Source organism: Brevibacterium sp. LE-L, from assembly GCF_050214925.1.
Lineage (GTDB): Bacteria > Actinomycetota > Actinomycetes > Actinomycetales > Brevibacteriaceae > Brevibacterium.
This window is the reverse complement of record NZ_CP189759.1, coordinates 2,640,109-2,755,451: the sequence shown is the minus strand read 5'-3', so window position 1 is coordinate 2,755,451 and position 115,343 is coordinate 2,640,109. Positions and strand designations below refer to the sequence as shown.

The following is a 115,343-nucleotide window of genomic DNA, read 5'->3' as shown; positions in this document are numbered from 1 at the left end:
CCAGCAGGAGTTCCAGCTGGTCAAGGAATCGGCGGAGAAGGCCGGATTCGAGATCGAAGACGTCGGTGATGTCAACTGGGGAACTCGCCTCGGTGATGGGACATATGATGTGTCGATCTTCGGATGGCAGTCCGAAGGCACCGGAATCACCGAAGCCGATGCGAACTTCCGCACCGGTGCTCAGAACAACTATGGGGGCTATTCGAGCGACGAGACGAACGACATCCTCGACAAGATCCTCGTGGCACCCGAAGAGGACCATGAGAAGCTGTCGACGGAACTCGAGAAGCAGCTCACAGACGATGCCTTCGGCGCACCGCTGTTCCAGCACCCCGAGCTGCTCATCTACAGCGACAAGCTGAAGAATGCGTCGTCGACGACCGTTTCACCGACTCTGATGTGGAACTACTGGGAGTGGGAGACGAACTGACCCTGGTCGGTTCCTCTCCACACACCATCCGTTGTGGGGATCACTGTGTGGTCCCCATAACGGCGTCTTCAGAAGTTTGAAACGGACAGCCCGCTATGATCAGATTCATCCTCCGACGACTCCTTTCGACTGTGCTCGTGCTGCTTGTCGTCACCTTCGTCCTCTACCTCCTGCTCAACGTGGCCCTGGATTTCTTCTGGGACCTGCGTTCGAGCACCTCTCCGAACATCGAAGCTCTCTACGAGTCGCGTCGTCGACTCCTTGACCTCGACACCCCCGCAGTCGTGCGCTACTTCAAGTGGCTCGCCGGTGTGGGCGGCTGCGCCATCGGCCAATGTGACTTCGGCATCGCCTGGAAGTCCGGCCAAGAGGTCACCGACCAGCTGCAGGGCGCGATCGTCAACACGATCAAGCTCATCACCGCCTCGACGATCGTGGCCATCATCTTCGGCATCGCCGTCGGTATGATCTCGGCCATCCGCCAGTACTCGGGCTTCGACTACTTCATCACCTTCGTCTCGTTCCTCCTCTACTCGCTGCCTGTCTTCTGGGTGGCAGTGCTGCTCAAGCAGTACGGCGCGATCGACATCAACAACTTCATCAACGATCCGACACTGGACTCCTGGTGGCCGATCATCATCGGCTGTGTGGCGATGGGGCTGTTCTGGATGGGTGCGCTCGGCGGCAGCGCCAGACGACGGATCATCACCTTTGCCGCCGCCGCTCTCATCACCTTCGGCACTGTCTACTACATCCTCGCCAGCGGCTGGATGCAGCAGCCGACGATCGGTCTCCTCGGTGTCGTCGTCATCGGCGCCGGCGCGGCTGTCGTGATGACGTTCCTGTCGACGGGGCTGAAGAATCGCCGCGTGCTCTACGCCTCGCTCACCACAGTCGTCATCGGCGCGCTGCTCTACTGGCCGCTGATGAACCTCTTCTACTACGTCGGGATGAATTGGCTGTGGATGTTCGGTCTCCTCATCGTCGCGATCGCGATCGCCATCGCAGTCGGACTGGCATTCCGCGGCCCGGATCCCTGGGACACTGCACGGACGACGAGCTTCACTGCCATCATCGTGGCTGTGCTCATCTTCGCCGACCGCGTGCTGCAGGGCTGGCAGGACTATTCGAACGACCCAGCGATCAACAACCGCCCGATCGCGACGATCGGTGCCTCTGCACCGAACATCGACGGTGACTTCTGGATCACGAACCTCGACTCGTTCACTCACCTGCTGCTGCCGTCGATCGCTCTGGTGCTGATCTCCTTCGCCTCCTACACCCGCTACACCCGCGGTTCGATGCTCGAGGTCATGGGGCAGGACTACATCCGCACGGCGCGAGCCAAAGGCCTCAACGAGCGCACGGTGATCATGCGCCATGCCCTGCGCAATGCACTGCTGCCGCTGGCGTCGATCATCCCCGTCGACATCATCACCATGATCGGCGGTGCCGTGATCACGGAGACGATCTTCGGCTGGAACGGCATGGGCAAGCTCTTCATCGACTCGATGAGGCAGGCCGAACTCGATCCGGTCATGGCCTACATCCTGATCACGGGTCTGCTCGCCATCATCGCAAACCTGGTCGCGGACTTCCTCTACGCCGTCCTCGACCCGAGAATCCGAGTGAACGCATGAGTACCAACAACGACAATCAGAACGCTCTCGCTCTCGACGAAGTCGGGGACAATGCGATCGAGTCGAAGGAAACCGAAGGCCTGTCGCAGGGCAGGATCGTCCTGCGCAAGTTCCTCCGTCACAAGGGTGCGATGATCAGCATCATCGTCCTCGTGCTCGTGGCGATCTTCGCCTTCAGCGCGCAGGGAATCGGCGGCCTGCCCGGCTGGTGGAAGTTCTCCCATACGGCTTCCGGGCAGGTGGCCAATCCCGGTGGTGCGCCGACGTGGTCGCTGTCGTCGATCTTCTCCCTCGGGGACCACCCGTTCGGGCAGGACGAGATCGGCCGCGACAACTTCGCCCGAGTGATGAAGGGGACTCAGATCTCCATCATGGTCATGTTCATCATCGGCGCCGTGTGCCTGGTCATCGGTACGATCGTCGGTGCCGTCGCAGGCTACTACCGCGGCTGGGTCGATTCGATCCTCATGCGCATCACCGACGGCTTCATCATCCTGCCGGTCATCGTCGTCGGCTCCATCCTCGGCGTCCTCGTCGGCGGATCCAGCGGTCCGATGCTCGGCCTGGCGCTCGGCTGCATCCTCTGGGTAGGCCTGGCCCGTCTCGTCCGCGGTGACTTCATGTCACTGCGCGAAAGGGAGTTCGTCGATTCGGCCCGTGTGGCGGGAGCGAGCGACTTCCGCATCATGTTCAAGCACATGCTGCCCAATGCCATGGGCGTCATCATCGTCAACACGACGCTGATCATGAGCCAGGCGATCGTCCTCGAGGCCTCGCTGAGCTATCTCGGCTTCGGCATCCAGCCGCCCGGCATCTCATTGGGCCAGCTCATCAGCGAATACCAGACCTCCTTTGCCACGCGGCCGTGGCTGTTCTGGTGGCCGGGTCTGTTCATCATCATCATCGCCCTGTGCGTGAACTTCATCGGCGACGGCCTGCGCGACGCGTTCGACCCGAGGATGAAGACCATTCCGAGCTGGAGGAAGATGAAGAAAGCCGAACGCATGGCGCAGAAAGGGGCGAACTGATGACTGAGAACACAGCAGATGCCCAGTCGAAGAAGGGGTCCCCGATCCTCGAGGTCAAGGACCTCGGCGTCCAGTTCTGGGTCAGCGACGAATGGTGGATGGCCGCCGAACACCTCGACTACACCGTCAACGCCGGTGAGGTGCTGGCGATCGTCGGTGAGTCCGGTTCGGGAAAGTCGCAGTCGAGCATGTCTCTGCTCGGGCTCCTGCCGAGCAACGGTCGAGCCACCGGTTCGGCGAAGCTCGGTGGGCGTGAGCTCATCGGGATGCCGCCGGAGAAGATACAGCACGTCCGCGGCAACGAGATCTCCGTGATCTTCCAGGAGCCGATGACCGCGCTCAACCCGGTCTATACCGCCGGCTACCAGATCGTCGAGACGCTGCGCGTCCACCTCGACATCGGTCCCAGCGAGGCCAAAGAGAGGGCTCTCGAGCTCATGCGGCTCGTCGAGATCCCTGACCCCGAGGATCGCTTCCATTCCTTCCCGCACCAGCTCTCCGGTGGTCAGCGGCAGCGCATCATGATCGCGCAGGCCCTGGCCTGCCAGCCGAAGCTGCTCATCGCCGACGAGCCGACCACGGCGCTCGACGTCACGGTGCAGGCCGAGATCCTCAAGCTCATGCGCGAGCTGAAGTCGAAGCTCGACGCCGGCATCATCCTCATCACACACGATATGGGCGTGGTGGCGGATATGGCCGACCGCATCATCGTCATGCGCGCGGGCCAGGTGGTCGAATCGGGCACGGCGGAGGAGATCTTCTATCAACCCCAGCATCCGTACACGAAGCAGCTGCTCGATGCTGTTCCCCACCTCGGTGCGGGAACCGAGAACGAAGCATTCGGCGGCAGCATCGGAGATGTCAAGGCCTCGCTGAGCGATATCAGCTCTGACCAGGCCTCGCACGTGTCTGACCCTGTCGGGCTGCAGGACAACGGTGCCGGCGGGGACGGTCTCTCGGAGGCCGGGGCCGCTGATATGGCTGTGGCCGAGGCACGAGCTCAGGCGAACGAGCCGGATCACCGCGAGATCGAGATGGACTCCACTGAGACGTACTACCATCCCGGCTCGCAGGCGGACTTCTCGAAGCCCTCTGCCCTGCAGCTGCGCGATGCTGCGATCGAATATCCCGCGATCGGACGGAAGAAGGCCTTCCGCGCCGCCCACCACATCAATCTCATGATCGCTCCCGGCGAAGTCGTGGGTCTGGTCGGCGAGTCCGGTTCGGGCAAGACCACGATCGGGCGTGCCGCTCTGGGCCTCCTGCCCACTGTCGAAGGCGATATGGTCGTCAACGGCACGAGCATCAAGGGTCTGAGCAACAAGCAGATGCGACCGCTGCGCAAGGAAGTCGGCATCGTGTTCCAGGATCCAGGCTCCTCACTCAACCCGCGACTGCCCGTCGGTGAGTCGATCGGCGAACCGCTCTACCTCCATGAGGGGATGAAGGGACCCGGGCTGAGCAAGCGCGTCGAGGAGCTGCTGACCGCGGTCGAGCTGCCGACGTCGATGCGCAACCGGTACCCGCACGAGCTCTCCGGTGGTCAGCGGCAGCGCATCGGCATCGCCCGCGCACTGACTCTGCGACCGAAGCTGCTCATCGCCGATGAGCCGACCTCGGCGCTCGACGTGTCCGTGCAGGCGAAGGTCCTCGACCTGTTCGAAGGCCTGCAGAAGGAATACGGCTTCGCATGCATGTTCATCAGCCACGATCTGGCAGTGGTCGAACGCATCGCTGAGCGCATCGCGGTGATGCGCCACGGCTACCTCGTCGAGATCGGCAAGTCCTCGCAGGTCGTGTCGAACCCCGTCCACCCGTACACACAGCGCCTGCTGTCGGCGGTTCCGGTCCCGGATCCGAGGGAGCAGCGCAAGCGTCGAGAGGCCAGGGACGCGGTTCTCGAAGCCACGATGAACGCCTGAGTCTGCTCAACCTGACGGCCACCTGCACGCGAGAGCGTGCAGGTGGTGCGTATAATTGTCTGTTGGGTCCGGGCTGGACCGATCTCTCTATCTCAAAAGGTTCTTGATGACTGAAGCCATCACACGACGGGAAAACCGCCGCAATGTAGCAATCGTCGCACACGTCGACCACGGCAAGACCACGCTGGTCGATGCCATGCTCCGGCAGACCGGTGTGTTCAGCGAACACGGTGACTTCGCCGAACGCGTCATGGACTCAGGTGACCTCGAACGCGAGAAGGGCATCACCATCCTCGCGAAGAATACCTCGGTCCTCTACAACGGCCCTTCGGCCGGTGAAGACCCCATCGTCATCAACGTCATCGACACACCCGGCCACGCCGACTTCGGCGGCGAGGTCGAACGCGGACTGTCCATGGTCGACGGCGTCGTTCTCCTCGTCGATGCGTCGGAGGGCCCGCTGCCGCAGACGCGCTTCGTTCTGCGCAAGGCGCTGGCGGCGAAGCTGCCGGTGATCCTGCTCATCAACAAGACCGACCGTGCCGATGCCCGCATCGACGGAGTCGTCGAGGAAGCGCAGGACCTGCTTCTGGGGCTGGCCTCCGATCTCGCCGATGAGGTTCCCGACCTCGACGTCGACGCCGTCCTCGACGTGCCCGTGGTCTTCGCGGCCGCGAAGGCAGGTGCCGCCTCCCTCGAACAGCCCGCCGATGGAGAGGTTCCGGACAACCCTGACCTCGAGCCGTTGTTCAAGACCATCCTCGAGACGATCCCGGCCCCGGAGATCAACTCCGACGGTATCCTCCAGGCCCACGTGACGAACCTCGACGCTTCGCCGTTCCTCGGCCGTCTGGCTCTGCTGCGCATCTTCGGCGGCACGCTGAAGAAGGGCCAGCAGGTGGCATGGGCCCGCGGCGACGACATCAGCTCGGTGAAGATCACCGAACTGCTCGAGACCCAGGGGCTCGACCGCGTCCCCGCCACGGAGGCCTCGGCCGGTGACATCGTCGCCGTGGCCGGCATCCCGGACATCATGATCGGCGACACGCTCACCGACATCAACGATCCGAAGCCGATGCCGGCGATCATCATCGACGATCCTGCGATCTCGATGACCGTGGGCATCAACACCTCGCCTCTGGCCGGCCGCGAGAAGGGGACGAAGGTCACCGCCCGCATGGTCAAGGACCGTCTCGATCAGGAGCTCGTCGGCAACGTCTCGCTCAAGGTCGTCCCGACCGAGCGTCCAGACGCGTGGGAGGTGCAGGGGCGCGGTGAACTCGCACTGGCCATCCTCGTCGAGCAGATGCGGCGCGAGGGCTTCGAACTCACCGTCGGCAAACCGCAGGTCGTGACCAAGCAGGTCGACGGCAAACTCCACGAGCCCTTCGAGGAGCTCACGATCGACGTTCCGGAGGACTACCTCGGCGCCGTGACCCAGCTGCTCGCCGCCCGCAAGGGTGTGATGGAGACCATGACCAACCACGGCACCGGTTGGGTGCGCATGGAATTCAAGGTTCCCGCGCGTGGTCTCATCGGATTCCGCACCCGTTTCCTCACCGAGACCCGCGGCACCGGCATCGCGAACACGATCTCCGCCGGATACGCCCCGTGGGCCGGCAGCATCGAGTTCCGCATCAACGGCTCGCTCGTCGCCGACCGCCCAGGAGTGGTCACCCCGTACGCGATGATCAACCTGCAGGACCGCGGATCCTTCTTCGTCGAACCCACCTCCGAGGTGTACGAGGGCCAGATCGTCGGCGAGAACTCCCGGGCCGACGATATGGACGTCAACATCACGAAGGAGAAGAAGCTGACGAACATGCGTTCGGCCTCGGCGGACACCTTCGAGAACCTCACCCCGCCGCGCAGGCTCACCCTGGAGGAGAGCCTCGAATTCGCCCGTGAGGACGAATGCGTCGAGGTCACTCCCGGTGCGATCCGCATCCGCAAGGTTGAGCTCGATCAGAAGGAACGTGCGAAGCTCTACGCCAAGCTGCGCCGCCAGAACGCCTGATCCAGCACACCGTATGACCTCGAGCACCCAGAGCACCCAGGAACACATGACCACCACGCCACGCGTCCTCCTCGTGCACGCTCATCCCGACGATGAGACGATCACGACGGGAGGCACAATCGCCGCGTTGGTCTCCGAGGGTGCCGAGGTCATGGTCCTCACCGCCACGCGCGGTGAGGGCGGCGAGGTGATCCCGGCCGAGCTCAAACACCTCGAAGGCGAACGTGCCGGTCTGGCGGAGGTCCGCGAACAGGAGATCGCCGAGGCGATGCGTGCCCTCGGGGTGCGCCTGCACACCTTCCTCGGCGGATCCACACGCGTCTTCGAGGACTCGGGGATGGAATGGGGCCCCGACGGTCATGCCCGTCCCGCCTCCGAGATGTCCGAGGATGCCCTGTGCGCGGCCGATCTCACGACCGTGGCACGGCACATCGCCGCTGTCATCGACGCCTTCTGCCCGCACGCGGTCATCACCTACGCCGCCAACGGCGGCTACGGCCACCCCGACCACGTCCGGGTCCACGAAGCGACGACGGCCGCGATCGACCTCGCCGAATGGCGGGTCGGTCGGCTGCTCTTTGTCGACACCCCCACCGAGGTGGCCCGCCGAATCTTCGACCCCGCTCAGGATGGATTCGCTGCCACCGGGTTCGCCGCCGCCGACTCGATCCCGGCCAAACCTCCGGTCGGTCAGATCGTCATCGGTCAGGATGTGTCCTCGGTGCTCCCGGCCAAACGCGCAGCGTTGCAGGCCCACCGCACCCAGGTCAGCGTCTCCGATCGCTTCTTCGCCCTGTCGAACGGCGTCGGGCAGGCGATCGGCGATCACGAGTACTTCTCCATCGGTGCCGGAGCTGAGATTCCCGCCGAGGCGCTGCGTGAGGGTCCGGCTCCGCACGTGCTCACCGGTCTCGACCTCGCAGCGGTGGATGCCCAGGAACAGGGTGCGGCGCCGATGCGTCGTCGTCGGGAACCGCGCAGACCGGGGGTCTTCGCGTACCTGCACGCTGCCGTGCTCGCGGTGATCATCGCCTTGCTCGGTGCCATGCAGCATCTCAATGCCACGGTGGTCAACCTCGGCGATACTCCGCTCATTCTGCCGTGGGGCCTCGTGCTGTCTCTGCTGCTGGCCGCGGCGGGGCTGTGGCATCTGAAGACGATGTATCGCAGCAGCGCACCGATGCTCCTGGCAGCAGTGGTCATCGCCGTACTGTCCTACATTCTCGGACAGCCGAGCTGGCTGCCGGGCGCCGACATGATCGTCACCGGTATGCTGCGTTCCGTCGTCTGGCTGCTGGGACCGATGCTGCTGGCAGCGGTGTTCTCATTCATCAGTGTGCGCGGGCCGAGTCGAACTCGTTAGACTCGTTAGACTCGTCCGCACACAGCCGAACCAGTCGTTCACGACATTCTCGGGAGAATGATGTCGACTCAGACCCTATCCGACGGAAACTCGCACCCCGGCCGGCGGCCGGCCGGTGATGACGCGCGGAAGAAGATCTGGCCCGTCGTCGTCCTGCTCAGCGTCGTCGTCCTTGCGGCGCTCTACATCATCATCGGATTCTTCAGCGGACGCGTGCTGGGATCGGGAACCACCGTCGCCGGCATCGACATCGGCGGCAAGAGCGCCACCGAAGCGGAGAACACTCTGCGCAACGATCTGCGCGAGAAGGCGGAGAAGACGATTGTGCTCCAAGCCGGGGAGCCGACGGCGAAACTCGATCCGACGAAGGCCGGCATCACCTTCGACGCCGAGGCGACGGTCGAGCGAGTCACGGGATTCTCCCTCGACCCCACCGTCATCTGGCACCGCCTGTTCGGGGAGGACAAGGTCGCCCCGGTCATCGACGTCGATGAGGAGAAGTTCGACTCCGCCACCGCGAAGGTCACCGAATCGCTTGCCGTCGAACCGACGAACGCGGAGCTGAGTTTTGAGAAGACCACTCCGAAGGTCAAGGACGGTGAGAACGGGCAGACTGTCGACACCGCACAGGTGCGCACCGCGATCGACAAGCATTGGCTGCGCACGGACGGGGCGCTGCCCGTCGAACCGAGCGACGTGGAACCGGACATCACCACCGACGAGGCGCAGGAGACGGCCGATGGGTTCGCCGAGGATGCGGTGAGCGCAGACGTGACGATCACCGCGAAGCCCGGCAAGGGCGCGGACTCGTCCGTCAAGGGCGGTGAGCTCAGTGTCTCTCCGAAGATCATTGCGAAGACGCTGACATTCAAGGCGAAGGACTCGAAACTCGTTCCGGTCTTCGACCAGGACGAACTGCAGGAATCGGTGCTCGCCGCGAACAAGGGCATCGGCAAACCGGCGAAGGATGCGAGCTACACGATCAAGGACGGAAAGCCGCAGGTCGTTCCCGCCGAGGACGGCATCGGGATCAAAGCGAAGGAACTGAGCGCCGCGGTCACCGATGCCATCAACGGCAAAGACGAGAACCCGACGGTCTCCCTGGCTTCGGTCAAACCCGACTTCACGACGAAGGACGCGGAGAAGGCGGATATGTCCTCGACCGTCTCCCACTTCTCCACCGGGTACAGCTCCGATCCCAACCGCGATACCAACCTGCGAGTGGCGTCGAAGAAAGTCTCGGGAACCGTGCTGCAACCGGGTGAGCAGTTCTCCCTCAACGAGGCCCTCGGCCAGCGCACCGGCGCCAACGGGTACAAGCCCGCCGGCGTGATCTCGGACGGGCAGATGAAGGAGGACTACGGCGGGGGAGTCTCGCAGGTGTCGACGACTCTGTTCAATGCGGCGTTCTTCGCCGGATTCGACCTCGACGAGCACCAGGCCCACTCGCGCTACATCTCCCGCTACCCCGAGGGCCGGGAGTCGACGCTCGACTGGTCCTCGATCGACCTGAAGTTCACGAACACCTCGAAGTCACCGGTCGTCCTCGACATGTACCTCAAGGGCGGGGAAGTCCATGCGAAGGTCTTCGGCGTCAAGAAGTACGAGGTCTCGGCCGATGCCTCCGACCGGTTCAACCGCACTTCACCGGGATCCGTCACCGAGAGCGGTCCTTCCTGCACCCCGCAGGCGCCGAAGGGCGGATGGTCGATCAAGATCACCCGCACCCTCAAGGACATCAGCTCGGGACGGACGACGCAGGACGGGTTCACCACCGTCTACCGCCCCGTGAACAAGGTCGAGTGCAAAGACTGAACCCGACGCTGTTCGGGACCGTCTCCGCGTGTGTGCGACTCGGCCGCGGTTCAGCTGGCCGAACTCAGCGCTGCTCGGCGTACCACGAACGATGACGGACGGTGGCTCCGAGTGAAGTGAAGAGGTTGATCGACGCTTCATTGCCGGCTTCGATATCGACGAGGTAAGACCGCACACCACGTTGAGCGAGCAGAGCTGCCGCCGCCTGCGCCACTGATCGCCCGGCGCCTCGACGGCGCAGGTCGGGGCGGGTGATGAGGTTCGTGACAACGCCCCATTTGCTGCGTTCCACGACACGGCAGGCGGCGACCATCGACCGGGAGCCGTCGGGATGCGCGGCGTAGGCGGTGACGAACTCACACGGCTGGTCGGCAGCGATGAGCGCACGGAAGGCTTCGGCCGAATCCGGAGCGTCGCCGGGACTGCGCTGACTCGTCCACGCCGCGAAATGTTCGGGAGTCGGCGCATCGGCAACGTCGATGAGCAGACCGGGGGCGGCCGCCTCGGCGGGGGAGGACGCACCTGCCGCGGCTTCCGCGGTGGCACCTGTGAGCAGGAGGACCGCCTCGGAGGGGGTGTAGCCGCGTGCCGAGAGCAGCGGAGCAAGCCCCTCGCATTCCGGTGCCAGCGCGGACGAATCGTCGGCCGAGTAGATCTGGATCCGGCTGGGCTTCTCCCGCGTCCGATACCACTCCTCGACCGCGTCGAGGGCCTGTTCCCACCCCAGACCGGAATCGGACACGGGCAGGCAGCTGTTGGCCCGTCGCGTCGCGGACTCGGAATTGCGCAGCAGCCACCCCTTCTGGAGCAAGCTCATATCCGCGCCGGATTCGCTGCCCTCGTTGCGCAGGTTCTCCACATGCAGCCAGGACACATCCTGCGGCAGCCAGGCCGCGGCCGAGATGCGGCGGAGGTCGACGGCGGATACGATCTCATGAGTTCGGCCGGCTTTCGTCGGGGCCGGCGGCACCTCGTGGACGAGGAGGATCTGGGCTCGGGCGATGCGCAGCGGACCGCGCTTTGTGTTGATTTCGACACCGGCCTCGTCGGCATCGGTGATGACGCCGAGCGCATCAGAGGTCGAATGGGTGTCCCCGGGATCGAGCGCATACCGCACGACCACTCGTCTGCCGGGCTGCAGATCGTCCACTTCTCGCCTTCCTCCGCCGGATCTGTGCTCTCCCAGCCTAAGTCACCACGGCGGCCCGCCGCCGCAACGCATCACCGCCCGGGGCAGATGCAATGCGAATCACCCGAGACGGGTGGGCAAGGAGATCGGGCGAAGGCGTATTGTGGGACGTATATGCGCACCATCTGTGAGTCTTGCGAGGAGTCAGTCCAGTGACGTACATCATTGCCCAGCCCTGTGTCGATCTCAAAGACAAGGCGTGCATCGACGAATGCCCTGTCGACTGCATCTACGAGGGCGAACGCAGTCTCTACATCCACCCCGATGAGTGTGTCGACTGCGGTGCCTGTGAACCTGTCTGCCCTGTCGAGGCGATCTTCTACGAGGACGATGTCCCGGACGAATGGGAAGAGTACTACAAGGCGAACGTCGAATTCTTCGATGACCTCGGATCGCCCGGTGGTGCCGCGAAGCTCGGCAACACCCACAAGGATCATCCGATCATCTCCGCCCTTCCCCCGCAGAGCCACGACGTCTGAGCAATGGTGACCTCCTACGGACTTGAGCTGCCGGACTACCCTTGGGACCGGCTCACCGACTTCCGCCGCCGCGCGGCCGAACACTCCGATGGTGTGTGCGATCTGTCGATCGGCACGCCCGTCGATCCCACGCCTGAGGTGATCCGTCGGGCTCTGGCCGATGCGTCAGACGCCCACGGGTACCCGACGACGGCGGGAACCGCCGAGCTGCGCGAAGCGATCGCCTGGTGGTATGAGAACTGGCATTCCGTCCAGCTCGATCCCGCCACCGAGATCCTGCCGACCGTGGGCTCGAAGGAGCTCGTGGCCTGGCTGCCCACGCTGCTGGGGCTGCGACAGCGGGGGCTGGCCGTGGCCTGCCCGTCCGCGGCCTACCCGACCTACGAGATGGGGGCGACGATCGCGGGAGTCGAGTGTCGTCGCATCGACGCCGCCGACATCGTCGCCGGAGCTTCGCTCGAGGGCATCGGCTTGGTGTGGATCAACACCCCGAGCAACCCGACCGGGGAGGTGCTCGATGCCGACACCCTCGCCGAGGTGGTCCGCCGGGCTCGTGCCGCCGGAGTCATTCTCGCCTCCGACGAATGCTACGGACTGCTCAACTGGGAATCGGACGGACCGGCTCCCAGCGTGCTCTCGGCCGCGGGGGAGTCCCACGCGGGTGTGCTCAGCGTCTACTCGATGTCGAAGCAGTCGAATCTCGCCGGCTACCGTGCCGCGTTCGTCGCCGGTGACGGCGAGCTCATCGCCGACCTGACCCGTTCGCGCAAGCACGCGGGAATGATCGTGCCCTTCCCGGTCCAGGCGGCCATGATCGCCGGCCTGCGGGACACCGCACACGTGCTGGCTCAGAAAGAGGTCTATCGACAGCGGCGGGAAATGCTGCGTTCTGGACTCGTCGACTTCGGATTCCGCATCGATCATTCGAGCGCGGGTCTCTACCTGTGGTCGACGGCGGGGAAGAGCTGCTGGGACTCACTGGCCGATCTCGCTGAGCTGGGCATCGTTGCCGGACCGGGCGAATTCTATGGTGAGGCAGCTGATGACCATGTGCGGATCGCGTTGACGGCCACCGATGAGCGCATCTCGGCCGCAGCCGAGCGGCTTCGTCGGGCAGCGGCGTAGCCGAGCGGATCGGTCGGGCGTGCGGACTCTGTGCCGGGCGCATCCCGGTGCTGGGTCCGATCAGGAAGGAACCCTTGAATTCTAAGCTTCTGCCAAGTGTCCGCAGAGGCTGCATTCAGGACGAAAAATCTCGTATTTGTCGAGATCAACAGTATTACTGACGAGTAGATGCAGGGTGAACTGATTTTCTCATTCCTGCACTTGTCGGTAGTCTTTGAAGGAACTGTGCAAGACACCTCAGGAAGTTCTTGGGGTACGTCAACGGTGAGGAGATCGAATGACTTCGGAGGCGAACCTCAGGATCGCTGATACGGAGCTGACGCTGCCCGAGGTGTCGGCGTCAGCGGGCAACAACGGATACCGTATCGGCTCTCTGCTGAAAGAGACCGGCTCGGTGACCTACGATCCAGGGTTTGCCAACACTGCATCCACCTCGTCGTCGATCACCTTCATCGATGGTGACGAAGGTGTGCTGCAGTACCGCGGCTATCCGATCGAGCAGCTCGCTGAACAGTCGAACTTCGTCGAAGTCTGCTACCTCCTCATCTACGGTGAGCTGCCGACGCAGGAACAGTACGATGCTTTCGACGCCCGCCTGCGCGGACACACGATCGTGCATGAGGATCTGCGCCGGTTCTTCCGCGCTTTCCCCTACGATGCGCATCCGATGCCTATGGTTGCAGCGGCGGTCGCGGCTTTGTCGACGTTCTACCAAGATGACCTCGATGTCTTTGACGAAGGTCAGATCGATACCTCATCATTCCGCCTGCTCGCGAAGATGCCGACCATCGCGGCTCTCGCTCATCGGAAGAACATGGGCCTGCCGGTCATCCACCCGGACAATTCGCTGAGCCTGGTCGAAAACTTCCTGCGAGTGAACTTCGGTGTTCCGGCCGAGGAGTACGAACCGGACCCGCTGGCTGTGAAGGCCATGGATCAGCTGTTCATCCTCCACGCCGATCACGAGCAGAACTGCTCAACGTCGACCGTGCGTCTTGTCGGCTCGTCCCAGGCCAACGTCTTCCAGTCGATTTCGGCCGGCGTCAACGCCCTGGCCGGCCCGCTGCACGGGGGAGCGAACTCCGCAGTGCTCGAGATGCTGCAGAACATCGCAGCCTCGGACGACGGTCCGAAGAAGTTCATGGAGCGGGTGAAGAACAAGGAAGACGGTGTGCGTCTCATGGGCTTCGGACACCGCGTGTACAAGAACTACGACCCGCGCGCAAAGATCATCAAGAAGACCGCCGATGAGGTGCTCGCTCGTTCCGGTGGCGATCCGCTGCTCGAGCTCGCTCAGCAGCTCGAGGAGATCGCGCTGGCCGACGACTACTTCGTCGAGCGCAAGCTCTACCCGAACGTCGACTTCTACACGGGCCTCATCTACAAGGCTCTGGGATTCCCGACGAACATGTTCACTGTGCTCTTCTCCGTCGGTCGTCTGCCCGGCTGGATCGCTCAGTGGCGCGAAATGATCAAGGATCCCGAGACGAAGATCGGCCGCCCACGCCAGATCTACACGGGTGCGCACTCCCGCGACTACAAGGAGATCAGCGACCGCTGAGTCGACTGAGACAGCGTCAAGCGGCGCCGACAGCGTCAAGCGGCGCCGGAGCAGATTTCTCTGCCCGGCGCCGTTGCGCATTCACCGACTTCGGCCTCACCTCACCGCCGCACCCCGGCGGTCCCGCCGAGCGCTGCTGCCGCACCCCGGAAACCTCGCTCCGCACCCCGCTTCCCGCTGCTGCCGCACCCTGGGAACCTCTCTCCGCACCGCCGCACCCCGGCGGCCCCGTACTTGGGCTAAGCATCTCCCGCCTACGGGGAAGCGGCCCTCACCGTTTCCGCCGCTTTGTACCGCTAGCCGTTTCATCTACAGCTGGCGACTGCATCCATCACCGGTAGCTTCACACCGCCCTGCAGGACCACGGTGGTGTGCGGCTAGCGGTGGGTGATGCTTGAAACCCGGTCCGAAATTGCCTCGGCGCGGTCCACTTTCGTCGCGAATCGGTCATGGGTAGCAGCCCGGTGCCATCGTGGACGAGGCTGGAGCAGGACCGCTGAGTCGGAGGATTGTACAGCGCTGGAAGCCCCTCCGGCAGCTGCTGACGCTTCCCATCCCAGGCATCCGTCACCGTTAGCCGCACAACGCCCTGCAGGACCACGGGGTTGTGATGATTGCTGTTGGAATTGGCGGAGACGGTGTGTGGTGACTGCCGCGGTGAGGGGTGCTGCCGGGGGCGATGCTGCGGGTACCGGATGCTTGGGGATCTGCTCGTTGACGCGAGTGATTGTGCGAGTGAATGCGGCGAGGGCGCGCTCACTTCATGTGAACGCGCCCTCGTCAGGCGGTCGCCTCGGCCGAAACCCCACGTCAGGCGGTCGCCTCGGGCCGAAACGTCAGCGGTCAGATGGACTGTCGGCCGCAGATGCCGGCAGCCGACCGCGGAACCTCAAACACCGCCGAGGCTCAGCCAGCGATCAGTGCAGGTCGGGGTTGAGCTCGATGCCCTTCGAATCACGAGCGATGGCCTCGACGGCGCCGGAGACCGAATTGCGGCGGAAGAGGATGTTGTTCTTGCCGCTGAGCTCGCCGGCCTTGACCACCGCACCGTCCTCACCGGGGACCGTCACACGTGTGCCGGCGGTGATGTAGAGGCCGGCTTCGACGATGCAGTCATCTCCGATCGAGATTCCGACACCGGCGTTGGCACCCAAGAGGCTGCCCGAACCGATCGAGATTCGGTGCGTGCCGCCTCCGGAGAGCGTGCCCATGATCGACGCGCCGCCACCGATGTCCGAGCCGTCGCCGACGACGACGCCCTGGGAGATGCGTCCCTCGACCATGGCCGAGCCGAGCGTGCCGGCGTTGAAGTTCACGAAGCCCTCGTGCATGACGGTGGTGCCGGGGGCCAAATGGGCGCCGAGGCGGACACGGTCGGCATCGGCGATGCGCACACCGGAGGGAATGACGAAGTCGGTCATGCGGGGGAACTTGTCGAGTCCGTAGACGGCGACGGGACCGCGAGCGAGCAGCTTCGCGCGGGTGGCCTCGAACTCATCGGGGGAGCAGGCGCCGAACGACGTCCACACGACGTTGGCGATGTGCCCGAATATCCCGTCGAGGTTGACGTCGTTGGGCGTCACCAGTCGTTGGGACAGGGCGTGCAGACGCAGGTAGGCATCCGCCGCCGAGGCGGGGCCTGCGTCGAGATCGATCGTGGTGGTGACGACTTCGGCGCGGGTGCCGCGAGAGTCGTCGGTGCCCACGAGGGCGTCGAGACCGTCGTCGGCGGCGCGGGCGGTGGCGGCCGCCTCGGCGGATTCGGGGGTATCAGCCGCGCTCAGGGTGGGGTACCAGACGGAGAGGACGATGTCGGAATGGATCGTGGCAAGTCCACGTGCGGATACGATGCGTTCTGTCATGCCTTAAGCCTAGACGGTGGGGGCAGTACTAGGCTAAGGGACATGACTGTCGATCCATCTGCTGAGACCGAGTCCATCTTCGCACCCACGACTGAGCTCGGTGAGTACCTGTTCGCCGCCCTCGGCGACCCGGCCGAACTCACCGGCCGCCTCTGCGCGGTCGAATCCGTCTCCGGCCACGAAACCGTGTTGGCCGACGCCGTCGTCGAGGTGCTCGAACGCATCAGCGGCGGCCCGGGACCGGAACTCGAGATCCTTCGCGACGGAGATACGGTCGTCGCCCGCACCAGCCTGGGCCGGGCCGAACGGATCGTCGTCGCCGGACACCTCGACACCGTTCCCGTCGAAGACAACCTGCCGCCGGTGAGGACCACGATGACCGGGGCGGACTACCCCACGGACGAAGTGATCTGGGGACGCGGATCCTGCGATATGAAGGCCGGAGTCGCCATGCAGCTGTCCACGGCCGCAGCCCTTGAGGACCCGAGCCGCGACGTCAGCTGGGTCTTCTACGACCATGAGGAAGTCGACGCCTCACTCAACGGTCTCGGCCGGGTCGCGCGCACTCATCCGGACTGGTTGACAGGCGATTTCGCGATCCTCGGCGAACCCTCGAATGCTTCGGTCGAAGGCGGCTGCAACGGCACCATCCGCGTCGACGTCACCACCACCGGGGTGCGCGCGCATTCGGCGCGCGCGTTCATGGGCGTCAACGCCATCCATGCCGCTGCGCAGGTGCTCTCCCGTTTGGCCGAACATGAGACGGAGACCGTCACGGTCGACGGGCTCGACTACCGCGAATCCCTGTCCGCGGTGAACATCAGCGGAGGTGTGGCCGGCAACGTCGTTCCCGACGAATGCGTCGTGTCCGTGAACTACCGGTTCGCCCCGAGCAGGTCCGCCGCGGAAGCCGAAGCGTTCCTGCGCGAGTTCTTCACCGGCTTCGACATCGTCGTCACCGACGCTGCCGAGGGTGCCCGGCCCGGCCTCGACCGGCCCATTGCGCAGGACTTCATCGACACACTCGGCCTGTCGCCGGCGCCGAAGCTGGGGTGGACCGACGTGTCGCGGTTCAGTGCGCTCGGGGTCCCGGCGGTGAATTTCGGTCCCGGGAACCCGCTGTATGCCCACAAGTCCGACGAGCATGTCAGAGTCGCCGAGGTGGAGCAGGCCACCCGGACCCTGCTCAGCTACCTCGAAGGCCGGTGAACACGGTGAACGACAGAGGCGAATCCGCTGACTACGGCGCCGTCCCGAGCGGTGACGGCCCCGCCCCGAGCGACAGGCAGCCCGAGTACTACAGCAAGGGCCCGCTGCGTCTGCGCGGGGACCAGGTGCCGGAGACGACGACGGACCAGCGTCTGCTCGAAGCGGGGACGAGTGCGGAGTGGGTGCACGAAGACCCGTGGCGGGTGATGCGCATCCAAGCCGAATTCGTCGAAGGCTTCAGCTCCCTGGCCGAGGTCGGACCGGCCGTCGCGATCTTCGGCTCAGCCCGGCTCCACGCCGACACTCAGGCGTATGCGGACACTCGTGAGATCGCCCGCCGGCTGGCCGAATCCGGCAACGCCGTCATCACCGGCGGGGGACCGGGCATCATGGAGGCAGGCAACCTCGGCGCCGTCGACGGCGGAGGGGTGTCGATCGGCCTGGGCATCGAACTGCCCTTCGAATCGGGCCTGAACGACCACGTCGAGCTCGGCGTGCACTTCCGCTACTTCTTCGTCCGCAAAACGATGTTCCTCAAATACTCCCGCGGCTTCGTCGTCATGCCCGGCGGCTTCGGCACCCTCGACGAACTCTTCGAAGCTTTCACCATGGTCCAGACAGGCAAGGTGACGTCATTCCCGATCGTCCTCTTCGGCACCGCCTACTGGCAGGGTCTCGTCGACTGGATGCGCGATAGCCTGCTCGCCAACGGCACGATCAGCGACAAGGATCTGTCCCTCTTTACCCTCACCGACGATATCGACGAGGCCGTGGCCACGATCGAAGCGGGAAGCACATCGTGAAAGATCGCACCGACGCTGCCGCGGATATGTCCCGCTTCGACCTCAGCCAGGCCCGGGCGGGGGCACCGGCGATCATGGCGGTGATCAACCGCACGACCGATTCGTTCTACGAATCCGCCGCCACCTTGGACGAGGCGATCACCGCGGTTGCCGCGGCCGCCGACGACGGCGCGCACATCGTCGACATCGGGGGAGTGCGTGCGGGGAGGGGTCGGGAGATCTCCGTCGCCGAGGAGATCGACCGCGTGTGCCCAACGATCGAGGCCGTGGCCCGAGCCCACCCGCACGTGCTCATCAGCGTCGACACCTGGCGCCACGAAGTCGCCGAAGCGGCCTGCCGGGCCGGCGCCGGTCTTCTCAACGACACGTGGGCCGGGGTCGATCCGCAGATGGCCGAGGTGGCTTCCCGGAACAAGGTCGGCCTCGTCTGCTCCCACACCGGGGGATTGGATCCCCGCACCGATGCGCACCGCAATCGCTACGGCCTCCATGCCGGGGACATCGTCGACGCAGCACTTGCCGGAGTCATCGACCTCGCCGAGGCGGCCCGTGCCGCCGGTGTCCCCGACGAGAAGATCATCATCGACCCCACCCCGGACTTCGGGAAGAACACCTATCAGTCGCTGCGTCTGCTGCGGGAGCTCGACCGTTTCACCGCGACCGGACTTCCGGTGCTGCTGGCGATCTCCAGGAAGGACTTCGTCGGCGAAGCCATCGGCGATGTCGCGCCCGAGGACCGGCTGCACGGAACCATCGCAGCAACTGCGCTGGCTGTCGAGAAGGGAGCGGCGATGATCCGGACCCATGATGTCCGCGCCACCGCCGACGCCATCGATGTGACCCTGGCGATCACCGGTGAAGTCGTGCCGAGACACACCGTGCGCGGCCTGCGCTGAGAGTTCGCAACCGGGGTCTGTGCGAAAATGGGCGCATGCCTTTGTGGATTGTGATCGGTGTCGCGGCCGCGATCTTCGTCCTTGTGATCGTCATCGCGGCCAGCTTCAACGTCTTCGCCGCCGAAACCGGTGATGAGGCGCAGGAACGGTGGACCGGCCTGCCCGAAGGATTCACCAGTGCGGACCTCGACACGGTGGGTTTCAGGCCCGCACTGCGCGGATACCGAATGGAAGACGTCGACGAGGCCATGCAGATCCTGCAGGACCGCCTGCGCGTCCTCGAATCCGCGACCGATGTGAGCGCCCAGACGCCCGTCGACTCTGCAGCCGCTGACCCTGCCGGGCCCGAAACTCCCGCACCCTCCACATCCCCTGTCCCCGTCGACACCGCGAATGAGGCACCGGAAACGGCTGCCGAACCACGATGAGCCGTCCTTCCGACCTGCCCGGAATCACCCTCGCCCCCGAAGTCTTCGACTCGTCCCGACTCTCCCGCCTCGGCGCACTGTTCATCGTGCTGCCCGTGTGGCTGCAGGCCCTGGCCGTGTACTTCGTCTCCCGTGTCGTGAGCCTGTCGATCTTCGCCTCTGTCCTCAAATGGCAGGATCCGGCGAACTGGTCATCATCGCCGGTGACGACGACCCTCAACGACTTCCTCAACTTCTGGGACGGCGGTTGGTACGCCCGCGTCGCCGAGGAGGGCTACCCGCACGTCCTGCCCGCCGACGACAGCGGCGCGGTCGCCGAGAACCAGTGGGCCTTCTACCCGCTGCACCCCTCGGTCGTCGGCACCCTGTCCGACCTCACCGGGGTCAGCTACGCAGTCCTGTCTCCGATCGTATCCACTGTGGCCGCCGGGTTGGCGGCCGTCGTCATCCTCCACCTCTTCCGCAAATACGTTGATCCCGGCCAGGCGCTCATGGGACTGGCGCTGGTGATGTTCTTCCCATCGGCGCCGATCCTCTCCACCGGCTACGCCGAATCCCTGACACTGCTGCTGCAGGCGATGGTTCTGTTCCTCCTCGTCGAACGCCGGTACCTGACAGCGCTGCCGGTCGTCGTCCTCATGGACCTGTCCCGACCGGTCGGAGTGGCGTTCTCGTTCTTCATGCTCCTCCATCTCATCGACCGGTTCGTCCACCGTCGCCAGGACCCCTATCCCACCGCCGAGGTGGTCCGATCCTGGACCCTGGGTGTGCTGTCATGTGCGGCCGCCCTCATCCATCCGCTCCACGCGTGGTGGGCGACGGGGTCGCTGACCGCCTACACCGACACCGAGGCGGCCTGGCACACCGGAGAGACGACGTTCGTCGTCCAATGGGTGGCGCAGTCGATCAACCTCATCGGACCCCTGGGCCCGGTTCTGCTCATCATCGTCGTCGCGGGAATGCTCGGCCTGATCTTCTCTCCGGCCGGAGCGCGCATGGGGCGGACGCTGCAGCTGTTCTGCCTCGGCTACGGCATCTACCTGCTCATCTTCTTCAACCCGCAGACCTCGACTCTGCGACTGCTGCTGCCGCTGTTCCCCTTGGCGCTGACACTGGCTCTGGTGCGCTCACGCGGTTACCGGGCCGCGCTGCTCGTCGCATATATCCTGTTCCAGATCATCTGGGTGGCCTACCTGTGGCACTTCACCCCGCCGGCGGATCTGCCGCCGTGAACGATCGTTTATGAGAAAGTTACCCGGATCGTCCGGATCATGGAATAATCGAAGTACAACATTCGGTACACCTGGTGTGAACCGTCTTTGCATGACAACGGAAGGAAGAGCCCACATGGCAGCCCAGAAACCCCGCACCGGCGACGGACCTCTGGAAGTGACCGAAGAAGGCCGAAGCATGGTGATGCGGCTTCCTGTCGAAGGCGGAGGACGTCTGGTGATCGAGCTCAGCAGAGACGAAGCCACAGGACTGCACGACACTCTGGCAGAGACTCTGGGGCTCTGAGCCTCCGGCCGCTGAAGCGGCCGGACAGAACCGCACGAACAGCAGAGACTTCTCGGAAGTCTCTGCTGTTGTCGCATTCACCTGCTCTTCTGCAGCAGCAGCAGTCCTTGGCCGATGGGCAACAGTACCCGGTCGAGGTCTTCCTGCTGGGCGAGGCGGTTGAGCATTCCGCGAGCCGCTTGGGTCCGCGGGCTGCGGTCGACGGGGTCGGCGACAGCGCCCTTGAGCATCGTCTGGTGGATGACGAGGAGACCGTGCGCGTCGAGCAGACGCAGCGATGGCTGGATCATGCGCTCGAGGTTGCTCGGCTCAGAGTCGATGAAGACCATGTCATAAGCGGCCGGAGCGAGTTTCTTGAGTACCTCTTCGGCCCGTCCGCTCATCAGCCGCAGGCGGCCCGGGCGAATTCCCGCCATATCGACGAGGTCGCGGGCGGCACCTTGTGCTGTGGAGTTCGTGTCGATGGAGGTCAGTATGCCGGCGGTGGGCATACCGCGCAGCAGAGCCAGAGTCGAGGTGCCCACTCCTGTTCCGACTTCGACGGCGGCGACCGGGGTGAGGAGTCGGGCGAGGAGCGTCAGCGTCTTCGCCGTCGTCTGGGACACCGGCGCAAGACCGAATTCGTGAGAGTGGGTCCGGGCGGCATCGAGCAGGGGATCGGGGCCGTTGTACTGTTCGGAGAAGGTGAGATCACCTGCAATTTCACGTGACAATCGGCCCCCTCCTTTCCGTTGCTGAGTCCTCCCAAGTCTAACCGCATTCGGGCTCGATTCCGTGAGTGCGCCACAGCTCATCGAGCTCATCGACGTCGAGGAACGCACTCCGGTCGACCCGGGCATGGGAATGCGGAGTGCCTTCATCGGCCCAGTGGCTGCGGGCGCGGGCGAAGATCTCCGGCGGCAGGACTCCCGCGGCGTTGATCACCCTCCACCATGTGACGTTCGAGCCGAATTCCCTCATCACCCGCCCGACATAGCGGGGCGAGCAGCCGGCGACGGCACCCACGGTTCCGTAGGCGACGACACGGGCTTCGGGGACGAGTTCGACGATGCGCAGCACGCGCTCGACCGCTATCTCATCCATCGACGCTCCCGGCACCCGGCGCTCGTCGAACCTGTGCTGACCATGAGTCGATGCTACAGCCGTCCACGGTAGACTGGGTGACATGTTCATGGGTATCAACGGCACCGAAATGGTGATCCTGGTCGTTGTGGCCTTGGTCGTGATCGGACCCAAGCGCCTGCCCGAATACGCAGAGAAGCTGCGTGACTTCGTCCGCCAGATGCGGCGGATGGCCGAGGGAGCGAAGGACAGCGTCCGTCGTGACTTCGGGGACGACTTCAACGACGTGGATTGGCAGAAGCTCGATCCGCGTCAGTACGACCCCCGGCGCATCGTCCGAGAGGCCCTCGTCGAAGAGGATGCTGCGATCCGCGAATCCAAACGTCGGGATCCGCTCGAGGCTCCCGCCGTCGACGCTGCGGACCCGGCGACTGCGGCGGAAAGCTCCGGCACCGAGGCGACTGTGCGGGAGAAGTCACCGATCGAACGGTTCCAAGCCCAGGTCGACCTGCGAGACCGATCCGCGGCCGCCCCGTTCGACTCCGAAGCCACCTGAAGGACCAGGACCCCTTTCGGTTCGCCGGGACGAAAGCGGAGGCGGGTTCGAGCGGAGAGCTCGACTGTCAGTTCTTCTGCACCGATGGGTGCTCGGGGTTCGAACACAGCGGATCGGCGTAGCCGCGGCAGAAGTAGGACCCGGCCTTCTCCCAGGGGATTCCGGCGAAGAGCTCGCGTACGGTCACCGCATACAACCCCTTGTCCGCGACGGTCGCGTATACGGCCGGTGCGGCTTTCGCGGTAGAGGGGTGGATGGAGTGCATGAGCACGACCGAGCCGGGACGGGCATGTGCCTTCACCGCCTTGACGATCTTCTTCGGATCCCTGTGCTGCCAGTCGCCGGTGTCGACGTCCCAGATGATCGACGGTACGCCCACGACATGGGCGGACCGTTTGTCGAGCGCACCATAGGGCGGGCGGACCAGAGGATCAGTGTCGACACCGACCGAATTCAGTGACTTCCGGGTCCGGCGGATCTCCGCACGGATCTTCGCGGAGGGGATCTGGCTGAGTCGCGGATGCCGATAGGTGTGGTTGTCGACCTCGTGACCGTCGGCGATGACCTTGCGAGCCACTTCGGGGAAGTGATCGATGTTCTTGCCGAGGAAGAAGTAGGTCACGCGGATGTCGGCCTCAGCGGCGGCATCGAGGATGGCCTGTTCGGTCGCGGCCTCTCCCGGACCGTCGTCATAGGTCAGTGCTACGCAGGGCAGCAGTGCGCAGGAGAAGTCGGGAGACCGCTGGTCGGCAGGCTGGACCAGTCTCAGCGGGGTGTGCAGCTCATCGGCGACCTGTGTCCCCAGCGGTGTGAGTTCCGCATCCGACACCGGTGTGCCCTCGATGGTCAGCCTTCCGAATTCATCGCCGGAGACCGTCGCAGGGTCCACTGCGGCGGTGAAGAGACTGCGCGCATCGACCGTGGTCTCGGCGTCGAGGTCGGTGAGCAGCACCGCGGTATGCGGCTGCGGTGAATGCTGTTCGACGGTGGTCACGAGGTAGCGGCCCCCTCCGACGAGGACCGAGTTGTCGATGTCGAGCGAGTCCGGATCGGGCGCATCTCTGCCGGGGCCGGGAGCCGCATCCTGAGATTCCGATGCGGGTTCGCCTGAGGCAGTCCGCAGCGGAGCGAATGTCGCCGTCGGCCACCGGTGGACCGGCGAGGTCTGCGGGGGAGAGAACTCAGCTCTGCCGTCGAATCCGCCCGCCTTCTCGATCATCGTCGACAGCCGAGACTCGACGGCTGAGTTCAACGAGGGTGCCCCGGGCACGCCGAAGACATGGATGTTCAGCCGCGGGCTTCGCTTCTCGGCGATGATCGCGTAGCTGCGCATCGATTCGGTCACCAGGGCGCGGTTCTCAGCCGCCGTGGTCCGATGCTGCTGTGCAGTCAGGTCCTTCGCGCTCGGCGGGGCGTGACGGTTCGCGGTGACGACGGCACCGGGCAGGAGGATGAAGAGGCTGAGCGCGAGCGCACAGGAGAACAGTGTGTAGACGAGACCGTCTCCACGGACAGGCAACCGCACTGTCTCAGACCGGGCTGAGACCCAGAGACCTGCCGGACAGTCCGCGAGAGCGCCTGCGCAGGGACTCGGCCAACGTGTCGAAGGCCTGTGCAGCGGGGGACTCGGGGTGGCTGAGCACGACGGGGGTGCCGGCGTCGGATCCTTCGCGCACCTGTGTGTCGAGGGGAATCTGCGCCAGCAGAGGAATCGTGGTCTCGAGCGTCTGCGAGAGGTTCTCGGCCACACTGGTGCCGCCGCCGGTGCCGAAGACATCCAGACGGCTGCCGTCGGGCATCTCCATCCAGGACATGTTCTCGATCACCCCGGACAGCGTCTGCTTCGTCTGGGTGGCGATGGAGCCGGCACGTTCGGCAACCTGAGCCGCGGCCGCCTGCGGGGTGGTCACGACGAGCAGCTCCGAACCGGGCAGCAGCTGGGCCACGGAGATCGCAATGTCACCGGTGCCCGGCGGCAGGTCGAGCAGAAGGACGTCGAGATCGCCCCAGAACACATCGGTGAGGAACTGCTGCAGGGCACGGTGGAGCATGGGGCCTCGCCACACGACGGCCTGGCTCGGCGGGACGAACATGCCGATGCTCATGACCTTCACGTCGTGGCCGATCTGCGGCAGGATCATCTCGTCGACCCGGGTCGGCTTGCCCGAAAGTCCGAGCATGCCCGGGATGGAGAAACCGTAGATATCGGCATCGACGAGGCCGACGCGCAGACCCTTGGCCGCGAGCGAAACCGCGAGGTTCGCCGTCACCGAGGATTTGCCGACCCCGCCCTTGCCGGACGCGATCGCGTACACCTTGGTGAGGGAGTCGGGCCGGTTGAAGGGGATGTCGCGAGTACCGGTTCCCTGCAGCTTCTCCTTCATCGCCTTCCGCTGTTCGGGTGTCATCGTCCCCAGGACGACCGTCACCTCGGTGACTCCCTCGACGCGGGCCACCGCAGCCTTCGTGTCCCTGGAGATCGTGTCCTTGAGCGGGCAGCCGGCGATGGTGAGCAGAACTGTGACGGTGACTTCGCCGCCGTCGATGCTGATGTCGTCGACCATATCGAGCTCAACGATGTTGCGGCGGATCTCGGGATCGATGACGCCGGTCAGTGCCTCTCTCACCGTGTCCACATCGGGACCAGTCATGTCCACGTCCTTTCCTCCCCGGATGAGTGCTCCTGGGGCTTCAACCCTACCCCTTGGGAATCGGCGCCGTCATCCGGCCCCTGGCCCCTGTACCCGGGGTCCTTCGGTTCCGCGGCGGACCGTCCGGGCTCTCTGCTCTCCTCTTCGAGTTCCCTGAGCAGATCCTTGAGTTCGGAGCGGATGAAGTCGCGGGTTGCGACCTCTCGCATGGCGATCCGCAGCGCCGCGACCTCTCGGGCCAGATACTCGGTGTCGGCGAGGTTGCGTTCGGCACGCTGCCGATCGTGTTCGAATTCGACGCGGTCACGGTCGGTGCTGCGGTTCTCCGCGAGGAGGATCAGCGGAGCGGCATAGGAGGCCTGCAGGGAAAGAATGAGGGTGAGCAGAGTGAAGTTCAGCGACCGTGGGTCGAACTGCCAGGACTCGGGAAGCAGAGTGTTCCACCCAAGCCAGACCGCACAGAAGACGGTCATCCCCACGAGGAACGCGGGGGTGCCCATGAACCGGGCGAACGCCTCGGCGCCGCGGCCGAAGGTCTCAGGCGACATGGCGAAGTTCGGCAGTTTGCGTTTGCTCGACCGTGGGATCTCGAAATCGTCAACAGCCATGTCTACCCCCTCCTGATTTCATCACGGCCGGTCGTGCGCCAATCCTCGGGCAGAAGCTCGTCGAGGACGTCGTCGACGGTGACGACTCCGACGAGGCGGTCGTTCTCATCCGTGATCGGCACCGAGACCAGATTGTACGCGGCCAGAAGCTTCGACACCTCGCCCAGAGGGGCTTCCGGCGGCAGCGGTTCGACCTCGGTGTCGAGCATGATGCCCACCGCTTCATGCGGCGGATGACGCAGCATCTCCTGGATGTGGACGAGCCCGAGGTACTTGCCCGTCGGTGTCTCCACGGGCTGTCTGCAGACGAAGACCGCGGCGGCCAGGGCCGCAGGCAGGTCTTCCCGGCGGACGTGGGCCAGCGCCTCGGCGACGGTGGTCTCGGGGGTGAGGATGACCGGTTCGGTCGTCATCAGGCCACCGGCGGTGTCATCGTCGTACGCCAGCAGCGTCCGCACATCCTCGGCGTCATCGGGTTCCATGAGGGCGAGGAACCGTTCGGCCTGGTCGTCGCTGAGTTCGCCGAGCAGGTCAGCGGCGTCATCGGGTTCCATCTCTTCGAGCACCGTCACGGCACGTTCGGTATCGAGGCCGGCGAGGATCTCGATCTGCGTGTCGGCCGGGAGCTCTTCGATGACGTCGGCGAGGCGCTCGTCGTCGAGGGCCCGGGCGACCTGGAGACGGCGCGCCGAGTTCATCTCGAAGAGCACATCGGCGAGGTCGGCAGGCTTCGTGTCCTGGTAGGCGGCGATGAGCTGGGTGGCTTCCTGATCGATGTCGGAGTCGGCCGGATGGTCGGCGTCGGTCCAGTCGATCTGCTTCGTCTCACCGCGCCGGCGGAACGCGGCGAAGGCGGTGCGTTCGGGGACTCGACGCACGAAGAGGCGCGTGACCTCCCAGTCCTTGTTCACCTGCTGCTCGATGCCGACGTCCTCGACGAGGACGGGGGAATCGTCTGCCCGCAGACGCAGCCTGCGGTCGAGGAGATCGTTCATGACCAGCGTCTCCGATCCGCGCTGTTCGAAGCGGCGCATGTTCACCAGGCCGGTGGTGATGACCTGTCCGGAGTCGATGGCGGTGACCCGACCCATGGGGACGAAGACGCGGCGTCTGCCCGGGACTTCGACGACAAGGCCGATGACACGTGGGGACTGCCGCATGGTCGCGCGATAGACGATGACGGCGTCACGAACCCGTCCGACCTGATCGCCGAGAGGGTCGAATACGGGCGCGGAGACGAGCCGGGCGACGAAGACTCTTTTCGGTGGACCAGACATGTTCTCAGACTACGGGGTGGGCGGAGTCCTGCGGGGCCGCCTCGGCGAATTGAACTCAATTCACATTCCGCCGATCCCGGGATGACGGCCTCATGAACGCTGCTGTGACCTCGAATCGCGGACGGTCTGGGGGAGGTGTTCCACGCGCTCACTTCTCCTATTCATCAAGCTGTACTGACGACTTCACTCCCTTGTCGTTCGGCCTGCCTAGCGTCGTGTCACGGCAGATCCAGCCACAGTCGACAACAGGAGTCATCCATGCAGATACGCCGAATCCGCCCTCGCACCACCGTCGCAGGTCTGGGTGCCTGTGCCGTGCTGACACTCTTCGCTCCGCTGCTGTCACCGACCGCTGCGACGGCGGCGGGGGCACCGGCCGAACTCTATGAGGGACACGTGCAGGTCGATCGGGGCCAGGCCGCCGATCCGCAGAAGTTCACGGGTCGGGTCTTCGACGATGCCAACGAGAATTCGAAGCTCGACGACGACGAGGAGGGCGTGGCCGGAGTCGCGGTCACCAACGGCGTCGACGTCGTCCAGACCGACGGCCAGGGGGTCTATGAGCTGCCCGTGCGGGAGAACATGACCGTGTCCGTGACCCAGCCGGCGGGATGGCAGGTTCCCGTCGATGAAGACAAGGTCGCCCAATTCAGCTACAACCATCTGCCCGAAGGATCCGGTGACCTCGAGTTCGGCGGGATCGAACCGACCGGGCAGACGCCGAAGGCAGTGAACTTCCCGATGGTCGAATCGACGGCGTCGGCGAAGTCGGACCAGAACTGCCCGATCGCCGCTGACACGCAGGCCTATGACACCACCGAGATGGGCTATGCCCGTGACGGCGCGGTCGGGGACCTCGCCGACCGTGAGGACTACGGTGCCTGCGGTGTGCTGCTGCTCGGTGACAACGTCGGTGACGACCTCAGCCTCAACGACGAACTGCGCGACATCTACGCGCAGACGAACGGTCCTGTGCGGGTGGCCCCCGGCAACCACGATCAGGACTACGACGCCGTCGACGACTCTCACGCCCTCGACACCTTCCGCGACCAGTTCGGGCCGTCGTATTTCTCCTATGACGTGGGCAAGACCCACTTCGTCGTGCTCGACAGCATCGACTACGAGGGCAAGGCGAATGGGAAGAAGTACAAGGAGAGGATCACCGAGGAGCAGCTGACCTGGCTGGCGAACGATCTGAAGAATGTGCCGAAGAACGCGCAGGTCGTCATCGCCACACACGCGCCCATCGTCACGCACACAGAGGTCGTCGTCGACAACGCGAAGGACTTCTACGATGTCATCGCCGACTACCCGAACGCCGTGACCGTGGGCGGACACACCCACACGCAGGAGAACCTCATCGCCGGTGAGTCGCGCGAGGAATGGGCCGCGGCCGGAATCGAGAAGCTGCCGAACACGCAGATCGTCGCCGGTGCGGTCTCCGGCGACTGGTACTCCGGAGGGCTCAACGCCGATGGCTTGCCGTACTCGTTCACTCAGGACGCTTCGGAGCCGGGAGTGCTCACCCTGGAGTTCGACGGTGCCTCGCGCAGCGAGCGCTACACCGTGCGCAACGAATCCGATGATCATCAGCTGCTGCTCGGTGTGAATTCGCCGGCGTGGCGCGACTGGGCCCAGAAGGCCCAGGACTGGCAGGACGCGGACAAGGCGGGCACCGCTCCGGAGCCGGTCTCCGAACGGGTCGTCACCCGTGATGATCTGAAGGAGGGGCAGACATGGCTGACCTCGAGCTTCCTGGCCGGCACCTCCGATGCCCGAGTCGAAGTCAGCTTTGACGGCAAGGCTCCGAAGCAGAGCGAGCACACACAGCCCGGCCGGGGCGAGGCTCTGGCCAAGGGATGGGAGTTCACGGATCCGTACACGGCCTCGCAGAACCTGCGTACCTCGGGCAATGTCGGACAGTCGAGTTCGCACCTGTGGCGCACCGAGATCCCCTCGAACCTCGATCTGGGCACTCACACCGCAGAGGTGACCGGAACCGACCGCTACGGTCGTGACTTCACGCAGACGATCCGCTTCACCGTGGTCGAAGACGAGGCCCAGGCGAACAGCGAATCCCAGAAGCTGCTGCGCCAGGACGGCTTCGACGTTCAGATGGAGAAGAGCAGCAAGGATCCGCAGGGTCTGGACTCCGAGGAAGCTCAGTCCGCCCGCGAGAACTGAGCGTCACCGGTGCCCACAGTCAGGAACACTGATCCGCAGCCCTGCTGAGAGGCACCAGCGCTGAGAGCACAGAAACGGGGCCCGCTGCTCGGCGGGCCCCGTCACTGTCAGGAGGACTCGAGCCCCGGGCCGGCGAGCTCAGAACGCGGCGGTGAAGGCCGAGGCGAAGTCCGGAGCGATCTCGCTCAGGGTCTGCGGCTGCTGCCATCCGGGTCCCGCCGGGGCCGCCGAGACGTGAGCGTCGAGGATCGCCAGGCTCAGCGCGTCGGCGGCCGCCGCGGTGATCGTCACGAGTTCGCGGGTGGCAGCCTCGTAGTCGGTCGGAAGAGCGTGTTCTCCGGTGGCGATGCCGAAGACGGTGTCGCCGTCATAGAGCGTATGCGAAGGCTGGACGGCTCGGGCGATGCCCGCATGCGCCCCCGATGCCATCCGAGTCACCTGTGCCGGGTCGAGAGCGGCGTCGGTGGCGACGATCGCGATCGTCGTGTTCTTCGCCGCCGCATCCGGTGGTGCCGCGACCGGCAGCCCCCGGACTCTCGGCAGATCGAATCCGTAGGACCGCAGCAGTGGATCCAACCACAGACCGCCGGTCGAGGTGCCGATCGAACCGAGGGAGTTCGCCGCGACAAGTGCGGCGACAGTGACACCGCCGGGCAGGCGGACAGCGACGGATCCGAGTCCGCTGCGAAGCGTCTGGAACCCCGAACGGGCACCGGCACCGGCACCGAGGCTGCCCCTGACCTCTCTCCGCGGCACCGCACTCGGTTTCCCTGCGGTCGATTCGGCGCCGGTCGACAGAGCGTCCCTCGCCGCCTGCGCGCCCTCGTCGGGTCGCGGCGGTGCCACCGGCCCCGCCCCGCGACCGAGGTCGAAGATCGCGGCGGCCGGGACGAGTGGGATGACGGTTCCGGGCAGACCGGGTGCGGGGAAACCGTGCCCCGCCTCGGCGAGGGCATCGACGACGCCGCTGACGGCGGCGAGGCCGAGAGCCGAACCACCCGTGAGGACGATGCCATCGGCACCATAGGAATGCGTGCCCGGGGCGATGACATCGGTCTCATGAGTGGCGGGACCGCCGCCGCGGACATCGACGCCGATGGTGGACCCGGACGGAGGGACCACGACGCTCAGCCCGGTCAGGCGCCCCGGGGTGAACTCACCCGCATGGCCGAGACCGAGTCCCGGGACCTCGAGGATGCCCCGGCCGCGCACCGGGCCGATGCCGTCAACCGGCATCGACTCGGCGTCCGCGTCCGTCCCCGGATGGGCGTCGTGTGCCGAGGACATCAGCGATTCCGACCCTGGACCCAGGCTTCGACCTCGGCGCGGGTGCGTGGGAAGTCCGCGGAGAGATTCTCCACACCCTCGGCAGTCACGAGGACATCGTCCTCGATTCGCACACCGATGCCGCGGAACTCCTCTGGCAGAAGCAGGTCATCGGCCTTGAAGTACAGACCGGGTTCGATCGTGAAGACCATTCCCGGTTCGATCGTGGCATCGAGGTACATCTCGGCTCGCGCCTGCGCACAGTCGTGGACGTCGAGTCCGAGGTGGTGGCTGGTGCCGTGGACCATCCAGCGGCGGTGCTGCTGCCCCTCGGGGGAGAGCGACTCGGCGGCCGAGACCGGCAGGACTCCGAAGCCCTCGAGACGTTCGGCGATGACTTCCATGGCCGCCTCGTGGACCTCACGGAATCTCACGGGACGGTTGACGTGATCGGCGGCGACGGCGAATGCCGCGTCCGAGGCCGCGAGCACGGCATCATAGATCTTCGCCTGCACCTCGGTGAAGGTCCCCGACACCGGCAGGGTGCGGGTGATGTCAGCGGTGTAGAGCGAATCGGCTTCGGCACCGGCGTCGACGAGGACGAGGTCGCCGTCTCTGACCCGACCGTCGTTGCGGATCCAGTGCAGGGTGCAGGCATTGTTGCCCGATGCTGCGATCGTGTCATAGCCGACCCCATTGCCGTCGGAACGTGCCGCGGTCTCGAAAGCGGTTTCGATGACGCGCTCACCGCGTCGGTGTCCCAGGGCCTGCGGCAGCGCGCCGACGACATTGTCGAAGCCGGCTCGCGTGATCGCGACGGCCTCGCGGAGGGCCGCGACCTCATGGTCATCCTTGATCAGTCGCAGCTCGGAGAGCAGCTGAGCCAGTTCCGCATCGCCGGCCTCGGAGGTCTCGAGATCGGCCTGGACCTGGGTGCGGGCGAGGTCGATGACTGCGTCGATGCGGGTGTCGGCCTGGCGCACGAGACGTACGGAGATCGCCCCGAGGTCCTTCGTGATGACGTCATCGACGATGGCGGAGTTCGCCGTGGCGATGCCGGTCATCGTCGACATGGCCTCGAGGTCTGCGCGAGGACCGACCCAGTATTCGCCGTAGCGGGAGTCGGAGAAGAACTCTTCCGTGTCCGCACCGGCGCGGGGACGGAAGTACAGGGTCACCTCATGACCATCGTCCTCGGGCTCGAAGACGAGGACGGCATCGGGTTCCGAATCGGTCTCCAACCCGGTGAGGTGGATGAACGCCGAGTGCGCACGGAAGCGGTAGTCGGTGTCGTTCGAGCGGACCTTGAGTCCGCCGGCAGGGACGACGAGGCGCTCACCGGGGAAAGCGGCCGAGACCTGTGCCCGGCGTGCTGGGGTGAAGCCCGCGGCGGCCAACGCCTCGGCGTCGAGCGGGGTGCGGTCCCAGCCGGAGGCGACGAAATCGCGGAAGGCCTGGGAATTGGGGCGATGCGAGCGGTTGTTGACGCGGTCGGAAAGGGCCTGAGACGTGTCTGGTGAATCTGAATTCTGCTCTGTCATGCCACCCAGTCTATGCGGCGGGGCTGACATCGTCGGCACATGTGGAAGAGGGAACGACAGTTGCAGATAGACTGTGATCATGGTCATCGATCTCCATGTGCACACCGCATTCTCGGACGGGACCCAAACTCCTTCCGAACTCATCTCCGAAGCCTCGATGGAGGGCATCGACGTCGTCGGCATCACCGACCACGACACCACCGCGGGCTGGACCCTGGCCGAGGACGCCGCACGCGTCTACGGGCTCGGGCTGGTTCGGGGAATGGAGATCTCCTGTCGTTACGAAGGCATCAGTGTGCACCTGCTGTCCTACCTTCATGACCCGTACAACACAGGACTGGCCGAAGTCGTGCAGGAGACCAGGCGGGCACGTCTGCACCGCACGCACCTCATCATCGAGCGCCTTGCCGAGGACTATCCCATCGACATGGACGCAGTCCTCTCGGTCTCCGGCGAAGACGCGACGATCGGGCGACCGCACATCGCCGATGCCCTCGTGGCCGCCGGTGTCGTGGAGAACCGCACTGAAGCGTTCTCCTCCATCCTGTCCAGCCGCGGCAAATACCATGTGGCGCTGCCGACGATCGACCCGATCACCGCGATCGGTCTCATCCGCGAAGCCGGAGGAGTCTCGGTCTTCGCCCATCCTCGTGCCGCCATGCGCGGACGGGTCGTGCCCGATTCAGCGATGACCGAGTTCATCGCCGCCGGTCTCGACGGGCTCGAAGTCGACCATCGGGACAACCCGCCTCAGGAACGGGAGGCGATGCGTCGACTCGCCCATGAGAACGACCTCATCATCACCGGGTCGAGCGACTACCACGGCACGGGCAAACCCAACCGCCTCGGCGAACACGTCACCTCCGACCACATGCTCACCAGACTCCTCGACCGCGCCGCCTCACGACCCGGCGGCGTCGACTACATCCAAGGCTGAGCTCAGCCGAGGATTCGCCGCAGCCGCAGCCGTCCCCACGCAAAGCTCAGCGCATAGGACACGGCGGCCATGGCGGCAAGGAAACCGAGGTACTGGATGACGAGGACGACCGGTCCGGCCTCGACATCGTAGAGGCGTTCGAAGAAGAGTTCGAGGAAGAACACATGGACGAGGAACGCGCCGAACGACGCTGACGCCAGACGCGCGAAGATCTTCTTCGTGCGGGTGCCGAGGCGCAAGCGGGAGACGAGGAGGATCACGCTGATCGCCAGCCCCACGATGAGCGGATTCGCGTTCTCGATCGGATAGGACTTCTGCGACTCCCACCAGAGGACACCGAGCGCCGAGGCGGCGAAGAGCAGACACAGCGTCCAGATCGGCGGACGCAGCTCCCCGGCGTGCTGGATGACGAAGGCACCGATGACGAAGTAGACGACCTGATAGGTGGCGAATCCCCATTTCCAGGCGTCCTGATCGGAGCCGACGAGGTCGAGCAGAAACGGCGCCCACACCGTCGATCCGGCCAGCACCAGGGCGAGAGCCGCGAGCCTCCACGGGCGCTCGTTCCTCCAGAACAGGACGAGCGTGCCGAAGACGAGGATGAGCGGAATGTACGCGTAGAGATACCACAGGTGGAAGCCGGGGCGACCGGCTTCGAGGAAGCTGCGCACGAGGTCATGGCGGACATTCACCTCGTCGGTGTCGAAGAGGTTGAATCCCAGGACGAAGATGACCGACCACGAGGCGAGGGGAACCAGGTGGCGCACGATCCGGTCCCACATCTTGGCTTCTGTGCGCGGGGGCGCACCGGCGAGCACGGCCCACCCGGCGATCATGAAGAACATGGGCACGGCCCAGGGATTGACAGCCTCGGCGAGATGACCGAGCCACCAGGCGTCGGAGCCTTCCTCGCTGCGGCCGATGAGCACACCGCCGGAGTGGCCGATCATCACGGTCAGTCCGGCGAGGACGCGCATGACATCGACATCGTGCCGGTGGCGCCTGCCGGTGCGGGTGCCGGGGGAGGTGGCCGCGTCCGAGGCGCGGTCGGACGCTGACGACTCGGAAGCCGGGTCCAGACCGGCCGCGAGCTCCTGACTCTTCGGGGAGAGATCGGAGACCCCGGCAGGTGCTGCGGGGGAGGGGGCATCCACACGGCGTGAACTGAACAATGAATCGCTCTCGTTCGTCATCGGAGACAGGGCGTCAGAACAGTCTTGACCACCGAATTGAACGCCTTCGGAGATCAGGTTGAACGCAGAGTGAACGAGGCTCCGTGATCCGGACACGGGACGGCGAAGGGGCCCCAACCGAGCACGGTTGGGGCCCCTTCAACGAAGTCTGTGCGCCGTCGCCGGCGTCAGTTCAGTCCTCGCTGGCGTCGGTGGCCGAGTGCCCACCCTGGCCGGCATGGCCGCGGTTGACCGGTTTGCCGCCGCGGGTGCGCCGACGATTGCGCTGGCGGCGCGGCTTGCGGCCTTCCTCACCGGCACCGGAAGAGGAGCCGCGACGGTCGGAGGAGCCGCCTCGGCGGTCATCGGAGCCGCCACGGCCGGAGCCGCGACGGTCGGACCCGCGACGCTCGGACCCGCGGTTCTTCTCCCCGCCGGTCTCGTCCTCACCTTCGGGGTGCTGGCGCGGCAGGCGACCCTTGGTGCCCTTCGGGATGTCGAGGTCGGCGAAGAAGTGCGGAGACGTCGAATAAGTCTCGGCCGGTTCGTCGAAGTCGAGGCCGAGGGCCTTGTTGATCAGTCGCCAACGGGGCATGTCGTCCCAGTCGACAAGGGTCACGGCCACACCCGAGTGACCCGCGCGGCCGGTGCGACCGATGCGGTGGACGTAGGTCTTCTCGTCTTCGGGGCACTGGTAGTTGACAACATGGGTGACATCGTCGATGTCGATTCCGCGGGCGGCGACATCGGTGGCCACGAGCACATCGACCTTGCCGTCGCGGAAGGACTTCAGCGCCTTCTCCCGCTGCGACTGACCGAGGTCGCCGTGCAGAGCCTTGACGTCGAAGCCGCGGTCGCCGAGTTCGGCCGCGAGCTTGTCGGCGGTCCGTTTGGTGCGGGTGAAGATGATCGTGCGGCCCCGGCCCTCGGCCTGGAGCATGCGAGCGACGAGTTCGGACTTGTCCATCGAATGGGCGCGATAGACGAACTGAGTCGTGTTCTTGCCCAGCATGGACAGGTCCTCGTGGTCCTGGGCCCGGATGTGCGTGGGCTGGCTCATGTACCGACGGGCCAGTGTGATGACGGCACCCGGCATGGTCGCCGAGAACAACATCGTCTGCCGGTGTGCGGGCACGGCGTTGATGATCTTCTCCACATCGGGCAGGAACCCGAGGTCGAGCATCTCATCGGCCTCGTCGAGGACGACGGTGCGCACGCGGTGAAGGCGGAGGATCTTGCGTCCGTAGAGGTCGAGGAGGCGGCCGGGGGTGCCGACGACGACATCGACACCGGCCTTGAGCCGGTTGATCTGCGGGTCGAAGTCCATGCCGCCGTAGATCGTCATGATGTCGATGTCACGCTGCACCGAGGCGGTCACGAGATCGGCTGCGACCTGCTTGGCCAGTTCACGGGTGGGCACGACGACGAGGGCCTGCGGCAGACGCGGTTCCTTGGAGTCGTTGACGCTGTCGGGAGTCGCCTCGGGGTGGGTGGTCACCGAGGAGTCCTCGGTCTTGCCGACGACGCGCTGGAGCAGGGGGATTCCGAATCCCAGGGTCTTTCCGGTGCCCGTCTTGGCCTGTCCGATGATGTCGGCACCTGACAGCGCCACGGGCAGCGTCAGTGCCTGAATCGGGAAGGGGTGGGTGATTCCTGCTGAGGCCAGTGAGGCCACGATCGGTCCGGCGACTCCCAGCTCTGCGAAATCCGGTTCTGTCTCCGCCATATTCCAAACTCCTTTTAGCGCATTCGCGCTTGTCATGGCCCAGAACCGGTAGTCTTGAACTATGCCCGATTCTGTCCCATTGGCCGGTAATGATGCTGCAACGCTCGCTCTTCTTGCGTTCGGCGAGCTGACCGGTTTCGAACGTATGGCCACCAACGCGACGACCGCAGCGGATCTGGATGACAAGGTCATCCTGGCGCGGTTGGCCTCTCAGTCCTTCGCGAACTTCGAGCAGCTCTCACAGCACATCGATCAGATGGGCCAGGATGTGATCGAGCTCTGTCAGCACTTCGAGCCGACCTTCAACACGCTGGCTGAAAGGACTCGTCCTCGCGACTGGTACGAAAGCCTCATGAAGGGATTCGTCTTCGACGGAATCATGAATGATTTCTACCGCACGGCGGTGGACGAACTCGCGGAGCCCGGATACAGCCTGGCTATTGCAATTCTCGATGATACACGTGCCAGTGAATATGCGCGCAATCGTCTGACATCCGAAGTGGCCGTCGACACGCAGTTGGCGTCGCGTTTGGCGCTGTGGGGCCGCAAGCTCGTCGCCGAGACCCTCGGGCGGGCACGCAGCCTGCTCACCGATCCCTTCCTCGGCCTCGACGAGGACATGGTCGTCGAGCTGATCCCGGCGGTGACCTCGAACCATTCGAAGCGGATGTCCGCGCTCGGCCTCGTCGCCTGAGAGAGTGAATGCGGATGGGCCCCGGTCATTGCGACCGGGGCCCATCTGTCAGTTCCGCATTCATGCGCTTCAGTGTGCTCAGGCGCTGAAGCCCACGCGGCGCGCGGTTTCCGTGCCGAGTTCGAGGTAGCCCAGCGAAGCGGCGGGAACGAAGATCTGGCGACCCTTCGTGTCCGTGAACGTCAGCAGTCCATCGGACTGGATCTTCTCCTCGACGCGGGCGGCCAGCGCCTTCGAGTCTTCGTCGGTTTCGAGGGTGATCTCGCGCTGGGTCTGCTTGACGCCGATCTTGATTTCCATAGTGCTCCTTGTGCCGATCTGGGTGGCGGATGATGGATTGGACTGTGTCCAGCTTAACGTCAGCGGGGGAGGGTTTCTTCCCGCCGGATTCCGCTGTGGGCTGACGAACCGTGAGGCGCGAGCCGCTGTGCCCGTACCCGGTGTCCGGATGCCCGGTGCCTGAGCGTAACGGTCAGCGTTCGGCGAACGACTTCAAGCCTCCCCAGCTCATCTGCGTGAGCAGAGAGACGGCGGAATCGACGTCGATGCCGCGCTGGGAGTCGAGCTGTTTGACGACGACCTCGGCGGTGCCGATGAGAGCACGACACAGGAATCGCGCTTCATCATCGCGCAGCCGGGCGAAATCCTGCAGTGCGGCGACGACGCGGGAGGCCGAACTCTCACGAAGGGCGCGAAGCTTCTGCTCCGCCTTCGGCTCGTAGACATCCGAATTGAAGATGATGACGAACTCTTCGCGGTGCGAAACGACGAAGTCGAAGTAGGCGCGGTAGGTGGCCCGGATCTTCTCATGCGGGTCGTTCGTCGATTCCAGCGCTGCAGCGAGCCGGGAATCCAGGTGCGCGGCCGAGGAGTCGATGAGCGCGAGGTAGAGGTCCTGCTTCGAGTCGAAGTGCTGGTAGAGCACGGGCTTGGACACCCCGGCAGCCTCGGCGATCATGTCCATGGAGGTCGTTCGGTATCCACGGGTGGCGAAGACGGAGCGTGCGACACCTACCAATTGGTCGCGGCGTTGGTCACGGGGCAATCTCTGTTGTGGACTCGACATTCTTCAATGCTACGCGAAGTCCACCCTCTCCCCAGGCATCAGGTCGGCATCGGCGACGCGCGAGCCGCCCGTTCGGCGACGCGCCGGTTCCAGCTTCGGGAACCTCGTGTCAGCGGCTCGTGATGGAATACGAGTATGGATGAGATGACCCAGCAGATGGGCGGCGCTCTGCTCTCGGGCCGCTGCCTGAACATCATCGGCCGGCCGGGCACGGGGAAGACGACGCTGCTCGAATCCGTCTACGCGGATCTGGTCACACGGATCGACCCGGCCGCGGTCCTCGTCCTCACCCCCGACCGCGATCACGCCGATGTTCTGCGCAACCGGCTGCAGCCGCCCGCCGATGCGGTCCTCACCGGCGCCGCCGCCCGCAGTCTCGCCTCCTACGCCTACGGAATCGCCCGTGCCGCACACACGACACGCACAGGCGAGGACCTCGAGTTCATCTCCGGAGCCGACCAGGACGTCTTCCTGGCCGACCTGCTGGCAGGGCATGAGCTCGGTCACTCCCGTGGACCGCTGTGGCCCTCGGAACTCACCGCCGAGGTGCGCTCGACCTCGGCTTTCCGCACCGAGGTCCGCGATGCACTCAACCGAGTGATGGAGTTCGACTTCGGGATCCGCACGCCCGAACCGTCATCGACCGTCACCGGCCCGAGCGAGCACATCTTCGACTTCGGTCGCACCGCTCTCGGCCGCGTCCTCGCCCGGTGCCCCGATCCGCGGTGGGACGCGATCGCCGAGATCCTCGACGAATACCTCGGCATCCTGTCGATGCCCGGTTACGGCGGTGTCGATTCCGCCACCGTGCTCGCTCTGGCGGCGTTCGAGATCTTCCGTGAACCCGCCGAGGCGACCGCCGGCAGAACATGGTCGTTCGCTCCCGATCGGGTGCCGACGGTGGTCCTCGCCGATGGTGTGCAGGATTTCCCGGCGGCCAGCTGGGGCATCCTCGAACAGCTGCGTGACCGCGGCAGCGCGATCGCCCTGTTTGGAACTCCGGAGACGGTGACCGGGCGCTTCCACGGTGCGGACGCCTCGATCATCGACCGGGCCACCGCGGACACGGGATTCGACACCATCGTCCTCAACGAACTGTGGGACGTCGACCCCGCTCTGGCCGAGACCATCGACGGCTTCGGTGCCCGAATCACGACCCGGTGGTCACTGGGCCATATGCCCCGACCACGCCCCACAGCAGCACCCGCCGCCGACTTCTCCGCGGACTTGTCCTTCGACTCCGCTGGTGGTTTGGGCGACGAGTCGGCGGCGAACACACGAGCACCTGCCGAGGTCCCCGCGGAGTCGGTGTCTCCGGAGACGGCACTGGACGCGCATCTGGAGACTCACGTGTTCGAGGGCAGCGCTTCGGGCACCCGGTATCTGGCCCGGCGGATCACGAACTTCGTCGAAGATGGACACTCCTGGTCGGATGTGGCCCTCATCTGCAGAAACGCGAACAGCGCGCGGTCGATCGCCAATGAGCTGCGGGCCTCCGGTGTCTCCATCGCCACTCTGATGCAGCCGCTCAACGTCGACCCGGCCACAGCTCCGCTCCTGGAGCTGCTGTCGACGACGCCTGATTTCGACGACGATGAGTCCATCGCCGAACTCGCCCTGTCCCTGGCCGGCAGCATCTACGTTCGGCTCGACCCCGTGCAGATCCGCCGCTTCCGCCGCACCGTGCGCCGCCGGTTCCCCGCGCCCAGCAGCACCGCCTCTCTCGCGCTGGCGCTGCGCAGCCCCATCGACGATTCGTCCCCGCAGGCACTGGCGACGATCTCGCGCATGCTCCACGCCGCCGCTGCAGTCGGCACCGACGACCCCCACCAAGCACTGTGGACGATCTGGGAAGCCGCCGGTGTCGCGCAGAAGTGGCAGCACGAAGCCCTGCAGGACCCCGAGTCCGTGACCAACGGCTACCTCGACTCGGTGCTGCGCCTGTTCGCGTTGGCCGAGAAGATCGCCGACCGCGGCGGCTTCACCGCACGATCCTTCGCGGGGATCGTCGCCGAACAGGACATCGCTCAGGACTCCCTGGCCGACACTGCGGGATTCGCCGACCATGTTCGCGTCGGCACGCCCTCATCGTTGGCTCATGTGCGCGTGCCGCTGGTCATCATCGCCGAAGTCAACGAGGGAGTGTGGCCGAACCCGAAGCTGCGCGGCGGCATCCTCGGACTGACCGACCTCGCGTCCGTGCTGACGAGCGGAGAGACCGTGACAGCCGACCCTGGATATCACGCTCATGCGAAGAAGACGAACCTGCGGGAAGAGGGCGAGCTCTTCTACACCGCGCTCAGCCGTGCCCAGCAGAAGGTCATCGTCACCGCAGTCACCGATGCCGAAACCGAACCCTCCCCTTTCTTCGACGTGCTGGCTGCGGGAACCGCCAAGGGCACCGAGGTCGCCGACGGCTATGCGATCACCCATGAAGACGAGCTGCCGCCGCTGACTCTGCCGGAGATGGCAGCACACGCCCGAGCCCATCTGCTGCAGACCGCGGCAGCCCAGCAGGCAGACGCCCCGGATTCCGAGACCCTGAGCTGGGCGCAGCTGATGCGGGCGTTCTCCGCGGCCAGCCCGGCAGTCGAAGACCCGAGCCGTTGGCGTGAATCCGAAGACATCACTTCGTTCGATCCGCTGTACACCGACTCCGACACTGTCCGCGTCTCGCCGTCCCAGGTCGAAGCCTTCACCGATTGCTCTCTGCGCTGGTTCCTCACTCGCAATGGCGGCGATCGCGCGAGTTCGACCGCACAGAACCTGGGCACCATCATCCACGCAGCCGCCGAGAACTACCCCGAAGGACCGACCTCAGCGATCCGCGACTTCGTCGCAGGCGAATTCTCCTCTCTCGAATTCGATGCCGAGTGGGAACGCGAACGGGAACTCGATGTGGCGATGAAGATGGCCGACCGCCTCGGCGAATACATTGAGAACGCTCCCGGCAGCCTCATCGGAGTCGAAGCGCAGGTCTATGCCGCCGGCGTCGATGACGCAGGGCGCCGGTGGAAGGTGACCGGTCGCCTCGATCGGGTCGAGGAGGTCTCCGGGGGACTGCGCATCGTCGACTTCAAAACCGGCCGCAACGTCGTCGCCGGAAAGGAGATGGACCGCCACGCGCAACTCGGGGTGTATCAGGAGGCGATCAACTCCGGCACCATCCGGATCGGCGAGGATGAGGAACTCGACGCTGAAGCCTTCGGGGCCGAGCTCGTCTTCCTCCGCAAGTCCTCCCGCACCGTCCGGGAGCAGCCGGCACTCGAGATCGACGAGAACCCGAAGTGGGCACGCGAGCTCATCGACGACGTGTCCGGCCGGATGCGGGCGGCGAGCTTCCCTGCCCGAGTCGAGCAGCAGAAATGCAAGTCCTGCCCCGTGCGATCGTCCTGCCCGGCGATCGGTCCGAAGATGTTGGAGGATGACTGATGCGCTACAGCGCCGAGCAGCTGGCCCGTCTGACCGCGGCCGAGCCCGCGCAGGCTTTCCCACCGAGCCCCGAGCAGCGGGTCATCATCGAAGCCGACCCGGCGCAGTCGATGAAAGTCACTGCCGGTGCCGGATCGGGCAAGACCACGGTCATCTCCCAACGTGTGGTGTGGCTCGTGGCCAACGGCCACGTGTCCCCGGAGGAGATCCTCGGCCTCACCTTCACCCGCAAGGCCGTCGGCGAGCTCGGCGGCCGCATCCGGGTCCTCCTGTCCCGACTGCGTCACAACCTCGGCATGGGACAGGAGCTCTCCCTGCCGGGACTGGACAATCCGACGGTGTCGACCTACAACTCCTACGCCGCCTCAATCGTCAGCGAACACGCAGTGAGCATCGGCATCGAACCCGAAACAGTGCTCCTCGACGATGCCACCGCACACACCATCGCCGGAGACCTCATCGACGCCACCCCGCCGGATGAGATCCCCGGAAACTTCTCCCGCGAGACGATGATCTCCGATGTCATCGCATTCGCCGGCGCGATGAACGACCACGGTCGCGATGTCGGTGAAGTCACCGAATACCTCGAACAGTGTCTGGCCGCCCTCGTGTCGAGCAAAGGCAGACCTGTCGACCCCAACGGGCGACGGGCGAAGCTCGAAGCGAAGATCCGGACAGCGCGACTGGCCGACGCCTATATGCGCGAGAAACGACGCAACCTGGCGATGGACTTCTCCGACCAGGTGCGGTTCGCCCAACGCATCATCGATCAGGTGCCGGCAGCGGCCGCCGCCGAACGGGCGCGGTGGAAGATCGTCCTCCTCGACGAATTCCAAGACACCTCGGTCGCCCAGCTCACACTGCTGCGCGACCTCTTCCACTCCACCGCTGTGACCGCGGTCGGCGATCCGAGGCAGGCCATCTACGGCTGGCGCGGCGCCAGTGCCGACAATATGATCCGCTTCTCCTCCGACTTCCACAACGTCGAATCGCTGACCCTGAGCACAAGTTGGAGGAACGACCGAACCATTCTCCAGGTTGCCAACCGCATCGCCGACGGGCTCACCGACAGCAGCGAACCCCCACTGTCGGCCAGGGACGGGGCCGGCGATGGTGAGGTGAGTGTCGAGGTCAGCTCGGGCGCTCATGACCCGGACTATCTGACCAACGGTCTGAGAGCAGTCACCGACTGGTTCGCCACCATCCCCGAGGGTGCGACGAAGGCCGTGCTGTGCCGAAAACGCGCACACTTCGCGCCGGTGGCCGCCGCGCTCGAAGCCGCCGGGTTCGCCGTCCACGTGCATGGATCCTCCGGGCTCCTCAGTGACCCCTTCGTCGCCGACCTGCGGTCGGTGCTCACCGCCGCGATCGATCCCATGGCCGGAGACGAACTCATGCGGCTCATCAGCGGCCGCATGCTCGGCCTCGGCGCCGCCGACATCGCCGGGCTGCAGGCCTTCACCCGCCGGCAGACCGAACGACGCCAGGCAGAGCGCGCCGAGACCGCTGCCGATCCCGCCGAGGTCATCGTCGAAGCCATCGATCAGGCGACGATCGTCGAAGGTCTCGACGAACTCGTCGAAGTGGACCGAGCACTCGACCACGGTCCGCGCTCGGCGACCGACAAAGCGCTGCTGTCTGACTACCGCAGCTCTGGTCTGAGCACCGAAGCGCTGCAGCGGCTGGTCCGTCTTGCCCGTGCCCTGCGCACCACTCGATCAGGCACCGGCACGATCTCCTCGATCATCCGAACCGCTATGACGGAGACCGGAATCGACTCCGACGTCTGGGGGTTGAGCGATTCGCTGCGCAATCTGCATCGGTCGGCCCTCGATGCGTTCCTGTCCGCAGCCAGCCAGTATTCGGCCGCCGACGACCGCCCTTCGATTCCCGGGTTCCTGTCATGGCTGAGCCTCATGGAGGCCCATGATGCGCTGAGCACGGCCGAACCGACGGCCGCCGCTGAGGCGATCAACATCATGACCGTTCACGCTTCGAAGGGGCTCGAATTCGATGCTGTGGCCGTGCCGTCGCTGGTGGTCAAGGACTTCCCGACCGAACCGCGTGACAAGGAGGGGTGGATGGACCGCACCGCACTGCCGTATCCGCTGCGCGGAGACCGCGCACACCTCGTCGACTTCGACCTGCGGGAAGCACAGTTCGACACGAAGAAGGCACTCGACGAATGGATCGGAGACTTCATCCGCCCACATATCGCCGATGCACATGTGGCCGAAGAGAGACGGCTGGCATATGTCGCCTTCACTCGTGCCAAACGCCACCTGTGGCTCGGCGCGGAACTGATGGGATCGCGGACGGAACCCGACGAGCTGTCCCCATTCCTCACCGAAGCGGTCGAAGCGTTGGGACTGACGGTCGACATTCCAGAGCCGGCCGATGAATCCGGAGAAGACAGGATCGAGACCACCGAATGGCCGGTGCCGCGCACCCGGCAGGTCGCCGCGGCGCAACAGGCAGCATCATGGGTCGAAGCCAGTCCCGAGGTGAGTCTGGAGACGCTGGCTGACGTTCACGGGGACGTCGGCCGGTACGCCGCTCAAGCACTGCGGGTCGGTGCCCGGCCGGGGGCGGCAGCGACGGCCGGCATGCCCGACCGCCTGTCCGCAACCGCTCTCGTCTCGTGGCGACGGGATCCGCAGGGATTCCGCACACAGGTGCTGCGACCGATTCCGACGCCACCGAGTCGGGCGGCTGAGATCGGCACGAACTTCCACTCCTGGGTCGAACAGCACTTCGGCCAGTCGAGCATCGACATCGGCGAGGACGAAGCCGTCCGCCCGATCGATGCCGCCACGATCAAACGGCTGCAGTCGACCTTCCTCGCCTCAGAGTTCGCCACCCGACGGGCCGACCATGTCGAGATGTCGTTCGAGCTCGTCCTCGGTCGGTTCCGGGTGCCCGGAAAGATCGATGCGGTCTTCATCACCGACGGCCATGCCGAGGTCGTCGACTGGAAGACGTCGAAGAAGCCCGACACTCAGGTGCTCGAGGTGATGAAGTGGCAGCTGGCGCTGTACCGATTCGCGATTCTGCGTGCACATCCGGAGATCACCGAGGTTACGGGCACGTTCTACTTCGTCGGCAGCGACGAGGTCGTCCGCTTCACGGAACTGCCCGACGAGGACGACGTCATCCAGTGGCTCGACGCCAACGACCTCGGCTGAACGCCTCTGTTCCACCGATCGCCCGCGTGGCGCCCCGGGCAGGTTCGATTCGCTTCAGGGGCGGATCGGAAGCCTGGGGGCAGAACCCGTGAGTTCAGGGACGATCCGGCCGTGAGATCGGACCGGTTTCGTCACCGTCGACCGCGTCCGGAGTGGGTTCGGTGGTGACACCGGATCCGGGTTCGGAATCGAGGTCGGAAGTGCCGTCGGACGCAGTGTCGGTCGGCCGTGCCCGGGGAATGAACACATCGGAGGGATCGTTCTCGGTGATGGCGGCTTCGACGTCCGGTTCTGCCCTGTCACCGGCCGATTGCGACGCTTCGGCAGGGTTCGAGTTCCCAGTGTCCGCTTCAGCAGAGGCCGCCGAAGCCTGATCCGTCTGTGCATCGGCGGAGCCGGCGAAGAGCACGTCGTTGAACGAGGTCAGCAGATCGGCGGCATCGTTGATCGCAGATTCGTCGCCGGAGTCGACGGCTTCGAGCAGCCAGTCGACGACCGCGAATTCGGCGAGCAGCTCGGCACGTGCAATGACGTGCTCATCGGCTCGGGGGCGCGCGCTGCGGTATTCCTCGTAGAACGTCGGCAGCGCGGCCGGATCGATGAGCGCCGAGGCTGCGGCCAGATCGATGGCAGGATCGGCGACACGCAGTCTGCCGATCTCGGACAGGGCCAGCACTCGCTCCTGATCGGTGTAGACGCTGGTCTCATCGATGGACCCATGGATCGGCGTGGCGAGGAAATGCCAGAGAGCGACCTTCTCGAACTCCTCTTCCCAATGCTGGAGCAGCGCTGAGGGCACCCGTCCGGTGCTCGCTGCCTGATCGAGTCGTTCGAGGATGAGGAACTGGGATCGGGACGGGTCTTCGACGGGGAACCCGGCTTCGGACACCGGTTCGGGGGCTGCCGAATGCACGGTTGCCAGCGCCTGCGCGAAGGAACTGGCCCGGGCCGTATCGGCGATGGGCACATCGCCGAGCGGTGCACCCGGCAGGGGATCGACCAGGGTGACCGCCGTCGGCGTGGAGGTCTCGAAGTACTCGGCATCCACCTCGGTGATGGCGCGCAGATGCGGCCAGGTGAAGTCCGCGTGCGGGTACATGGAATCGTAGATCCGACCCGCCTCGGCAGCGGATCCGATGTCCGCGGTGCGATCGAGCTGGGTCTGGGCCGTCGCGACAAGCTCCTGCCGGTCATCGCCGAGAAGTACTCGGACTCCGGCGTCGAGGGGCGGCAGGGGTGTCCATTTCGTCGGTGCGAAGCCGTCGAGCATCGTCGCCGCGATCGCAGTCAACTTGAGCGCCTTGGTATCCACCTTCCCCAATCTACCGTCTGCCTTGCGCTGAGACACGGGACTCGCCGTCGAGCGTGTCTGGAGGCTGCCTCGCTCGGGCCCGCCTGCGTCAGGGGCTTAAGTTATCGTGGAAGACATGAAGCCATTGCCTCCCGTGCAGCCGATCAGTCTCGCCCGTCATGGAATCGATCGTGACCATCTCACCCGTGGTCAGGACGGCGACCTGTCTGAGATCTGGGCCGCGGGGGCCGTGCCTGTCTTCGAACATCGCGGGACGCTGCTCGTCTCCGCCGGCGGTCTCTTCCTCAGCGATCGCAGTCTGGTGCCGGACGGGCAGACGGAGATCTATCTCGGTCGGGATCGTCTGGGCACCCGGTACATCGGAGTCTCCCTCGATGACGAGGGGCGCAGCCACCTCGATTCCGCTCTCGACGTCTCCCGCGCACGTGATGCCAGCGATCTGCTCACCGCTCCGGGGGAGGGCATCGAAAGCTCCGAACCCGTTTGGCTGCCGCTGCGGCATTTGGCCGAGGCTCTCGACGATGTGCAGGTGTCGCTTGCTGTCGAAGTCGTCGGCGTCGGGAACTGGCACCGGGCCCACCGGTTCTCTCCGCGTACCGGAGCTCCGACCACACCGGTTCTCGGCGGGTGGGTGCGCCGCGACCCGGAGACCGGCAGCGAGCACTTTCCCCGCACGGACCCCGCCGTCATCGTCGTCATCGTCAACACGGATGAGGACGGAGTCGAACGCGTGCTGCTGGGCAACAACGCCGCTTGGGAAGCCGACCGGTATTCCCTTCTGGCCGGATTCGTCGAACCGGGCGAGACTCTCGAACATGCGGTGATCCGCGAGATCTGGGAGGAAGCCCACCTCGAGGTCACGAACCCGCAGTACCTCGGTTCCCAACCCTGGCCCTTCCCCTGTTCGCTCATGCTGGGGTTCTCTGCAGAGGCACCGAACCGGGAATTCGCCGCGGACAGGTCCGAGATCGCTTCACTGCGCTGGTTCACCCGCGACGAGCTTCGCACAGCCATAGCCGAGAAGGCCGTTCGCGCCCCGTCGACGATCTCGATCGCCGGTCAGCTTCTCTGCAGCTGGTTGGACAACGCGTGAACGCTTCGGCCACGGCCCTGCTGGAGGCCCTGGACGAGGAGCAGCGCGAAGTCGCGACTCACTTCGACTCCCCGGTGATCGTCCTCGCCGGAGCCGGCACCGGCAAGACACGCGCCATGACACACCGCATCGCCTATGGAATCGCCACCGAAGTGTTTCCTCCCAACCATGTTCTGGCCCTGACATTCACTGCAAAGGCGGCCGGTGAGATGCGGTCGCGGCTGCGGGGCCTCGGCGTGCCCGCCGTGCAGGCTCGGACCTTCCACTCGGCGGCTCTGCGCCAGCTGCGCTTCTTCTGGGACCGATTCGCCGAAGGCGATTTTCCCCGCATCATCGAGAACAAGGCCGGAATCATCGGATCGGTCATGCAGAGTCTCGGTCTGGAGACCAGCCGGGAGCTGACCCGAGACGTCGCCTCGGAGATCGAATTCGCCGCTGCCTCGCTGCTCGGCGTCGACGACTATGCGACGAAGGCGGCGGCGCGTGATCTGCCCGGACAGTTGGGTGTCGATGACATGGTCCGCATCTTCGAAGCCTATGGGGAGGCGAAGACACGCGGGCGCCTGCTCGACTTCGACGATGTGCTGCTCGTGCTCTCGGGCGTCCTCGCCGAATACCCGGCCATCGCTGCAGAGATCCGCGAACAGTACCGACACTTCGTCGTCGACGAGTTCCAGGACGTCTCTCCGCTGCAGTTCGATGTGCTCTCTCGGTGGCTGGGCCCACGCGACAATCTCTGCGTCGTCGGCGACCCCGCACAGACCATCTACTCCTTCGCCGGAGCCGACGCGAGTCTGCTCGGTTCTCTGGGCACTGCGATGCCCGAAGCCAGAACGGTCCGGCTGGTGCGCAACTACAGGTCTTCGCAGTCGATCGTGACCACAGCGAACAATCTGCTCCGGTACACGGCAAAGACCGCCTTGACCCTGCGTACCGACAATGCCGAAGGCAAGCCCCCGAGCATGGCCGAATACCCGAGCGACGAAGCAGAGGCGAACGGTGTCGTCCAAGCGATCTCGGCTGAGATCCGGGCGGGGCGTCGTCCCCGCAACATTGCGGTGCTCTTCCGCACGAACGGGCAGAGTCCCGCCTATGAGCAGGCACTGGCCGCTGCGGGGATCCCTTATGTGCTGCGTGGGGGTGAACGCTTCTTCGCACGCAAGGAGGTCAAGGAAGCGGTCCTCATGCTCAAGGCTGCGCGTGCGACCTCGAGCGGGCAGCGGCTGCCCGATGCCGTGATGGAGGTGCTCGGGTCTCTCGGCTTCACACGCGAACCGCCCGGTCCCGGAGCAAGCCGGCAGCGGTGGGAATCGCTCAAAGCGCTCGTGGACCTCGCCGAGGAGCATCAAACGGGTCAGGAACTGCCTGTGCCGATGGGAGCCTTCCTCGATGATCTGGCCGACCGGGCCGAACACCAGTTCGCTCCCGACATCGAAGGTGTCACCTTGGCGTCGTTCCACGCTGCCAAAGGTCTGGAATGGGACAGCGTCCATCTTGTGGGCCTGAGCGAAGGACTCCTGCCGATCAGCTATGCGCAGACGCCCCGCGCGATTGCCGAAGAACGGCGCCTGTTCTACGTTGCGCTGACCCGTGCCGGCAAGGAGCTGGCGATGAGCTGGTCGCTGGCCCGCTTCGAGTCGAAGCAGAAACCACGCAAGGCTTCCCGGTTCCTCTCGGAACTCGGACAGGTCGGCCACGCGAGGGGCGGAGGGCGAAAGCCTGCGAATACGGCGAGCCTCAACCGCTGTCGCGGATGCGGACGAGCGTTGGTCTCGCAAGTCGACAGGGCTGTGGGGCGCTGCTCCGAATGCCCCGCAGACATCGACTTCGATCTCCTCGACCGACTTCGGCGTTGGAGGGTTCGAGTAGGTATGGAACAGGGGCTTCCGCCCTACCTGGTGCTCACCGACACGTCCCTGTCCGTCATCGCCGAGGTCCGTCCACGTGATTTCGAGGAGCTTGCACGCGTGCCCGGGGTCGGGGCGACGAAGCTCGAGCTGTACGGAAAGAGTCTATTGAGCCTGCTCTCCGAGTGAACCGAAATCGGGCACGGGCGCCCGACATCGACATCGCTCGTGGAAGGTCGGCCCGTGGTCGTCCACACCTCCTGACTCGAGCGAGATGCTCCGGGCGACGAGAGCGAGTTCGGGACGCAGGAGAGCCTGCCGGAGCAGCTGAGCGACATGTGCCGAGCCGAGGATGCGCGCGGCGGGATCGCACAGAGTCTCGCGATCGGCAAGGGCCCGCAGGCGAGGATACTGCTCGAGCCATCCGGAATCGCTGTCCTTGCGATGCAGGCACTGACACATCGTGCACGGAGTCCGCCCGGGACGGATGAGCCCTGTGATCTCCACGGCATGTTCACCGAGCACCACCTGGCAATGGTCGATCTCACGGTCGTTCAGCCATATGGCCGCATGCAGGTCCGGAACCAGATGGGAACTCGCAACGACGATGGGAGCGCTCATCAGGTTCAGCTCGTCAATGCGACGGGCTGAGGAGATCGCAAAGCCGAGTGCAGCGAGCTGCCCTTCTGCCTGCGCCCGCAGCGGACCGGTGACCAGCACGGGACGAGCACCGAGGATCTGTGAGACTCGGTCGGGAGCCAGACCGAAGGAACGTGCGGCGGCGAAGACGGGCGAGCCTTTCCGAACGGCTCCCGAGTCCGGACCTTCAGGAACCAGCACGCCGGCCTCGCCGAGCAGCGTGATGAGGGAGCTGGCCCGACTGAGATCTGCCCCGAGCTCCTGAGCGCGCGCATAGAACTGGGAAGAGCCGATGCCCAGCCGCAGATCCTCGATGAGACTGACATCGGCCGGAAGCAGCCCGTCGATGAGCACAGGATCATCGGCACCGAACTGGACGCACGACGACGAACGCCATGTGATGGGAACACTGGGAAAGATCCTGAACATCTCGGCACCTTCGCCTCGGCAGCTCTGAGACTTCCACGGTAGTGAACCGGAGGGCGAATAGCCATGGGCCGCAGCGAACTGTGGATAACCCTGTGGGAAACGGTTGAGGACAAGCCGGAAGACATGTTCGGGCTTGCCCTCAACCGCATCATGCCCCAGGCGCTCGCGAAGACTCGTGCGGCTTCCCCTTCCGCACGTATCTCCGGGTTTTCCGGGGTCAAGCATAGAACTTATTCCGCATTCGCCGCCGCGTCAATGCACCGTCATGCACAGACACGTCAACAGCCTGTGGATAAGCTGTGGGAATCGCTGGTAGGGCTGTGGAGGGAAGGCGGCTCGTACGCGGTCGAATCTGTTGATAAGCCATCCATCAGTCGGTGCCAACACCACTTCGAGGCGGTTTCCGATCGCCGAGGCGGCTGTGGACGACCGGATCGAGGACGAAAGAACCGTGATACTCAGGAAACTCACAAGTTGGGGAGCGGTGATGGAGATCTCCCGGCGATGTCAGTGCCGTTTCCTATGATGGTGCAGTGACCAGAGGACAGCGGTGGACCGAAGAGGAAGTGCTGCGAGCGATCGCCCGCGGTGAGATCGAAGTGCGCCGATCGGCCAGGCGGAAGAAGACCGTGGCCGTGTCGAAGGAGATTGAGACCTATGTCCTGCGCACACCTGTGCGTTACAGCGTCGAGCACAACATCAGGTCGCTGACAGATCTGTTCAATCGTCTCTCCGCCCGCGATCATTCCTCCGCCGCCGATCTCGTCGAACTGGCCGAGGAGATGAGCCGCCGCTATTTCGCTGGGCGGCTGTGCCCTGCCTCGATCAGGTGGGTGACGAACCAGAACCTCAGCAGGTGGGCGTCGACGACGACCTCGACGGGCGACATCCGCATCTCCCACCGGCTTCAGGCCGTCCCCCGGTGGGTGCTTGAGACAGTGGTCGTCCATGAACTCGTTCATCTGCAGATCGGCCCGCATTCGAAGGAATTCCACGCCTTGGCGAACCGGCACCCCAGGCAGGCGGATGCGAAGCTCTACCTCGAAGGCTTCAGTGATGGTGAGCGGTTCGGCCGGGGGAGCTGACTGACCGGAGGGCGTCGGTTGCGGGTGTTGAGAGCCCGGAGCCCGTCAGCGATGAGCATCGGACGAGCGGAGAGCTGCAGCGTAGAGCCCCGGCAGGCGTGCCGGCAGGTCCGGCATGAGCGCTGCGGGCAGATCTCGCATCGAAAACCACGCCACGTCGAGTGATTCCGCGGATACGCTCGGCGATTCCGTCACCGAGGCGTAGGCCGCGAACACGACGTCGAAGTGCCGCGTGCAGCTGCCGAACGACGATGACAGGTCATGCACGTGCAGGTCGACGGGGGCGGGGGAGACGTGGAGGAGCTGCATGCCGCTCTCCTCCTCGGCCTCTCTGCGGGCGGCAGCATGCAGAGAGAGGTCCTCGGGTTCGAGATGACCGCCGAACTGCCCCCACAGTCCGGCTTTGCGATGGTGATTGAGCAGGACCGACTCCGTATCGGGGTCGACGACCAGACAGCTCGCGGTGACGTGGTGAGCTCCGCCGTCACGTCGCAGAGAATCCGCTCCCTGCAGGCCGAAGAGTTCGACGAAGTCCTCGAGGAACGGTCCGGCAGGGGCCAGGTCGATCTCCCGACGGGCCGTTTCGAGCTCGATCATTCAGCGATCGTCACTCGCGTCCGTGTCATCCTCGTCCGAGTCCGAGTCCGAGTCCGAGTCCGAGTCCGAGTCCGAGTCCGTCGAGGCGTCGGCGGAGGAGTCTGCGTCGGAGTCCGAAGCCTGAGGAGTTTCGTCTCCGGTGCCGCCGGCGCCGTCGAGTCCTTCAGCGAGGATGCGGCTGAGGGCCTCGTCGATGCTCGATTCGTTGGTCCATTCGGCCTGACGGCGCTCCGAATATCCGAGTGGGTCATCGAGGTCCTGAGTCGTCGGCAGCAGGTCTGGGTGAGAGAACACCTGGTCCCTGGCTTCGGCCCCGCCCTGCGTCTCGAGGTAAGCGAACAGTGCAGCGGCATCGCGCAGGCGGCGCGGGTTGAGCTGCAGGCCGACCAGCGTGGAGAAGGTCTTCTCGGCCGGTCCAGCAGTCGCTCGGCGACGGCGCAGCGCTTCACGAACCTGGTCGCGACCGGGCAGATGTTTGCATGCCTCGTAGACGACGACGTCGGCCCAGCCTGCGATGACGGCGAGAAGGTTCTCCAGGGATGTCAGAGCCTGCTTCTGGTCGTCCGTCGTCGGGGGGTTGAACAGGCCTTGACGGATGTTGTCGCTGAGGTCGGAGATGTTCGACGGATCGATATTCGACGCCATGTCCTCGATCTGCGAGGTGTCGACCTTGAGCCCCTGGGCATAGCGGGTCAGAGCGGTCTCGACCTGGGCGCTCAGCCACGGTGCACGTTCGAACAGTGCGAGATGGGCGAGCTCCTGAGCGGCAAGGTAGATCCGGACCTCGGAGGCGTCGATATCGATATCGGCGGCGAAGGACTCCACATTCGTCTCCACCAGGACGGCAGAGTCGTGGGGGAGCAGGGGAAGTCCGACCTCGGTGCCGGTGAGGACGCTTTCCGACAGCGCGCCCACGGCCTGGCCGATCTGCATGGCGAACATCGAATCGCTCATTGATCCGAACATCGACGATGCTCCCGCGAGGATGCCCTTCATCTCCGCCGGCACCTGTGACTCGAGCGTCTCGGTCAGCGCCGTCGACATGTTCTCCTTGATGGGCAGAACGAACTTCTGCCACCCGGGCATCGTCTCCTTCACCCAGTCGGTGCGGCGCAGCGGACGCGCAGAGCGATTGGCCACGGAGAATTCCGTCGCTTCGGCGAGCCACAGCTCCGCCAGACGGAAAGCATCGGTCGTCGCACGTTCGGCTTCATCGGTGACTGCGGGGTCAGGGGTCGGCACGGCCTTCTGCGCGATCGACACAGCCTGAGCCTGCGGATCGGCGCCCTGCCCGAACAGCCCCTGCATCTGGTTCATGATCGTCGCCATCATCGATGGATCGATCTGAAAACCCTGCGGCATGCCGGACTCGTTTTTGTCCTCGCCCTCACCGGAACCGGGGCCATTGGCGCCGAAGAGCATCCCAAAGATCTGCTCGAACGGATTCTGCTCATTGTTGTTGTCATCGGTCATTGTTCTACAGCCCCCAAGAATCGGTTTGACTCCCACGTTAACGGTTCCGAATGTGGGAAGCTTCCCAATTCGCCGAGGTTTCGCAGGATGTTCGCACCGGGCGAAAGGAGTCTGTGAAGCGGAGCCTCAGCTTTCAACTAGACTGGTGGGGCGGTGCAGCGAAAGGAATACATGACAGAGAACGCCCCTCGGGCCGTGCCGGTGTCTGCGGAACCACGTCGCGACACCAGACGCCGACAGACTCCGCGTCTGGCCACGACTTCGGGTGTCCTCACCTACGTCTTCATCGCGTTGGCCGTACTTCTGCCGGTCCCTTATATGCTTCAGCTGCCGGGACCGGTTTTCAACACCCTCGGTGATTACCAGGGCGACTCGATGATCAGTGTCTCCGGGGCGAAGACGTATCCCACCGACGGGCGCATCGACATGCTCACCGTCGCCGTCAGCGGCGGGCCCGGGCGTGATGTCTACGCTTCGCAGGCCTTGGGCGCGGTGCTCAACGGCAAGGAGACGGTGGTCCCGACCGAGGCCTACTACCCGCTGGACACGACTCGCGAAGACGTGACCGCGTCGAACGCCGTCGAGATGTCTTCGAGTCAGGACGTCGCGGTGGCCGCGGCCATGGGGCAGCTCGACAAACCCTATTCGGTGCACCTGCTCGTCGATGAGATCGTGGCGAAGTCGCCGTCCGAGGGCAAGCTGCGCAAAGGTGATCGTCTCACGTCGGTCAACGGCAAGAAGCTCGACTCCGATCCGGACGCCGCCCAGACCATGAGCGAAACGGTGCAGTCGACAAACGAAGTCGACCTCGTCGTCGACCGTGATGGGAAGTCCGAGGACATCACCCTGACCCCGGCCGACATCGACGGTCGCAAGGCCATCGGCATCACGATGAAGCAGGACTTCGAATTCCCCGTCGACGTGAAGTTCAACGTCGACGGCGTCGGAGGGCCTTCGGCAGGAACGATGTTCGCCCTCGCTATCGTCGACGAACTGACCCCAGGAGCCATGACCGGCGGCAAACACGTCGCCGGCACCGGAGAGATCACTCCATCGGGTACGGTTCGACCCATCGGCGGTGCCCGCCAGAAGGTGGCGGCAGCGACCGAGAACGGTGCAACGCTGTTCCTCTCGCCTGCAGACAACTGCGCCGAGGTCCTGACCGCTGCAGACCAGTCCAAGATCACGGTGGCGCGCATCGATACCCTCGATGACGCGCGGACCGCCGTGGAGCAGTACGCCGCCGGCAACACTTCCGATCTGCCGAAGTGTTCCGCCGACGGTGCCGACAACAATGAGAAAGGGCAGTAGTGAGCTCTTCGTCCTCACCCACCTCCGCACGCATGCCGGCGAATCGGCCCAGACGTTCGCCGCTGCTGCTCACCCTCGTATCCGTGGCGATTCTGCTGATCGCCTTCATCGCCTTCACCCAGGTCTATACCGAGGTGCTGTGGTTCCGTCAGATCGAGGCCGCCCAGGTCTTCCGCACCATGTGGGTCACTCGCGGACTGGCATTCATCGGCGGGTTCATCCTCATGGCCGTGCCCGTCTGGCTGAGCCTGCATCTGGCCTACCGCAATCGCCCGGTCTATGCTCCGACGACACCGCGCCAGGAGAACCTCGACCGCTACCGTGAGGCCATCGAACCTCTGCGCAAGGTCGCCACGATCGCGATTCCCGCTGTCGTCGGTGCGCTTGCCGGCATCACCGCCTCGGCGAATTGGAACACGATCCTCGAATGGATCAACTCCACGTCCTTCGGCTCGACCGATCCGCAGTTCGGACTCGACAACTCCTTCTTCGTCTTCGTTCTGCCGGGACTGCGTCTCATCGGCAACCAGCTCGGCATGGTCCTGCTGCTTTCGCTCATCGCCGCGCTCGTCGCTCACTATCTCTTCGGCGGAATCCGCCCGGGGGAGCAGAAGGGCGTGATCCTGACGAAGACGGCGCAGTGGCAGCTGGGCATCACGGTGGCCCTGCTCGTCATCGTTCAGGCGGGACGCCTCTGGCTGGCCCGCTACGATCGGCTGACCGCGACCGGAGGAGTCGTTCCCGGCGTCACTTACGTTGACGACCGTGCAGCACTTCCGGCGATGGCGATCGTCGCGATCGCGGCTGTGCTCGTGGCACTGCTGTTCGTGTACACCGCGTGGAAGGGCAACTGGCGGATCTCGATCATCGCGACCCTCACGCTCATCGTCCTCGGCGGAGTCTCGATCATCGCCTACCCGGCGATGATCCAGCAGTTCCAGGTCAATCCCTCGCAGCAGAGCCTGGAGTCGAAGTACATCCAGCACAACATCGACGCGACCCGCGATGCCTTCGACTTCGACGACATCGAGGTGACTCCCTATGAGCCGAGCACCAGCGGTAAGAAGGGCGCCCTGCGCAAGGACGCCGAGACCGCTGCCTCGATCCGCCTGCTCGACCCGAATCTCGTCTCCGACACGTTCCGGCAGCTGCAGCAGGTGCGACCCTACTACTCGTTCGTGCAGAAGCTCGATGTCGATCGCTACGACATCGACGGCGACATGCGCGACACCGTCATCGCGGTGCGTGAGCTGGCTCCGAGCTCGGTGAATAACCAGAGCTGGTTCAACCGGGCGATCGTCTACACTCACGGTTTCGGTGTGGTGGCCGCCAACGGCAACCAGCGCAATTCCGACGGCGAACCGACGTTCATGGAGTCGGACATCCCTCCGAAGGGCGAGTTCCCGGAGTACGAACCGCGTATCTACTTCGGCGAGTCCTCTCCTGACTATTCGATCGTCGGTGCCCCGAAGGGAGCGACCCCGCGCGAGCTCGATTATCCCTCGGATGAGAAGGGCGGCGCCGGCCAGGTCAACAACACCTTCACCGGTGACGGCGGGCCCTCGGTGGGCGGTGTGTTCAATCGCCTGGCCTACGCACTGAAATTCCAGGACGAGCAGATCCTGCTCTCCGATGCGCTCAATGAGAAGTCGCAGATCCTCTACGAGCGCCACCCGCGTGAGCGCGTGGAGAAGCTCGCTCCGTTCCTCAAGATCGACGGTGATCCGTACCCGGCCGTCGTCGATGGGAAGATCAAGTGGATTCTCGACGGCTACACCACCGCCGAGGACTATCCCTATTCGACACCGCAGCCGCTGCAGCAGGCCACCGAGGACTCGACTACGGCGACTGCCCCGAACGCTGTGGCGACACTGCCGGATGATGAGGTCAACTACATCCGGAACTCCGTGAAGATCACCGTCGATGCCTATGACGGTTCGGTCGACATGTATCAGTGGGACAAGGACGACCCGGTCCTCAAGACCTGGATGAAGGTCTTCCCAGGACTCATCAAATCCTCCTCGGAGATGTCCGGTGACCTGATGAGCCACGTCCGCTACCCGGAGGACATGTTCAAGGTTCAGCGCGACCTGCTCGCGAAGTATCACGTGAGCACGGCCAGCGAGTTCTATACCGGACAGGACTTCTGGACCCTGCCGACGGACCCGACGAAGAAGGCCAGCAGCGGACTGACGCAGCCTCCCTTCTACATGACGCTGCAGATGCCCGGTCAGGAGTCACCGTCGTTCTCGTTGACGAGCTCGTACATCCCGGCTCGGTCGTCTGAGGGACAATCGCGCAACAACCTCACCGGATTCCTCTCGGCCGATGCCGACGCAGGCAGCAAGAAGGGCGAGACTGCCGAAGGCTACGGCAAGCTCCGGCTGCTGCAGCTGCCGCGCAACACGACCGTGCCCGGACCGGGTCAGGCGCAGAACAACTTCAACACCGCGCCCGACGTCCAGCGCAGCCTGAACCTGCTGCGTCAGGGTGAGTCCGAGGTGGAGAACGGCAACCTGCTGACTCTGCCCATCGGCGGCGGTCTGCTCTACGTGCAGCCGGTCTACGTCCGGTCCGCCGGCGAGACCTCCTACCCGCTGCTCCAGCACGTGCTCGTGGCCTTCGGCGAGGACATCGGCTTCGCGCCGACCCTCGACGAGGCTCTCGACCAGGTGTTCGGCGGCGACTCCGGTGCGACCGCGGGAGACGCCGGCACCGAGGAGAGTGAAGAGGGCCAGTCCGGTTCCTCGTCCGGTTCGGACGACGACTCGAAGCCCGCTTCGCCGGACAAGGCGCTCAACGATGCGCTGCAGCAGGCGAAGAAGGCCATGGAAGACTCCGACGCTGCGCTGAAGAAGGGTGACTTCGAGGAGTACGGAAAGGCTCAGGACCGCCTGAAGAACGCGATTGAGGATGCGGTGGCCGCCGATCCTTCGATCGCGGAGGACGGAGCGAAGAGCGATTCCTCCGCCCCGGCTTCGGAGCCTGCCGACAGTGGAGGCGACTCGGGCAATTGAGTCCCGCCGCCTGACGCGAACGCCGCGAGGATCGATCGGCGGGTTCACGTGCTCGTCGCAACCTCTCATCGAGAGTGTTGTGACGAGCCGTGAACCCGCCTTTTTTGGTGGGCAGGGGCTTCTACGAGGTTGAGCAAGCAGCGCGATGCTTCGGTGCTCGACGGATTCCTCAGCGAGGACCGGACGAGCACCGGTGACGGCTAGGGGAATCGTTTTTGTCCTTGAGGATTGAAGGGATCTCATCCGCCACGAGCTCTCTCAGTCTTCTGGGCGGTTCCCGCGTTTGACCAGGGCCCGGTCCGTGTCGATGTCAGCGCAACCCGCTGCCGCAAAGCCCGCTGAACGGCGCAGACTTCCCCACAGCCACCGCAATCTGGCAATTCTGGCTCAAGACCACAGATAGCTTTGTCGGGTATGCCTTTTGGCAGGACAGGCGATAGCCGCGCAGCAGTCGTCGTGTCGAGACGGATATCGGGGCGCTGGAGAAGGAGTCGAATGAGCAGAAGGAGTGCGTATGGGCGTGGTTGGGGCCCGATTCTATGAGCAGAGGGTACACGGTAGTCGCCGCTCGCCGATCAGGACGGATTCACGACGTTCTGTCAACGGTCAGTAGGAACTGCCCATAGACGGCCACGAGAATTGCCCACTGGTGGCCAATAAAACTGCCCGCTGGTGGCCACGATTTCTGCCCATCGACTCGTTGTGTCCAGTCGTGACCACCCGGGGCCGTCGATATCAGCTCAAAGCAACCACCCCTGCCCCAGAAACGGCCTGGCTGAGTCGAATCGATTCCCCACTGGTCTGGACCAAATGAGCATGATGAAGGAGCCGATCAACCGTCGCCGTAGCCACGGTCTTGGGCATCAACTGGTCGAAAGCAGAAGGATGGAGATTCGACGAAATCGCGACGGATCTCTTCTCATAAGCAGCATCGACAAGCCGATACAGACCTTCGGCAGCATCATCACTGACCGGCAGCAGCCCGATGTCGTCAACGATCACGAGATCGGCTCGCAACAGCCGCTGAACAGTCTTCGTCACCTGGTCATCAGGACGATGAGCACGAACGAGTCCGCCCAGATCTTCCAGCTTCAGCCAGGACACGCGTCCACCGCCGTCGATGACTTTCTGTCCCAGCGCTTCCAGGAAGAACGATTTGCCGGTTCCCGCGGGCCCACAGATGGCCAGGTTCTCCTTCCGCCCCACCCACTCCAGCGTCGACAGCGCCTGCTGCGTGGGTACAGGAATCGATGACACTTCCTCATCCCAGGACTCGAACGTCTTGCCCGTGGGAAACCCGGCCTGCTTCCGCCGGGTCGCTAACATCGCCGCCGATCGGCCACGAGATTCCTCGACTAACAATGCCCGCACGACCTCGACCGGCTCCCACCGTTGCGCTTTCGCCGTGGCCAACAACTCGGGGGCAAGACTGCGCGCATACGGCATCTTCAACCGTCGCATCAGCGCCTCGACCTCGGTATCAAGGACTGGCGCCTGGGCAGAGACAACCATCACAGCTCACCCCCGTCCGCAGTCGTCGACGGTGAGCTCATCGCCTGCCATCCCACAGTCCCCTGCGCCAGGGACGCATCCTCACCCGCACTGCGACTGCCTTGATCAGCAACCCGGTGGGCCAGCAGCGACGCCACATCACCAGTGCCGAAGCGACCATAGGCAGCCGCCGTACCCAGGACCTCATCGACACGTTCTCGACCATGCAACCGCGACAGTGCCACGGCCTGGCCCATCTTCTGTCGCATCCTCGACGTCCCTGCCGCGGCCGCCTCACGTAACCACTCGTGAGCACCATGCCCAATCATCAGGAACGCTTCCTCATCAGGACTGTTCGCTGTGACCGCATACACTCCGGGCACCTTCTGTGTGGCATCAGTCGGGAAATGCTCGTCATCGATCTTCGGCGATCCGGGCCGGGCCCTGCCGTGTCGGGCGACTTCCCGAACCCCATCACGACCGGCAGCTACGATGATGATCTGTTCTGCCTCGGCGACACCGTGGACGCGGACGAAGACCTCGGACCCCAGGAGTGCATGCGGTACCGAATACTGCCCGGACTCGAAAGCGACCATCGGCGTATTGACCGGAACCTTCCTCGACAGACCGAACGCGATCGTATGCGCCCGATCCGGGACCGGATGCATCCTCTCCTGCTCCTGACCGATCAAGTCGATCGGACATCGTTTCGTCACCCGATGCTCTTTCTCGTTGATCTCGGACATAAAGGCTTGGCACGCGGCCTCGAGGTCAGCAAACGAAGCGTACTCATTGCGCAGGTTCGTGGCTGTGGGCACCAGATCAGCCTTCGCGATCTGGACGGACCGCTCCACCCCGCCCTTCGACGCCGGATCGGCCGGCTGACACGTCAGGACCGTCGTTCCGTAGTACTTCGCGAATGAGACTGTGTCGCGATTGCGCACCGGAACCCCGGCGATATGCATCGTCGTGACGGTCTTCTCGTTATCAGTCAACACATAGGTCGGGATGCCGCCGATGAGTCGAAACGTGCGGTCTAAGACCATAAACACCGACGCCAGCGTCTTATCCCGAAGCGGAATGACGATGCGAAACCGCGAGAACGCCAACCACGCGATGAACAACACCGTCTTCACGCCACCGACGACGGGCCCGTCACCGTAGTCGTATTGAAGCCACAGTCCCGGCTCTGCCACCCAGGGACGATGCACACGACGACCCGCTCTTTCATGGACCGCTTTGGCGTGGGCGACGGCACGGCGAGTTGATCTCTCCGAACCTTCATAGCCGAGTCCAAGAAGGTGTGTGTGATCAACTTTAAGTAGGCCGGTTCAGCTCCAGAATCCAGCCAGTACAGCGGCTGGATTCCAGCCATAACAGCCCGTCTCTGCTTCTGTGCGCCACTCCCAGAAAACACAAAGTCATGGGCGTGGCCACTCTCATCGATTAGGTTCCCAAACGAACACCCCGATCCCGTTGCAGCAGGATCGAACCGGGGTGTCAGAAGGGAACCAGAAAGACCATGACCACACCCATGACTACCATCGAAAATATCAGGCGCCTCGACGCCGAAGGAAGATCCGGACGCCAGATCGCCACCGATCTGGGCATCGATCGTGAAACCGTCGCGAAATACCTCAACCAAGACGACTTCTCTCCGCAACCACCAGCCCCGACCCGTCAGGCCGGTGCTGCCGTCCTGGCAGGACTGACCCACATCATCGAACAGTGGCTGACCGACGATGCCCGCCGTCCCCGTAAACAGCGCCACACATCCAAACGGGTCTACGACAGACTCGTCGCCGAACACGACTATCAAGGCTCCTACTCACCCGTGCAGCGCTTCATCAAGGACTACAAGACCATGCACCGGGCCCGCAGTCAGGGCTTCTTCGAACTCGAATGGGCGCCCGGACACGCGCAAGTCGATTTCGGTCAGGCCGAAGCGATCGTCGACGGCATCCGTGAAGTCCTCCACCTGCTGGTCATTACGTTCCCGTTTTCGAATATGCGTTTCGCTCAGGCCTTCCGCGGAGAAACCAGCGAATGCATCGGCCAGGGCCTGGCCACGATCTTTCACCACATCAATACCGTGCCCGTCGAACTCATCCTCGATAACGCCACCGGTGCTGGCAGACGCTGTGGCACGATTATCACCGAAGCCAGACTCTTCGCCGCGTTCAAAGCCCACTATCGGACTACCGCCCGCTACTGCAGCCCCTATTCGGGGCATGAGAAAGGCAACGTCGAAAACGCTGTCGGATTCATCCGCCGCAACTTCATGGTCCCCGAACCCACCGCGGTCTCCCTGGCCGGTTTCAACACGGACCTGCTGGCCTACTGCGACGGACTCGGCTCCGAGGATCACTGGAAGAAGGGCCAGAAGATCCAGGACCTGTTCGCCCACGACATCGCCGCGGGACTCGCGTTGCCCGGGATCGCCTTCGACCCGGTCCGCTACGAATCGCGTAAGGCCGATAAGACCGGCACCATCGTCATCGATGGTCATTCCTACCTCGCCGGCCCCGACTACCACAACAGGCTGCTCACCGTCGCGATCCGTCACGATGCCATCAGCATCCTCAACGAACGATCTCAACCTGTCATCGGCTTCGACCGCGCCTGGGGCCAGCCGGGGCCGACCGTGTTCACTCCCGATACGCTTCTGGCCGCGTTGATGACCAAACCCGGAGCCTGGTCGAACTCACCAGTCCGTGCCCAGGTGTCCGACCCTGTCCGTGACTGGGCCGATGCTGCCGATAGTCGGGCTCGTTCCGAGTTCTTCGGCCGTCTCGATGCCAGTGCCCAAGCCACGTCTTGGAACACCGCCGTCGAGGCTGCTGACAGGCTCATCCGACTCGGCGATGACCCCACCGGCCCAGGACTGCCGATGCTGGCCAGACGCCTGTGTCAAGGCAGCGAACCACCAGCATCGAACGTCGATTTAAGCCTCTATGACCGTTTCACCACTACTCGGCAGGAACAACCAGCATGACCATCACGACCACAGACGTCATCGACGCGGGACGACACACCGGCATCAGCCATACCGTCGTCGCCGAAGCCGCCGCCAAAGCAACTCCGAAACAACGACAACTCCTCCACGACCTCTTCACCGCCGAACACGCCTCCCGAGCCCATCAGCGCCGCACCCGGCTACTCAAAGCCGCGAAACTGCCCACCCTGAAAACCCTCGACGGGTATGACTGGACAAACATCAAGTTCCCCACCGACTACGGCCGCACTCGACTGACCGACCTCGAGTTCCTGACCACTGGTTCCGACCTCGTCTTCTACGGCGACGTCGGATGCGGGAAAACGCATCTGGCGATCGCTTTAGCCGCTCACGCCTGTCACCGGGGAATACCCGCCAGATTCTTCACCACCGCCAGCCTCGTCACACATCTACGCCGAGCAGCCGATCAAGGACGACTCGATAAGGAACTGGCCCTGCTGGGTAAGAACAAACTGCTCATCATCGACGAGTTCGGATATCTGCCCATCGATACCGAAGGCGCCAGGCTCCTCTTCCAGGTCATCGCCGACGCCTACGAGAAACGCAGCCTCATCCTGACCACGAACCTCGAGTTCGCCCGGTGGGGAACCGTGTTCGGCGACGACAACATGGCCGCAGCAATCATCGATCGCATCGTCCACCACGGCAGACTCCTCCACTTCACCGGCCAGTCCTACCGCGTCAAGAACGCACTCATGAGATGACCCCACCACCAGACACCGAAAGGACACCAACCATGAACTCTGTCAGCACCGACGAGCTCTTCCAACGATGCGAAACCGTCCTCTACGCAGCTGAAACCATCCTGCGCCGAAGCAGTCTCGACGGCCAGATCGCGATCTCATCAGCCGCCCAATTCCTGTTCGGCCCCGATCACCACGGAACTCACTACCAGCGCCTGCTGGCGGAGATCGAAACGCTGAAAGACCAGATTGCGGACCATCAAGGCTGGTAGTAACCACGAAGGTCAGGGCTGCGGACAGCTTCCCATCCGCAGCCCTGCACGGGTAGGCACGTTCCCCGTATCGGACGCGGAGCTCACACGGCTGGAAACCATGCTCGCCTGGCTGGATTTTCGGCGCTCTTTTGGCCGGAAAAAAGTTGACAAAACACAGAAGGCGTTCGTGGACCTTATCGGCACGGATCCGGCCCCCTGAACGAGCTACCAGCTCCGTGATTTTGTCCATGAACTCGTCCGTGACCCGATCACGGCGGACGGGCACGCCCACCGGGCGGCCTTGAGCGCGGGCGGTGACGTGGGCCTTGACTGTGTGGTGTGAACACCCTGCCAACTCGGCTGCGGCTCGGTAGGACCCTGTGGAGTCATACGCTTCTAGAATTTCCATGATTTCTCCGTCAGACTTCATACGCGGCCCCGAACCCTCTCGTGGTGGATGTTGATCGATTAGACACCGTCATCATCTCCCGGAAGTGGTTCGGGGTCGTGTCTCAATGAGAGGTTCTACATGCTCGGATGGGCAGAAATCGTGGCCGCCACTGGGCAGTTCTTGTGGCCAGGAACGGGCATTTCTACTGTCCGCCTATGGGCAGTTTTCCATGGCCGCCAACAACGTTCTTCTGCGTGAGTCTGCGACGAGTTCAGGCGCGCCCGATCTCGATATGTATCTGTCCGTCGACTCGGATGGGCCGTTGGAACATCTGGAGTACTGCTTCGGTGCTGAATTCAGATACGCGGAGGTGCCCGAGCGGCGAAGATCTCAATTCAATGTCCGGGTCAGATGGATGCTGTCATCTCTCACCCGTGACAAGGAGGACCTCGTCACCGTCCTCAACGAGACGCTCAGCCTGCCCAACGTCAGTGATCTGGATCTGGTCTCTGTGCTCGACTGGTCGGTGGAAGGTGCGAGAAATGCTCTTGGCAGCGTCCACCAGCACAGATCCCGTGTCCCCGGCGACCAGATCGAGCGAGCGAAGACATTCCCTGTACGACCTCGCTCCGGGGCATTGGCGACGCAATCACTCGTCGACGACCTGACTCGAGTTGTCAGAAGTCATCCGGCATACAGATCCGCCACCGTCATCATCGGTGGGCCGGATTCACTCGGTGAAGTGCCCAACCTGCGCACACGGCTCGCCCGTGGTCTGGCCGCAGCGACGGGAAAGGACCTGGTGATTCTCCAATGGCCCGCGTGGCGGATCGCCGGGGGAGCGCTGAGGGCCAGTGCCCTTGAACGGCGTCTTCACGGCCCCTGCCTCGTCGTTGACGATATCTGGACCGACGGGGCGACGATGACGGCGATCGCCCGACTTGCTCGAGCCTCGGGAGCCGACCGTGTCTACGGACTTGCGGCCACCATGTCGCACCGAGATGAAGACGGCGTCTGATTCGTCTTCGTCCGCCTCATTACCAAGATCCTGCCTCATGACTGCCGTCATGGGTGCCGAATGAAGGAGTCAGAACATGCCACAGGAAGCAGCAATCACTGGAATCTGGGAGATCGACCCAGCGCATTCGCGGGTCGGGTTCTCAACCCGCCATGCCATGGTCTCGCGCGTTCGCGGGGCATTCAGCGATGTGTCGGGGGAGGCTCTGATCGACGGCGGAGACGTGGCTTCGTCGACAGTGAGCGTGGTGATCGGAACGGCCAGTGTCGACACCCGCAATGAGGGCAGAGACGAGCACCTGCGCAGCGCTGATTTCTTCAACGTCGAGGAATACCCGGAGATGCGATTCGAGGCCACGGGGATCGATGAAGTCGACGAGAACTCGTTCGTCGTCACCGGCCCTCTCACCATCCGCGGAGTGACGAAGACAGTGTCGCTGCCGCTTGAGCTCATCGGGATCAACACTGACCACATGGGGATGCTGCGTGCGGGTCTGGAGGGCACTCGACGCATTGACCGCAAGGACTGGGAGGTGTCGTGGAACAAGGCACTGGACTCGAGCGGCCTGCTCGTCAGCGACAAGATCACATTGGAGTTCGAACTCTCGCTCATCAAGTCGCAGGACCCGGAGGTACCGTCGAAATCGTCGCAGGACAAGCGGAGCAGCTGAGAAGGGCGGCCATGCTGGCCGGACCGAGCGAAGGATCAGTGATCGTCAGTCAAGCTTCGATTTTCGGCTCAGGTAGCTGGGCATCACGGCAGGTGACTCTGGGTGAAGGAGCCAGTGCTTTACGTAGGGCCACGTGGCCGTAGGGCCATGTGGCCGAGACCGCAGCATCATCGGCGTTGCCCAGTGTTACCCCAAAGTGAGCGATGTCGTGCACCAGCGCTTGTCCGGCTTCGACATTCCACTCATAGAGCTTCGAGTGCCCGCGCTGGGTCTTCGCCACAGTCGTCGACGTATCGTTGGAAACGAGGGGTTATGCGCCAGCAAGCTCGTCAAGAACGGCAGGACCAGCTCAGGCCGCACCAGGTGGCGTTGTAAAAGGCCTCGACGACCCAGTCCAAGACAGATATCACTCGGAAATCGCTGTTCCAGGCGTTTCTGAACTGGCTGCTCGGCAGCCATCGCCTGGCCGAACAGGCCCAGTCGATCGCGACGTTTCCTCGCCGCACCCGGTGATGCTGGAACGTGACTCCAAAGTGGCCCCCACCGAGGAGATCCATGACCAGATCACCGCGTCCTGGATCCAACGGTTGCCGAAAGTCACGACTCTCGACGAGGCCGCGGCGCGAGCGACGAGTGCCTTGGAAGGAGGCGCGGACAAAGCGATCAAGGACTTCCTCCGTGCTCATCGGGGCCCGTCGATCGAACACGCCCGCCGTGGTATCGATTGGTTGCTGTACCTGCAGACCCAGGCTCCCAGGAAACCGTGGTCTTTCGTCACCCCGCAGGCATGGGACAACGACCGTCAACGCCCCGCCATAGTCGATTCCGGAACAGGCAGAGACGAAACGAACCGACTGTATGGGACCGGGTTCAGCATCGAGGTCGGCAACGGAATCCAAAAGGGCTGGGGCGGTCGATCACGATGACATCAGTGTCCGTGACACGCCGCTGCTGTACACACATTTTGGCCTATAACCCTTAACCCCGGAGTCCCGAGGCCGAGGTGTGTGAATGAGAAGAACCCCCAGTCAGTTCAACTGACTGGGGGTTCTGCCACCTTGGTGGCGGGGGGAGGATTTGAACCTCCGACCTCCGGGTTATGAGCCCGGCGAGCTACCGAACTGCTCCACCCCGCGGCGTGTTCTTAACTCTACACGAGGGGTCACCTGGCGGCCAAACCGAGTACAGGTGACCTCCGACACATGGCCACTTGCCATTCACCCGAGGGGCTTGCGCATGATTGAAAGTTGAACTAAAGTCAGTCTTGTACTTCAAATTTCAACCAAAAGGAGACATGATGACTGCACTTCCTCAGGGACTCACCGCCGGAACCTGGAACATCGATCCCATCCACTCGGAGTTCACGTTCACCGCCCGCCACGCTGGCGTTTCGAAGGTCCGTGGCCTGTTCGAAGAGATCGGCGGCAGCGTCGATGTCGGCGAGACTCTCGAGAACAGCTCGGTCTCCGCCGAGGCACTCGTCGATTCGATCTCCACCCGCCAGGAGCAGCGCGACGGCCACCTCAAGAGCGGTGACTTCTTCCTTGCCGAAGAACATCCGAAACTGACCTTCACGTCCACCGCGATCAAGGCCTCTGACTCTGAAGAGTTCGAGACCGTCGGCGAGCTGACCATGCGCGGCGTGACCAAGGAGGTCGCCTTCAAGACAGAGTTCGGCGGCGCTGCCACCGATCCCAACGGAAACCAGGTCGCCGGTCTGTCGGCGACTGCCACGGTCAATCGCAAGGACTTCGGAATGTCCTTCGAAGCCGTGCTCGGCGGCGGCGAGCTCCTCGTCTCCGATAAGGTCAAGATCGAACTCGAACTCGAGCTCGTCAAGGCCTGATTCGGCCTTCACCATCGGCCCGGCAACAAGCTGGTATCGAGCAGAGAAGTCTCAGCGCCGGCCCGATCGGGCACTGACGATGGGAGGGGCGAACCGCTCAAAAGCGGTTCGCCCCTCCCATCGTTTTCGCAGCTGCTTCCTCAGGGCGCAGCCGAAAGGCTGCGGGAACGGATCAGCGTGAGCGGCGAAGCGCGTCGGGATGCTCCCGGAGGTGGGTGCCGAGTGCAATGAACAGCTGGGCTCCCTGGTCGACATCGGCAACCGACTTGCAGAACGAATACCGGATCGACGATCGGTAAGCGCTGTAGGCAGAACTGCCGGGTCGGCACAGGGCCGGAACGGGAATTCCGACCAGGCCGAACTCGCGGCCCAGCAGATCATTGAGCGCGAAGGCATCGAGCTCGGTCAGCGCCGAGAAATCCATCACGGTGAAGTACCCGGCCTGCGGTGTCGACACCATCGCTCCGGCAACGCTGCGACAAGCCGGGACGAGCACATCTGCGCGGGCACGCAGTGATGCGCGGTTCTCCGCGACGAACGTGGAGTTGCCTGAGAGCAGCTCGGCCATACCGATCTGCATCGGCCCACCGGCGGTGAAGGTGAGGAACTGTTTGACCGTCTGAATGGCTTTCAGGACAGTGGGCGAGGCGATGACCCAACCGATCTTCCATCCGGTCGTGTTCCAGGACTTGCCTGCCGAAGAGACCGTGACGACCCGCTCCGCATCCTCGATGGCCACAGCCGGTGGAATGTGTGCGGCCCCGGTGAGGACGAGCTGTTCGTAGACCTCATCGGTGATGATCCAGGCATCGACCGACTCGGCCGCGCGACCGATATGGGCGAGCTCTTCGGCAGAGAAGATGTGCCCGGTCGGATTGTGCGGGGTGTTGACAAGGATGATCGTCGGCCGCACCTGCGCGATCACGGAATCGAATTCCGCCCAGTCGGGCGCAAAGCCGCCCTGACCGTCGGGCAGAATCGCCACGGTGTGCAGGTTGCCGCCGGCCGCTGTGATCGCTGCCGGATAGGAGTCGTAAAACGGTTCGAATGACACGACTGTTCCGCCGCGGGGAAGGAGGGCGAGGATCGCGGCGGTCAGCCCTTCGGTGGCACCGGCGGTGTAGAACACCTCGGCGGGATCGACCCGTTGGCCGAAGTCGCGTTGCCGCTGCGCCGCAACAGCCTCCAGCAGCTGCGGGAAGCCCTGACCGGGAGCGTACTGGTTGAAACCGGCGCGCATCGCTTCCGCGGTGGCAGTGATGAGCTCATCGGGCGGTTCTGTCCCGGGCGCGCCCTGTCCGAGGTTGACGGCACCGAGGTCGGCGGCCAGCTTCGTCATCTGCCCGTAGATGGTCTCACCGATCGTTCCGTCGGGGTTGGTCAGTCCTGCGGCCTCGGCCATGTCATGCCACAGTCGGCTGCCTTGGATGTCCGGCATCATGCGATCGCCTCGGGGGAGACCCGACCGAAGTGATCGAGTGCGGTTTCGTGGAGATGGGAATTGCTGGCCACGGCATTGCCGCCGAAGGGGCCGGGGACTCCCGCGGTGTTGGTGAAGGTTCCTCCGGCTTCGAGCACGATCGGCACGAGCGCGCCCATGTCATAGAGAGCGAGCTCGGGCTCGCAGGCGAGATCGACAGCACCTTCGGCCACGAGCATGTACGAGTAGAAGTCGCCGTAGCCGCGTGTGCGCCACAGGGATTCGCAGAGTCCGAGGAATTCGTCGAGGATCCCCAGATCCTTCCACCCCATCAGTGAAGAATACGACAGCGATGCATCGGCGAGGCTCGCGACCTCGGACACGGAGATCGGCTTCGCCGGAGCCCCCAGCGCCGCGGCGAACGCCCCCTTGCCCGTCTCGGCCCACCAGCGTCGTCCGAGCGCCGGTGCCGAGACCATCCCGAGCAGCGGAGCCTCGCCGTCATAGAGGGAGATCAGGGTTGCCCACACAGGCACTCCGCGCACGAAGTTCTTCGTCCCGTCGATGGGATCGATGATCCATCGGCGGGAGGATTCGCCGTGGGAGCCGAACTCCTCACCGAGAACGCTGTCATCCGGGCGCACCTCGCCGAGGCGGTCCACGATCGCCCTCTCCACCGCACGGTCGCATTCGGTGACGGGAGTGAGATCCGGTTTGGTTTCGACGGAGAAATCCTGGTCCCGGAAGCGAGGATGGCTGATGGAATCGGCGAGATCGGCGAGCTCTCTCGCCAAGTCGAGGTCGTTCATGCTCCCAGCCTATCCAGTCGTGGGCAGCAGCCTGCGCAGCGACTCCAGACGTGAGATTCCGCCGGGGCCGCCTTTGCCTTCCGCGACCCAGTCGTCGAGGCGACAGCCGGGGGAATCGGCGAGGTGAGTGCATCCTCGAGGGCAGTCGGCTGTGGCGTCGACGAGTTCGGGGAACGCGGAGATGAGATTCTCCCGGTCGACATGCGCGAGACCGAAGCTGCGCACACCGGGGGTGTCGATGAGCCATCCGTCGTGTTCCAGCGGCAGGCAGACCGCGGAGGAGGAGGTGTGCCTGCCACGTCCCGTGACATCGTTGACGTGCCCGGTGGCGCGCTCGGCGGCGGGGACGAGGGCATTGGTCAGTGTGGATTTGCCGACGCCCGAATGTCCGACGAGGACGCTGATGCGCCCGCCGAGGCGGTCGAGGATCTCCGCATCCGACTCCACGGTGTCTGCATCCGGGTCGATCGCCGATTCGACGATGTCGACCCCGCTGGCGGAGAACCGCTGCCGGATCTCCGTGGCCGGATGCAGATCGGTCTTGGTGACGATGAGCAGGGCAGTGATCCCGGCATCGAAGGCCGCGACGAGAGCACGGTCGATGAGCCCGAAGGAGGGGTCCGGGTCGATCGTGGCCGTGACGATTCCGAGGACGTCGACGTTGGCGACGATGACGCGTTCGGTCGGGTCGGTGTCATCGGCGCTGCGTCTGAGCAAGGTCTTGCGGTCGGTGATCTCGACCAGTCGAGCCAGTGTCCCCTCATCGCCCGAGGTGTCTCCGACGAGTCTGACGACGTCGCCGGGTACGATCGCCTGACGGCGCAGATGAGAGGCCCGCACGGCCGTGACCGAGGCGGCCCGACGCCCCGATTTCCCCGCCGTCTTCTGCCGGTGGGCCGAAGACGGGAACTTCCCGTCGTCATCGGCGAGGATGACTCGGTACCGTCCTCGATCGACCTCGGTGACCAGTCCGGACACAGCGTCCTTGTGGTCGGGGCGGTTCTTCGTCCGGGGACGCGAGCCGCGTCGGTTCGGTCGGGGACGGTAGTCCTCGTCGCGGTAGATCTTCCCCATCTCAGGTTCCGGGTGTGAGCATGGCTTCCCACAGCTGAGTGAAGGCCGGCAGAGTCTTGGCCACGGTGCCTGCGTTTTCGATGATCATCCCATCGTTGCACGAGGCGAGGATGGCTCCGGCCATGACCATGCGGTGGTCGTGGTACGTGTGCCACAGTGCCGGACGCAGTTCGCGGGTGCCCGTGATCGTCAGGGCCTCGGCGTGCTCGACGACGTCGACGCCGAGGGCTGTGTACTCCCGGGTGAGGGCGGCCAGTCGGTCGGTTTCGTGACCACGCAGATGTCCGATGCCGCGCAGCTGCGAGGTGCCGTTCGCCAGGGCAGCCAGTGCCGAGACCACCGGTGTCAGCTCGCCGACGGCCGAGAGGTCGAGATCGACGGGGGAGATCTCCTCGGGGCCCGTGACGTGCAGACCGTCCCGGTCGAGCGAGACCTGCGCGCCGAAGGCTTCGGCGATGTTCCTGAACCCGTCGCCGGCCTGCGTGGTGTGCGCGGGCCAGTCAGCGATGGTCACGGTCCCGCCCGCGGCGATCGCGGCCGCGGCGAAGGCGGCGGCGTTCGACAGATCCGGTTCGACCTGGACGTCGAGCCCGCGCGGCTGCCCGGGTTCGATGATCCAGCGTTCGGACTCGGGTTCGCTGACGTCGACTCCGGCGTCTCGGAGGACCTCGATCGTCATGTCGACATGGGTGCGGCTGGGCACGGTCGTGCCGGTGTTGACGAGTTCGAGACCCAAGGGCATGACCGCACCGGTCAGCAGCAAACCCGAGACGAACTGGCTGGAGGCGCTGGCATCGATGTCGAGTTGGCCGCCGCGCACCTGCGAAGAGGCATGCACGGTCATCGGCAGCATGCCCTCGGTCGAGGTGATCTGCGCGCCGAGGCGGCGCAACGAATCCACGGTGACCGACATCGGGCGCACCCGTGCCTGTTCGTCCCCGTCGAGGACGACCTCACGACCGGTCAGCGCCGCCACCGGGGGGATGAAGCGCATGACGGTGCCGGCGAGACCGCAATCGATGGCAATCGGTCGGGCCTCCTCGGTGCCGGGGGCGCTGCCCGGACCGGTTCCGACGTCGGTGCCGGCCAGAGCGATGGGTTCGATGTGGAGCACATCGCCGTCTTCGTCGATGACGGCACCGAGGCGACGGAGTGCTTCGATCATGAGCATGGTGTCGCGACTGCGCAGCCAGCCCTTGAGCTCGGAGCCGGACTGGGCAAGGGCCGCGAGAATGAGATAGCGGTTCGTCAGGGATTTCGAACCGGGCACGGAGACGGTGGCTGTGATGCGGGAACCGGCGACCGGCGGTTGCCAATCGCCGGTCACCGGGGGAGTGTGCGTAGGGATGTCAGTCAACTCCGAGTGCGCTCAGTGCCTGTTTCGAGGTGTCTTCGACGCTCGACCACAGATCCTCGGCTGCGTGCTGGGTGCGCCACCACAGCCCGGGGCGACCGGCGGTGTCGACGCTGGCCAGCAGTGCACCGCCGAGCAGAGAGGTGCGCAGCACGGTGCGTTCGTTGCGTGCCTTCTTCTCTTCCTTCGTCGTCGCCTTCTCTGCAGACAGACGTTCGCCGACGGTGTCCAGAAGGTAGGTGCCGACGAGGATCGTGGCACTCACGCGGGGGAAACGGCCGATGGCCAGCAGAGAGCCTGCCGCCACCTGAGCGACACCGGTCGCTCGAGCGAGAGTGACGGCGTCGACGGGCACGTCGACCTGTTTGCGAGCCTGGTTGAGCAGCGGACCGACCGAAGCCGCGGCGGCCTCGGGCTTCAGCAGACGGTCGACGCCGTTGAGAATGTAGCCGGCGGCCAACATGGGCCGTGCGATGAGGCGAATGGGAGACACGGTGGTCCTTCCTTCAGTGGCGGGCATCTCAATGGCAAGCATAACCGCTGATCCGGGAATAGTGGGACCTCGGTCCGATGTTGAACACAGTGATGCTATTCGGCGGGTCGAACCCGTCGCGAATCGACAGGCAGAAGGGAAGGTCTATGAGCGCCACTGCCGTCCTGGAGAGAACGGGCGTACCATTGACTGCGATGACCGAATCAGTCAAAGAAGTCCCGGAAACCGCTGCGGAGAGGTCGCAGCGGTTCGAGCGGGATGCTCTGGAATATGTCAATCAGCTCTATGCGGCTGCGCTGCGCATGACCCGCAATCCGGCTGACGCCGAAGATCTCGTACAGGAAGCCTACGCGAAGGCGTACGCGGCTTTCCATCAGTACAAGCCCGGCACCAACCTCAAGGCCTGGCTGTACCGGATCCTGACGAACACCTTCATCAACAACTATCGGAAGAAGCAGCGTCAGCCGAAGGAACACGGCAGCGAGGACATCGAGGACTGGCAGATCGCCCAAGCGGACAGCCACTCGTCCTCGGGCGGTCGCTCCGCCGAACTCGAAGCGCTCGACCATCTGCCCGACAACGACGTGAAGGAAGCTCTCTCGGCGTTGCCTGAGGACTTCCGCATGGTCGTCTACTATGCCGATGTCGAGGGTCTGCCCTACAAGGAGATCGCCGAGATCATGGAGACCCCGATCGGCACAGTGATGTCGCGTCTGCACCGTGGGCGTCGCCAACTGCGGGAGATGCTCGCCGACTACGCCGCCGAACGTGGTTTCGTGAGTCCGGAGGGAGGTGCGAAATGAGAGACGAAGGATGTTGCGAAAGCGTCAGGGCCGAGTCTCTGATGCGCATCTACCATTATCTGGACGGCGAACTGACGACGACGGAGATCCGTGAGATCTCCATTCACCTCGATCAGTGTCCTTCATGCCACGACGAGTATGAGATCGAAGCGCTGCTCAAGGAGCTTGTTCGTCGTTCCTGCAGCCACGACCGGGCACCGATGGGGCTGCGGGAGAAGATCCGGCAGCGGATCGCGCTCGAACAGAACAGCTGGCCGGGAGTCTGAGCCGGATGGCTTGAGCCTGAAACGAGTAGAAGAGGGCGGGAAGAGAAACGAATCTCTTCCCGCCCTCGTCATTCACTGAGCGAATCAGTGAATCAGCTGTTCGGACGCTTGCCGTGGTTTGCTTTGTTACGGCGGCGATCGCGACGCTTGCGGCCACGCTTGCTCATGGTGATCTCCTTCAATAGACGGTTCATTATCTCATGATCGTCTGAGCAGGGCAAAGTCATCACGAAGTCGTTGACCTCGTCTTCGCCCCACCGCAGAGCGGACGGATTTCGAGTCTCAGCTGTCGCCGAGGACGTCCTGGACTCCCAGCCAGCCGAACCATCCGCGGTGCAGGACGAGCCAGGCCAGCAGACCGTACCCTTCCTGTGCCGGCAGATGCTCGCGCGAAGACGCGACCTCACGCTGCCAGACGGGATGGCCGAGAAGGGGAGTGAAGGTGTCGACATAGGTGATGCCGCGCCTCTTGGCCACATCGGAGAAGCTCGCATTGAGCTCGGCGATGCGGCGATTGCGGTCACCGTCGTGCTCAGGTGGGGGCCCGAGCACGAACGTCGAGACCTTGCGGGCCAGGGCCTCGTCGAGGATATTGGCCACATCGAGCCGGGCCCGGGCCACGGAACGTCCCGTATCGAGGTCACCGGACCCCAGGGCCAGGACAAGACGATTGTCTCCGTCGGGGGTGAACCGCAGCGAGGCCTCGGCGATGGTGCGGGCATGGAGGCCCGCAGAGTCCTCGGCGGGCACTGCCAGCGGATAGACCTTCAGCTCGGGCAGGCTCGGCAGGGTCCTGGCCGTGACCCTGCCGACCCATCCGAGACCACGACCATCACCGTGGCCGGCGACCAGAGGGCCGCCGACCACGGCGATGGTTGTGGAGACGTCGCTGCTCACCGGCTGAAGATCCGCTCGACGAGTTCCTTCTGCTGCACCTCATGGAAGTGCTTGAGTCCCGTCGACGTGGCGGCAGAGGCCGCACGCGAGATGACATTGACTTCGCGACCGCCGAGGAGCTGAGGCAGGTTGAGAGCCATGAACGGCCATGCGCCCTGGTTCTCCGGCTCCTCCTGCGCCCAGACGACCTCCGCATCGGCCGGGAAACGGTCGAGGACGGCGGTGATGGCGGCTTCGTCGAGCGGGTAGAGCTGCTCGAGACGCACGAGCGCCATCTTCGTGTCGTTGTCCTTGTCCCGCTTGGCCTTGAGCTCCCAGTAGAGCTTGCCGGAGACGAGGACGACGCGCTCGACCTGCGAAGCGTCGACATCCTTATCGTCGATGACGGTTTCGAACTTGCCCGAGGTGAATTCCTCCGGGGAGTTCGCCGCGGCCTTGAGCCGCAGCATCGACTTCGGAGTGAAGACGATGAGCGGACGCTTGTTCGTCGTCGCGGCGTGGCGACGCAGCAGGTGGAAGTACGAAGCACCGGACGACGGGTAGGCGACCGTCATATTCGACTCGGCGCACAGCTGCAGGTACCGCTCGATGCGGCCCGAGGAGTGGTCGGGTCCCTGTCCTTCGTATCCGTGGGGCAGCAGCATGATGACACCGGAGTTCTGCTGCCACTTCTGCTCGGAAGAGGAGATGAACTCGTCGATGACCGACTGCGCACCCTGTGCGAAGTCACCGAACTGAGCCTCCCACGCCACGAGGGCGTCCTTGCGCTGGACGGAGTAGCCGTACTCGAAGCCGACAGCCGCGTACTCACTGAGCAGGGAATCGTAGACCCAGAAGCGGGCCTGATCCTCGGTGAGGTTCTGCAGCGGAGTCCACTCGTTGCCGTTGACGGCGTCGATGAGCACTGAGTGGCGCTGGACGAAGGTTCCGCGGCGCGAATCCTGGCCGGCCAGACGCACGGGCACGCCGTCCATGAGCAGCGAACCGAAGGCGATGAGTTCGGCGAAGCCCCAGTCGATGCCACCGGTCAGCGACATCTCCTTGCGCTTCTCGAGCAGCGCCCGCAGCTTCTTGTGCACCGTGAAGCCCTCGGGCACTTCGGCGAAGGCCTCACCGATGCGTTGGAGCATCTCGGAGCTGATCGCCGTCTCGGCATCGTTGAAGGTCTCGATGTCGCTGGGCTCGTAGGGAGCGTTGAACGCTTCGCCCTCGTAGGGACCGGTCTCGGCCTCCTTGGTCTCGGCGAATGCCGATTCCAGCTTCGACTGGTAGTCCTTGAGCGCCTCGGCGGCTTCTTCGTCGGTGATGCACTTCCTGCCCACGAGCGACTCGGTGTAGAGCTTGCGCACCGAACCCTTCTTCTCGATGAGCGAGTACATCAGCGGCTGAGTCATCGACGGGTCGTCGCCCTCGTTGTGACCGCGGCGGCGGTAGCACACGAGGTCGATGACGACGTCCCGATTGAATTCCTGCCGGTATTCGAAGGCCAGTCGTGCGGCCCGAACGACCGCCTCGGGGTCATCTCCGTTGACGTGGAAGATCGGGGCGTTGATCGACTTGGCCACGTCCGTGCAGTAGAAGGATGATCGCGCCGAGGCGGGGGGAGTGGTGAACCCGACCTGGTTGTTGATGATGACGTGAACGGTTCCGCCGGTGCGATAGCCGCGCAGCTCCGAGAGGTTGAGCGTCTCGGTGACCACGCCCTGACCGGCGAAGGCGGCATCTCCGTGGACGAGAACCGGCAGCACGGAGAAGCCGGCCTCACCCTGGTCGATGAGGTCCTGCTTGGCGCGGACGATGCCTTCGAGGACCGGGTCGACGGTCTCGAGGTGGCTGGGGTTGGCCGCGACGTAGACGCCGGTGGTGTTGCCCGACGGCGAGGTGAAGGAACCCTGCGTGCCGAGGTGGTACTTGACGTCACCGGATCCCTGCACGCTGTCGGGGGACATGGTGCCGTCGAACTCCTGGAAGACCTGCGCGTAGCTCTTCCCGGCGATGTTCGTGAGCACGTTGAGGCGTCCGCGGTGGGCCATTCCGATCGCGACCTCGTCGAGCCCGGTGTCAGCGGACTGGTTGAGGATCTCGTCGAGCAGGACGATCGCGGACTCTCCGCCTTCGAGGCTGAACCGCTTCTGTCCGATGTACTTCGTCTGCAGGAAGGTCTCGAATGCCTCTGCAGCGTTGAGACGACCGAGGATGTGGCCCTGTTCCGACCGGGTCAGCTCCTGATGCGGAATCTCGATCTTCGACTGGAACCAGCGGCGCTGGACCGGGTCGGCGATGTGCATGTACTCGAAGCCGATGGTCCGGCAGTAGCTTTCGCGCAGCAGTCCGAGGATGCTGCGGAAGGGCATCATCGGTTTGGCGCCGAAGCCGCCGGTGGGGAACTCGCGTTCGAGGTCCCACAGGGTCAGACCGTGCTGGTTGATGTCGAGGTCCGGGTGCGAACGCTGACGGTAGACCAGCGGATCGATGTTGGCCATGAGATGACCGCGGGTGCGATAGGCATCGATGAGCTCGATGACACGCGCGGTCTTGTTGACGTCGTCCTGGTCTTCGGCCGAGACGTCGGGGACCCAGCGCACAGGCTCATACGGCAGGCGCAGGGACTCGAAGACGTCATCGTAGAATCCGTCCTCACCCAGCAGGTAGCTGTGCACGAGTTTGAGGAACTCACCGGAACCGGCGCCCTGGATGACGCGATGGTCATAGGTCGAGGTCAGGGTCAGCACCTTGGACACGGCCAGGGAGTTGATGGTCTGCTGGCTCGCGCCCTGGAACTCGGCCGGGTAGTCGAGTGCTCCGACGCCGATGATGCAGCCCTGGCCCTTGGTCAGACGCGGCACTGAGTGGACGGTGCCGATGCCGCCGGGGTTGGTCAGGGACACAGTGGTGCCGGCGAAGTCGTCGGCGGTCAGCTTGCCCTTGCGAGCCTTGTCGACGAGGCCGTCATAGGCATCGACGAACTGGCGGAAGGTCAAGGTCTCGGCCTTCTTGACGTTCGGCACCAGCAGGGTGCGCGAGCCGTCCTTCTTCGGCACGTCGATGGCCAGCCCGAAGTTGATGTGGGCCGGCGAGATCATCACGGGCTTGCCGTCGCGGACATCGTAGGAGACGTTCTGCGAAGGGAAGTTCTTCAGTGCCCGGATGACGGCGAAGCCGATCAGGTGGGTGAAGGAGACCTTGCCGCCGCGGGTGCGCTTGAGGTGTGAGTTGATGACGATGCGGTTGTCGATGAGCGCCTTGGCAGGCAGTGCCCGCACCGAGGTGGCGGTGGGCACCTCGATTGAGTCATCCATGTTCTTGGCGATGAGCTTGGCGGGGCCGCGCAGCGGAGTGATCGTCTCCTCCGGGGCGGGCTTGGGCTTGGTGTCTTTGGCCGAGACCTGGGGCACGGACTTCGTCTCGGCCTTCAGCGTCTCGGACTCGGCCGAAGACGGTGAGACCCCGCGAGAGGTCTCACGTGAGGTCGTCTGTGCCGCAGCGGGGGCAGAGGACTTCGCCTCCGACTTCTTCGCAGTCGGCTCCGCCTCCTGCTTCGCAGCGGACTTGTCAGCGGCCGGCTTCGCGCCGCCGCTGTTCTTCTCGTACTTGTCGAAGAACGGCCACCAGGACTTGTCGACGGAGTTCTTATCTGACTTGTACTGCTCATACAATTCCTCGACCAGCCACTCGTTCGACCCGAAGTCTTCAACGGTGCGGTTCGGAGTATTGACGGACACGGCGTTGATCGCCTACTTCCTGATTCAAGACTTGCTGCTTAACGACAACACCCAGCCTAACGCGATGTGCCCTGCAATGTGCACATAGGGGACAATAGTGTTATGCGTTTCATCTCAAATGACCCGAACAGCGATCTGACCTACTCCGATGTCTTCCTCGTCCCGAACTCGTCATCGTTGACGTCCCGGTTCGAAGTCGACCTCACCACGACCGATCCGACGGGGTCGACGACACCGCTCGTGGCCGCGAACATGACCGCTGTGTCCGGACGCCGGATGGCCGAGACGATGGCTCGCCGGGGCGGACTGGCTGTGCTGCCCCAGGACATTCCGCTCACCGCCGCGAAGGACACCATCTCCTGGGTCAAGAGCCGGGACCGGATCTTCGAATCGGCTCTGCGCTTCGCGCCGGAGGACACGGTGCTCAACGCTCTGCATGTGCTGGCGAAGCGTCCCCACGGCTTCGGCGTCGTCGTCGACTCGGCCGGGCGACTCGAAGGCATCATCAACGCCGCCGATCTGCGCGGCGTCGACCGGTTCACCTCGGTTGCCGATCTCCTCGATTCCTCACCCCATGTCATCCGCGCCTCCGAGATCGACTGGTCCGATGATGCGCAGCTGGAGTCGCTGTTCGAATCGATGACCGACTCGCGGGCCGAATTCGCCGCTGTCGTCGATGATGCGGACACGGTCCTGGGTTCGCTCACGCCGAAGTCGCTGCTGCGGTCATCGATCTACACGCCGAACGTCGATGAGCGGGGCCGTCTCAAGATCGCCGTGGCCATCGGCGTCAACGGTGCTGCCGTCGAACGCGCGAGTGCCCTCGTCGAGGCCGGCGCCGACGTACTCGTCGTCGACACCGCCCACGGCCACCAGGTGAAGATGCTCGACACGCTCTCTTCGATCGCCGAGGCGGACCTCGGGGTGCCGATCGTCGCCGGCAACGTCGTCACCGCCGACGGTGTCCGCGACCTCGTGGCGGCCGGGGCCCAGATCGTCAAGGTCGGTGTGGGGCCGGGTGCGATGTGTACGACACGCATGATGACAGCTGTCGGTCGCCCGCAGTTCTCCGCCGTACTCGAATGCGCCGAGGCGGCTCGGGAGCTCGGCGCCCACGTCTGGGCCGACGGGGGAGTGCGCTATCCCCGCGATGTCGCTCTCGCGTTGGCCGCCGGGGCCTCGCAGGTGATGGTCGGTTCCTGGTTCGCGGGTACGCACGAATCGCCGGGGGACCTCCTGGTCGACGGCGAAGGCAGGAAGTACAAGGAGAGCTTCGGCATGGCTTCGGCCCGAGCGGTGGCCAACCGCACTCGGTCGGAGACGGCGTTCGCACGGGCCCGGAAGGGGCTGTTCGAAGAGGGCATCTCGTCGTCAACCATGTACATCGATCCCGAGTCTCCCGGAGTCGAGGACCTGCTCGACGGAATCACGTCGGGAGTGCGCAGCTCCTTCACCTACGCCGGCGCCGGCGATCTCGCGGAATTCGCGCGGGTGGCCGCCGTCGGAGTCCAAAGCGCTGCCGGATACGAAGAGGGCCGCCCGCTGTCGGGAAGTTGGTAAGATCAGTTCATGCACAGTGACAGTCTCGGCCGGCGGGAAGCCGGCGCCCCAGATGATGATCCTCACCCCGTGAGGGTCCGTCACTTCACCTACTGTGATCTTCGGTCTGCACGGAGCGAGGACAGTCGCTGATGGAATGGCTGTTCCTTGCCCTTGCCCTGGTCCTCATCCTCGGCACCGGCCTCTTCGTCGCGGCCGAGTTCTCACTGCTCACCCTCGATCGTCATACGGCCGATAAGGCCGTTGACGAAGGCGTCGTCGGGGCCAAGACCCTGCGCGCCTCGATGACGCACCTGTCCACCCAGCTCTCGGCGGCGCAGGTCGGCATCACGATCACCACGCTGCTCACCGGCTACCTCATGGAACCGTCCCTGGGTCGACTGCTGGCTCCGGTCTTCGAAACGTGGGGAGTGGGCCCCGGGCTCTCCGCGTCCTTGGCGCTGACGATCGCTCTCATCTTCTCCACGGTGGCGTCGATGATCTTCGGTGAGCTCGTCCCGAAGAATCTTGCGATCGCAGTCCCTCTGGCCACCGGACGGATCGCCGCTCCGATCCAGTACGTCTTCTCGATCGTGTTCCGACCCGTCATCGCGTTCCTCAACGGCACGGCCAACAAGATCCTGCTCTCCATGGGCATCGAGCCGCAGGAGGAGGGGTCGGTCGGGCGGTCGCCGGAGGAGCTGACCTCCCTGGTGCGCCACTCCGCGGAGGAAGGCGTGCTCGATGAGCAGACGGCCGACCTGTTGGAACGGACGCTGAGCTTCTCGGAACGCACCGCCGAAGACGTCATGACTCCGCGGACCCGCATGTCGAGCGTGGAGAAGGACACCACGGCGCGAAGGATCATCGAGCAGGCACGAGACACCGGCTTCTCCCGGTTCCCGGTCGCCGCCGAGGACAAAGACCACATCGTCGGCGTCGTCCACGTCAAGCAGGCGTTCGCTGTTCCACCCGCAAACCGAGACGACGCCTACGCCGGGGGACTGATGACCGAGGTGCGTGAGATCCCAGAGACCCAGCGGCTCGATCCGCTCCTCATGGAACTGCGCGCCACGGGCCTGCAGATGGCGGTGGTCGTCGACGAATTCGGCGGCACCGCCGGAGTCGTCACCCTCGAAGACGTCGTCGAGGAACTCGTCGGTGAGGTCGCGGATGAGCATGACCGGATGCGGATCGCGGCGCGACCGGCCCGCGACGGGTCCTGGATCGTGCCCGGCCAGCTGCGCCCCGATGAGATCTCCTCGACGATCGGGATCACCATCCCCGAAGATTCTGACTATGAGACCTTGGCAGGTTTCGTGCTCAAGGAACTCGGGCGGATTCCCGAACCCGGGGACCACGTGCGCACCGATGATGCGCTCATCCGCGTCGAGCGGATGCACGGACGACGCATCGAGCGCCTGCGGGTGGTGTTGCGCGCTACCGACGCGAGCGCCTTCGAGACAGGAGGTGAGAGCCGATGAGCGCCGATTGGCTCGGATTGATCTGGCTGGTCGTCCTCCTGCTGGGCAACTCATTCTTCGTCGCCGCCGAATTCGCGGTGGTCGCTGCGAAGCGGTCCCAGATCGAACCGCGCGCCGCCGAAGGCTCGGCTGCCGCGAAGACCGCGCTCTACGCGATGGAGCATGTCTCGCTGATGCTGGCGATCTGTCAGCTCGGCATCACGGTGTGTTCCCTCCTCTTGGGCAATGTGGCCGAACCGGCCATCCACCACCTGCTCGCCGGTCCACTCGAGGGATTGGGGATCCCCGCCGGCCTGTCCTCGACGATCTCTTTCGTCCTGGCGCTCGGCGTCGTCACCTATCTGCACGTGGTCATCGGTGAGATGGTGCCGAAGAACCTCGCTCTGGCTGCATCCGGTCAGGCCGTGATGCTGCTGGCGACACCGCTGGTGTTCCTCGCCCGCGTCTTCGGCTTCGTCATCCGACCCCTCAATGGTCTGGCCAACGCGATCCTGCATCTGTTCAAGGTCGAGGCTCGGGACGAAGTCAATGAGGCGTTCACGATCGAACAGGTCGAATCGATCGTCGCCGAATCGAAGCGTGAGGGACTGCTCAGCGACGATACCGGGCTGCTCAAGGGCGCCCTGGAGTTCAGTGACAAGACCGCGGTCGACATCATGGTCCCGATGTCCGAACTCATCACGATCTCGGACAAGGTGACGCCGAACGAACTCGTCACGCTCGTGGGCAAAACCGGATTCTCACGGTATTTCGTCGTCGGCGACGACGGCTATCCGCAGGATTACCTCCACATCAAGGACGTCCTCTACGCCGACACCGATGATGCCTTCGACGCCCCGGTGCCGAGCAAACGGTTCCGACCGCTGTTCACCGTCACCGCCGCTGATGAGATTGAAGAGGCGCTGGCGCAGATGCAGAAGGTCGGCATCCACGTCGCCCGAGTCATCGACTCGGAGGCACGGGTCCTCGGTCTGCTCTTCCTCGAAGATGAGCTCGAGGAGCTCGTCGGTGAGGTCCAGGATGCGATGCAGCGGGGACGGTTCGATTTCCGCCGCTGAACCTGACGAAATGGCGGCCTCTCGCAGTCCCATCGTCTCGCTCGGAGTCCCGAAGCAGGCGCCGCCGGTCTTCGCGGGTGCGGATTTCTCATCTCCGGATCGGTCTTGCCGAATGCCCACAGAAGATGATAACGAATGATAACGAAGCGGTGACCGTCGTCACCGCACGCAGGTCATCTGTAGTGATCCGCAGGGAGCGTGTTTCAGCATATGTCCAGGTCACACACGGTGGATGAGGGTAACGTGACATTCTGTAACGATGTCGTTATAGTGTTGTGACATAAGCTTTTCGGGGTCCGGATCCGGGCCTTTCAGAACAACCGATGCCAACAGTATGGAGCATTATGTCGAGTGAGCTCTCGACCGTCGAGGCGTTGCCGGTTCGCCGACGCGATCTGCGCAGACAGAATTCCTCTGCTCAGGTTTCGACGATCTTCTCCAAGAAGCCCGTGACAACGCCGTCGCGAGGGCATGAAGACCCCACTCTGTCTCCGCGTCGCGCCGCCATGGCCGCAGAGGCCCGCGCCGCCGCCGGTTCACCGCGGCGGGCTGCGATGGCCAGAGAGGCCGCTCGGTCGGCATCCCAGCCGCTGACACCCGCAGGGCACAACTCGAGTCTGGCCGCTGCTCAGCTTGGCAGCCGCGGTTCCGATGGTTCGCTGCTGCGTTCGGTTCGCCGGCGCCAGGTCACGACCTTCTCCGCGCTGGCCACCGTGTCGGTCACGGGCACCGCGATCGCCGCCGTCATGGTCGCCGGCAATCTCAGCGGAAGCCAGGAAGTGAAGGTCGACGACACTGCCGCCGAATCCCAGCAGCGCGCGATCAACGCCGAATCCGTCTCCGCCGACATCAAGGTCGACGAAGACGACAAGACCTCGATGACCATCGGCGCCCCGAGTGCCAAACAGACGAAGGTCGATGCCGCTTCGCGCGCCATCACGAAGACCGTTCTGCCCGGTTGCGAGGGAGAAGCGCCGAAAGGCGAGGTGAGCAACGGTGAGTTGCCCAGTGATTGGCTGTGCGATATCGGTGTGGGCAACCACAAGCTGCGCGCCGACGCTGCTGTGGCCTTCGCGAAGATGAACGCCGCGTTCAAGAAGGACACCGGCAAGGACCTCGCGATCACCGACTCCTATCGTTCACTGGAATCGCAGGTCTCGGTCGCTGCCCGCAAGCCCGGCTTCGCCGCACGCCCCGGCACCTCGAACCACGGTTGGGGATTGGCGCTCGACCTCGGCGCCGGAACCTCGAGCGGCACCGGCGAACAGTACGACTGGCTGGTTGCCAACGCCGGCAAATACGGCTGGGAGAACCCGGACTGGGCCAAACGCAATTCCTACGAGCTCTGGCACTGGGAATACGTCCCCGGGCGCAAGGACATGAAGGGCGCCTGAGCCCGCGAAACGCGCCGTCGCCACTGTGCCTTCCACCGCGTGCAATCGAGACTCGATTGCACGCGGTGTCTTTTTGTGAGGTGGTGCCCGACGGTGATAGAGTTGCACCCGTTGCCCGCGTAGCTCAGTGGATAGAGCGTCTGCCTCCGGAGCAGAAGGTCGTAGGTTCGAATCCTGTCGCGGGCACCACGTACCGTCCATCTCATCAGGTGAGGTGGACGGTTCTGCATTTCCGCCTCGAGTGGTCGGCGATGCCGACACGCTCTAAGGTAGTCGGAGGAGAACCCCGAACCGCGATGTGAGGCATGCGATGTCGAAACCTGCTGATGAGCCCTTGCGCGCCGCCTCGGCGGACGAATCCGATATCGTGCTGCGGGCGCAGGATCTGCGGAAGAGCTTCGGTCGCGGCGACACTGCCGTCTGTGCTCTCGATGACATCAGCGTCGACTTCGAATCGGGACGCTTCACCGCCATCATGGGTCCCTCCGGCTCCGGCAAATCGACCTTCATGCACGTACTGGCCGGCCTCGACCGCGTCGACTCCGGCTCGATCATCATGCGCGGCAAGGACATCACACGCCTCAACGACCGGCAGCTCACTCAGCTGCGGCGTGATCGCGTCGGCTTCATCTTCCAGGCCTTCAACCTCGTCCCCACTCTCAGCGCCGAACAGAACATCGAACTGCCCGTGTCCCTGGCGCGGAAGAAGATCGATCGGGAGTGGAAGGCCGAAGTCGTCGAACGCCTCGAACTCGGAGATCGTATGCAGCACCGGCCCCACGAACTCTCCGGCGGTCAGCAGCAGCGCGTCGCCGTAGCTCGAGCTCTGCTGACCCGTCCGGATGTCATCTTCGCCGATGAGCCCACCGGCAATCTCGACTCCCATGCCGGGGCCGAGGTGCTGTCGCTGCTCGGTCGCGCCACGACTCTCTACGGGCAGACGATCATCATGGTCACTCACGACCCGGTCGCGGCCTCGCACGCCGACAGAGTGGTGCTGCTCAAGGACGGGCGGGCCACAGGAGAGGTCCGTCAGCCCACGCGGGAGAGCGTGGTCACAGCACTGAGTGAACTGAGCACTCTGTGATCGCTGTCGCGCTGGCGCAGATCCGGATCCATTGGGCCCGGTTCCTCGCCATCGGTCTCGGCATCGCCCTGGCAGCGGGATTCGTCGCTACAACGCTCATCATCAATTCTTCGCTGCAGAGCAGCCTCGAAGGTGCGGTCGGACGATCATTCGCGCACGCGGATCTCACCGTCATCCCCGACGAAGACGTCTTCGTCGGGGGAGACGAGGTCGCTCCGCTGCTCAAGCCCATGTCGGAGATCGAGGGCGTGCGCTCCGCGTCGCTGTCGGCGCGAACCCTGACCACCGGGCGGGGGACCGCGTTCTCAGAGAGCTCCTTCGCCCTGTCACCCGTGCCCGCCGATGAGCGACTCGACACCTTCACCATGGTCTCCGGCGACCGCCCGGAGGCAACCACCGATCTCGTCCTCGACACTCGGACGGCCGCCGAGCTCGACCTCGGCATCGACGACGAGGTCCGCTTCAGCGTCGACCCGGTGCCGGTCGAAACCGGAGATGCGGACATGCCCGTCTACCGCGGGCCCAGCCACAGCAGCATCACCTTCACCGTCGTCGGCATCGCCGAGATGGGACAGGACCCCGGACTGCCCGGGGCCACCCGTGCACTGACGACGGCCTCGGGCTACCAGGAGTACTTCGCGCAGCAGGGCGATGTCATCGCCGTCCAGATCGCTCTCGACCCCGATGCTGACCCGGACAGGGTGTGCGAGGAGCTGCAAGCGGTCATCGACTCCTCCGCGCTGAACGGCAGCCTCAATGCCCTCAGCGTCCCCGACGCCGTGTCCGTCAAGACCGATCGTCTCTCGGGCGGCAACATCGCCGTGACGGGACTGCTGCTCGTCTTCGCCGGCATCTCCGTCGTCGTCGCCATCCTCGTCGTGTCGAACACGTTCTCCGTCATCGTGGCCGGCCGCCGTCGCGAACTCGCGCTGCTGCGCTGCCTCGGCGCGACCCGCCTCCAGCTCTACAGCTCCGTCGTCGCCGAAGGACTCCTCGTCGGACTGATCGGCTCGATCTTCGGTGTCGTCGCCGGTGTCGGAGTCAGCTGGGCCCTGATGGAAGCGGCCGTGCGCTTCTGGCCCGACGAATTCCCCTACGAAACCCTGTCCGTACCCGTCTCCGCGCTCCTCGTCGGCGTCGCCGTCGGCGCGGTCCTCACGATCATCGCGACGATCCGCCCGGCCCGCAGCGCCATCGCGGTGACACCGCTCGAAGCCCTCCAACCCTTCGACGTATCGGTATCCCCGTCGACCAGCAGACGTCGGCGACACGTCGTGGGCGTCGGCGTCATGCTCCTCGGTGCGGCTCTCATCATCGTCTCCCTCTACGCCGTGTCGACGGCAGAGGTCTGGATCGCCGGCGGCGCTCTGGGCGGAGGTCTCATCGTCACCGGACTCATCATCGGTTCGACGAGGATCATCCCCCCGATCGTCGGCTGGATCGGCGAAGTCGCTGTCAGTCCCTGGGGCGTTCCTGGCCAGCTGGCGACGCTGAACACCCTGCGCAACCCGCGTCGAACCGCGACGACTGCGACGGCGCTGATCATCGGCGTGACTCTCGTCGCGACCATCCTCGTGGGCGGGATGTCGACGAAGGCGACGCTGAGCCATGGACTCGACCAGCGCTATCCGGTCGACATCGCCGTGCCCCTGTCGGGACTCGTCGACGCCGATGAGCTCGACGATGTGCGCGAGATCCCCGGGGTCGCTCGTGCCATCACCGCTCACCGCGCCGAGGCGGTCGAGGACTTCAAAGGCGCCACACCATCGGTCTTCGTCGTCGACCCGGAGACTGCGGCGACTGTGCTCGGCGATTCCGCTGCCGACCTGGTCTCCGGCCGCGTCGTGGTTCCCGAGGACTATCCGGACGCGACCGTGCGGGTCCGCGGTCTCAACGAGCTCAACGTGCCCGTGCGCAAGGAAGGGCTGTCGAGCCTCGCTTTCTTCACGACCCCCGATGTCGGCAACGACCTCGGCATCTCGGCGACGATGACGGCGGTGCTCATCCGCCTCGATGAGGATGTCGACATCGACGAGATCACACGGATCCAACAGTCCGTGGCTGAAGCTCTCGACGTCCCCAGCGACGAGGTCGGCGGGTCCGCGGTCGCCCGGGGCGCCTACTCCGAACTCATCGACGTTCTGCTCGCCGGTGCGGTGGCGCTGCTCTTCGTCTCCGTGCTCATCGCGCTCATCGGAGTCTCGAACACCGTGAGCCTGTCCGTCATCGAACGCCGACGGGAGAACGCACTCATGCGGGCCCTGGGGCTGAGCATCGCCCAGCTGCGGGCTCTGCTGGCTCTGGAAGCGGTGCTCATCTCGTCGGTCGCGGCTCTGCTGGGCCTCACCCTCGGCGGGGCGCTGGGCATCGTCGGCACACGACTGGTCACCCACGACTACTCCACCGAACTCATCGTCGACTTCTCCGCACCCTCCTTCCTCGGCATCCTCGGGGTCGCCATCGTGGCAGGAATCCTCTCGGCCCTGGTGCCGGCCCGACGCGCCTCGCGACTGTCTCCCGTGGAGGGCCTCAAACTCGACTACTGAGCCCGAAGTCGTCCGTCGAGCGACCCCGACGACAGGAATGCCTGTGGGAGTCTGATAGGAAAGAGCCCATGAACTCTGCGCGCACACGCATTCTGATCGTCGTCGGGATCGTCATCGCCGCATTCAATCTGCGGCCCGGAGTCACCGGTCTCTCGCCGCTGCTCGACGCCATGGGCGAACAGATCCACTTGAGCGCAGCGTTCCTGGCGATCATCGGCATGTTGCCGCCGCTGCTCTACGGACTCAGCGGCTTCATCACTCCGCGGCTCTATGCCCGATTCTCCGGCCTCGGCCTGACCCTGGCCGCGATGACCATGGTCGCCATCGGCCTGGGAGCCCGCTCCGTCATCGATTCTCCCGCGCTCTTCCTCGCCCTCAGCGTGCTCGCTCTGCTGGGCATGGGCATCGGCAACGTCGTCCTCCCTCCGTTGGTGAAGTCGTACTTCCCAGACCGTGTCGCTCTGATGTCGACCGTGCATGTCGGCCTGCTTCAGTTCGGCACCTTCATCCCCCCGCTCGTCGCGGTTCCCCTCGCCACCGGGTTCGGTTGGCGCGGGTCCTTGCTCGTCTGGGCCGGATTCGGTGTGGTGGGCGTTGCCGTCTGGATCCTCATCCGGCTGATCAGGCCCGCACCGGCCACCGAAGTCGCCGCCGCCGTCGTCGGCGGCAGCGAACTGGCCCGACTCATGCGCAGCAAACGTGCGTGGGCGCTCATGACGATGACGGGGCTGACCTCATTCAACAATTTCATCCTCTTCACCTGGCTGCCGAGCCTGCTCACCCGCTCGGGGTTCGACGCGGCATTCGCCGGGGCCATGCTCGCGCTCGTCACCGCCATCCCCCTCGTCCTCGGCTTCGTTCTGCCCGCGCTGGCACAGAAGATGGCCTCGGCCTACCTCATCGTCGTCGGCTTCTGCCTCAGCCTGGCCGTCGGCTATATCGGACTGTGGCTGCTGCCGACCGTGGCCCCGGTGCTGTGGACCGTGCTGCTCGGAATCGGAATCTCGACCTTCCCGCTGGCCCTGACGCTCATCACTCTGCGCGCCCGCGACGCGGAATCGGCGGCGTCTCTGTCGGGATTCGTCCAAGGCGGAGGCTATCTGCTGGCCTGCACCGGCCCGCTCATCTTCGCCTTCCTCGTGCAGAGCTTCGACAGCATGTGGCCGGCGTTCTCCGTCGTGCTCGTCTCGGTGGCAGTGAAATTCCTCGTCAGCCACGCCGCGTGCCGCCCCGGGACGATCTGAGGCCGGTCGTCTCGTCATGAGAGCGAAGATGACACCTGATTCGTCCCCGCAGACCGGCCCCGAGTACTCTGTTCGAGTGACCCCGGAAGACCTGCAGACCGCACTCGCACGCGCTTTGGCGACGGCTGATTCGGGTCTCGTGTCTCCGGGGGCCGATTCGGAGGTCGACCTCGTCGCACCCGCCCGACACGGATTGGGCGACTGGTCGACGCGTGTGGCGCTGCGGACCGCGGTCGAACCGGGCCGCCGTCTGGCACTCGCGGAGCATCTGTGCGCCGAACTGCGACTGCTTCCCGAAGTGGCCACCGCTGTGGTCGCCGGGCCCGGGTTCGTCAACATCGGGCTCACCGACTCCGCACGTGCGCGCGTGGCATTCGACATCATCGCCGCAGCCGAGTCGTCGGCGACCGGCACCGAGGCGGCCGCGACGGAATCGCGGCGATGCTGCGGCAGTCTCTTCGACGCGGCTGCCGACGATGCCGCGGTGTCCGTGCTGCAGCGCGGACATGCGGCCGCCTGCCGGGAACGGCGTCGGGCCGAGTGGGCCGAGATCACCACGGATGCGGCCGAACCCTCTCGCCTCAACCACCCGAGCGAAGCTCGTCTGCTCACCGCCATCGCTTCCGTTCCCGCCGGACTCGAACGCTCGTGCCGCCTCGGCGAGAGCGAACCGTTCCTCAGCTGTCTGAGCCTGGTCGCGGCCGCGGCCGAGGACTGGCTGAGCCGGTGCGCGGTGACTCCGACCATCGACGTCGACATCACCGCACTGCATGCTTCGCGGCTCGTGCTCGTGCGAGCCGTCATCATCGTCCTCGCCGCAGGACTTCGACAACTGGGTGCTTCGGCCCCGGAGAGGATCTGATGCCCGCACATATCGCAGGGACTCTGCACGCGACCCCGGCACCGGTGTGGCTGCCCTATCCTGACGACGTCAACGCGCTGCTGCCGAGCCTGTGGTCGGACAATGTCACGAAGACCGACGACGGTGTGCTCACCATCGCCGGCCATTCGGTGACCGACCTGGCAGAGCAGTACGGCACGCCGACCCTCGTCATGGATGCCGCTGACTTCCGCACCCGGGCAGAAACCTATCTGACGACCTTCACCAGCGCCTTCTCGCCCGAGAAGGGACTGGCTGGAGCCGATGTCTTCTACGCCGGAAAGGCCTTCCTGTGCACTGCGGTGGCCCGGTGGGTCCATGAAGCCGGCCTCGGCCTCGACACCTGCTCATTGGGTGAGATGATGATCGCCCGCGCCGCCGGAATCCCAGGGGACCGAGTGGGCCTGCACGGGAACAGCAAATCCGTCGCGGAACTCGAGTACGCCCTCGACTACGGCGTCGGACGGATCTTCGTCGACAGCCTCGATGAGATCACCCGGCTCGAAGCCGTCGCCGCGGCCAAGGGAGTCTTCGCCCCAGTGATGCTGCGAGTCACCGTCGGCGTCGAAGCCCACACCCACGACTTCATCGCCACCGCGCACGAAGACCAGAAGTTCGGTCTCTCACTCGCCGACGGCACCGCCGCACGAGCCGCCCAGATGGTCGCGGACTCGGCGCATCTGCGCCTCGACGGACTCCACTCGCATATCGGTTCGCAGATCTTCGACATCTCCGGCTTCCAGGTCGCCGCGGCCAGAGTGCTGGCCTTCCGCGCCGAAGTCATGGCCGAACACGGCATCGATCTGCCCGATGTCGACCTCGGCGGGGGCTTCGGCATCCGCTACACCAGCCAGGACACTCCGATCCCGGTGGCGGAGATGGCCGAGGAACTCGCCGCAGTCGTGCTCAAGGAATGCCGCGGACTGGGCACGAACGTGCCGCGTGTCTCCATCGAACCCGGCCGCGCCATCGTGTCTCCGGCCGTGTTCACCCTCTACGAAGTCGGCACCGTCAAAGAGGTGAGCACCGACAGCGGAACCCGCACCTACGTCGCCGTCGACGGCGGCATGAGCGACAACATCCGCACCGCGCTCTACGATGCGGACTACTCATGCACTCTGGCCAATCGAGCCTCGGGAGCGGAGCCGGCGATCGTGCGCGTCGTGGGCAAACACTGCGAATCGGGCGACATCATCGTCCGTGACGAATACATGGGGGCCGACGTCACCGCCGGCGACCTCGTCGCAGTCCCGTCGACGGGCGCCTACTGCCGGTCCCTGGCCAGCAACTACAACCACCTGCCCCGGCCGGGTGTGCTCGCCGTTGAAGCCGATAGAGTTGAGTGGATCGTGACCCCCGAAGACCATTCGCAGATGTTCGCCACCGACCCGGGGATGGTCGGTGGAGAGCAGGAGAACAGATGAGCGTCAACGACAACAGCGGAAAAGGTGAGGATATGCAGGCACTCAAGGTTGCCATGCTCGGATGCGGAGTCGTCGGCACAGAAGTCGCCGCCCGCATCCAGAACCGTGCAGACGGCCTGGCCGAACGCATCGGCGCCCCATTGGAACTCAGCGCCATCGTCGTCCGCGATGCGACGAAGGCACGTCCGGGCATCGACGAGAAGCTTCTGACGACCGACGCCGAGGCGGCCATCGCCGGAGCCGATATCGTCGTCGAGCTCATGGGCGGGATCGAACCGGCGAAGTCGCTCATCACCGCGGCGCTCAAACAGGGGTCCTCGGTGGTCACGGCGAACAAGGCGCTCCTGGCAGCCCGATACGGTGAGCTGATGTCCGCCGCCGATTCGGCCGGTGTGCGACTCGAACACGAAGCCGCCGTGGCCGGAGCCATCCCGATCATCCGTCCGGTCGGCGATTCGCTGGCCGGTGACCGGATCGAACGCATCATCGGCATCGTCAACGGCACGACGAACTTCATCCTCGACCAGATGGACTCCGAAGGCTGGGACTTCGACCGGGCGCTGAGCACCGCTCAGGAACTCGGCTACGCCGAAGCCGACCCGACAGCCGATATCGGCGGCCACGATGCGGCGGCGAAAGCCGCGATCCTGTCCTCCCTGGCTTTCCACGCTCCCGTGTCGATCGACGACGTCCATGTCGAAGGCATCGAAGGCGTCACCGCAGACATGGTCGAGACCGCCCGCGACCAGGGCTTCGTCATCAAGCTCCTCGCGGTCTGCGAACGCGTGGCTTCGTCGCCCGCCGGTGCCGGTCTCTCTGCCCGCGTCTACCCGGCGCTCCTCGATCGCAACCACGCTCTGGCCTCCGTCCGGGGTGCCTTCAACGCGGTGTTCATCGAAGCCGAAGCCGCCGGCGAACTGATGTTCTACGGGCAGGGAGCTGGGGGAGCTCCGACGGCTTCGGCGGTGCTCGGAGACATCGTCTCAGTGGCTCGGCGGAAGGTCCTGGGCGGACGCGGACAGTACGAGCGTCCCTTCCACGACGACTACCCGATCCTGCCCATCACGGCGATCACCACCCGTTACCACATCACCCTCGACGTTGTGGACCGTCCCGGTGTGCTGGCGTCGGTCTCCGAGGTGTTCGCCGACGAGGGCGCGTCGATCGAACTCATGCGCCAGACCATCGGCGACATCGACGAGCAGGGCGTCCAACACGCCAAGCTCGTGCTCGCCACCCATTCGAATACCGATGCGACGCTGCGGAAGACGGTCGATCGACTCAGCGATCTCTCCGTCGTCCATGCCGTCAATTCCGTGATCCGCGTAGAAGGACAGTGACAATGAACTACCCCAGACACCAGTGGCAGGGCGTCGTCGAGGAGTACCGCAGTCTCCTCGACATCTCTGCGGACACTCCGGCGGTCACCCTCGGCGAAGGCGGCACTCCGCTGATCAAGGCGGACAAACTCAGCGCACGCACCGGCGCTCAGGTGTGGGTGAAGTACGAGGGTCTCAACCCGACCGCGTCCTTCAAGGATCGCGGCATGACGATGGCGATCACGAAGGCCGTCGCCCACGGGGCGAAGGCCGTCATCTGCGCGTCGACGGGCAACACCTCGGCCTCGGCGGCCGCCTACGCCACGAAGGCCGGTCTGACCTGCGCCGTGCTCGTGCCCACCGGCAAGATCGCCCCGGGCAAAATGAGCCAGGCCATCGCCCATGGTGCAACGCTCCTCGAGGTCGACGGCAACTTCGATGACTGCCTGACGCTGTGCCGCAAACTCTCCGAGTCCTACCCGGTCCACCTCGTCAACTCGGTCAACCCCGACCGCATCGAGGGCCAGAAGACCGCGGCGTTCGAGGTCGTCGACGTCCTCGGCGATGCCCCCGACATCCACGTCCTGCCAGTCGGAAACGCCGGCAACATCACCGCGTACTGGAAGGGCTACACCGAATACCGGCAGCACGGCATCGCCGAACGTCTGCCGCAGATGTGGGGCTTCCAAGCCGCCGGCGCCGCTCCTCTGGTGCTGGGCCACCCGGTCGACGAACCGGATACCATCGCCACGGCGATCCGCATCGGCAACCCGGCGAGCTGGAACCAAGCAACGACGGCTCGTGACGACTCCGGCGGCTTCATCGATTCGGTCACCGACGACGAGATCCTCGCAGCGCACCGATTCCTCTCCAGCGAAGAGGGCATCTTCGTCGAACCCGGATCGGCCGCCTCGGTGGCGGGTCTGCTCAAGTCGGCCGAGGCCGGAAAGGTTCCCGCCGACGCGACGATCGCGGTGACCGTGACCGGGCACGGTCTCAAGGATCCTTCCTGGGCCCTGCACACCGCAGACGGCTCCGAGATCGAAACCAGTCGGGTCTCCGTCGACGCCGTCAGCGCCGCCCGCGCGCTCGGCCTCGAGGACAGCTGAGCGTGCGGCTGCGACTCGAGGTCCCGGCCACCTCGGCGAACCTGGGGCCCGGCTACGATTCCTTCGGCCTGGCCCTGAACATCGTCGACACGCTCACCCTGACCGTCCACGACGCCCCCGTCGACCCGGCCACCTGCGTCGAGGTCGCAGGGGAGGGCGCCGAGGTGCTGCCGCGCGACCGCTCGCATCTGATCATGCGCATCATCGGCGAGGTCCTCGCCGCGGAGTTCCCCGGCGCAGAGACGGGCTTGGCCGAACGACTGAGTCTGCACTGCATCAACCGGATCCCGCATTCGCGCGGGCTCGGCTCCTCGGCCGCGGCCGTGGTCGCCGGGATCGGTCTGGCCGTTGAACTCGGCCGCGAGTACACCGGGATCGAGCTCTCCCGCGAACGGGTCCTCGAACTCGCCACCGCGGTCGAGGGGCACCCGGACAATGCCGCTCCCGCGATCTTCGGCGGGCTCACCGTATCCCTTTCCGACCCGGTCCTGTCCTGGCAGGTGCCGGTGCGCACGCTCGATGAGGTCACGGTGCTCATCCCGGCGGTCCGTTTGGACACCGACGTCGCCCGAGGGCTCATCCCCGCCGCCATCGATCATGCGATCGCGGCGGAGAATTCGGCCCGGGCAGGACTGCTCGTCCACGGTCTGGTCTCCGATGCCTCGGTCCTGTTCGAAGCCACTCGCGACCAGCTGCATCAGGAATTCCGCCGCAGCGCCTACCCGGAATCCATGGCACTCGTCGATTCGCTCAGGACGCAGGGGCTGCCGACCGTGATCTCCGGTGCCGGCCCGACGGTGCTCGTCCTCGCCGAGGCGGTGCCCGAGTCCGCGGTGCCCGCCGATGTCATTGCGATGCGCACCGCGATTGACCTCGAGGGATACCGAGTGAGCCGAGAAAATTGACGAAACGATTCGCAAGATCGGCTCCGAACAAGTAGACTGTGGGTGTTCCGACAGTGCACGGCTTCCTGCTGTTCTTCACAGGTTCGCCGCCGATGTCATATATTCTGGAACATCTCCTGCTCATTCTTTAGCAGGTTTTCTTTCACAACGCACCGTCAATGGTGTTTCCGTCGCCGTGAGCAAACGGCACATGCCGCACGGCCGAAAGAGGGAGAAGGACCTTCGTGTCTGAAACCACCACTCAGGATTCCACGCCCCGTACCGGCAGCCTCACAGCGCTGCGGTTGCCTCAGCTTCAGGAAATGGCAGCCGGCCTGGGAATCAAGGGTTACCGTCGTCTTCGCAAGAGCGAATTGATCGACGCCATCAACAGCCATTCAAGCGGATCTTCGGAGACGAAGGCCGCTTCTGTCGAGAAGAAGCCCGCCGCCGAGGAATCGCGCAGCAAGGCCCCGAAGTCGGAGGCGAAGCAGGACGAACCGAAACAGGAGGCGACGGGTCGTCGCTCCTCGCGTCGGGCCGCCGCTCCGTCGGCCGAGGAAGCTCCGGCACTCATCGTCGAACCGAAGTCCGATGCTTCTGCGCAGTCCGATGACTCCGCACAGGCCGATGAGTCTGCCGAGCACTCCGGCGGCCAATCGTCGGACGACGGCGATCAGGAACGTCAGCGTTCCCGTCGCAGCCGCAGCCGGTCGCGCAGCGGCGAGAGCCAGAACGACGACCAGGATCAGGGTTCCGACGAGTCCTCCGGTCGCGGCGGTCGCAGTGACCGCGGCTCGGATCGTGAAGGACGCGGCGGACGGGACAACGACCGTCGCAGCCGAAACAGCGACCGATCCGACGACGACCGCGGCGGCAATGACCGCGGCGGCAACGACCGCAACGGCGGAAACGACCGTGGCGGCAACGACCGCGGACACCGCAATGACCGTGGCGGCAACGACCGCAACGGCGGAAACGACCGGGACAGCCGCAATGATCGGGACAACCGCAACGGCGGAAACGATCGCGACAACCGCAACGATCGCCGCAACCGGAACAATGACGACGACGATCGCGGCAACCGTCGCGGACGCGGTCGGGACCGGAAGCGCCGCGGTCGCGGCAACGATGAGCCGGACATCCGCCACGATGATGTGCTCATCCCCGTCGGCGGCATCCTCGACGTCCACGACAACTACGCCTTCCTCCGCACCTCCGGTTACCTGCCGGGGCCGAACGACGTCTATGTCTCGGCCTCGATGGTGCGCAAGAACGGCCTGCGCAAGGGCGATGCCGTGGCCGGAGCGATCCGCCAGCCGCGCGAGAACGAACAGCGCAACAGCAAGCGTGAGAAGTTCGATGCACTCGTCCGCCTCGACTCCGTCAACGGACTGACCGTCGACGATGCGCGCTCCCGGGTGGAGTTCTCGAAGCTGACGCCGCTCTACCCGCAGGATCGTCTGCGCCTCGAAACCACCTCGAAGCTGCACTCGACTCGACTCATCGACCTCATCACCCCGATCGGCAAGGGCCAGCGCGGTCTCATCGTCGCGCCTCCGAAGGCGGGCAAGACGACGATCATGCAGCAGATCGCGAATGCGATCACGGAGAACAACCCCGAAGCGCACCTCATGGTCGTCCTCGTCGACGAACGCCCCGAGGAAGTCACCGATATGCAGCGAGCGGTCAAGGGTGAGGTCATCGCCTCGACCTTCGACCGTCCTGCCGATGATCACACGACGATTGCCGAACTCGCCATCGAACGCGCCAAGCGCCTCGTGGAGATGGGCTCCGATGTCGTCATCCTCCTCGACAACATCACTCGCCTGGGACGTGCCTACAACATCGCCCAGCCCGCTTCGGGCCGCATCCTCTCCGGCGGTGTCGACGCCAACGCGCTCTACCCGCCGAAGAAGTTCTTCGGCGCAGCGCGCAACATCGAAGGCGGCGGTTCGCTGACCATCCTCGCCACCGCCCTCGTCGAGACCGGCTCGAAGATGGACGAAGTGATCTTCGAGGAGTTCAAGGGCACCGGAAACATGGAGCTGCGCCTGAGCCGTCAGCTCGCCGACAAGCGGATCTTCCCGGCCATCGACGTCAACTCGTCGAGCACCCGCCGCGAAGAGATGCTCATGACCAAGGAAGAGACCAAGGTCATGTGGCAGCTGCGCCGACTCCTCTCGGGACTCGAACAGCAGCAGGCAGTCGAACTGCTCATGTCCAAGCTCAAGGAAACCGGTTCGAACGTCGAGTTCCTCATGCAGGTGCAGAAGACGACACCCCTGCCGAAGTCCTCGACCGACAACAGCTGAGATGGCCGACGACACCCTCACGGCCAGCGTCAGCGCACTGCTCGATGAGCATGCGCGGGTGCAGGAGGAACTCTCCGACCCCGCCGTGCATGCTGACGCCGGCCGGGCGAAGAAGCTGACCAGGCGGTACGCGGAACTCGAAAGAGTCGCCGCGGCCGCCCGGCGCTTCGCCCAACTCGAGGCCGACCACGCCGCAGCCGTGGAACTGGCCGAAGATGATGATGATTTCGCCGCGGAAGCCAAACGTCTGTCCGTGGAGATGGAGAACGTCGAGGGTGAGCTCAAAGACCTCCTCGTGCCCAGGGACCCCGATGACGCACGCGAAGCGATCATCGAGATCAAAGCGGGGGAGGGCGGCGACGAATCCGCACTCTTCGCCGCAGATCTGCTGCGCATGTATCAGCGGTGGATCGATTCGCGCGGCTGGTCGAGCCAGATCCTCGATGCCACGCACTCCGACCTCGGCGGATACAAGGACGTCAGCATGGCCGTCAAAGCGAAGGACGAAGGTGCCTACGGCTGGTTGAAGTTCGAAGGCGGAGTCCACCGCGTCCAACGCGTGCCCGTCACCGAGTCCCAGGGCCGCATCCACACCTCAGCCGCCGGAGTGCTCGTCTTCCCCGAAGTCGACGAGCCCGAAGAGATCCAGCTGGACGAACACGATCTGCGCATCGACGTCTACCGGTCCTCGGGACCGGGCGGTCAGTCCGTGAACACCACTGACTCGGCCGTGCGCATCACCCACCTGCCCACCGGCATCACCGCGAGCTGTCAGAACGAGAAGTCGCAGCTGCAGAACAAGGATGCGGCCATGCGCATGCTCCGGGCTCGGATCCTGGCCAAACAGGCCGAGGAAGCCGCCGCTGAAGCCGCCGACATCCGCCGCTCCCAGGTCCGCACCGTCGACCGATCCGAACGGATCCGCACCTATAACTTCCCGGAGAACCGGATCACCGACCACCGCACCGGGTACAAGGCCTACAACCTCGACCAGGTGCTCGGCGGAGACCTCGACCCCGTCATCGGCTCCTGCCGCGAAGCGGACAAGGCCGCACGCCTGGACGCACTGGGAGACTGAGCTGGACACCGTCACACCCGCACGCGTGAGCGACGTCCTGCGCGGCGGCATCGCCCTCTTCTCCGAGGCGGGAATCGCCACCCCCGAGGCAGACGCCGTCGAGCTGCTCGCTCACGCCTGGCACATCGACCGAACCGTGCTCGGCCGTCGTCGGCTCTTCGACGACATCGTCCCCGCAGAGACGACTGCGGAATTCGCACGACTGTGCGAACTGCGACGGCAGCGGATCCCGCTGCAGCATCTCACCGGCATCGCCCACTTCCGCCACCTCGAACTGCGGGTGGGCCCCGGGGTGTTCGTCCCCAGACCGGAAACCGAACTGCTCGCCGGAGCGGTGCTCGCCGAACTCGCGGAGCTGAGCGGAGAACGGCCCCCGTTCGTCATCGACCTGTGTTCGGGTTCGGGCGCGATCACTCTGTCCGTGGCGACCGAACACAACGGCGCCGTTGTGATCGGTGTCGAACGCGAAGCCGACGCCCTCGACTGGGCACGGACGAACCTCGATCACACCCGCCTCGGCGATTCGAGTGTCGAATTCGTCCACGCGGATGCGACGACACTCACACACGGGCGTCCGGAACTGCTCGGGCGGGCCGATGTCGTGGTGACGAATCCTCCCTATGTTCCGAACGCAGCGATTCCCCGCGATCCCGAGGTTGCCGGTCACGATCCCGCCGCCGCGCTCTACGGGGGTGAGGACGGGTTGGAAACGCCTGCGCTCATCATCGCCCAGGCTCTGCAGCTCCTCCGGCCCGGCGGACTCTTCCTCATGGAACACAGCGAAGAACAGGGCCCCGGCGTCCGCGAGCTGCTTGCGGCGACGGCCAGCCTGACAGCTGCCGTCACTCACCAGGACTACACTGGACGCGACCGCTATACGGTGGCACGCCGGCAGACGGAGGAATGACTGATGACGATGCGGCACCACCGCTGAAACGCAGAGTCATCGAAGCCACAGCCCAGAGATTCGAAACGGAGAACTCGTGTCGAGACGATTCGACGTCACCCAAGCCGACATCCGCGACCTCGTGTTCGACGAGTGCGCACGCGTCGTCGACACCGGCAACCTGCTCGTCATCCCGACCGACACCGTCTACGGGATCGCCGCCGATGCCTTCAGCGCCGCGGCCGTGGCGGCGCTGCTGGCGGCGAAGGGGCGCGGACGGGACATGCCTCCACCGGTGCTCGTCCCACGGTCGGAGACCATCTTCGGACTCGTCGACGGAGTCGATGAGAGGCTTCTGGCACTCACGGCCCGTTTCTGGCCGGGTCCGCTGACGATCATCGCCAACGCACAGCCCTCTCTGGACTGGGATCTCGGTGACACGCACGGAACCGTGGCCGTGCGCATGCCTGATGACGAATACGCTCTGGCACTGCTGGGCCGCACCGGACCGCTCGCGGTTTCGAGTGCGAACATCTCCGGACGTCCCGCGGCGACCACTGCAGATGAGGCCCAGGAGATGCTCGGCGAAGACGTCGATATCTACGTCGACGGGGGAACCCGCGAATCGCTGATGTCCTCGACCATCGTCGACCTCAGCGGCGACGTGCCGCGCATCCTCCGGCGCGGACCCATCGGCGCGGAAGAGCTGCGCGAGATCGTCACCGAACTCATCGACCTGGACGGCTGAGTGCGCGCTTACCTCGTCATCCTCATCGTCTCCGCCCTGGTGGCGTACCTCTTGACCCCGATGGTCAAGCGGGTCGCCGAACGCGGGCGGATCTTCTCACCCCTGCGGGATCGCGACGTGCATTCGGTGCCGACGCCGAGGCTGGGGGGAGTGGCGATGTTCGGCGGACTGCTGGCGGGGCTCGTATTCGCCTCCCAGATGCCGTTCCTGCAGCGCATCTTCGTCGAGATGGGACCGATCATCGGTGTTGCCGGAGCCGCGGGCCTGCTGTGCCTGCTGGGAGTCATCGACGATATCTGGGACCTGCATTGGATGGCGAAGCTCGCCGGGCAGGCTCTGGCTGCCGGCTTCATGGCGATCAAGGGCGTTGCCCTGCTCTCGATTCCCTTCGGCGGAGTCATCATCGGTTCTCCGCGCATGTCGATCATCATCACCGTGCTCGTCGTCCTCGTCACGATCAACGCAGTGAATTTCGTCGACGGGCTCGACGGACTCGCCGCTGGGGTCGTCGCCATCGGCGGCAGCGCGTTCTTCATCTACTCCTATTGGCTGGCCCGCGACGCCTCCCCGGAGTCCTACGCGAACCTCGCCTCGCTCATCATCGCGATCCTCGTGGGAACGTGCCTCGGCTTCCTGCCGCATAACTTCAACCCGGCCAGAATCTTCATGGGCGACTCCGGTTCGATGCTCATCGGGCTTCTGCTCGCCGCTTCGACGATTCGCGTGACCGGACAGGTCGATCCTGCACTCATCGGACAGGAGCGTGCCTTCGCGACGTTCATGCCGATCATCCTGCCCATCGCTGTGATGTTCCTGCCGCTGCTCGATCTCGCCCTGGCTGTCGTCCGGCGGCTGCGGGCAGGGCAGTCGCCGTTCTCCGCCGACGCCAAGCACCTCCACCATCGGATGCTGCGGCTCGGCCATTCGCACGCCCGAGCGGTTCTCATCCTCTACACCTGGACGGCGCTCATCGCGTTCGGATCCGTGCTGCTGCTCTTCCGGAGCTGGCTGTTCGTCCTCGGCATCGTCGGAGGGCTGTTCGCCGTGACCCTGGTCTTCACCTTCTACCCCCTGCGTATGCGTCAGAAAGCCAGAGAGGAAATCTCGTGACAGATCCGACCTCACGACCAGAAACCGAAGTCGAAGCCGCCTGGACCCGGGTCTGGAGGACGCTGCTCATCCGCGGCATCATCCTCGTCCTCGTTGTCGCGGCGCTGGGCATGGGCATCGGGTGGCTGGTGTCGGGCTCCACCGGACTCCTCGGCGGAGCCGTCGGCGGGGGATTGGCCGCCGTGTTCATCATCGTCACTCTGGTCATCATGTACCTCGGACGGAACATGGGACTGACGACAATCGCCGGGCTCCTCGGCGTCGGGTTCCTGTTCAAGGCCTTCATCTTCATGATCGTCATCTGGCGGATCAAGGACGCGACGTGGCTCGACGGCACGGTCGCCTTCTTCACCATCGTCGTCGCGGTCCTCTCCACCTCGATCGTCGAGGCGCTCACGGTCGTCAAAGGGCGAGTTCCGTACGTCGATCCCGATGCCGGATAGCCCGCCGCACAACGCAGATGACGACGGTGCGCACCTGTGCCGAAAGGTGCTCGGTCTCCGTGCCGCGGGTCGGGATCCCCGGTGAATGACGTGTTGAGCGCAATCGCTGACAGAAATTGCACAGACAAGCCTGATGAATTTGTCGGTGACTCTCTACAATTGGTAGAGTAGACCCGGTGCTAGGGCGTATCTGCGCCCTCTGTCGCTCCTGAACCTCACGCCGTGCTGTAAGCGCACGGCCAAGGCCAGGCCATCAGGGCCCTTGACCATGGGAGAGAATTTACAACGTGGGAACTCTTAACGCCGCGAACACAATGATCAATGCTGCAGAAGGTGGCTACCACGCTCCTTCGATGTCGGAGTTCTTCCCGGCATCGTTCCTCTTCGAGGGCACTCCATTCGAGATGAACCGAGTGATGCTCATCCGCCTCCTGGCGACGATCGCCGTCGTCATCATCCTCGCGGTGTGGGCCAAGCGCATGAAGCTCGTCCCCAGTCGTTTCCAGTCGACCTTGGAACTGGCCATGGAATTCGTCACTGTCGGCATCGCCGAAGACACGATGGGCAAGGAGAGAGCGAAGAAGTTCATGCCGCTCATCGTGGCTCTCTTCTTCGGAATCCTGTTCTGGAACGTCACGAAGCTCATTCCGTTCCTCAACATGCCGGGTACCGGTGTCATCGGTCTGCCCCTCGTGGCCACCCTCGCTGTCTACGTCACCTATCACTGGGCCGGCATTGCACAGAAGGGCTTCGGCCGCTACCTCAAGGACGCTCTCGTCCTGCCCGGTGTTCCGCCGGCCATGCACATCCTGCTCATTCCGATCGAATTCATCACGAAGTTCGTGACGCAGCCGTTCACACTGGCAATCCGACTCTTCGCAAACATGATGGTCGGCCACCTGCTGCTGGTCCTCTGCTTCTCGGCCACGAGCTTCTTCCTCTTCGATGCCTCGAACGGCTTCCAGTTCTTCTCGATCCTGACTTTCGCCGGAGGAATGTTCGTCTTCCTCCTCGAAATGCTGGTCGTGGTCCTGCAGGCGTACATCTTCGCCCTGCTCGCCTGCGTCTACATCAATTCGGCTGTCTCGGAAGAACACTGAGTCAGCTCCCAAGATCCGTAACTCACGAGTTGCACGGTCGGGCCAACCACCCGACTCCATTATGAAAGGAATAGCATCCTATGGATATGCTCGCCGAAGTGACAGGTAGCGTTTCGACGATCGGTTACGGCCTCGCCGCAATCGGCCCCGGTGTCGGTCTCGGCATCGTCATCGGAAAGACCATCGAAGGAACCGCACGTCAGCCCGAGATGGCCGGCGCCCTGCGCGGAAACATGTTCCTGGGCATCGCTCTGATCGAGGCTCTGGCCCTCATCGGCATCGCGACCCCGTTCTTCCTTAATCAGTGAGGCACTGAGATATGACTCCGGTAACCATCGTCGCCTCCGCGGAGAACCCGCTTCTCCCGGGCCTGTACGACATCGTCTGGAGTGCCGTCTGCCTGCTGATCGTCTTCCTGGTTGTCTGGAAGTACGTCCTCCCGGCCTTCAACAAGACCCTCGACGAGCGCGCTGCGCGCATCCAGGGCGGAATTGAGAAGGCCGAGAAGGTGCAGGCCGAAGCCGATCAGGCTCTGGCCGAGTATCAGAAGCAGCTCGCCGACGGTCGTGCAGAAGCTGCACGGCTGCGCGCCGAAGCTCAGGAAGAAGGCGCTCAGATCATCGCCGAGATGAAGGCGCAGGCTCACTCCGAGGCTGACCGCATCATCGCATCGGCTCAGAATCAGATCGACGCCGAACGTCAGTCCGCCATGGTGCAGCTGCGTTCGGAAGTCGGTTCACTGGCCACGGATCTGGCTTCTCGCATCGTCGGCGAATCCCTCACCGATGACCAGCGTTCAGCCAATGTGGTCGATCGCTTCATCTCCGATCTCGAGTCCGAATCGTCCGCGCAGCCGGTCAAGGGGGCGTGATGCTCCAGTCGAGCAGATTGTCCCTGCAGGCCGTCCTCGAGACCGCGAACTCCGAGATCTCCGGGGGAGACCCGCGTGAGATCGGCGAGGGCACTCTGGCTGTGGTCGGAGTTCTCGCCGAGAACGTCACGCTGCGCAAAGCCTTGGCGGATTCGTCCGAATCGGCCGAGAGGAAGCAGCAGCTGCTGCGGACTCTGTTCTCGACTCGGATCACGGATGCGGTTCTGCGGATCAGCGATGAGGCCGTCGGCCGTCGTTGGGCGCGGACCCAGGACCTGGTCACCAGCCTGGAGGTCGCCGGAGTCACGGCGATCGCCGCTGCCGCACAAGCCGGCGGACAGCTCGGCCAGGTCGAAGAGGAGATCTTCCGCTTCGCGCGTCTGCTGGAATCCGACCACGAGCTGTCTCGGGCGCTCGATTCGCAGGCCGATGGGCAGAGCAAACTGACTCTCGTCTCCGACCTGCTGTCGGGTAAGGCTCAGCCTGACACCATCACATTGGTCGGGCAGGTCGCGCTGCACCCGCGTGGGCTGCGCGTGGCGAAGGCTCTCGACCAGTACAGCGACATCCTCGCAGCCAGGCAGCAGCGTTCGGTTGCGGACGTAACCGTGGCCAAGCCGCTGAACGAGTCCCAGACCGAACGGCTGCGGGCAGCTCTGTCAGCCAGCTACGGCCGCGAACTCGTCCTCAATATCCAGGTCGATCCCAAGGTCATCGGGGGAGTCCGGGTGCAGGTCGGCGACGAGATGATGAACTCGACCGTGGCCGATCGACTGGCCGATGTGCAGCGCAAGCTCGCAGGTTGACACTAGGGGCCGGCTTTTCCGGCATAGGCGGCCCACCGGTCGTCGGACGCAAGATTTGAGAAAAGGAAGCAGGGAAACCAGATGGCGGAACTGACAATTCGCCCGGAAGAGATCCGGGACGCTCTCGGGAAGTTCGTTGATTCGTACAACCCCGAGAGCTCGGAAAAGGCCGAGGTCGGCAAGGTCGTCACCGCTGGTGACGGCATCGCCCACGTCTCGGGTCTGCCCGGCACCATGGCCAATGAGCTCCTGCGGTTCGAAGATGGAACCCTGGGCCTGGCACAGAACCTCGACGAGCGTGAGATCGGCGTCGTCATCCTCGGTGAATTCTCCGGAGTCGCCGAGGGACAGGACGTCTACCGCACCGGAGAGGTCCTCTCCATCCCCGTCGGCGATGGCTACCTCGGTCGCGTTGTCGATCCGCTGGGTCGTCCCGTGGACGGCCTCGGCGACATCGAGACCGTCGGTCGTCGTGAGCTCGAGCTCCAGGCCGCAGGTGTGATGGATCGGCAGGAGGTGCGCGAGCCTCTCCAGACCGGGTATAAGAGCATCGACGCGATGATCCCCGTCGGCCGTGGTCAGCGTCAGCTGGTCATCGGCGACCGCAAGACCGGTAAGACCGCGCTGGCGATCGACACCATCATCAACCAGAAGGCCAACTGGGCGACCGGCGACCCGAAGCAGCAGGTGCGCTGCATCTACGTGGCCGTGGGCCAGAAGGGCTCGACCATCGCCGGTGTCCGCCGGTCGCTGGAAGAGGCCGGTGCTCTCGAGTACACGACCATCGTGTCCTCGCCCGCTTCGGACCCCGCCGGCTACAAATACCTGGCTCCCTACTCCGGTTCGGCCATCGGCCAGCACTGGATGTATGACGGCAAGCATGTCCTCATCGTGTTCGATGACCTGTCGAAGCAGGCCGAAGCCTACCGCGCCGTGTCGCTGCTGCTGCGTCGTCCGCCGGGCCGTGAAGCCTACCCGGGCGACGTGTTCTACCTGCACTCGCGTCTGCTCGAGCGCTGTGCGAAGCTCTCCGATGAACTCGGCGGCGGTTCGATGACCGGTCTGCCGATCATCGAGACGAAGGCCAATGACGTCGGTGCCTTCATTCCGACGAACGTCATCTCGATCACGGACGGCCAGATCTTCCTGCAGTCCGACCTCTTCAACGCCGGTCAGCGTCCTGCTGTCGACGTCGGTGTGTCCGTGTCGCGAGTCGGTGGTGCCGCTCAGACGAAGGCTCTCAAGGGAGTCTCGGGCACGCTGAAGATCTCGCTGGCTCAGTACCGTTCGCTCGAGGCCTTCGCGATGTTCGCCTCCGACCTCGATGATGCCACGAAGCGCGATCTGGCCCGTGGCGCTCGACTGACCGAACTGCTCAAACAGGGTCAGTACACTCCGATGCCGTTCGAGAAGCAGACCGTGTCGATCTTCGCCGGTACCAACGGCTACCTCGACGAGATCCCGGTCGACGACGTTCTGCGCTTCGAATCCGAACTGCACGACCACATCGAACGCAAGACGGGCATCTTCACGACCATTCGTGAGACCCTCAAGCTCGATGACGACACCGCCGAAGAGCTCAAGAATGTGCTCGCCGAGTTCTCGCAGAACTTCGCCAGCTCGGATCAGGGTGGGTCGAAGGCCGGCAGTGAAGACAGCGCCACGGCCTCCTCTGACGAGGTCGAGCAGGAGCAGATCGTTCGGCAGAAGCGTTGAACCTGTTCCGTAACGGCGAAAGGAAGAACTGATGGGAGCCCAGCAGAGGGTCTTCAAACAGAAGATCCGCTCGACTCAGTCCTTGAGGAAGATCTTCAAGGCGATGGAGCTCATCGCTGCGTCGCGGATTCAGAAGGCTATTGCCCGCTCGCAGGCCGCCAGCCCGTACGCGAACGCCCTGACCAGGGCCGTCTCGGCGGTGGCCAGCGAGTCGAACGTCGACCACGTTCTCACCACCGAGTCGGACAACGTCAAGCGGGCCGCTGTGCTCGTGATGGGGCCCGACCGCGGATTCGCCGGCGCCTACTCGGCGAACCTGCTGCGCGAAGCCGAAGAACTCATTCGGCTTCTGCGTAACGAGGGCAAGGACGTGCAGCTGTTCACGGTCGGAGGCAAGGCCAAGAACTACTACACTTTCCGCGATCGCAAGATCGAGAAGTCCTGGACAGGCATCTCCGAGAACCCGACGGCGGAGAACGCCCGGGAGATCGGCGAAGCTCTGTTGGAGAACTTCGATCCTGAGTCTGCGGAGTCGGGTGTGGATGAGATCTACATCGTCTTTACGAAGTTCGTATCCAGTGTCACGCACGATCCGGAATACCGGAGGCTGCTGCCGCTGGAGGTCGTCGATGCCGATGAGGCGTCGACGGGCGGACAGTCCGCCGGTTCATCCGATGCGCCCGCGTTCCCTCTCTACGAGTTCGAACCGAGCGCGGAGGCTGTGCTCGACGCCCTGTTGCCGCGATACATCGATTCGCGCATTCTGTCGGCTCTGCTGAGCGCATCGGCATCCGAGCAGGCCTCGCGACAGGCGGCGATGAAGACAGCCACGGACAACGCGGATGATCTCATCAAGACCTACACCCGGTTGGCCAACACGGCTCGCCAGGCGGAAATCACCCAGGAACTCACCGAGATCGTCGGTGGGGCGGATGCCCTCGCGGCATCGGCAGCCGGCGACTGACCGGCGAGAGCAGAGAGAAAGAGACCATGACTGCCACAGCAACGGAAACCTCTCCGGCACAGGGCACTGCCCTCGGCCGGATTTCCCGAGTCATCGGCCCGGTTGTCGACATCGAGTTCCCGCTCGACTCCGTGCCCGAGATCTACAATGCACTGACCACGACAGTGGATCTGTCCGAAGGAACCAGGAAGCTGACCTTCGAGGTCGGACTGCACCTGGGCAACGGACTCGTCCGCGCCGTGTCGCTGCAGCCGACCGACGGCCTCGTCCGCGGCCAGGAAGTCGTCGACTCCGGTGCGCCGATTTCGGTGCCCGTCGGCGACGTCACCAAGCACCACGTGTGGAACACCACCGGTGACTGCCTCAACCTCGCCGATGGCGAGGAGCTGGAGATCTCCGAGCGGTGGCCCATCCACCGTTCTGCGCCGGCGTTCGATGAGCTCGAATCCAAGACCGAGATCCTCGAAGTCGGCATCAAGAGCATCGACCTGCTGACCCCCTATGTCCAGGGTGGAAAGATCGGTCTGTTCGGTGGTGCCGGTGTCGGCAAGACCGTCCTCATCCAGGAAATGATCTTCCGTATCGCGCACAACCACTCGGGCACCTCGGTGTTCGCCGGCGTGGGCGAGCGGACTCGTGAGGGCAACGACCTCATCATGGAGATGGACGAGGCCGGAGTCTTCAAGGACACCGCCCTCGTGTTCGGCCAGATGGACGAGCCGCCAGGCACCCGTCTGCGTGTGGCGCTGTCGGCGCTGACCATGGCGGAGTACTTCCGCGATGTGCAGAACCAGGACGTGCTGCTGTTCATCGACAACATCTTCCGCTTCACCCAGGCCGGTTCCGAGGTCTCGACCCTGCTGGGTCGTATGCCCTCCGCCGTGGGCTACCAGCCCAACCTGGCTGACGAGATGGGTCTGCTCCAGGAGCGCATCACCTCGACGCGTGGTCACTCGATCACGTCGATGCAGGCGATCTACGTTCCGGCCGATGACTACACCGACCCGGCTCCGGCGACGACCTTCGCACACCTCGATGCGACGACCGAGCTCAGCCGTGACATCGCTTCGCGCGGTCTGTACCCGGCTATCGACCCGCTGGCCTCGTCCTCGCGGATCCTCGATCCGCTGGTCGTCGGTGACGAGCACTACCGTGTGGCCAACGAGGTCAAGGCGATCCTGCAGAAGAACAAGGAGCTGCAGGACATCATCGCCATCCTCGGCGTCGACGAACTCGGTGAAGAGGACAAGCTCGTCGTCCACCGTGCCCGTCGCATCGAGCAGTTCCTCTCGCAGAACACCTACACCGCGGAGAAGTTCACGCAGGTTCCCGGTTCGACCGTGCCGCTGACCGACACGATCGAAGGCTTCGCGAAGATCTGCTCCGGCGAGGTCGACCACATCCCGGAACAGGCATTCTTCAACGTCGGTGGCCTTGACGATGTCATGCGCAACTACGAAGAGATGCAGAAGTAAGCCATGGCGACACTTGAAGTCAATGTCGTGGCTGCCGATCGCGAGGTATGGGTCGGTGAGGCCAAGCGCGTCATCGCCCGTACCCTCGACGGCGAGATCGGCATCCTGCCGGGCCACGAGCCCGTGCTGGGGGTCGTCGCCGACGGCGAAACGCGGATTCTCACGCCCGGAGAGGACACCATCAGGGTCAAAGCCGATGGTGGTTTCCTCTCGGTGGAGAACAACCGCGTGATCATTGCCGCTGATCAGGCCGAACTTCTCTGATCCGCAGGTTACACTGGCAACCGTGAACCCTTCTGTCCTGCTGATCGTTCTGCTCTCGTTGGTAGGACTTGCGCTTGCTCTCATCGTCGTTGTGACGATTCGACGCAGGTCGATCTCGAAGCTCTCGGGCGCCTTTGACTGCTCCATCAACGTGGGCGAGGAGTATTCTTCTCGCCCACGTTGGCGTTTGGGCGTGGCCGTGTTCTCGGTCGCCTCCTTGGACTGGTACCCGGTCTTCGCCCTGACCAGGCGAGCAGCATTCAGGCTGCCGCGTGCCGACCTCGATATCTTGGTCCGCCGCAAACCCACATCGGGCGAACAGTATTCGGTGCTGCCCGACGCCGTCGTCGTCGACTGCTCCTACGGCAAAGCGGATGGTCGTCCGCGCTCGGTGTCTCTGGCGATGGATACCGAATCACTGTCGACGATGGCCTCATGGCTGGAATCCTCGCCTCCCGGCTTCAACCCGACGATGGGACGTTTCACCTGATGGATGTCTTCCGTTTGACCGGCCCGGCGCGACTGGACGGTGTCATCGACGTTCGAGGCGCGAAGAACAGCGTCCTCAAACTCATGGCTGCGAGCCTGCTGGCTGTGGGGCGCACGACGATCACGAATGTCCCTGCGATCCTCGATGTCAGGATCATGGTCGAACTCCTCGTCCGCCTCGGCTGCGATGTCGACTACGATTCCGAAGACGGAGTCGTCAGCATCGATGTCCCCGCAGCAGTCGGAATCCAAGCTGACTACGAACTCGTCCGCGCGATGCGCGCCTCCATCTCGGTCCTCGGACCGCTCACCGCTCGTATGCGCGCCGCTCATGTCGCTCTTCCCGGCGGTGACGCCATCGGCTCCCGCGGGCTCGATATGCATCAAGCCGGCCTCGAAGCCCTCGGGGCCCTCGTCCATCTCGATCACGGATACTTCGTCGCAGAGGCTCCCTCCGGGCTCAAAGGCACCGAGATCGTCCTCGAATTCCCTTCCGTCGGCGCCACCGAGAACCTCGTCATGGCAGCCACCCTCGCTGAGGGAGCGACGACGATCTCAAACGCCGCTCGCGAACCGGAGATCGTCGATATCTGCACCATGCTCGTGAAGATGGGTGCACAGATCGAGGGCATCGGCACCTCAGAACTGACCATCAGCGGTGTCGAGTCCCTCCGGCCCGTGACCCACCGGACTGTGGGCGATCGCATCGTCGCGGGCACCTTCGCCTTCGGCGCCGCGCTCAGCGGCGGTGACGTCACCGTCCGCGGCATCGGGCTCGACCTCATGCCGAACATCGGATTGAAGCTGCAGGATTCCGGAGCCACGGTCGAAGAACTCTCGAATATCACTCTCGGCGATGGAACGACCGGTGCCGGTTTCCGTGTCATCGGTGCTCCTCGGCCGCACCCGATCCGGGTGGCAACGATGCCGTTCCCGGGATTCCCGACCGATCTGCAGCCCTTCGTCATCGCTTTGAACTCGGTCTCCGACGGCGTGGGACTGCTCTCGGAGAACCTGTTCGAGGCGAGATGGCGGTTCGTCCAGGAGATCGCCCGCCTCGGTGCGAAAGTGCGCATCGACGGTAACCACGCGCTCGTCACGGGCAGCGACAGCCTCTCGGGGGCGGAAGTCGAGGCCTCGGACATCCGTGCCGGTGCCGGTCTGGTGATGGCCGCGCTGCGAGCCGGCGGAGTGACGGAGGTGTCGGGAATCGACCATATCGAACGCGGTTACGAGAACTTCGTGACCAACCTGCGCAGCCTCGGCGTCGACATCGAACGCGTTGAGAAACGCGACGTGCTCAACTTCGAATAGACGTCGGGCCACTGCCCGAATCGCCGACTGGCGATCCACGAGGCTTCGCAATGATGAGTGGGTGTCTGTGCCTCAGAACAGCCGAGAATCGGGATCATCCATCCCGCGCAGTGCATCATAGTCGAGGACGACGCAGCGGATGCCGCGGTCTTCGGCGAGCGTGCGGGCCTGCGGCTTGATCTCCTGCGCCGCGAAGACCCCCTGGACCGGGCTGAGAAGCGGGTCACGGTTCATCAGCTCGAGGTAGCGGGTGAGCTGTTCGACGCCGTCGATGTCACCACGACGCTTGATTTCGACTGCGACTGACTGGTGGCCGGGATCCCGCGCGAGGATGTCGACGGGTCCGATCGCCGTCATGTATTCGCGTCGAACCAGACTGTAGCCCTCGCCGAGGGTGTCGATGTGCTCGGCGAGCAGCTCCTGCAGATGCGCTTCGACTCCGTCTTTGACCAGCCCCGGATCGACCCCGAACTCGTAGCTGTCATCGTTGATGATCTTCGCGATGGAGATGACCAGACGATCGCCGGTCTTCGTCTGGGAGACCTCCCACAATTCGGTCAGACCCGCTTCTGCCTGCTCGGCATCAGGCTCGAGATGCCTGATCGTGCATGGGGGAGTCATCCAGTTCAGCGGTTTATAGGATCCGCCGTCGGAGTGGATGAGGATGGACCCGTCCGATTTGAGCATGATGAGGCGGGTGGCCATCGGCAGGTGGGCGGTCAGACGACCGGCATAATCAACAGAGCATTCGGCAATGACAAGACGCACGCGCAACAGCCTACGTGAGACAATGGCCCAATGCCACGATCTTCATCTTCGCGTCGCAAGAACAAATGGCAGCGGGAGCCGCGTGACCTTTCGGAGACCACCGCGGGCATGCGGACGAGCAGGTCGCTGCCGGACGGCACCTGGTCGGTGCAGACCGTGAAAGGCAATGACTCCGGAAGGTCCTACATCTGTCCCGGCTGCGGGCGGGATGTCAACGCAGCATCGAGCCACATCGTCGCGTGGCGGCAGGAAGCCCGGCACGGCATCGAGATCGGTGTGGAGAGTCGACGTCACTGGCATTCCCGCTGCTTCGACCGCTTCCGCTGAACCCTTCGCTTTCTGAAAGCTGCACAGATAAAGAAGGGCCCCGCTTCGGCGGAGCCCTTCTTCATGCTGCTTCGGCGTCGCTCAACGAATCAGAGCGGCGCGTGCGACAGCGTCAACGCAGAGAGTTGCGTGAGCGAGTCGTCTTCGAGCTGTTCTTCTTCGATCCGGACACCTGAGCGTCGATGGCGATCGTGTCTTCGTCGGTGGCTCCGTTCGGCAGGTTCTTGCCCTTGCCGGTGGACTCACCGGACTGCTTGGCCTCTCCGGACGGAGCTGACTGCGAGTCTTCAGCCGCCTCGGCGTCAGATTCCGTTGAAGTCTCCGCCTGCTGAGCCGACTCTCCATCCTCCGGCGAGTCCTCTTCGTCGCTCGCCTTCTCCGCAGAATCTGCGGAGTCCTTGGCTGCCGCAGTATTCGACGCTGTCGATGCGCTGTCGGACGAGTCCGCGGCGTCTTTCTCCTCCACGTTCTCCGCAGCTTCCGAATCGTCGTCTTCGGCCAACAGGTCTTCGAGCTCCTGGCCGTCGGCGATCTGCTCGGTGGCGTGCGAGGCCGATTCTGCCTTCGCCGGATCGACGCTGTCGCCGCCCATCACGCCGGGCATGGCGAACAGCGACCGAAGCTGATCGAGCTGGGCGGTGATCGTCTTGCGCTGCTTCGTCAGCAGATCGACCTGCGACTGTGCGGAAGCGACATTGCGCTTGGCTTCGGCCGCCGATTCCTCGATCGTCGCCTCGGCAGTGGCTCGCGCCTCGGAGATGAGCGTCTGGGCACGGGACTTGCCGTCGGCGATGATCTCGTCGGCCTTCTTCACCGCATCGGTGCGCGTCTTCTCTGCGCGCTCGGCTGCTTCCTTGGCTTCTGAATCGGCCTTGCTCGCACGAGCCTGGGCTTCCTCGATGAGCTTCTTGTTCTCGGCCTGAGCCTGCTCGTAGCGCTTCTTGCGTTCGGTCTCGGCTTCCTTGCGCTTCGCGGCGAGCTCGACGTCGAAGTCGTTGCCAGCCTTCTTCGAAGCCTCGTCGCGGGCCTTGGCGGCGGCAAGCAGCTCGTCGGCCTGCGCCTGCGCGGCGGCGATCGTCTCTTCGGCCTCGGTCTTGGCCTCGGCCAGCAGATCCGCAGCTTCCTTCTCCGCGGTGGCACGGAGTTCGGAGAGCTCGAGGTCGAGGCTTTCCCGGGCCTCCTTGGCGGCGGCCGCATTGGCCTCCTTGGCCTGATTGGTCTCGCGCTCGGTGGTCGCCTTGAGCTCGGCGGCCCGCTTCTCAGCGGCCTTGACGGTCTCCTCGGCACGCAATTCCGCCGAGGAGGTGATCGCATCGGCTTCGGACCGGGCATTGGACAGAGTGTCGTTGCTCTCGGTGTGCATTCGGGCGCGAGCAGACGCCGCCTCGGCGCGAGCCTTGTTCCTGATCGTCTCGGCATCGGAATTGGCCTGAGCCAGGGTCTCGCGCGCCTGGGACTCAGCGATCTTGAGCAGATGGTCGATGCGGCTTCCGGGAGGGCCGGAAGCCTCGGCGTTGTCGTTGGCCGCCTTCTTCAGCTGGGCTTTGGCCTCTGAGAGCTCACCGGCGATCTGCAGCTTCGCCCGATCCGCATTGATGACCTGGCTGCGCGCATCGGCAAGCGCTTTTCGGACCGACTCGACTTCGGTGCGCAACTGCTGCAGACGCGAATCGACTTCACTCTTTTCGTAGCCGCGCATCGCTGTGCGGAATTCTTCGGTGGGCGTCACTGAAGCGAACTCCTGTCGTCTCGGAAAGGGGGTGATCTGGGCTGTCCTCGTCCTACTCTAACGGAGACTCTATGAGTGTTGGGTGCGAATGCGCAGGGGTGGACAGGCTCCTGTGGGAACTCGATCGCAGACCCCGTGACGAAGGCCACAGCTGACTCGACTAGTCTGGTGGATGTCGAAAAGCACACGTGCTGGGACCGAGTCCGGGCGCGAGAATCCGAGGAGGAAAAATGGCTGATGCAGTGATCGTCGCCGGAGCGCGCACCCCGTTCGGGCGTCTGCAGGGCGAGTTGTCGAAGCTCAGCGCCGTCGAACTCGGGGGCAAGGCCATCGCCGGTGCCCTTGATCGGGCCGGGATCGAAGGCGGCGACGTCGACTACGTGATCATGGGACAGGTTCTGCAGGCCGGTAACAGTCAGGGGCCGGCCCGACAGGCCGCCGTCGAGGCCGGGATCCCCATGTCGGTTCCCGCCGTGACCGTGAACAAGCTGTGTCTGTCGGGCATCAACACGATCACTCAGGCCGCGCAGCTCGTGCGTGCCGGTGAATACGACGTCGTCGTCGCCGGCGGCCAGGAGTCGATGAGCCAGGCTCCGCACATGCTCATGAAGTCGCGGTCCGGGTACAAGTACGGCGATGTCGTCGTCAAGGACCATATGGACTACGACGGGCTGTGGGACGCCTTCACCGACCAGGCGATGGGCGGACTCACCGAGGATGCCAACGCCGGCGATCGCGAATTCTCCCGAACGGAGCAGGACGAGTTCTCCGCACGCTCGCATCAGCGGGCCGCACAGGCGCAGGAGGCGGGAGCGTTCGACGATGAGATCGTTCCGGTGACGATCAGCTCGCGCAAGGGCGACGTCACCGTCTCCGTCGACGAGGGAGTGCGTCCCGACACGACTGCGGAATCTCTGTCGAAGCTGCGGCCCTCCTTCCGCAAGGACGGGACGATCACGGCCGGCAACGCCTCGCAGATCTCCGACGGTGCCTGCGCCGTCGTCGTCATGTCACGTGAGAAGGCCGAAGAGCTCGGGGCCCCGATCCTCGCCGAGGTCCGTTCTCATGCCTGGACCGCAGGGCCGGACTCGACTCTGCAGCACCAGCCTTCGCAGGCGATCACGGTCGCCGCTGAACGCGAAGGCGTCGCCGCGGACTCCTTCGACCTCTACGAGATCAACGAGGCCTTCGCCGCAGTCGGCCTCGCCAGTTCGAAAGACCTCGGCGTCGCCGCGGACAAGGTCAACGTCAACGGCGGAGCGGTTGCGCTCGGTCACCCGATCGGCGCCTCCGGGGCACGCATCGTCCTGACCCTGGCCCTCGAACTCCAGCGCCGAGGCGGCGGCTCGGGAATCGCCGCTCTGTGCGGCGGCGGAGGACAGGGCGATTCGCTGATCATCAACGTCCCGGCTCAGGCCTGACCCGGCGATGTTCCGCAGAGCGGCGGAGTGCCCGAGGGCCCTCCGCCGCTCGCTCAAGGAAGGACAACAACATGCTCGCAGCATTCTCGGTCGCGCCCAGTGGGGGAGAAGGGGCCGACGCCTCCGTCCATGTCGCCGTAGCCGCGGCAGTCGACATCGTGCGCCGCTCCGGACTTCCGCACCGCACCGATTCGATGTTCACCACGATCGAGGGCGAATGGGACGAAGTCTTCGCCGTCATCAAAGATGCCACAGATGCCGTCGGTGAGTTCGGCACCCGCGTCTCCCTGGTGGTCAAGGCCGATATCCGCCCCGGCTACACCGGTGAGATCGACGGCAAGCTCGAACGTTTGGAGACGGCGATCGAAGCGCGCGAACAGAACTGATTGAAATTTTCAAGGAATTCCCAGTGACGTGAGTCACTGAAGGCGCTAACCTTTTTCCAACGGAAGAAGGAGATGAGCAATGAACGGTGCCAAATACTTTTCGATCGCCACTGCACTGACGCTGGTGGCTCTGTTGGGCTTCATGCTGGCCGGGTTCTTTCCGGTGGTCGTCGACTTCGCCTTCGGAATCGAAGCGATTGCCGTCATCCTGGCGATGACCGGGGTCGCGGTGGTGTCTTTCGTGACCGTGCGCAAGTCAATGGAGCAGGCAGCGCGTCGTCACTGAACCCCTATATCAGCGATACGGCCCCGTGCGGGGAGGGAACCGAAGCGGTTCCGCTCCGCACGGGGCCGCTTTCTGTTCACGTTCGGCCATCGGTTACGATGTTTGAGCCTCCGTAGCTCAGTCGGATAGAGCAACCGCCTTCTAAGCGGTAGGTCGCGGGTTCGAGCCCCGCCGGGGGCGCTTCTGCTGTCTCGGGCCCTCGCACGAGGCTCTGCTCGGATCCGACCGGCTCCGTGCCGCCGGGCGTATTCGGGCGCGCACCCACACTCGTGCCTGCCCCTGCATGCTGTGAGCAATTCGGCGCTGGCACGGCGTGGCAATTGGAGCCGAGCTGGGAAAACATAGAGAGTGGGAGCGTGATGACAGAGAGCAAGAGTGCCGTGACGCCGCCGGTCGGCCAAGCGCTGAACGATATCGTCAAACGCGTCTCTGAGACGCGCTTCCCGCTGCGGACCGGTGACTTCGAAGACGCTCGCGGCGCGCACGCGGCGCTGACCGCAGAGCTCAATGACTACGTTCTGCCTCGGATCAACCGCTCCCGGACCCCGTTTCTCATCGCGGTCGGCGGATCGACCGGTGCCGGGAAGTCGACGTTGGTGAACTCCCTCGTGGGGCGGGCTGTCAGCCCCGCCGGAGTGCGTCGTCCGACGACGGGCAACCCGGTTGTCATCCACAATCCCGCCGATGCCAAGTTCTTCGAATCCGAGCACTATCTGCCGGATCTCCCACGCAGCAGCGACCCGGAATCGGCGGTGCCCGGCGTCGTCATGGTCGCCGATGAGAACATCGCCCCGGGCACAGCGATCCTCGACTGCCCGGACATCGACTCGATCTCCGAGACGAACCGTGCACTCTCACGCAGGACCCTGCTCAGCGCCGATCTGTGGCTGTTCGTCACCACGGCCAACCGCTACGCCGATGCCGCCCCTTGGGCGCTGCTGAAGACGGCCGCAGCCCGTGACACTTCCGTTGCCATCGTCCTCGACCGGGTTCCGCCCGAGGCGAATCGCGAAGTCAGGCACCATCTCTCAAGCCTGCTCTCGGACGCCGGACTGGCGAACTCACCGATCTTCTCCGTGGCCGAGCTCGAACTCGAGAACGGTCTGCTGCCGCATTCGGCGATCTATCCGATCCGTTCCTGGATCTCTCAGGTCGGTGCCGAAGGAACGTCTCTCGAGCGCATCCGGACACGCACCCTCACCGGCGCGGTCGCTGCGCTGCCTGCCC

The 115,343-nt window shown here is 64.6% G+C and carries 101 protein-coding genes, 3 tRNA genes and 1 pseudogene (2 of these 105 only partly in view); 72 read left to right on the top strand and 33 right to left on the bottom strand.

The window, feature by feature from the left end; translation table 11 throughout:
• The 7 genes from ACQE2J_RS12435 to ACQE2J_RS12405 form a co-directional block, all read left to right on the top strand.
• Positions 1–430, top strand: partial view of an ABC transporter family substrate-binding protein gene (locus ACQE2J_RS12435; protein ID WP_135807573.1) — the 3' portion only. The gene continues 1,376 nt to the left of window position 1, outside the view; 430 of the gene's 1,806 nt are visible here — the last part of the coding sequence; the start codon falls outside the window, past its left edge; the stop codon is at positions 428–430.
• 95 nt (positions 431–525) lie between these two features.
• Complete coding sequence (locus ACQE2J_RS12430) at positions 526–2,070, top strand: ABC transporter permease (RefSeq protein WP_135807572.1); 1,545 nt, start codon at positions 526–528, stop codon at positions 2,068–2,070.
• On the top strand, positions 2,067–3,098 hold the full coding sequence (locus ACQE2J_RS12425; protein ID WP_135807571.1) for an ABC transporter permease: 1,032 nt from the start codon (positions 2,067–2,069) through the stop codon (positions 3,096–3,098). Before ACQE2J_RS12430 ends, ACQE2J_RS12425 begins: the two co-directional genes overlap by 4 nt.
• Entirely contained in the window at positions 3,098–5,020 is a 1,923-nt protein-coding gene (locus ACQE2J_RS12420; protein WP_135807570.1) for an ABC transporter ATP-binding protein, read from the top strand. Before ACQE2J_RS12425 ends, ACQE2J_RS12420 begins: the two co-directional genes overlap by 1 nt.
• Before the next feature lie 106 nt (positions 5,021–5,126).
• Entirely contained in the window at positions 5,127–7,037 is a 1,911-nt protein-coding gene (gene typA, locus ACQE2J_RS12415; protein WP_135538812.1) for a translational GTPase TypA, read from the top strand.
• A 46-nt stretch (positions 7,038–7,083) separates the two neighbouring features.
• A complete protein-coding gene (locus ACQE2J_RS12410) occupies positions 7,084–8,400 on the top strand; it encodes a PIG-L family deacetylase (protein ID WP_426936404.1) in 1,317 nt (438 codons plus the stop codon).
• A gap of 57 nt (positions 8,401–8,457) precedes the next feature.
• A complete protein-coding gene (locus ACQE2J_RS12405) occupies positions 8,458–10,215 on the top strand; it encodes a VanW family protein (RefSeq protein WP_240689684.1) in 1,758 nt (585 codons plus the stop codon).
• 64 nt (positions 10,216–10,279) lie between these two features.
• On the opposite strand, the gene ACQE2J_RS12400 is transcribed toward ACQE2J_RS12405, so the two are convergent.
• Complete coding sequence (locus ACQE2J_RS12400) at positions 10,280–11,365, bottom strand: N-acetyltransferase family protein (RefSeq protein WP_426936403.1); 1,086 nt, start codon at positions 11,363–11,365, stop codon at positions 10,280–10,282.
• A gap of 191 nt (positions 11,366–11,556) precedes the next feature.
• Between ACQE2J_RS12400 and fdxA the strand changes: the two genes are divergently transcribed.
• From fdxA to ACQE2J_RS12385, 3 genes are all read left to right on the top strand, one after another.
• Positions 11,557–11,883 carry a ferredoxin gene (gene fdxA / locus ACQE2J_RS12395; protein ID WP_135538806.1) on the top strand — a complete coding sequence of 109 codons (327 nt, stop codon included), beginning with the start codon at positions 11,557–11,559 and terminating at the stop codon, positions 11,881–11,883.
• A gap of 3 nt (positions 11,884–11,886) precedes the next feature.
• Positions 11,887–13,008, top strand: coding sequence for a succinyldiaminopimelate transaminase (gene dapC, locus ACQE2J_RS12390; protein WP_426936402.1), 1,122 nt, complete (start codon positions 11,887–11,889; stop codon positions 13,006–13,008).
• A 277-nt stretch (positions 13,009–13,285) separates the two neighbouring features.
• Complete coding sequence (locus tag ACQE2J_RS12385) at positions 13,286–14,569, top strand: citrate synthase (protein WP_425119551.1); 1,284 nt, start codon at positions 13,286–13,288, stop codon at positions 14,567–14,569.
• Between the two features lie 917 nt (positions 14,570–15,486).
• On the opposite strand, the gene dapD is transcribed toward ACQE2J_RS12385, so the two are convergent.
• The gene (gene dapD, locus ACQE2J_RS12380; protein ID WP_426936401.1) at positions 15,487–16,431 is read right to left on the bottom strand and encodes a 2,3,4,5-tetrahydropyridine-2,6-dicarboxylate N-succinyltransferase; all 945 of its coding nucleotides are present in this window, start codon (positions 16,429–16,431) and stop codon (positions 15,487–15,489) included.
• A gap of 42 nt (positions 16,432–16,473) precedes the next feature.
• On the opposite strand from dapD, the gene dapE reads away from it, so the two are divergent.
• From dapE to ACQE2J_RS12350, 6 genes are all read left to right on the top strand, one after another.
• Entirely contained in the window at positions 16,474–17,640 is a 1,167-nt protein-coding gene (dapE, locus tag ACQE2J_RS12375) for a succinyl-diaminopimelate desuccinylase (RefSeq protein WP_426936400.1), read from the top strand.
• Between the two features lie 5 nt (positions 17,641–17,645).
• Positions 17,646–18,443, top strand: a complete 798-nt coding sequence (locus ACQE2J_RS12370; protein WP_135538796.1) for a TIGR00730 family Rossman fold protein — start codon at positions 17,646–17,648, stop codon at positions 18,441–18,443.
• Positions 18,440–19,339, top strand: coding sequence for a dihydropteroate synthase (gene folP, locus ACQE2J_RS12365; RefSeq protein ID WP_240689682.1), 900 nt, complete (start codon positions 18,440–18,442; stop codon positions 19,337–19,339). Before ACQE2J_RS12370 ends, folP begins: the two co-directional genes overlap by 4 nt.
• 35 nt (positions 19,340–19,374) lie before the next feature.
• Positions 19,375–19,767 (top strand): DivIVA domain-containing protein, encoded by a 393-nt coding sequence (locus ACQE2J_RS12360; RefSeq protein ID WP_135538794.1) that lies wholly within the window; start codon positions 19,375–19,377, stop codon positions 19,765–19,767.
• Positions 19,764–20,999 (top strand): hypothetical protein, encoded by a 1,236-nt coding sequence (locus ACQE2J_RS12355; RefSeq protein ID WP_135538793.1) that lies wholly within the window; start codon positions 19,764–19,766, stop codon positions 20,997–20,999. Before ACQE2J_RS12360 ends, ACQE2J_RS12355 begins: the two co-directional genes overlap by 4 nt.
• A 115-nt stretch (positions 21,000–21,114) precedes the next feature.
• Entirely contained in the window at positions 21,115–21,285 is a 171-nt protein-coding gene (locus ACQE2J_RS12350; RefSeq protein WP_135538791.1) for a DUF3117 domain-containing protein, read from the top strand.
• Positions 21,286–21,362: 77 nt separating this feature from the next.
• On the opposite strand, the gene ACQE2J_RS12345 is transcribed toward ACQE2J_RS12350, so the two are convergent.
• Together ACQE2J_RS12345 and ACQE2J_RS12340 are read right to left on the bottom strand one after the other, a co-directional pair.
• Complete coding sequence (locus ACQE2J_RS12345; protein WP_135538789.1) at positions 21,363–21,998, bottom strand: O-methyltransferase; 636 nt, start codon at positions 21,996–21,998, stop codon at positions 21,363–21,365.
• Positions 21,999–22,035: 37 nt separating this feature from the next.
• Entirely contained in the window at positions 22,036–22,368 is a 333-nt protein-coding gene (locus tag ACQE2J_RS12340; RefSeq protein WP_135538788.1) for an MGMT family protein, read from the bottom strand.
• Positions 22,369–22,450: 82 nt separating this feature from the next.
• On the opposite strand from ACQE2J_RS12340, the gene ACQE2J_RS12335 reads away from it, so the two are divergent.
• Positions 22,451–22,903, top strand: coding sequence for a twin-arginine translocase TatA/TatE family subunit (locus ACQE2J_RS12335; protein WP_135538786.1), 453 nt, complete (start codon positions 22,451–22,453; stop codon positions 22,901–22,903).
• A 67-nt stretch (positions 22,904–22,970) separates the two neighbouring features.
• Here the strand turns inward: ACQE2J_RS12335 and ACQE2J_RS12330 are convergent, their stop codons facing one another.
• Genes ACQE2J_RS12330 through ACQE2J_RS12315 form a run of 4 tightly spaced genes read right to left on the bottom strand, consistent with a single transcriptional unit; the run spans position 22,971 to position 27,439 of the window.
• On the bottom strand, positions 22,971–24,422 hold the full coding sequence (locus ACQE2J_RS12330; RefSeq protein ID WP_425119550.1) for a polysaccharide deacetylase family protein: 1,452 nt from the start codon (positions 24,420–24,422) through the stop codon (positions 22,971–22,973).
• Positions 24,423–24,432: 10 nt separating this feature from the next.
• Complete coding sequence (locus ACQE2J_RS12325; protein ID WP_135538782.1) at positions 24,433–25,554, bottom strand: Mrp/NBP35 family ATP-binding protein; 1,122 nt, start codon at positions 25,552–25,554, stop codon at positions 24,433–24,435.
• Positions 25,551–26,162 (bottom strand): DUF1003 domain-containing protein, encoded by a 612-nt coding sequence (locus ACQE2J_RS12320; protein WP_425119549.1) that lies wholly within the window; start codon positions 26,160–26,162, stop codon positions 25,551–25,553. Before ACQE2J_RS12320 ends, ACQE2J_RS12325 begins: the two co-directional genes overlap by 4 nt.
• 2 nt (positions 26,163–26,164) lie before the next feature.
• Entirely contained in the window at positions 26,165–27,439 is a 1,275-nt protein-coding gene (locus ACQE2J_RS12315) for a magnesium transporter MgtE N-terminal domain-containing protein (RefSeq protein WP_135538780.1), read from the bottom strand.
• A 258-nt stretch (positions 27,440–27,697) separates the two neighbouring features.
• Between ACQE2J_RS12315 and ACQE2J_RS12310 the strand changes: the two genes are divergently transcribed.
• Positions 27,698–29,623: a calcineurin-like phosphoesterase C-terminal domain-containing protein gene (locus tag ACQE2J_RS12310; protein WP_425119547.1), complete on the top strand. Its 1,926-nt coding sequence runs from the start codon at positions 27,698–27,700 to the stop codon at positions 29,621–29,623.
• A 138-nt stretch (positions 29,624–29,761) separates the two neighbouring features.
• Here ACQE2J_RS12310 and ACQE2J_RS12305 read toward each other — a convergent pair whose 3' ends face one another.
• Together ACQE2J_RS12305 and ACQE2J_RS12300 are read right to left on the bottom strand one after the other, a co-directional pair.
• A complete protein-coding gene (locus ACQE2J_RS12305; protein WP_425119546.1) occupies positions 29,762–30,910 on the bottom strand; it encodes a P1 family peptidase in 1,149 nt (382 codons plus the stop codon).
• Positions 30,910–32,430, bottom strand: a complete 1,521-nt coding sequence (locus ACQE2J_RS12300) for an aminopeptidase P family protein (protein ID WP_425119545.1) — start codon at positions 32,428–32,430, stop codon at positions 30,910–30,912. Before ACQE2J_RS12300 ends, ACQE2J_RS12305 begins: the two co-directional genes overlap by 1 nt.
• 79 nt (positions 32,431–32,509) lie before the next feature.
• On the opposite strand from ACQE2J_RS12300, the gene ACQE2J_RS12295 reads away from it, so the two are divergent.
• Positions 32,510–33,367, top strand: coding sequence for a PHP domain-containing protein (locus tag ACQE2J_RS12295; protein ID WP_135538774.1), 858 nt, complete (start codon positions 32,510–32,512; stop codon positions 33,365–33,367).
• 2 nt (positions 33,368–33,369) lie between these two features.
• Here the strand turns inward: ACQE2J_RS12295 and ACQE2J_RS12290 are convergent, their stop codons facing one another.
• Together ACQE2J_RS12290 and ACQE2J_RS12285 are read right to left on the bottom strand one after the other, a co-directional pair.
• Positions 33,370–34,539: an acyltransferase gene (locus tag ACQE2J_RS12290; protein ID WP_426936399.1), complete on the bottom strand. Its 1,170-nt coding sequence runs from the start codon at positions 34,537–34,539 to the stop codon at positions 33,370–33,372.
• A 193-nt stretch (positions 34,540–34,732) separates the two neighbouring features.
• Positions 34,733–36,265, bottom strand: coding sequence for a DEAD/DEAH box helicase (locus ACQE2J_RS12285; protein WP_135538770.1), 1,533 nt, complete (start codon positions 36,263–36,265; stop codon positions 34,733–34,735).
• Positions 36,266–36,326: 61 nt separating this feature from the next.
• Here ACQE2J_RS12285 and ACQE2J_RS12280 point away from each other — a divergent pair, with 61 nt between their 5' ends.
• The gene (locus tag ACQE2J_RS12280; protein WP_135538768.1) at positions 36,327–36,959 is read left to right on the top strand and encodes a ferritin-like fold-containing protein; all 633 of its coding nucleotides are present in this window, start codon (positions 36,327–36,329) and stop codon (positions 36,957–36,959) included.
• 78 nt (positions 36,960–37,037) lie between these two features.
• Here ACQE2J_RS12280 and ACQE2J_RS12275 read toward each other — a convergent pair whose 3' ends face one another.
• Both ACQE2J_RS12275 and ACQE2J_RS12270 read right to left on the bottom strand, forming a co-directional pair.
• Complete coding sequence (locus tag ACQE2J_RS12275; protein ID WP_135538766.1) at positions 37,038–37,259, bottom strand: DUF3107 domain-containing protein; 222 nt, start codon at positions 37,257–37,259, stop codon at positions 37,038–37,040.
• A gap of 172 nt (positions 37,260–37,431) precedes the next feature.
• The gene (locus ACQE2J_RS12270; protein ID WP_135538765.1) at positions 37,432–38,025 is read right to left on the bottom strand and encodes a TetR/AcrR family transcriptional regulator; all 594 of its coding nucleotides are present in this window, start codon (positions 38,023–38,025) and stop codon (positions 37,432–37,434) included.
• Between the two features lie 135 nt (positions 38,026–38,160).
• Between ACQE2J_RS12270 and ACQE2J_RS12265 the strand changes: the two genes are divergently transcribed.
• Complete coding sequence (locus ACQE2J_RS12265) at positions 38,161–41,457, top strand: PD-(D/E)XK nuclease family protein (protein WP_425119544.1); 3,297 nt, start codon at positions 38,161–38,163, stop codon at positions 41,455–41,457.
• Entirely contained in the window at positions 41,457–44,642 is a 3,186-nt protein-coding gene (locus tag ACQE2J_RS12260; RefSeq protein ID WP_135538761.1) for an ATP-dependent helicase, read from the top strand. The genes ACQE2J_RS12265 and ACQE2J_RS12260 overlap by 1 nt, the downstream gene beginning before the upstream one ends.
• A gap of 94 nt (positions 44,643–44,736) precedes the next feature.
• On the opposite strand, the gene ACQE2J_RS12255 is transcribed toward ACQE2J_RS12260, so the two are convergent.
• On the bottom strand, positions 44,737–45,954 hold the full coding sequence (locus ACQE2J_RS12255; protein WP_240689678.1) for an aminoglycoside phosphotransferase: 1,218 nt from the start codon (positions 45,952–45,954) through the stop codon (positions 44,737–44,739).
• Positions 45,955–46,069: 115 nt separating this feature from the next.
• Here ACQE2J_RS12255 and nudC point away from each other — a divergent pair, with 115 nt between their 5' ends.
• Both nudC and ACQE2J_RS12245 read left to right on the top strand, forming a co-directional pair.
• The gene (gene nudC / locus ACQE2J_RS12250; protein WP_135538759.1) at positions 46,070–47,047 is read left to right on the top strand and encodes an NAD(+) diphosphatase; all 978 of its coding nucleotides are present in this window, start codon (positions 46,070–46,072) and stop codon (positions 47,045–47,047) included.
• Positions 47,044–49,083, top strand: coding sequence for an ATP-dependent DNA helicase UvrD2 (locus ACQE2J_RS12245; RefSeq protein ID WP_135538757.1), 2,040 nt, complete (start codon positions 47,044–47,046; stop codon positions 49,081–49,083). The genes nudC and ACQE2J_RS12245 overlap by 4 nt, the downstream gene beginning before the upstream one ends.
• On the opposite strand, the gene ACQE2J_RS12240 is transcribed toward ACQE2J_RS12245, so the two are convergent.
• Positions 49,060–49,962 (bottom strand): hypothetical protein, encoded by a 903-nt coding sequence (locus ACQE2J_RS12240; RefSeq protein ID WP_135538755.1) that lies wholly within the window; start codon positions 49,960–49,962, stop codon positions 49,060–49,062. The genes ACQE2J_RS12245 and ACQE2J_RS12240 overlap by 24 nt on opposite strands.
• Before the next feature lie 63 nt (positions 49,963–50,025).
• Between ACQE2J_RS12240 and ACQE2J_RS12235 the strand changes: the two genes are divergently transcribed.
• Both ACQE2J_RS12235 and ACQE2J_RS12230 read left to right on the top strand, forming a co-directional pair.
• Positions 50,026–50,499 carry a hypothetical protein gene (locus ACQE2J_RS12235; RefSeq protein WP_135538753.1) on the top strand — a complete coding sequence of 158 codons (474 nt, stop codon included), beginning with the start codon at positions 50,026–50,028 and terminating at the stop codon, positions 50,497–50,499.
• The gene (locus tag ACQE2J_RS12230) at positions 50,496–51,047 is read left to right on the top strand and encodes a M48 metallopeptidase family protein (RefSeq protein ID WP_240689676.1); all 552 of its coding nucleotides are present in this window, start codon (positions 50,496–50,498) and stop codon (positions 51,045–51,047) included. The genes ACQE2J_RS12235 and ACQE2J_RS12230 overlap by 4 nt, the downstream gene beginning before the upstream one ends.
• A 45-nt stretch (positions 51,048–51,092) precedes the next feature.
• Here ACQE2J_RS12230 and ACQE2J_RS12225 read toward each other — a convergent pair whose 3' ends face one another.
• Together ACQE2J_RS12225 and ACQE2J_RS12220 are read right to left on the bottom strand one after the other, a co-directional pair.
• Positions 51,093–51,644, bottom strand: a complete 552-nt coding sequence (locus tag ACQE2J_RS12225; RefSeq protein WP_135538751.1) for an NUDIX domain-containing protein — start codon at positions 51,642–51,644, stop codon at positions 51,093–51,095.
• Entirely contained in the window at positions 51,645–53,117 is a 1,473-nt protein-coding gene (locus tag ACQE2J_RS12220) for a zinc-dependent metalloprotease (protein ID WP_135538749.1), read from the bottom strand.
• Between the two features lie 171 nt (positions 53,118–53,288).
• Between ACQE2J_RS12220 and ACQE2J_RS12215 the strand changes: the two genes are divergently transcribed.
• On the top strand, positions 53,289–54,428 hold the full coding sequence (locus ACQE2J_RS12215) for a YlbL family protein (RefSeq protein ID WP_135538747.1): 1,140 nt from the start codon (positions 53,289–53,291) through the stop codon (positions 54,426–54,428).
• Entirely contained in the window at positions 54,428–57,445 is a 3,018-nt protein-coding gene (locus tag ACQE2J_RS12210) for a UPF0182 family protein (RefSeq protein ID WP_135538745.1), read from the top strand. Before ACQE2J_RS12215 ends, ACQE2J_RS12210 begins: the two co-directional genes overlap by 1 nt.
• Before the next feature lie 735 nt (positions 57,446–58,180).
• Here ACQE2J_RS12210 and istB (ACQE2J_RS12205) read toward each other — a convergent pair.
• Together istB (ACQE2J_RS12205) and ACQE2J_RS12200 are read right to left on the bottom strand one after the other, a co-directional pair.
• Positions 58,181–58,957 carry an IS21-like element helper ATPase IstB gene (istB, locus tag ACQE2J_RS12205; RefSeq protein WP_426936288.1) on the bottom strand — a complete coding sequence of 259 codons (777 nt, stop codon included), beginning with the start codon at positions 58,955–58,957 and terminating at the stop codon, positions 58,181–58,183.
• The gene (locus ACQE2J_RS12200; RefSeq protein WP_426936398.1) at positions 58,957–60,132 is read right to left on the bottom strand and encodes a DDE-type integrase/transposase/recombinase; all 1,176 of its coding nucleotides are present in this window, start codon (positions 60,130–60,132) and stop codon (positions 58,957–58,959) included. The genes istB (ACQE2J_RS12205) and ACQE2J_RS12200 overlap by 1 nt, the downstream gene beginning before the upstream one ends.
• A 338-nt stretch (positions 60,133–60,470) precedes the next feature.
• Here ACQE2J_RS12200 and istA point away from each other — a divergent pair, with 338 nt between their 5' ends.
• The 3 genes from istA to ACQE2J_RS12185 are packed head-to-tail and all read left to right on the top strand — an operon-like array spanning position 60,471 to position 62,907.
• Positions 60,471–61,931, top strand: a complete 1,461-nt coding sequence (istA, locus tag ACQE2J_RS12195) for an IS21 family transposase (RefSeq protein WP_135542790.1) — start codon at positions 60,471–60,473, stop codon at positions 61,929–61,931.
• A complete protein-coding gene (gene istB / locus ACQE2J_RS12190; RefSeq protein WP_135542789.1) occupies positions 61,928–62,656 on the top strand; it encodes an IS21-like element helper ATPase IstB in 729 nt (242 codons plus the stop codon). Before istA ends, istB (ACQE2J_RS12190) begins: the two co-directional genes overlap by 4 nt.
• 32 nt (positions 62,657–62,688) lie before the next feature.
• On the top strand, positions 62,689–62,907 hold the full coding sequence (locus tag ACQE2J_RS12185) for a hypothetical protein (protein WP_135542787.1): 219 nt from the start codon (positions 62,689–62,691) through the stop codon (positions 62,905–62,907).
• Between the two features lie 157 nt (positions 62,908–63,064).
• Here the strand turns inward: ACQE2J_RS12185 and ACQE2J_RS12180 are convergent.
• Positions 63,065–63,319: pseudogene (locus tag ACQE2J_RS12180) on the bottom strand (IS21 family transposase); the annotation flags it as partial.
• 376 nt (positions 63,320–63,695) lie between these two features.
• Here ACQE2J_RS12180 and ACQE2J_RS12175 point away from each other — a divergent pair.
• Complete coding sequence (locus tag ACQE2J_RS12175; RefSeq protein ID WP_135538743.1) at positions 63,696–64,298, top strand: hypothetical protein; 603 nt, start codon at positions 63,696–63,698, stop codon at positions 64,296–64,298.
• A gap of 76 nt (positions 64,299–64,374) precedes the next feature.
• The gene (locus tag ACQE2J_RS12170) at positions 64,375–64,968 is read left to right on the top strand and encodes a YceI family protein (RefSeq protein ID WP_135538741.1); all 594 of its coding nucleotides are present in this window, start codon (positions 64,375–64,377) and stop codon (positions 64,966–64,968) included.
• 49 nt (positions 64,969–65,017) lie between these two features.
• On the opposite strand, the gene ACQE2J_RS12165 is transcribed toward ACQE2J_RS12170, so the two are convergent.
• On the bottom strand, positions 65,018–65,248 hold the full coding sequence (locus tag ACQE2J_RS12165; RefSeq protein ID WP_167854375.1) for a hypothetical protein: 231 nt from the start codon (positions 65,246–65,248) through the stop codon (positions 65,018–65,020).
• Between the two features lie 232 nt (positions 65,249–65,480).
• Here ACQE2J_RS12165 and ACQE2J_RS12160 point away from each other — a divergent pair, with 232 nt between their 5' ends.
• Positions 65,481–65,894, top strand: a complete 414-nt coding sequence (locus ACQE2J_RS12160) for a hypothetical protein (RefSeq protein WP_426936397.1) — start codon at positions 65,481–65,483, stop codon at positions 65,892–65,894.
• Positions 65,895–66,027: 133 nt separating this feature from the next.
• Here ACQE2J_RS12160 and ACQE2J_RS12155 read toward each other — a convergent pair.
• Positions 66,028–66,104: transfer RNA gene (locus ACQE2J_RS12155), tRNA-Met, on the bottom strand.
• Positions 66,105–66,265: 161 nt separating this feature from the next.
• Here ACQE2J_RS12155 and ACQE2J_RS12150 point away from each other — a divergent pair.
• The gene (locus tag ACQE2J_RS12150) at positions 66,266–66,814 is read left to right on the top strand and encodes a YceI family protein (protein ID WP_135538857.1); all 549 of its coding nucleotides are present in this window, start codon (positions 66,266–66,268) and stop codon (positions 66,812–66,814) included.
• A gap of 172 nt (positions 66,815–66,986) precedes the next feature.
• Here the strand turns inward: ACQE2J_RS12150 and ACQE2J_RS12145 are convergent, their stop codons facing one another.
• From ACQE2J_RS12145 to ACQE2J_RS12125, 5 genes are read right to left on the bottom strand one after another with little or no spacing between them, the layout of a single operon-like run.
• Positions 66,987–68,255: an aminotransferase class I/II-fold pyridoxal phosphate-dependent enzyme gene (locus ACQE2J_RS12145; protein ID WP_240689674.1), complete on the bottom strand. Its 1,269-nt coding sequence runs from the start codon at positions 68,253–68,255 to the stop codon at positions 66,987–66,989.
• Complete coding sequence (hisN, locus tag ACQE2J_RS12140; RefSeq protein ID WP_135538737.1) at positions 68,252–69,043, bottom strand: histidinol-phosphatase; 792 nt, start codon at positions 69,041–69,043, stop codon at positions 68,252–68,254. Before hisN ends, ACQE2J_RS12145 begins: the two co-directional genes overlap by 4 nt.
• Positions 69,044–69,052: 9 nt before the next feature.
• Positions 69,053–70,117 (bottom strand): ribosome small subunit-dependent GTPase A, encoded by a 1,065-nt coding sequence (gene rsgA, locus ACQE2J_RS12135; protein ID WP_135538735.1) that lies wholly within the window; start codon positions 70,115–70,117, stop codon positions 69,053–69,055.
• A 1-nt stretch (position 70,118) separates the two neighbouring features.
• A complete protein-coding gene (gene aroA / locus ACQE2J_RS12130) occupies positions 70,119–71,444 on the bottom strand; it encodes a 3-phosphoshikimate 1-carboxyvinyltransferase (RefSeq protein ID WP_240689672.1) in 1,326 nt (441 codons plus the stop codon).
• A gap of 22 nt (positions 71,445–71,466) precedes the next feature.
• A complete protein-coding gene (locus ACQE2J_RS12125) occupies positions 71,467–71,964 on the bottom strand; it encodes a DoxX family protein (RefSeq protein ID WP_135538731.1) in 498 nt (165 codons plus the stop codon).
• 146 nt (positions 71,965–72,110) lie between these two features.
• Between ACQE2J_RS12125 and ACQE2J_RS12120 the strand changes: the two genes are divergently transcribed.
• Both ACQE2J_RS12120 and rsrA read left to right on the top strand, forming a co-directional pair.
• Positions 72,111–72,767, top strand: coding sequence for a sigma-70 family RNA polymerase sigma factor (locus ACQE2J_RS12120; protein WP_425119536.1), 657 nt, complete (start codon positions 72,111–72,113; stop codon positions 72,765–72,767).
• Positions 72,764–73,033: a mycothiol system anti-sigma-R factor gene (gene rsrA, locus ACQE2J_RS12115; protein WP_135538727.1), complete on the top strand. Its 270-nt coding sequence runs from the start codon at positions 72,764–72,766 to the stop codon at positions 73,031–73,033. Before ACQE2J_RS12120 ends, rsrA begins: the two co-directional genes overlap by 4 nt.
• Positions 73,034–73,125: 92 nt before the next feature.
• Here the strand turns inward: rsrA and ACQE2J_RS12110 are convergent, their stop codons facing one another.
• The 3 genes from ACQE2J_RS12110 to ACQE2J_RS12100 form a co-directional block, all read right to left on the bottom strand.
• Positions 73,126–73,200, bottom strand: a complete 75-nt coding sequence (locus tag ACQE2J_RS12110; protein ID WP_135538853.1) for a 50S ribosomal protein bL37 — start codon at positions 73,198–73,200, stop codon at positions 73,126–73,128.
• Between the two features lie 115 nt (positions 73,201–73,315).
• Positions 73,316–73,930, bottom strand: coding sequence for a GDSL-type esterase/lipase family protein (locus ACQE2J_RS12105; RefSeq protein ID WP_135538725.1), 615 nt, complete (start codon positions 73,928–73,930; stop codon positions 73,316–73,318).
• On the bottom strand, positions 73,927–77,652 hold the full coding sequence (locus tag ACQE2J_RS12100) for a multifunctional oxoglutarate decarboxylase/oxoglutarate dehydrogenase thiamine pyrophosphate-binding subunit/dihydrolipoyllysine-residue succinyltransferase subunit (RefSeq protein WP_426936396.1): 3,726 nt from the start codon (positions 77,650–77,652) through the stop codon (positions 73,927–73,929). The genes ACQE2J_RS12105 and ACQE2J_RS12100 overlap by 4 nt, the downstream gene beginning before the upstream one ends.
• Before the next feature lie 102 nt (positions 77,653–77,754).
• Here ACQE2J_RS12100 and ACQE2J_RS12095 point away from each other — a divergent pair, with 102 nt between their 5' ends.
• The 29 genes from ACQE2J_RS12095 to murA all read left to right on the top strand — a co-directional run bounded on the left by ACQE2J_RS12095 (position 77,755) and on the right by murA (position 109,199).
• Positions 77,755–79,212, top strand: a complete 1,458-nt coding sequence (locus ACQE2J_RS12095; RefSeq protein ID WP_426936395.1) for a GuaB1 family IMP dehydrogenase-related protein — start codon at positions 77,755–77,757, stop codon at positions 79,210–79,212.
• Positions 79,213–79,343: 131 nt separating this feature from the next.
• On the top strand, positions 79,344–80,675 hold the full coding sequence (locus ACQE2J_RS12090; RefSeq protein ID WP_135538719.1) for a hemolysin family protein: 1,332 nt from the start codon (positions 79,344–79,346) through the stop codon (positions 80,673–80,675).
• Positions 80,672–81,733 carry a CNNM domain-containing protein gene (locus tag ACQE2J_RS12085; RefSeq protein WP_426936394.1) on the top strand — a complete coding sequence of 354 codons (1,062 nt, stop codon included), beginning with the start codon at positions 80,672–80,674 and terminating at the stop codon, positions 81,731–81,733. Before ACQE2J_RS12090 ends, ACQE2J_RS12085 begins: the two co-directional genes overlap by 4 nt.
• A gap of 344 nt (positions 81,734–82,077) precedes the next feature.
• A complete protein-coding gene (locus ACQE2J_RS12080; protein WP_135538715.1) occupies positions 82,078–83,127 on the top strand; it encodes a M15 family metallopeptidase in 1,050 nt (349 codons plus the stop codon).
• A 113-nt stretch (positions 83,128–83,240) separates the two neighbouring features.
• Positions 83,241–83,316, top strand: a tRNA-Arg gene (locus ACQE2J_RS12075).
• A 121-nt stretch (positions 83,317–83,437) separates the two neighbouring features.
• Positions 83,438–84,214, top strand: coding sequence for an ABC transporter ATP-binding protein (locus ACQE2J_RS12070; RefSeq protein WP_135538665.1), 777 nt, complete (start codon positions 83,438–83,440; stop codon positions 84,212–84,214).
• Positions 84,211–86,760 (top strand): ABC transporter permease, encoded by a 2,550-nt coding sequence (locus ACQE2J_RS12065; protein WP_426936393.1) that lies wholly within the window; start codon positions 84,211–84,213, stop codon positions 86,758–86,760. Before ACQE2J_RS12070 ends, ACQE2J_RS12065 begins: the two co-directional genes overlap by 4 nt.
• A gap of 68 nt (positions 86,761–86,828) precedes the next feature.
• Entirely contained in the window at positions 86,829–88,004 is a 1,176-nt protein-coding gene (locus ACQE2J_RS12060; RefSeq protein ID WP_426936392.1) for an MFS transporter, read from the top strand.
• Positions 88,005–88,032: 28 nt separating this feature from the next.
• On the top strand, positions 88,033–88,866 hold the full coding sequence (locus tag ACQE2J_RS12055) for a DALR anticodon-binding domain-containing protein (RefSeq protein ID WP_426936391.1): 834 nt from the start codon (positions 88,033–88,035) through the stop codon (positions 88,864–88,866).
• Positions 88,866–90,308, top strand: a complete 1,443-nt coding sequence (gene lysA / locus ACQE2J_RS12050; protein WP_135538657.1) for a diaminopimelate decarboxylase — start codon at positions 88,866–88,868, stop codon at positions 90,306–90,308. Before ACQE2J_RS12055 ends, lysA begins: the two co-directional genes overlap by 1 nt.
• Before the next feature lie 32 nt (positions 90,309–90,340).
• Positions 90,341–91,648 carry a homoserine dehydrogenase gene (locus tag ACQE2J_RS12045; protein ID WP_135538851.1) on the top strand — a complete coding sequence of 436 codons (1,308 nt, stop codon included), beginning with the start codon at positions 90,341–90,343 and terminating at the stop codon, positions 91,646–91,648.
• 2 nt (positions 91,649–91,650) lie between these two features.
• Positions 91,651–92,736 carry a threonine synthase gene (thrC, locus tag ACQE2J_RS12040; protein ID WP_135538655.1) on the top strand — a complete coding sequence of 362 codons (1,086 nt, stop codon included), beginning with the start codon at positions 91,651–91,653 and terminating at the stop codon, positions 92,734–92,736.
• Between the two features lie 2 nt (positions 92,737–92,738).
• The gene (gene thrB, locus ACQE2J_RS12035) at positions 92,739–93,641 is read left to right on the top strand and encodes a homoserine kinase (RefSeq protein WP_135538653.1); all 903 of its coding nucleotides are present in this window, start codon (positions 92,739–92,741) and stop codon (positions 93,639–93,641) included.
• Positions 93,642–93,865: 224 nt separating this feature from the next.
• Positions 93,866–95,935: a transcription termination factor Rho gene (gene rho / locus ACQE2J_RS12030; protein ID WP_135538651.1), complete on the top strand. Its 2,070-nt coding sequence runs from the start codon at positions 93,866–93,868 to the stop codon at positions 95,933–95,935.
• 1 nt (position 95,936) lies between these two features.
• Positions 95,937–97,013 (top strand): peptide chain release factor 1, encoded by a 1,077-nt coding sequence (gene prfA, locus ACQE2J_RS12025; RefSeq protein WP_425119533.1) that lies wholly within the window; start codon positions 95,937–95,939, stop codon positions 97,011–97,013.
• A 25-nt stretch (positions 97,014–97,038) separates the two neighbouring features.
• On the top strand, positions 97,039–97,920 hold the full coding sequence (prmC, locus tag ACQE2J_RS12020; protein WP_426936390.1) for a peptide chain release factor N(5)-glutamine methyltransferase: 882 nt from the start codon (positions 97,039–97,041) through the stop codon (positions 97,918–97,920).
• A 76-nt stretch (positions 97,921–97,996) separates the two neighbouring features.
• A complete protein-coding gene (locus tag ACQE2J_RS12015; RefSeq protein ID WP_426936389.1) occupies positions 97,997–98,647 on the top strand; it encodes an L-threonylcarbamoyladenylate synthase in 651 nt (216 codons plus the stop codon).
• Entirely contained in the window at positions 98,648–99,757 is a 1,110-nt protein-coding gene (locus tag ACQE2J_RS12010; protein ID WP_135538643.1) for an MraY family glycosyltransferase, read from the top strand. It abuts the gene before it with no gap.
• A complete protein-coding gene (locus ACQE2J_RS12005) occupies positions 99,754–100,200 on the top strand; it encodes a hypothetical protein (protein WP_135538641.1) in 447 nt (148 codons plus the stop codon). The genes ACQE2J_RS12010 and ACQE2J_RS12005 overlap by 4 nt, the downstream gene beginning before the upstream one ends.
• A gap of 287 nt (positions 100,201–100,487) precedes the next feature.
• Positions 100,488–101,300 carry a F0F1 ATP synthase subunit A gene (gene atpB / locus ACQE2J_RS12000; protein WP_240689662.1) on the top strand — a complete coding sequence of 271 codons (813 nt, stop codon included), beginning with the start codon at positions 100,488–100,490 and terminating at the stop codon, positions 101,298–101,300.
• An 80-nt stretch (positions 101,301–101,380) separates the two neighbouring features.
• Positions 101,381–101,608 carry a F0F1 ATP synthase subunit C gene (atpE, locus tag ACQE2J_RS11995; RefSeq protein ID WP_062861556.1) on the top strand — a complete coding sequence of 76 codons (228 nt, stop codon included), beginning with the start codon at positions 101,381–101,383 and terminating at the stop codon, positions 101,606–101,608.
• 11 nt (positions 101,609–101,619) lie between these two features.
• The gene (locus ACQE2J_RS11990) at positions 101,620–102,171 is read left to right on the top strand and encodes a F0F1 ATP synthase subunit B (protein WP_135538639.1); all 552 of its coding nucleotides are present in this window, start codon (positions 101,620–101,622) and stop codon (positions 102,169–102,171) included.
• Positions 102,171–102,977, top strand: coding sequence for a F0F1 ATP synthase subunit delta (locus ACQE2J_RS11985; RefSeq protein ID WP_135538637.1), 807 nt, complete (start codon positions 102,171–102,173; stop codon positions 102,975–102,977). The genes ACQE2J_RS11990 and ACQE2J_RS11985 overlap by 1 nt, the downstream gene beginning before the upstream one ends.
• 81 nt (positions 102,978–103,058) lie before the next feature.
• Entirely contained in the window at positions 103,059–104,693 is a 1,635-nt protein-coding gene (gene atpA, locus ACQE2J_RS11980) for a F0F1 ATP synthase subunit alpha (RefSeq protein WP_426936388.1), read from the top strand.
• 31 nt (positions 104,694–104,724) lie between these two features.
• Positions 104,725–105,657, top strand: coding sequence for a F0F1 ATP synthase subunit gamma (locus tag ACQE2J_RS11975; RefSeq protein WP_135538634.1), 933 nt, complete (start codon positions 104,725–104,727; stop codon positions 105,655–105,657).
• A gap of 26 nt (positions 105,658–105,683) precedes the next feature.
• The gene (atpD, locus tag ACQE2J_RS11970) at positions 105,684–107,132 is read left to right on the top strand and encodes a F0F1 ATP synthase subunit beta (RefSeq protein ID WP_135538632.1); all 1,449 of its coding nucleotides are present in this window, start codon (positions 105,684–105,686) and stop codon (positions 107,130–107,132) included.
• A gap of 3 nt (positions 107,133–107,135) precedes the next feature.
• Positions 107,136–107,396: a F0F1 ATP synthase subunit epsilon gene (locus ACQE2J_RS11965; protein WP_135538630.1), complete on the top strand. Its 261-nt coding sequence runs from the start codon at positions 107,136–107,138 to the stop codon at positions 107,394–107,396.
• A 22-nt stretch (positions 107,397–107,418) separates the two neighbouring features.
• Complete coding sequence (locus tag ACQE2J_RS11960; protein WP_135538628.1) at positions 107,419–107,886, top strand: DUF2550 domain-containing protein; 468 nt, start codon at positions 107,419–107,421, stop codon at positions 107,884–107,886.
• Positions 107,886–109,199 carry a UDP-N-acetylglucosamine 1-carboxyvinyltransferase gene (gene murA / locus ACQE2J_RS11955; RefSeq protein WP_135538626.1) on the top strand — a complete coding sequence of 438 codons (1,314 nt, stop codon included), beginning with the start codon at positions 107,886–107,888 and terminating at the stop codon, positions 109,197–109,199. Before ACQE2J_RS11960 ends, murA begins: the two co-directional genes overlap by 1 nt.
• 72 nt (positions 109,200–109,271) lie before the next feature.
• On the opposite strand, the gene nucS is transcribed toward murA, so the two are convergent.
• On the bottom strand, positions 109,272–109,967 hold the full coding sequence (nucS, locus tag ACQE2J_RS11950; RefSeq protein WP_135538624.1) for an endonuclease NucS: 696 nt from the start codon (positions 109,965–109,967) through the stop codon (positions 109,272–109,274).
• Positions 109,968–109,997: 30 nt separating this feature from the next.
• Between nucS and ACQE2J_RS11945 the strand changes: the two genes are divergently transcribed.
• On the top strand, positions 109,998–110,294 hold the full coding sequence (locus tag ACQE2J_RS11945; RefSeq protein ID WP_240689660.1) for a hypothetical protein: 297 nt from the start codon (positions 109,998–110,000) through the stop codon (positions 110,292–110,294).
• A gap of 112 nt (positions 110,295–110,406) precedes the next feature.
• On the opposite strand, the gene ACQE2J_RS11940 is transcribed toward ACQE2J_RS11945, so the two are convergent.
• Positions 110,407–112,023 (bottom strand): cell division protein, encoded by a 1,617-nt coding sequence (locus ACQE2J_RS11940; RefSeq protein ID WP_135538622.1) that lies wholly within the window; start codon positions 112,021–112,023, stop codon positions 110,407–110,409.
• Positions 112,024–112,253: 230 nt separating this feature from the next.
• On the opposite strand from ACQE2J_RS11940, the gene ACQE2J_RS11935 reads away from it, so the two are divergent.
• From ACQE2J_RS11935 to ACQE2J_RS11915, 5 genes are all read left to right on the top strand, one after another.
• The gene (locus ACQE2J_RS11935; RefSeq protein ID WP_135538620.1) at positions 112,254–113,444 is read left to right on the top strand and encodes an acetyl-CoA C-acetyltransferase; all 1,191 of its coding nucleotides are present in this window, start codon (positions 112,254–112,256) and stop codon (positions 113,442–113,444) included.
• A 71-nt stretch (positions 113,445–113,515) separates the two neighbouring features.
• On the top strand, positions 113,516–113,830 hold the full coding sequence (locus ACQE2J_RS11930; RefSeq protein ID WP_135538618.1) for a thiamine-binding protein: 315 nt from the start codon (positions 113,516–113,518) through the stop codon (positions 113,828–113,830).
• Positions 113,831–113,909: 79 nt separating this feature from the next.
• Positions 113,910–114,116 carry a hypothetical protein gene (locus ACQE2J_RS11925; protein WP_135538616.1) on the top strand — a complete coding sequence of 69 codons (207 nt, stop codon included), beginning with the start codon at positions 113,910–113,912 and terminating at the stop codon, positions 114,114–114,116.
• Positions 114,117–114,222: 106 nt separating this feature from the next.
• Positions 114,223–114,296, top strand: a tRNA-Arg gene (locus ACQE2J_RS11920).
• A gap of 179 nt (positions 114,297–114,475) precedes the next feature.
• Positions 114,476–115,343, top strand: the 5' portion of a protein-coding gene (locus ACQE2J_RS11915) for a dynamin family protein (RefSeq protein ID WP_135538615.1). 830 nt of this gene lie beyond the right edge of the window; the window shows 868 of its 1,698 coding nt (coding positions 1–868); the start codon lies at positions 114,476–114,478; the stop codon falls past the right edge of the window.

Coding starts and splice junctions, on each gene's coding strand:
- ACQE2J_RS12430 (WP_135807572.1), top strand. CDS start 526: ATGATCAGATTCATCCTCCGACGACTCCTTTCGACTGTGCTCGTGCTG.
- ACQE2J_RS12425 (WP_135807571.1), top strand. CDS start 2,067: ATGAGTACCAACAACGACAATCAGAACGCTCTCGCTCTCGACGAAGTC.
- ACQE2J_RS12420 (WP_135807570.1), top strand. CDS start 3,098: ATGACTGAGAACACAGCAGATGCCCAGTCGAAGAAGGGGTCCCCGATC.
- typA (WP_135538812.1), top strand. CDS start 5,127: ATGACTGAAGCCATCACACGACGGGAAAACCGCCGCAATGTAGCAATC.
- ACQE2J_RS12410 (WP_426936404.1), top strand. CDS start 7,084: ATGACCACCACGCCACGCGTCCTCCTCGTGCACGCTCATCCCGACGAT.
- ACQE2J_RS12405 (WP_240689684.1), top strand. CDS start 8,458: ATGATGTCGACTCAGACCCTATCCGACGGAAACTCGCACCCCGGCCGG.
- dapC (WP_426936402.1), top strand. CDS start 11,887: ATGGTGACCTCCTACGGACTTGAGCTGCCGGACTACCCTTGGGACCGG.
- ACQE2J_RS12385 (WP_425119551.1), top strand. CDS start 13,286: ATGACTTCGGAGGCGAACCTCAGGATCGCTGATACGGAGCTGACGCTG.
- dapD (WP_426936401.1), bottom strand. CDS start 16,431: ATGACAGAACGCATCGTATCCGCACGTGGACTTGCCACGATCCATTCC.
- dapE (WP_426936400.1), top strand. CDS start 16,474: ATGACTGTCGATCCATCTGCTGAGACCGAGTCCATCTTCGCACCCACG.
- ACQE2J_RS12360 (WP_135538794.1), top strand. CDS start 19,375: ATGCCTTTGTGGATTGTGATCGGTGTCGCGGCCGCGATCTTCGTCCTT.
- ACQE2J_RS12355 (WP_135538793.1), top strand. CDS start 19,764: ATGAGCCGTCCTTCCGACCTGCCCGGAATCACCCTCGCCCCCGAAGTC.
- ACQE2J_RS12350 (WP_135538791.1), top strand. CDS start 21,115: ATGGCAGCCCAGAAACCCCGCACCGGCGACGGACCTCTGGAAGTGACC.
- ACQE2J_RS12340 (WP_135538788.1), bottom strand. CDS start 22,368: ATGGATGAGATAGCGGTCGAGCGCGTGCTGCGCATCGTCGAACTCGTC.
- ACQE2J_RS12335 (WP_135538786.1), top strand. CDS start 22,451: ATGTTCATGGGTATCAACGGCACCGAAATGGTGATCCTGGTCGTTGTG.
- ACQE2J_RS12325 (WP_135538782.1), bottom strand. CDS start 25,554: ATGACTGGTCCCGATGTGGACACGGTGAGAGAGGCACTGACCGGCGTC.
- ACQE2J_RS12320 (WP_425119549.1), bottom strand. CDS start 26,162: ATGGCTGTTGACGATTTCGAGATCCCACGGTCGAGCAAACGCAAACTG.
- ACQE2J_RS12315 (WP_135538780.1), bottom strand. CDS start 27,439: ATGTCTGGTCCACCGAAAAGAGTCTTCGTCGCCCGGCTCGTCTCCGCG.
- ACQE2J_RS12310 (WP_425119547.1), top strand. CDS start 27,698: ATGCAGATACGCCGAATCCGCCCTCGCACCACCGTCGCAGGTCTGGGT.
- ACQE2J_RS12305 (WP_425119546.1), bottom strand. CDS start 30,910: ATGTCCTCGGCACACGACGCCCATCCGGGGACGGACGCGGACGCCGAG.
- ACQE2J_RS12300 (WP_425119545.1), bottom strand. CDS start 32,430: ATGACAGAGCAGAATTCAGATTCACCAGACACGTCTCAGGCCCTTTCC.
- ACQE2J_RS12295 (WP_135538774.1), top strand. CDS start 32,510: ATGGTCATCGATCTCCATGTGCACACCGCATTCTCGGACGGGACCCAA.
- ACQE2J_RS12285 (WP_135538770.1), bottom strand. CDS start 36,265: ATGGCGGAGACAGAACCGGATTTCGCAGAGCTGGGAGTCGCCGGACCG.
- ACQE2J_RS12280 (WP_135538768.1), top strand. CDS start 36,327: ATGCCCGATTCTGTCCCATTGGCCGGTAATGATGCTGCAACGCTCGCT.
- ACQE2J_RS12275 (WP_135538766.1), bottom strand. CDS start 37,259: ATGGAAATCAAGATCGGCGTCAAGCAGACCCAGCGCGAGATCACCCTC.
- ACQE2J_RS12270 (WP_135538765.1), bottom strand. CDS start 38,025: ATGTCGAGTCCACAACAGAGATTGCCCCGTGACCAACGCCGCGACCAA.
- ACQE2J_RS12265 (WP_425119544.1), top strand. CDS start 38,161: ATGGATGAGATGACCCAGCAGATGGGCGGCGCTCTGCTCTCGGGCCGC.
- ACQE2J_RS12260 (WP_135538761.1), top strand. CDS start 41,457: ATGCGCTACAGCGCCGAGCAGCTGGCCCGTCTGACCGCGGCCGAGCCC.
- nudC (WP_135538759.1), top strand. CDS start 46,070: ATGAAGCCATTGCCTCCCGTGCAGCCGATCAGTCTCGCCCGTCATGGA.
- ACQE2J_RS12240 (WP_135538755.1), bottom strand. CDS start 49,962: ATGTTCAGGATCTTTCCCAGTGTTCCCATCACATGGCGTTCGTCGTCG.
- ACQE2J_RS12235 (WP_135538753.1), top strand. CDS start 50,026: ATGGGCCGCAGCGAACTGTGGATAACCCTGTGGGAAACGGTTGAGGAC.
- ACQE2J_RS12225 (WP_135538751.1), bottom strand. CDS start 51,644: ATGATCGAGCTCGAAACGGCCCGTCGGGAGATCGACCTGGCCCCTGCC.
- ACQE2J_RS12220 (WP_135538749.1), bottom strand. CDS start 53,117: ATGACCGATGACAACAACAATGAGCAGAATCCGTTCGAGCAGATCTTT.
- ACQE2J_RS12215 (WP_135538747.1), top strand. CDS start 53,289: ATGACAGAGAACGCCCCTCGGGCCGTGCCGGTGTCTGCGGAACCACGT.
- istB (WP_426936288.1), bottom strand. CDS start 58,957: ATGGTTGTCTCTGCCCAGGCGCCAGTCCTTGATACCGAGGTCGAGGCG.
- istA (WP_135542790.1), top strand. CDS start 60,471: ATGACTACCATCGAAAATATCAGGCGCCTCGACGCCGAAGGAAGATCC.
- istB (WP_135542789.1), top strand. CDS start 61,928: ATGACCATCACGACCACAGACGTCATCGACGCGGGACGACACACCGGC.
- ACQE2J_RS12185 (WP_135542787.1), top strand. CDS start 62,689: ATGAACTCTGTCAGCACCGACGAGCTCTTCCAACGATGCGAAACCGTC.
- ACQE2J_RS12175 (WP_135538743.1), top strand. CDS start 63,696: ATGCTGTCATCTCTCACCCGTGACAAGGAGGACCTCGTCACCGTCCTC.
- ACQE2J_RS12170 (WP_135538741.1), top strand. CDS start 64,375: ATGCCACAGGAAGCAGCAATCACTGGAATCTGGGAGATCGACCCAGCG.
- ACQE2J_RS12160 (WP_426936397.1), top strand. CDS start 65,481: ATGCTGGAACGTGACTCCAAAGTGGCCCCCACCGAGGAGATCCATGAC.
- ACQE2J_RS12150 (WP_135538857.1), top strand. CDS start 66,266: ATGACTGCACTTCCTCAGGGACTCACCGCCGGAACCTGGAACATCGAT.
- ACQE2J_RS12145 (WP_240689674.1), bottom strand. CDS start 68,255: ATGATGCCGGACATCCAAGGCAGCCGACTGTGGCATGACATGGCCGAG.
- hisN (WP_135538737.1), bottom strand. CDS start 69,043: ATGAACGACCTCGACTTGGCGAGAGAGCTCGCCGATCTCGCCGATTCC.
- rsgA (WP_135538735.1), bottom strand. CDS start 70,117: ATGGGGAAGATCTACCGCGACGAGGACTACCGTCCCCGACCGAACCGA.
- ACQE2J_RS12120 (WP_425119536.1), top strand. CDS start 72,111: ATGAGCGCCACTGCCGTCCTGGAGAGAACGGGCGTACCATTGACTGCG.
- rsrA (WP_135538727.1), top strand. CDS start 72,764: ATGAGAGACGAAGGATGTTGCGAAAGCGTCAGGGCCGAGTCTCTGATG.
- ACQE2J_RS12095 (WP_426936395.1), top strand. CDS start 77,755: ATGCGTTTCATCTCAAATGACCCGAACAGCGATCTGACCTACTCCGAT.
- ACQE2J_RS12090 (WP_135538719.1), top strand. CDS start 79,344: ATGGAATGGCTGTTCCTTGCCCTTGCCCTGGTCCTCATCCTCGGCACC.
- ACQE2J_RS12085 (WP_426936394.1), top strand. CDS start 80,672: ATGAGCGCCGATTGGCTCGGATTGATCTGGCTGGTCGTCCTCCTGCTG.
- ACQE2J_RS12080 (WP_135538715.1), top strand. CDS start 82,078: ATGTCGAGTGAGCTCTCGACCGTCGAGGCGTTGCCGGTTCGCCGACGC.
- ACQE2J_RS12070 (WP_135538665.1), top strand. CDS start 83,438: ATGTCGAAACCTGCTGATGAGCCCTTGCGCGCCGCCTCGGCGGACGAA.
- ACQE2J_RS12060 (WP_426936392.1), top strand. CDS start 86,829: ATGAACTCTGCGCGCACACGCATTCTGATCGTCGTCGGGATCGTCATC.
- ACQE2J_RS12055 (WP_426936391.1), top strand. CDS start 88,033: ATGACACCTGATTCGTCCCCGCAGACCGGCCCCGAGTACTCTGTTCGA.
- lysA (WP_135538657.1), top strand. CDS start 88,866: ATGCCCGCACATATCGCAGGGACTCTGCACGCGACCCCGGCACCGGTG.
- ACQE2J_RS12045 (WP_135538851.1), top strand. CDS start 90,341: ATGCAGGCACTCAAGGTTGCCATGCTCGGATGCGGAGTCGTCGGCACA.
- thrC (WP_135538655.1), top strand. CDS start 91,651: ATGAACTACCCCAGACACCAGTGGCAGGGCGTCGTCGAGGAGTACCGC.
- prfA (WP_425119533.1), top strand. CDS start 95,937: ATGGCCGACGACACCCTCACGGCCAGCGTCAGCGCACTGCTCGATGAG.
- atpE (WP_062861556.1), top strand. CDS start 101,381: ATGGATATGCTCGCCGAAGTGACAGGTAGCGTTTCGACGATCGGTTAC.
- ACQE2J_RS11990 (WP_135538639.1), top strand. CDS start 101,620: ATGACTCCGGTAACCATCGTCGCCTCCGCGGAGAACCCGCTTCTCCCG.
- ACQE2J_RS11985 (WP_135538637.1), top strand. CDS start 102,171: ATGCTCCAGTCGAGCAGATTGTCCCTGCAGGCCGTCCTCGAGACCGCG.
- atpA (WP_426936388.1), top strand. CDS start 103,059: ATGGCGGAACTGACAATTCGCCCGGAAGAGATCCGGGACGCTCTCGGG.
- ACQE2J_RS11975 (WP_135538634.1), top strand. CDS start 104,725: ATGGGAGCCCAGCAGAGGGTCTTCAAACAGAAGATCCGCTCGACTCAG.
- atpD (WP_135538632.1), top strand. CDS start 105,684: ATGACTGCCACAGCAACGGAAACCTCTCCGGCACAGGGCACTGCCCTC.
- ACQE2J_RS11965 (WP_135538630.1), top strand. CDS start 107,136: ATGGCGACACTTGAAGTCAATGTCGTGGCTGCCGATCGCGAGGTATGG.
- murA (WP_135538626.1), top strand. CDS start 107,886: ATGGATGTCTTCCGTTTGACCGGCCCGGCGCGACTGGACGGTGTCATC.
- ACQE2J_RS11945 (WP_240689660.1), top strand. CDS start 109,998: ATGCCACGATCTTCATCTTCGCGTCGCAAGAACAAATGGCAGCGGGAG.
- ACQE2J_RS11935 (WP_135538620.1), top strand. CDS start 112,254: ATGGCTGATGCAGTGATCGTCGCCGGAGCGCGCACCCCGTTCGGGCGT.
- ACQE2J_RS11930 (WP_135538618.1), top strand. CDS start 113,516: ATGCTCGCAGCATTCTCGGTCGCGCCCAGTGGGGGAGAAGGGGCCGAC.
- ACQE2J_RS11925 (WP_135538616.1), top strand. CDS start 113,910: ATGAACGGTGCCAAATACTTTTCGATCGCCACTGCACTGACGCTGGTG.